Source organism: Ornithinimicrobium cavernae, assembly GCF_003121625.1.
Taxonomy (GTDB): Bacteria; Actinomycetota; Actinomycetes; order Actinomycetales; family Dermatophilaceae; genus Ornithinicoccus; species Ornithinicoccus cavernae.
The window spans coordinates 114,639-217,103 of record NZ_QDDJ01000009.1; the positions used below are offsets into that span (position 1 = coordinate 114,639).

A 102,465-nucleotide genomic window follows, 5' to 3' on the forward strand; every position below is an offset into this window, starting at 1 on the left:
CCGACCCCTCTGACCTGCTGATGGCCGGCCTCACGAGGGCGCAGGTGCCGGTGCGTATGCCGCCGGGCCGGGTGATCCGACTGCGCGACGGCGTCGTGGGTCAGGTCGCGGTCGTGGGCCCGACGACCGACGGGGCCGCGCAGGTGGCCGCCCTGGCCGGGCTGGCGGAGCGCGTGACGTGCGACCTCCCGACCGACCGGCCCACGGGACCGGCCGTGTTCCGTCCGCTGCCCCGGGCGGTGGCTCTGGAACAGCTCCCACCCGGCGGGACCGAGGGCCTTGTCATCGGTGTCGGCGGGGACCGGGCCGAGCCGGTGGTCGTCCCGGCACCACCGGGCGGCAGCGGCGTGCTCGGCATCCTCGGACCACCCGGCAGTGGCCGCAGCACCGCGCTGCACACGCTCGCGTCGGTGGCCGGCGCCCGGGGCTGGACCGTCATCACGGTGGGTCCGCAGCACGTGCGGGACACGACGGTCCTGGGGGACGAGCTCCGGTCCGCCGGCACCGACGGCACGCTGGTCACCGTCGACGGTCTGGCGGCGGTCGCCGGCACGGCAGCCGAGGACACGCTCCTCGCCTGGCTGGACACGGCCCGCGAGGAGCAGGCGGCGCCACGGGTGCTGGCCCTCACCGGTGACACCGAGGACTTCGGCGGCTTCCGTGGGCTGGGAGCACGGGTCGCTCGCGAGCGGACGGGCCTGGTGCTCCAGCCGACGAGCCCGGCCGACGGAAGTCCGCTCGGCGTCACTGTCCCGACCGGTGATGAGCCGCTCCCGGGCAGGGGCGTGCTGGTCCTCCGGGGCGCCTGCCGGGCGGTCCAGGTGGCGCTGCCCGAAAGTTTCTGACCGGTAACCCGTGACAAGACCGGCAGGCATGCGTTACCGTCCTCCAGATTGTGAATTTTCCGTCCATATATTGGAGAACGGTGACCAGCGTCGGTGTGCTTGACAAGGTGATGGCGATCCTCGACGCCTTCGCCGACGGGTCGACCCGCCTGGACCCCGCCGCCGTCGCCACCCGCGTCGGCGTGAGCACCCCCACCGCCTACCGCCTCATGGGCGCGATGGCCCAGCACCGTCTGCTCGACGTGGACGGCCGCACCTACGGCCTGGGCAGCAAGCTGCTCGAGCTCGGCTCCCGGGCCCACCGGGGCGTGGACGTCCGCGCCGCGGCGCTCCCGCACCTGCGCCACCTGTCGACCGAGAGCGCCGAGACCGTCGAGCTGCAGATCCGCACCGGGCACCGCCGCGTACCGATCGAGATGATCGTCGGGAGCCGCACCGTGCGGACCGCCGGTGAGCTGGGGGTCCCGCTGCCCGTGCACGTCGGCGCCAGCAGCCGGGTGCTGCTGGCCTGGCTGGACGAGGAGCAGGCCATGCGCCTGGCCCGGGAGAGCGCCGACGAGCTGCCCGACCACCCGTGGGACCCGGAGCAGTACCTCACCCGGCTGCGGCTGGTCCGCGAGCAGGGCTGGGAGTACAGCCGCGGCGAGCGCGACCCGGAGACCTCCGCGGTGTCCGCGCCCGTGCGGGACCGCAACGGGTATGTCGTGGCCGCCGTCGTCGTCTCCTCCACCCTCACCCGCCTGGCCGACGAGGCGCACCGCACCGCGGTCATCGACCTCGTGCGCACCGCCGCCCACGCCATCTCCACAGACCTGGGACACCACACCGACGCGCCGCTGGAGGCCACCCCGTGACCGGACCACTTCAGGGACTCAAGGTCCTCGACATCGCCACCGTCTTCGCCGGGCCGTTCGCGGCCGCCCTGCTGGGCGACATGGGCGCCGACGTGCTCAAGGTCGAGATGCCGGGGGTCGGCGACCCCCTGCGGGCCCTGGGCCCGTTCAAGGACGACACGTCACTGACCTGGGCCGCCTCGGCCCGCAACAAGCGCAGCATGACCCTGGACCTGAAGTCCGCCGAGGGGCAGGACGTGCTGCTGCGGCTGCTGGCGGAGCAGGACGTGCTCATCGAGAACTTCCGCCCCGGCACCCTGGACCAGTGGGGCCTCCCCCTGGAGCGGCTCCGCTCGGCCAACCCGGACCTGGTCGTGGTGCGCGTCTCCGGCTACGGCCAGACCGGCCCCCACGCGGGCAAGGCCGGCTTCGGCACCCCCGCCACGGCATACAGCGGGTATGCCCACATCAACGGCTACCCGGACCGCCCGCCCGTGCTCCCCTCGGTCTCCCTGGTCGACTACCTCACCGGCATGTATGCCGCGATGGGCGCCCTGGCAGCGATCTACCAGCTGCGGGTCTCCGACGGCCCCGCCGAGGAGGTCGACGTCGCGCTGTACGAGTCGATCTTCCGGATGCTCGAGGTCGTGGTGGCCGAGTACGACGTGCTGGGCACCGTCCGCGAGCGCACCGGCAACGAGCTGGCCGCCTCCTCCCCCGCCGGCATCTACCAGTCCTCGGACGGTCACTGGATCGTCATCGTCACCAGCACCGAGCGCACCTTCGCGCGACTGGCCAGGGCGATGGACCGTGAGGACCTACTCACCGACCCCCGCTACTCCACCAACCGGGAGCGGCTGGCCCGGCGCACGGAGATGAACCAGATCGTGTCCGACTGGGTCGGCGCCCGCACCCGGGCCGAGGTGGAGCAGCAGCTGGACGACATGGCGGTCCCCCAGTCCCCCGTCTACAGCGCCGCGGACATCTTCGCCGACGAGCACTACGCCGCCCGGGGAATGCTCGTCGAGGTCGCCCACCCCACGCTCGGCACGGTCACGCTGCCGGGCGTCGTCCCCAAGTTCAGCACCAACCCCGGCTCGATCCGCAACGCGGGCCCGCTCATGGGCGAGCACACCACCGAGGTCCTCTCCGGCCTCGGCTACACCACCGAACAGATCGCCGAGATGCAGGACAAGGGAGTCATCTGATGAGCACCAGCTTCGAGCAGGCCAGGACCTATGCCGCGGGCACCGCGCCACTGCCGTTCCCGATCCCGGCCGAGGTGACCGTCCAGGAGGTCGGCCCCCGTGACGGGTTCCAGCTCGAGCCGGGCACCATCCCCACGGCCGAAAAGGTCGCGATCATCGACGCCCTGTCCGCCACCGGCGTCCCCCGTGTGCAGCTCACCTCCTTCGTCCGCCCGGAGGCCGTGCCGCAGCTGGCCGACGCCGCCGAGGTGATGGCCGGCTTCACCCCGGTCGAGGGCGTCGAGTACTCCGTCCTGATCCCCAACCTCAAGGGCGCCGAGCGCGCCCTCCAGACGCCCGCGGACTGCTGGGAGCTCATGCTCTCCAGCACCGACGCGCACAGCATCGCCAACGCCAACCGGCCCACCGCCGAGGCGTTCGACCGGCTCCGCCCGGTCATCGAGCTCGGCCTGGCCGAGGGCAAGCACCTGGTGGGCGGGTTGGCCACCTCCCTGGGTTGCCCGTTCGAGGGCCGGACCCCCTTCGAGCGGGTCGCCTGGGCGGTCGCGCTGTATGCCGACGCCGGGGTCGGGCACGTGACGATCGCCGACACCGCGGGGCTGGCCGACCCGGCGCACGTCCACGAGATCGCCTCCCGGCTGCGCCAGGAGTTCCCGGACCTGCGGATCACCCTGCACCTGCACAACACCCGCGGCCTGGGCATGGCCAACGTCATCTCGGGCCTCGCGGCCGGGATCACCGACTTCGACAGCTCGATCGGCGGGCTCGGCGGCTGCCCCTACGCCCCCGGGGCCACCGGCAACATCGCCACCGAGGAGCTCGTGCACCTGCTGGACCTGCTCGGCGTCCGCACCGGTGCCGACCTCGGCGCCCTCACCACCATCGCCCGCACCGCGGTGTCCGCGGCCGTGCGCCACCCGCTCGAGTCCTCCTTCGAGAAGGCCGACCCCTCCTGGGTGCTGCACACGCCGCCGCAGCGCCAGGAACTCGCAGGGAAGTAGGACCCACCCGATGGGCACAACGCTGGCCACCAAGGTGTGGGAGCAGCACGTCGTGCGCGCCGCCGAGGGCGAGCCCGACCTGCTGTACATCGACCTGCACCTGCTGCACGAGCTGAACACGCCCGTGGCCTTCGACCAGCTGCGGGCCAGTGGCCGCACCGTCCGCCGCCCCGACCTGACGCTGGGCACCGAGGACCACAACACGCCCACGCTGGACATCCGCAAGAGGATCGAGGACCACGCGGCCCGCCACCAGGTCGAGCTGATGCGCGCCAACTGCGCGGAGTTCGGGATCGAGCACTACCGGCTGGGCGAGGACCAGCAGGGCATCGTGCACATCATCGGCCCCGAGCTCGGCCTGGCCCAGCCCGGGATGACGATCGTCTGCTGCGACAGCCACACCACCACCCAGGGCGCCTTCGGCGCGCTCGCCCTCGGGATCGGCACTACCCAGGTGGAGCACGTGCTCGCCACCCAGACCCTGCCCCTGCACCGGTTGCGCGACATGCGCATCCGGGTGGACGGCACCCTCCCCGACGGCGTCACGGCCAAGGACCTCATCCTGGCCGTCATCGCCCGGATCGGGACGGCGGGCGGGCAGGGCCACATCATCGAGTACGCCGGGACCGCCATCGAGGCGCTGTCGATGGAGGCCCGGATGACCATCTGCAACATGACGGTCGAGGCGGGGTCCCGCGCCGGCCTGATCGCCCCCGACCAGACGACCTTCGACTACCTGCGCGCGCGTCCGCACGCACCGACCGGGGCCGACTGGGACCGGGAGGTCGCCTACTGGTCCACCCTGCGCTCGGACCCGGACGCCGTGTTCGACAGGGAGGTGGTGTTCGACGCCTCCGGCCTCACGCCGTTCGTCTCCTGGGGCACCAACCCGGCACAGAGCGTGCCGCTGGACACCGTGGTCCCCGACCCGGAGTCCTTCGAGGACGAGGAGCAGCGGGCCGCGGCCCGACGGGCCCTGACCTACATGGACCTGCGCCCCGGCACCGCGATGCGCGACATCCCGGTCGACGCCGTCTTCATCGGCTCGTGCACCAACAGCCGCATCGAGGACCTGCGCTCCGCGGCCGAGGTGCTCCGCGGCCGCCGGGTCCGGGACGGCGTCGAGGCGGTGCTCGTGCCGGGCTCGGAGGCCGTCCGCAACCAGGCCGTCAGCGAGGGCCTCGACACGGTCTTCGCCGAGGCGGGGGTGCAGCTGCGGCACGCCGGCTGCTCGATGTGCGCTGCGGTCAACGAGGACCGGCTGCGCCCCGGGCAGCGGGCCGCCTCCACCAACAACCGCAACTTCGAGGGCCGCCAGGGCAAGGGCTCACGCACCCACATCGTCTCCCCGGCCGTGGCCGCCGCCACGGCGGTCGCCGGCCACCTCGCCTCCCCCGCGGACCTGGTGTCCTGATGCGCGCCTTCACCGTGCACACCGGCACCGCGGCGCCCCTGCGCCGCACCAACGTGGACACCGACCAGATCATCCCGGTCCGGTTCCTGACCCGCAGCACCATCGCGGGCTACGGCGAGAACCTGTTCAACGACTGGCGCGACGACCCCGACTTCGTCCTCAACGACCCGCGGTACGCCGCCGCCTCGATCCTGGTGGCCGGCAACGACTTCGGCACCGGGTCCTCCCGGGAGTCCGCCGTGTGGGCCCTGGCGGGCTGGGGGTTCCGGGCCGTCATCGCGCCCCGCTTCGGCGATATCTTCCGGGGCAACGCCTACCAGCAGGGCCTGCTGCCAGTGGTGGTCCCCCAGGACTGCGTCGACGCGCTGTGGACGCTGCTGGAGCGGGAGCCCACCGCGGAGGTCACCGTCGACCTGCAGGAGCGCGAGGTCCGGGCCGCGGGGATCGTCCAGGCCTTCGAGGTCTCCGACGACGACCGCTGGCGGCTGCTCAACGGCCTGGACGCGGTCGCCCTCACCCTGCAGCACGAGGCCGACATCGCCGCGTACGAGCAGCGCCGCAGGCCGGCCCTGCCGACCACGCGGCGGCCCCTGGCCGAGCCGGCGACCGGAGGTGGTCACGACTGAGCCCACCACCGCCCCGCCCCCGCGGTCGAGACACACCCGGCCGTCCGTCATACGGATCCTGATCCCCATCCCCACCACGGAAGAAGACAGTTCAATGAAGAAGATGCCTCTCCTGGCCGCGACCCTCGCCTTCGGCCTCACCCTCACCGCCTGCTCCGACGACGGGGGGTCCGGCTCCGGTGACGGCTCGGACTACCCCTCCGGCCCGATCACGATGACCGCCGGCGCCGACCCGGGCAGCGGCTTCGACCTCACCCTGCGCACGCTGGTGCAGGTCATCCAGCAGGAGGGCCTGGTCGAGGTCCCGATGCCGATCGAGAACCGCCCCGGCGCGGCCTCGGCCGTGTGGACCGCCCAGATGGTGGAGCAGCACGCCGGCGCCGACGACCAGGTCGCGGTCACCTCGCTGGTCATGATGACCAACAACGCGCGCGGACAGTCGGACTACAACACCGACGACGTGACGATGATCGCCCGCCTGCTGTCGGAGTACTTCGTGGTCGTCGTGAGCGCCGACTCGGAGTACCAGGACCTGGAGTCGGTCCTCAACGCCGTCGCCGACGACCCGGGTGCCGTGCCGGTCGGCGCCGCCTCCGACGACCAGCTGCCCTTCGCGCTCCTCATGGACGCCGCCGGCGGCGATGCCTCCGCCATCAACTTCGTGGCCTACGAGGGCGGCGGCGAGCAGAGCACCGCGCTGCTGTCCGGTGACATCGACGTCGCCATCGCCGGCACCAGCGAGTTCCTGCCGCTGATCGAGTCCGGCGAGCTGCGCGCCCTGGCCGTCGTCGGCGACGACCGACTGGAGGGGCTGCCGGACGTCCCCACCGCCGTCGAGGAGGGCTACGACGTGACGATCTCCAACTGGCGCGGCATCTACGGCCCGCCGGACATGCCGGACTACGCCGTCGACTACTGGGCCGACATCCTCTCCCAGACGGTCGAGTCGGACAGCTGGAAGGATGCTGCCGAGAAGAACCAGTGGGTCACCACCTTCATGGTCGGTGACGAGCTCGACACCTACCTGGAGGAGACCAACACCCAGGTCGTGGAGGCGTTCGAGAAGATCGGGTCGCAGTGACCCCTGTCTCCCAGCAGACCGAGCAGGAGGCACCCGCGCGCAGCGGCCGGTCCGACGTGATCGCCGGGCTGCTCGTCACGGGCGTGGGTGCCCTCCTGCTGGTCACCGCGCTCGGGATCGGTGAGCCGGTGCGCCCGGCCCCCGGGATCGGGCCGGCGACCCTGCCCCTCTTCCTCAGCGGCATGCTGGTCCTCTCCGGGCTGGTGCTGACCGGGCTCGGCCTGCGCCGGCGGCCGGTCGCCGGCTTCGAGGCGGACCTGCTGGGCGCCGGCGACGCGGAGGCCCTCGAGGAGCTGTTGCACGAGGAGCAGCCCGTCCCCTGGCGGCCCCTGCTGGTCCACATCGGCCTGTTCGTCGGCTACGCGCTGATCTTCATCCCGCTGGGCTACATGCTGTCCACCGCGCTCTACCTCGGCGCGACGGTCAGTGTCATCGACCGCGCCAGGTGGAAGCGCAACCTGACCTTCGCCGTGCTCTTCGCCGTGATCGTCTACTTCGCTTTCACCGAGCTGCTGATGGTCCAGCTGCCCGCCGGAATCCTGGGATAGGGGACAGACCATGGATGCCCTGACATCGCTGCTGCAGGGGTTGGCCTCGGCGCTCACCCCGACCCACCTGATGTTCGTCTTCGTCGGCGTGCTGCTCGGCACCATCGTGGGCGTGCTGCCCGGCCTGGGACCGATCACCGCGATCGCCCTGCTGATCCCGCTGTCGTTCAACCTGGACCCGACCGCCGGTCTGATCCTGCTGTGCGGCGTCTACTACGGCGCCATGTACGGCGGCTCGATCACCTCGATCCTGATCCGCACACCCGGTGAGGTGGCCTCGGCGGTCACCGCCCTGGAGGGCTATGAGATGGCCCGGCGGGGCCACGCGGGGCCGGCCCTGGCCACCGCGGCCGTCGGCTCGTTCATCGGCGGCACCCTGGCGGTCATCGGCCTGGTCTTCCTCTCTCCCGTCCTGGTGGACGTGTCCACCTCGATCGGGGCGGCGGAGTATGCCGTGCTGCTGGTCGGGGCGCTCGCCCTCACCACCTCCCTGATGACCGGCTCGAGGGTCAAGGCCCTGATCTCGGTGCTGGTGGGCATGTGCATCGGCATCATCGGCCTCGACCCGCAGGACAGCGTCCAGCGGTGGACCTTCGGCCAGATCGAGCTGTCGGACGGCATCGACATCGCCCTGCTGGCGATGGCCCTGTTCGCGATCCCCGAGGCGATGCGCAACCTGTCGATCGGTGACCGCTCCGCCCCGTCCGCGCTGACCGTCCAGCGCGCGTGGATGAACAAGCACGACCTCCGGCTGTCGGCCGCTCCCTACGCACGCGGCACCGTCGTCGGCTTCATCGCCGGCGTGATGCCGGGCCTGGGTCCCACCCTCGGTTCCTTCGCGTCCTACTCCCTCGAGCGCCGGGTGGCCAAGGGCGAGCGGCGCCGGTGGTTCGGCAAGGGCGCCATCGAGGGCGTGGCCGGCCCCGAGACCGCGAACAACGCGGGGGTAGGTGGCGCCATGGTGCCGATGCTCGCGCTCGCGATCCCCGGCTCGGCGACCACGGCCCTGCTGCTGTTCGTCTTCCAGATGTACGGCCTGCAGCCCGGACCGCAGCTGTTCCAGAACGACGGCCCACTGGTGTGGACCATCATCGCCTCCATGCTCGTCGGCAACGCGATGCTCCTGGTCCTGAACCTGCCGATGGTCCGCGTGTTCGTCAAGCTGCTCCGGGTGCCCCCGCCCCTGCTGTACGGCGGTGTGGTCGCCTTCGTCATGCTCGGGGCCTACGCCCTGACCTTCAGCCTCTTCTCGATGCTGCTGCTGGTGGCGATCGGCCTCATCGGCTTCTACCTGCAGGAGAACGGCTTCCCCCTGACACCGGCGATCCTGGCCGCTGTTCTGCTGCCGCTGCTGGAGCTCAACCTCCGACGGGCCCTGCTCATCGCCGACGGCGACTGGGGCACCTTCATCGACCGGCCGCTGTCGCTGACCTTCCTGGTCCTCATCGCGCTGGGCGTGGTGGTGCCGATGCTGCTGCAGCTCCGCCGCCGCTTCGCGCGACCGGACTGAGCCGACCGGGCTGGCCTGACCCGACCGGAGGCTGGGGACGCCTGGTCCGGCGGTTACGCCGGGTCCAGGCGCCCCATCAGGAAGGCTGCGGCGATGGTGGCCACGGCACCCGTCAGGGTCGCCGCCGCCAGCCAGGCGGGGGCGAACTGGAACATCGCGATCCCCAATGGCACGAGCAGGAAGTTGAAGGCGATCGCCGGTGCCTGCGCACGCGGGTGCCGCCGCCACAGCCCGACACTGACATAGCTCAGCCCGACCACGAAGACCAGCATGGTGACGACCGACATGAGCACGATCATCGGGTCGCTGCCCTCACCGAGGACGAGCTCCACCAGGTAGAAGGCGGCGAACCCGGCGATGATGACGACCTCCAGGGCGACCAGCGCCGCCGCCAGGCGCCCGAGCTGGAGCTGACGGGGGCTGGGCGGGGTCGCGGCGGGCATGGCCGCAAGCGTAACCAGGCTCAGAGGGACGGGTGCTGCTGGGCGTGCCCCGTGGCCTCCTCGAAGGCGTGTGCGATGCGGAGCAGGTCCACGTCGCGGCCGGGAGCGGCGACGATCTGGATGCCGATCGGGAGTCCCTCGCGGGAGAAGCCGCCGGGGACAGAGATCGCGGGGCACCCCGTGGACGAGATGAGGGTGACCGCACGCATCCAGTCCAGGTAGTTCTCCATGGGGGTGCCGTTGATGCTCTGGGGGTACTCGAGCTCGGCGTCGAAGGGCAGGGCCTGCGCGGTCGCTGTCACGAAGACGTCGTGGGTGGAGAAGAACTGCTGCGTGGTCCGCCACAGCCGGCCGCGCGCCGCGTCCATCGCCACCAGGTCCTCCACGGTGAGGTCGTAGCCCAGCTGGGTGTTCCAGACCACCGCCTGCTTGATGCGCCCCCCGTCGGGGCGAGCCGTCTCGGCCCGGACGACCTCGCCCCAGGTCGACACGAAGTCGTAGGCCCGCTGGACACGGAACACCTCGTCGGACTCGCGCAGGTCCGGGACGAGGTCGTCCACCTCCGCGCCCAGGCCGGCGAAGACCGCGCCGCTGCCCGCGACGGTCTGCGCCACCTCGGCCTCGACCACCATCAACCCGGCCAGGTCGGGGCTGAGCCCGACGCGGACGCCACGCAGGTCCGGCTGGTAGTCGGTGCCAAGCCGGAACTCGGGCAGGTCGAACACCGAGCCCGGCTCCTGGAGCGAGCACGGCCCGTCCTGCTCGGGGCCGGCGCCGACACTCATCAGCAGGGCCACGTCGCCCACCGTGCGGCCCATGAAGCCCTTCTGCGCGAGCCAGGCCCAGGCGTTGCCGGGCGGCGTGTGCGGGATGCGGCCGTTGGAGGGGCGCATGCCGACGACGTTGTTGAAGGATGCCGGGGTGCGCAGCGAACCGCCCATGTCCGAGCCGTCTCCGGAGGCCTGGATGCCCGCGGCGAGGGCCGCGGCGACGCCGCCGGAGGATCCGGCGACCGACTTCGTGGGGTCGTAGGGGTTGACGGTCGTGCCGAAGACCGGGTTGAACGTATGGGCGCCGGCCGCGAACTCCGGCACGTTGGACTTTCCGGTGGTGACCACGCCGGCAGCACGCAGGCGCGCGACGACCAGGTCGTCGGTGTCCGGCACCCGGTCGGCGTAGACCGGTGAGCCGAGCGTCGTCCGCATGCCCGCCGTGTCGTGGGTGTCCTTGTGCGTCATCGGCACGCCGTGCAGGGGCGGCAGTGCCTCGCCGGACCCGCGGGCGGCGACGAGGCGCGCATCGGCGGCACGCGCCTCGTCCAGGGCCCGCTCGGGGTCCGTGGTGACGATGGCGTTGATCGTCGGGTTCACCTGGTCGATGCGGGCGTAGTGGTCGCGCACCGCCTCCTCCGAGCCCACCTCCCCGGCGGCGATGGTGGCAGCGAGCTCGCGGGTGGACAGCCAGGTGAGGTCCGACATGGTGATCCTGTCTCGGTCGTTACTTCTGGAGGTTGCTGACGAGGGCGGTCAGTGCCGAGCGGACGCCGGTGCGCAGGGCGGTCCGCACGTCGTCGGGCAGGAACATCGGTGAGTGGTTGCCCGCGACGCCGGCCGCGACCGACTCGGCGGTGTGGCCACCGAGGAACCAGTAGGTGTAGGGCACGCCGATCTCGTCACCGAACCGGCCCACGTCCTCCGAGCCGGTGACGGGTGGAGCCTCGTTGACGCCGTCCGGCCCGAGCTCGTCGCGCAGTGAGGAGAGGAGTCGCCCGGTCAGCTCGGGGTCGTTGTAGCAGCGCGGGAACTCATACATCTGCCTGATCTCCGGCTCCGGGGCCCCCGCCACGGCCGCCTCGCCCCGGACGATGCGCTCGATGGCCTCCAGCGCCCGCGCCCGGACCTTCTCGTCGAAGGAGCGCAGGTTGATCGTGAAGACCGCCCGGTCCGGGATGATGTTCTCCTTGAGCCCGGCGTGGAAGGTCGCGATCGTCAGCACCACGGAGTCGCGTGCCGAGGTCTCGCGCGAGACGACCGTCTGCAGGCGGGTGACCATGAAGGCACCCAGCACGACCGGGTCGATGGCGTTCTCCGGCTGGGAGCCGTGCGCCTGCTTGCCGCGGACGGTGACCTCCAGCGAGTCCGCCATCGCCATCGCCGTGCCGACGGACACGTTGACGGTGCCGGCGACGCCCGGCCAGACGTGCTGGCCGAAGATCGCCGACGGCTTCGGGACGCGGTCCCAGAGTCCGTCCGCCAGCATGGCGGAGGCGCCGGCCGAGATCTCCTCGCCCGGCTGGAAGAGGAAGATGACGGTGCCGGTCCACTGGTCGCGGTGCTCCGCGAGCAGTCGGGCGGTCTCGAGGGCGACGGTGATGTGGGTGTCGTGGCCACAGCCGTGCATGACGGCGGTCGTGGTGCCGTCCGGCAGGGTGCCCTGCGCCGTGGAGGCGTAGTCGACACCGGTGTCCTCCTCGATCGGCAGGCCGTCCGTGTCGGCCCGGTAGGCGATCACCGGCCCGTCGCCGTTCTCCAGCGTGGCCACCACACCGGTGCCGCCGCTGGCGAAGGCGGTGTAGCCGTAGCCCTCCACGAGCTCCCGGATCCTGGCGGCCGTCTGGTGCTCCTGCATCGACAGCTCTGGTGTGCGGTGGAAGTGCTTGTAGAGGTCGACGAGCTCGTCCAGGTAGGCGTCGAGGTCCTCGGTGACCGCGGGGTTCAGGGGCATGGTGTCCTCTCGTGGCGGGTATGGCGCGTGGTCAGGTTGTGCGGTGGGCGTCGGGGCTGTGGCCGGCCGGGTGGGGGGGCCCGGCCGGCCAGACCCTCAGTTGATCAGGGATCCTTCCTGCTCCGGCTCATCCTCGTCGACGGTGCCCCTGCTGCGCAGGAACCAGGCGACGGCCACCGTCAGCACGACGCACAGCGCGATGGCGAACGAGGACACGATCTTCGGCGTGTTCGGCACCAGCAGCAGGACGACCACCAGCGACACGGCGATCGCGATGGCCGTCGACTTCGGCTGCTTGAGGGTGGCGATCAGCTGCACCATGACACCGCCCAGGATGGAGGGGAGGATGTAGAGGCGCGCCACGTCGGTGATCGACTCCGGCATCACGGACACGATCCAGGTGCCGAGCAGGCCGACCAGGAGCAGCAGCGAGATGACGTGGACGGCGGCAGCACCGGAGATCCCCGCTGTGGCGGCGTAGGCCGCCTTGCGGGTCCCCGGCCTGGCCTCGATCGTGGACTGGGCCACGATCGCGGAGGGGACCAGCTTGTTGGCGATGTTGCCGATGAGGAACGCCTGGTACATGCCGGCGGGGCCCAGGATCGGGAAGTAGGTCACCGGCTCGATGACGTAGAAGGCGCCGTAGACGGCGGCGACGGCCAGGAAGGCGGTCAGGACCTGACCGAGGGTCACGCCGAGGTCGGTCGTGACCAGGACGATGAAGGGCACGGCCGTCGCGATCACGAAGCCGATGAACAGCGTGAGGCGACCCCACCGGTTGGTGGTGCGGGTGTAGTCGGCGAACAGGGCGTCCTGCTCGGGCGTGTAGGTGCGCATCAGCGGTGCCTCTCAGTTCGTCGCGAGGTAGGCGGCGACCAGGCCGCCGATGATGGAGAAGCCCAGGGCCCACTCGCGGAGCCAGGGCTGGTGGCGGTGCCGGGCGACCCACAGACAGATCGCCATGATGACAGCCGACACGATGACGGCCAGGACGTGGTAGCCCGACTTGGGCAGCTCGGTGACCGTCAGGCCGGCGAAGGCAGCCAGCAGCGCCGCGGACGGGACGATGGCCATCAGCGCCGGGTTGACCTGGGTCAGCTTGGCCTCGCCCCGGGACAGCATGGGCGTCAGGATGAGCGTGGCGATCATCCAGCAGGCTCCCGAGAGGCTCATCGCGAACAGGGCGACCAGAAAGACGTCCTGGGTGTAGGTCGCGTCGCCCAGGTTGGCGCCCATGGTGCCGGCGGCGATCGACGCCGAGGCCGTCTCGGTCGCTGCGGAGCCGATGAGGCCGATCCGCACCAGGATCGAGGGCGTGCCGAACAGGGGCAGGAGGGCGATGGCCACGAGGACGACGGCAAGGGACGGGCCGATGGCGGCGACGCCACCGGCGCGGAACGCCTGGAAGACCTCCTTCTCGGTCATGCCCGCTCCGGCCGCGTTCTTGCGGACGGCCACCATGTAGACGCCGGACTGGAGGAGGATGACCCCGAGGACGCTGAGGGCCAGGACCCACAGCAGGGGGAGGTTGGCGATCGCGCCGATATCGGTCGACGCTCCCTGTGCCCTGATCATGCGCACACCTTCATCATGCGGGACTCCTTCGTGCGGGCCGTGACGCGTGCGTCACGACGGGTTGGGGGATCTGCTCGGACGCAGAACCCTCCGCTCACAGGTGGTACGTGACAACGACCTCCTGTGCGTACTGGGGCACACCCGGGCTGACCCGGACACGCTTGAGGGCAGGGTCCATCCGGACGGTCACGAGCGTGGCGAGGCGCTCCGCCTCCGGCACCGCCGGGTCGGGCAGCAGCGCGACCCCACCGTCCTGGAGCGGCGAGCACATCAGCGGCAGGAGGTCGTCGGCGACCTCCGGGGTGCCACCCGCACCGGTCGCCTCCTCCAGGTAGTCGAGCCGCTCGTGGGTGTTGGACCCCGGCTCGAGGAGCATGGCGCCGTCCTGCTGCGCCTCCGCGAGGAAGTGGTTGGTGTGCAGCACCCAGCCGTCCTGCTCGAGCACGACGACCCGTCCCGGCGCGACCTCGACCATGGCCACCCGGTCGGCGCTGCTGAGGGTCAGCACCGAGGACGAGGTGGTGGGGGCGGACCGGATGAGGTCGATGCCGTCCTCCACCGAGGTGGCTTCCGACAGCACCCGGGCGAGCACCGAGTGGACCGGGACACCACCGGCGCGGTCGTCCCGGTGCCGGAGGATGTTGAGGTGGACACCGATCCCGGCGGCGTTCAGGCCGATCTTTCCGGGCATGCCGTACTCCGTGAACCCGGCGTGCGCGACCTCACCGGCGAGCGGCTCGACCCGGTGCAGGTGCCAGCAGTCGGTGAACCGTGCGTACCAGTCCCATGTCTGCGCACTCACCGAGGGGCCCTGGCCCTGGTGGGCGACGAGGGAGCACTCCCCCGGGGCGGCCTCGGCGAGAGTGAGGATCTCGGTCCGGGCCAGGGTGAGTCCCAGGTCGACCGGGTCGAGCCGGGCTCCTTCGGCGATGCCGAGGACCTCCTCGTGCTGCGACGGTGCCCAGGCCCGCAGCGCCGCAAGGGAGTCGGCGGCGGCCGTCCGCTGGTCCGCGTCCGGAATGCCCAGGTCGGTGAAGAGTCCGGCGTACGCCGCAGCCGTGGTCCGGATGCGCTCACCCAGGCGCTGCCCTCGGGTGCGCCCACGGTGCGCGTGGCTCTCCCCGGCGATGCGTACCGCCTCCAGCCCGCCCAGGTGCGCCTCGGCGACCTCCGGCATCACGGCTTCCCCCGCCGGTCCAGGGCGATGAGCGCCTGGGTCAGGGCGGTCACACCCGCGGTCACGTCGGCCAGGTCGGTCCACTCCTCGGGGCAGTGGCTGCGACCGTCGCGCGAGGGGACGAAGAGCATGCCGGTGGGCACCCGCCGTGCGAGGACCGCGGCATCGTGCTCGGCGCCGCTGAACAGGCGTGAGGAGGTGAGGCCGAGTCCGTCGACGACCTCGGTGAGAGTGGCCAGGACCGGATCGGACATCGGTGCCGGTTCTTGGAGCGGCAGCCAGTCGACCTCGACGTCCACGCCCCGCCGGTGTCCCTCCTCGCCGGCCGCCGCGGTGAGCCGCTCCTGCGCGTGCCGGAGCCACTCCCCCTCGGGTCCCCGGAACTCCCCCCGGAACTCGGCGTGGGCCGTGACGACGTTCACGGCCGCCGGGGTGAACGTGACCTGCCCGCTCGTCCCCTTCGTGTGGTCACCCTCGGCCGCGATCCGCTCGACCGCCAGGACCGTGCCGGCGGCGGCGCAGCCGGCGTCACGGCGCCGGTCCATCGGCGCTGTCCCGGCGTGATCGGCCTGCCCGGTGAACAGGGCACGAAAGCGCGAGATCCCCGTGATCGACTCGACGAGGCCGACCTGGCTGCCCTGCGCCTCGAGGTAGGGCCCCTGCTCGATGTGCAGCTCCAGGAAGGTGTCGACCCCGGAGAAGTCGTACCCCGCCCCCAGGGCTCCCGCCGGATCGATCCCGACGCCCTCGAGGGCGTCGGCGAGGGTGCGCCCCTGGTCGTCGCGGAGCCCGAGGTGGTCCCCCGTGAGCTCACCGACCATGGCACGGGACCCGACGCAGCTGAGCCCGAACTCGTTCGGCTCCTCGTTGAAGAAGTCGACCACCACCAGGTCGTGCTCGAGCTGACGCCCGGACTCGCGGAGGACCCGGACGGCCTCGAGGGCGCCGACGACCCCGACGATGCCGTCGAAGCGTCCACCGCCGATGACGGAGTCGGTGTGCGACCCGACCATCAGGCTGTGGCCGCCGCTCCCGGTGCCGCGCAGCCGGCCGAAGAGGTTGCCTGCCCCGTCGACGCTGGTCTCCAGCCCGACATCGGCCATCCAGCGCCGCACGAGCTCTCGCGCCTCGCGGTCGACCGGACCGAGCGCGGTGCGGGTCCAGCCGGGGTGATCGGTCTCCACGAGCTGCGCGAGCGCGCCCAGGTCGGACTCGAGACGGTCCGGACACACCGTCAGGTCGACTGCTGGCACGCTCATCACTCCGCTCCTCGGTGGCCCGGCGGCCACCGTCCGACGTGGTGTCCGGCCGATGGCGCGAACGTTTGCGGGCCTAGTAAAGCGAACGTTTGCGCTCCACGTCAACAGTCCGGCACACTTGGGTCGTGACGATCGGTGGGGCAGGACGCGGGCGGGAGGGGCCGGCGACCTTGACGAGCCTGGCCCGTGAGCTGGGGGTGCACGTCTCGACGGTGTCGCGTGCTCTGTCGAGCAGGCCGGCCGGTGTCTCAGCGGCAACGGTGGAGGTCGTGCGGCGGCTCGCGGCCGAGCGTGGCTACCGGTCGAACCTTGCGGCCCGGGCCCTCCGCACGGGTCGCTCCCTCGCCGTCGGCATGCTGGTGCCACGGCTGACGGACGAGGTGCTCGCGACCGTCTACGAGGGCGTGGACGAGGCCGCGATCGAGGCAGGCTATGCCACGCTCGTGGCCCACACCCTCGATCGCGAAGACCTGCGCCGGCAACGCCTGGAGCTCCTGCTGGCCCGGCAGGTGGACGGGGTCGTCGTGGCCGACTCACTGCAGGACTCCCACGCCGTCGCGCAGCTGGAGGAGGCCGGGGTCCCCTACGTCCTGGCGCTACGCTGCCTCCCCGGGCACCTGAGCGTCGGCACCGACGACCTGGCCGGGGGCCGCCTGGTTGCCGAGCACCTTCTGGCCCAGGGGCACACCCGCCTGGGCGTGGTTGCCGGTGACACCCGGGCGAGCACGGGTTCCGAGCGGGCCCGTGGGTTCCTCCTGGCGTGCGAGGAGGCCGGCGTGCAGGTCAGGGAGGACGTGGTCGTCCCGTGCGGCTTCGACGTCCGCTCGGGCGCGGAGGCCGGGGCCAGGGTGCTCGACGCCGACCCGGAGTTGACCGCGATCTTCGCGGCCAGCGACAACGTGGCGCTCGGGGTCGTGGGGGCGCTGCGCGACCGGGGACGCAGGGTCCCGGACGACGTCTCGCTCGTGGGGTACAACAACCTGGACATGTCCGCCGCGCTGCCCGTGCCGCTCACGACCGTGGACTCCCGCCTGGTGGATATCGGCCGGGCCGCCACGCAGGCGCTGCTCGAGCTCGTGGGCGGCGGCACCCCGGTCTCCCGCCGCCTCGAGCCCGACCTCGTCGTCCGGTCCTCGACCCGTCCCAGGTCCCTCAGCACGACGGGCCGACCGTGAGGCTCTGGTCCCTGCACCCGCGCTACCTCGACCGCGCCGGGCTGACCGCTGCGTGGCGCGAGGCGCTGCTCGCCCAGGCGGTGCTGGCGGGACGCACCCGGGGCTACACCCGCCACCCGCAGCTGGAGCGGTTCCGCGCGACAACCGACCCCATGGGCAGCATCGGGCACTTCCTCGAGGGCATCCGACAGGAGGCGACCGAGCGTGGCTACCGGTTCGACGGCGCCAGGATCGACCGGCCCGCCGTCGGTGTGCCGGGACCCGGGTTCACGGAACAGGTGCAGGTCACCGGTGGCCAGGTGGCGTTCGAGTGGACCCACCTGATGACCAAGCTGCGCCACCGCAGCCCGGTCGTGGCGCAGCGGTGGGAGTCACTGGAGCCGCCTGCGGTCGACGTGCACCCGCTCTTCGTCGTCATGCCGGGGCCGGTGGCCGCGTGGGAACGGCCCTGAGCCAGCGCCGGCGCAGTCCTCAGCTCGTGGACAGCAACCGGATCACTGCCCGCTCCAGCCTGGCCCGGACCCGCGGCCTGGTCAGGTCATCGGAGCCGACCCGGTCGATGGCGGCGGAGATCGTCCGCCCCGACTCCTGAGCGCTGACCACGCGGGGGTCGACGTACGAGCCCCGCGCCACAGCGGCCGTGTTGCCCAGGTCGTCGGCGACCCGGTCCATCACCTCACGCAGGATGCGCCGCCGCTCGGTGTCGGTCGCCGGCTCGTCGGCCCCTGCGAGATAGAGCGCGGCCCGGACGGTCGCCTGCCAGGTCCGCAGGTCCTTGACCGAGAACTCCTCCCCCGCCAGCGCCTTGAACCGGGCGTTCACGTCCTCCGCGTGCACCGTCCGCCAGTCACCACCGGCAGCCGGGCGGTAGCAGAACAGACGGTCCGACCCGGTGCGGGCGCGCCGCAGTGCCTTGACCAGCTCGGACAGGTCCCTGTCGTGCAGCGTCACGTCCCGCTCCTGCCCACCCTTGGCCACGAAGGTGAACCGGACCGCGTCGTGCCGCACCGAGACGTGCTGGCGCAGCAGGGTGGCGACGCCGTGGGTCTCGTGCTCCTCGGCATACGCCTCACCTCCCGTGCGGAACGCACCCGAGTCCAGCATCCGCAGGGTCCCGGCGAGGACCCGGTCGGAGGTCAGTCCGTGCGAGCGGAGGTCCCGGGTGATCTGTCGCCGCACGGACGGGAGGCGCCTGGCCAGGCCGACCACGCGCTCATACTTGGCGTCGGCCTGCTGCTGGGACCACTGCGGGTGGTACAGGTACTGGCGGCGCCCCGCATCGTCGGTGCCGACGGCCTGGATGTGGCTCAGCTCGTCCGGGCTGATCCACACGTCGCGCCAGGCGGGCGGGACCGCGAGCGCCTCGATCCGCTCCCGCACGGCCGTGCCGACCGGTCGTCCGGTCGTCCCGGTGTAGGAGAACCCCCGGCCACGGCGGCGCCGCGTGATGCCGGGGGCGTCCAGGTCGGCGCGCCGCAGCCGGGGCACGGGCCTAGAAGACCGGTTTGCCGCCGGTGACCCCGAGCACGGTGCCGGAGACGTAGCTGGCGTCGGAGGGAGAGGCGAGGAAGACGAAGGCCGGAGCGACCTCGGCGGGCTGCCCCGCCCGGCCCAGCGGCGTGTCGGCCCCGAACCCCTCGATGTTCTCGGCCGGCTTGGTGGCCGGCTGCAGGGGCGTCCAGATCGGCCCCGGCGCAACGGCATTGACCCGGATCCCGCGCTGCCCCAGCTCCGCCGCCAGGTTGACCGTGAAGTTGTTGATCGCGGCCTTGGTCGCCGCGTAGTCCAGCAGGCTCGGTGAGGGCTCGTAGGCCTGGATGGAGCTCACGTTGATGATGCTGGCGCCCTTCCCGAGGTGGGGCAGGGCTGCCCGGGTGAGCCACATGAGCGCATAGAGGTTGGTCTTGAACACGCGGTCGATGCGCTCGGAGCTCATCTCCTCCAGGCCCTGGTCACGCGCTCCCTGGACGCCCGCGTTGTTGACCAGGATGTCCAGGCCGCCGAGCTCCTTCACCGTGGTGTCGATGACCCGGTGACACGTGTCCTCCTGCATGATGTCGCCGGGGCACAGCACCGCGGTGCGGCCCGCCTTCCGGACCCACTCGGCGGTGCTCTCGGCGTCCTCCTGCTCCTCCTCAAGGTAGGACAGCGCGACGTCCGCCCCCTCCCGGGCGAAGGCGATCGCGACCGCGCGCCCGATCCCGGAGTCACCACCGGTCACCAGGGCGCGCAGCCCCTCCAGCTTCCCGGAGCCCCGGTAGGTCTCCTCGCCGTGGTCCGGCACCGGGTCCATCTGCTGCGTGCTGCCGGGCAGCTCCTGCTGCTGGGCGGGAAAACCACCCTTGGGTCCGGTGGGCATCTGCTCGGCCCGCTGTGCGACGGGAGACTCGGTCATGGGTCCTTCCTCTCGGTGGGGGGACGATGCGCTCTCCACGCTAGGGCGGCCCCGGCGGTGCTGCCTGCCGGGAGCGCAGGTTGACCCTCACCCTGGTTGAGGGCGCACAGTGGTGCCGTGACAGACCCACGCCCCGAGCACCGGCTCCTGCCCATCGGCGAGCTCTCCCGCGCCAGTGGGCTGACTGTCAGCGCCCTGCGCTTCTATGACCGGGAGGGGCTGCTGGTCCCCGCCGACGTCGACCCCCACACCGGTTACCGGAGGTACTCCCCCGGCCAGGTCCGACTGGCGCGGCTGCTCGCGGGCATGCGCCGGGTCGGGATGCCGCTCGCCGAGATGGCGGCGGTGCTCGCCGCCCTGCCGGACGCCGAGGTCGCCCAGGACCTGCTGGGCGCGCACCTGCGTCGCCTGGAGGACGGGCTCGCCGACGCCCGTCGGGAGGTCGAACGGCTGCGGGTCCTGCTGCCCGGGGGTCCACCGGGCACCTGGACCGCCGAGATCGCCACGGACGAGCTGGCCCGCGCCCTGGACTCGGTGCGTTATGCGGTGGGCACCGACCCCGACTTCCCGATGCTGCAGGGGGTGCTGCTGGAGCCGGTCGGGCAGGCGGTCCGCCTCGTGGCCACGGACCGCTACCGGCTCGCTCTCGCCGAGGCGAGGGGCACCGTGGTCGCCCCCGACCCGGCCGGTATGCCGTTGCTCGCCGTCGAGGACGTCGACCGGTTGCGCCGGGCGCTGTGGGAGCACGGGGAGGGCACGGTGCGGCTCGTCCTGCACCGCACCGGGTTCTCGGCGGAGCTGCCCGGCGGCGGCAACCTGACCGGCGAGTGCCTCGACCTGGACTTCCCCGACTACCGGAGGCTGCTGCACGAGCGCCCGGAGGCCGGAGCGAGCACCCGGCTCCCGGTCGCCGAGATCCTCGCCGGGCTGGCGGCGACCGGGCCCGGCGGTGACCCGCAGGACCGGGTCTCCCTCTCTCCCCGTGGCGTCTGCGGAGACGAGCAGGGGCTCCTGGTCGACCGCACCTTCCTCTGGGAGGCCGCGACGGCCACGGGCGAGGGCCACGCCGTCCTGCCGCTCGGGGACCAGATCGCGCCCCTGGCCTTCCACGGGCCCGACGACACCCTGCTCGCGCTCCTCATGCCCGTGCGACGGGAGGGGCGTCCGTGAGCGTGCTCCTGCACCTGTGCCGCACCTGCCGGCACCGGGAGACCTCGCACCACGGTGGCGACCGTGGCTACACCGCGTGTCCCTGCTGCCGTGGCGCCGGCGACATCGACCCGGAGCCGTTGCTGGTGCAGACCTGGTCCTTCCCCCTCTGGGAGGTCGAGCCCCTCCACCGCCCGGGGGCGCAGTGGAACGCCGGCACCACCCACCGCCTCGAGCTGTGCGCCTGCGCACGGTGCGTCGAGCGGTTCGCCGAGCTGGAGGGCGACCTGCCACCGCACGGGTGAGCACGCGGCATACGGTGGCGTCATGGACGAGGAGGAGCTGGCTCACCGCGCCCACACCGTGGCCCGCGTCCACAGCGACCTGCTCGCCGAGGCGCTCGGTGAGCGCCGGGTGCGGGCCGTGTGGCTCACCGGGTCGACGATGCTGCGCGACCTCACTCCCACCTCGGACATCGACACGGTGACCCTCACCGCGGGCGAGCTCGGGCCGGGCGACGCACCCGCGCTGCAGCACGTGCACGCCAGCCTGGTCGAGCGCTTCCCGGGGCTGGCCTACGACACGACCTATGTCGACATCGCGTCCCTGGCCCGCCCACCGGAACCGGGACTCGTGGTGCGCCAGAGCCTGGACGGTCAGCTGATCCTGGACCAGCCCGGTGGCGAGATCCATCCCGTCACCTGGTTCGTCCTGCCGGACGCGATCCGGGTCTTCGGCGACCACCCCGGCGACGTGGAGATCGCCGTGGACCGTGAGGCTGCCCGGGCTCACAGCCGCGAGAACCTGCGGGCCTACTGGCTGGGGTCCGTCGTGCACGGGATCCGCACGGCGCTGACCGACCGGGCACCTGAGGAGGCCCTCGAGCAGCCGGACACGGTGGTGTGGGCCGTCCTGGGCGCACCTCGGCTCGCGATGGTCCTGGACCCCGACGCGACCCACGCAGGGCCGATCCCGTCGAAGACCGAGGCCGGCCACTGGGTCATCGAGCACCACCCGGACTTTGCCGACCTGGCCACGCACGCGCTGGCCGCCCGGCGCGGGGGGCACGTCGACCTCACCGTCGGTGACGCCCTCCTGACGGCCGACCTGGTCGAGCGGCTCGCCTCGACCGTCTCCTGACCCGCAACAGTCAGCTCGCCTGACCCCAGCGCTCGGCTCACCTGACCCGCAGTGGTCAGCGCATCTGACCCGGAGTGGTCAGCTCAGCGGTCGAAGCCCTGGCGGGCATCCGCCCACCAGGTCGCACCGCGACGCAGCGTCGCCACGCGGGTCGCCCGGTCCATCTCGGCCCAGGCCAGCCGCTCCCGCTGCGGAATAGTCAACCGGCCCGCGACCCACCAGGGCGCGAGCGAGCAGGCAGCCAGGGCCACCAGCAGGAAGAGTTGGGTCCACCACATAGGTCCAGCATGACCTCGAAAAACCGTCAGCACAAGCGATGTTTTCCGGTGGACTGTTCGGTTTTGCCGTAGAGTCACGGGCGTGATCGACCCCCACAAGCTCCGGGTGTGGCGCGCGGTCGTGGCCAGCGGCTCCATCCAGGCCGCCGCCCGTCACCTCGGCTACACGCCCTCCACCATCAGCCAGCACGTCCAGCAGCTGCAGCGGGAGACCCGGCTCGTCCTGACCGAGCGGGTGGGCCGGGGCCTGCAGCCGACGGCGGCCGGGCTGACCCTGGCCACGGAGGCCGAGCAGGTCCTCAACGCCCTGCAGCGGCTGAATGCCGTCGTCATCGACCTCCGGGAGGGTAGGGCACACGAGCTCGCCATCAGCTGCGCGGCGTCCGTCGCCCAGGAGTGGATTCCGACGATCGCACGGCGCCTGCAGGAGTCCCTGCCGGGGATCGTGCTGGCGGTCAACATCAACGAGCCGCACGAGGGCCCCGGTCGCCGCACCCCGGACATCATCGTCCGGAGCGTCCCCGTCCAGGACGAGCCGGCGCCCCCGGAGGGACACCAGCGCCACGAGCTGCGGGTCGAGGACTTCGTCGTCGTCCTGCCGGTGGACTCACCACTCGCCGCTCAGGAGGTGGTGCGCCTCGGTGAGCTCGCCGACGCGCCGTGGATCGACAACCTCGTCTACGAGGGGAACCCCACGATGGAGATCCTCCTGCGAGCCTGTGGTGCGGCCGGCTTTGCTCCCCGGTGGAGCGCGCGCTGCGACGACCACCGGGCCGCCTCGGGGCTGGTGGCCACGGGCATCGGCGTCACCGCCCTGCCGGCGCTGGCCGCGCGGCAGCTGCCCGCGGACACCGTCGCCCGCCGGCTCGTCGACCCCACTCCCCAGCGACGACTGGTTGCCTGGCAGCGCACGTCGACCGCCCACACGACCGCCTCCCGGCTCGCGCTGGGCGCCCTGCAGGACCTGGCCCTCGGCTAGCGTCTCCCGGCGACCAGCGCGGGACTAGGCTGGACATATGGTCGACCGAGGCACGATCCTCGCGAAGTTGGCGATGAGGGTGGGGCACGCCCCCGCCGACACCCCCTTCGTGGAGCGTATGTGCCACGCGTGCCTGGACATCCTTGCCGTGGAGGGCGTCGCCCTGACCGTCGGCTACACCAGCGACCAGCGGGTCACCCTCTGCTCCACCGGCCCCACGGCGGCCCGGCTCGAGGACCTCCAGGAGGTGCTCGGCGAGGGCCCGGGCTGGGACGCCTCCCGGGAGGGGGGGCCGTGTCGCCGGACAGCTGCCCTCCGCGACGGGTCGCTGGCCGATGCTCAGCGAGGCGGTGCGCCGGCAGCTCGGCACCATCGAGGTGCTGTCGCTCCCGCTGAGCATGAGTGCTGACCCGATGGGCATCCTCACGGTCTACCGCCACCACCCGTTCCCCGACGACGAGCAGGAGGTGGCCCAGTTCGTCGCGGACGCCGTCGGCGCAGCGATCGTCCGGGACCACGAGACGAGTGAACAGTCGACCGAGCCCTGGCTGGCCCGGTCCCGGGTGCACATGGCGACCGGCATGGTCGTCGCCCAGCTCCGGGTGCCACCCGACGACGCCCTGGCCCTCATCCGTGCCTACGCCTTCGCCCACGACCAGAGCCTCGAGCACGTGGCGAGGGATATCGTCGAGCGACACATCCGACTCGACAGCGACGCAGAAGAAGGGGTGGATCCGTGAGTCCGACACCCAGACCGTCTCCTGCGCACGCCCTGGCCGCCGCGACGGCGGCCCTGGTGCAGCCCTACGACATCACCGACGTCCTCGCCGGCATGCTGCCCGAGGTGACAACGGCCCTGGGCGGCCGCGCCGCCGGCCTCCTGGTGCGCCAACCCGGCGGCGAGCTCGAGCTGCTCGCCTCCACCTCACACGCCGCCACGGAGATCGAGCTCTACCAGACCCAGTCCGACGAGGGCCCCTGTGTCGACTGCGTGCGCGCGCTCCGCCCGGTGGGCGCACACGGCAGGGACACGATGTGCTCCCGCTGGCCAGAGCTCGGTCCCGCCATGGTGGCCGCCGGCTACCTCGGGGTCCACGCTGAGCCGCTCCGCTGGCACGGGAGGGCCCTGGGCGGGCTGAATGTGTTCTTCCAGGACGAGCAGCCACTGCCCGAGGACACCCTGGCACTGGTGCGGGCCTTCGCCGACATCATGACGCTCGCGCTCGTGCAGACCCAGCAACCCAGCGACCGGGAGCTGGCGGCACACCTGCGGGAGGCCCTGGACTCACGCATCGTGATCGAGCACGCCAAGGGCGTGCTCATGCACGCCGAGGGGCTTGACCCGGAGACCGCCTACACGACGTTGCGGACCCGTGCCAACGACAAGGGAGTCGCGGTCACCGACCTGGCCCGGAAGCTGGTCTGGCGCGCTCAGACCCCGTAGGTCGGCCCGGTCCGCGCTCCGCGCCGCGCGACGTCGCGTGTGTGGAAGGAGTGGTGGGTGCGGTAGCCCAGTGAGTGATAGAGCGCGATCGCTGCCTGGTTGTCGGTGTAGACGCCGAGGGTGCACACGCCGGCCAGGTCCATTGCCTGACGGGTCAGGTCAGACGTGAGCAGCCGACCGAGACCGCGTCCCCGGTGGGCGGGTGCGACGACGAGGCCGGACAGATGAGGGATGCCGGTGTCCAGCTCGTGCAGGGCCCCGATGCCGACCAGCTCATCGTGCTGATCCACGACCGCGCGCCAGAGCATGCTGAAGCCGCGACCAGGGAAGCCCTCGAAGTCGGGATTGTGCCGGCGCCCGAACTCCTGGAGCCGCACCGCGTCAGCGGTGTCGTCCAGCTCGACGACGTGCAGACCCTGCGGTGGGGGCGCCTGCTGTGGCGCGGTGCGTGTCGTCAGGAAGTCCCAGCGCCCGGAGCCCCTGGGCTCCAGACCCGTGGGAAGCCGCAGCTCGCGACCGTTCGCCGTCGAGAACCACTCGAGGGGCACGTCTGGCGCCGCCTCCAGGAGCGCCTGCAGCGCTTCGGACTCGGCGTCTGGAGGAGCGTTCGGACCGACGACCGCGGCGCCTCCCCAGTGACCGGTCGGCCGCCACCGGTGCAACGCCGCCCACCCGTGCTCACCCACGGCACCGACGGTGACTGTGCCGCAGGCCAGCTCCACGTACGCGTCGCCCTCCGCGGCACCGAGCAGTGCGGCACGGTCGACGACGTGCCAGGTCATGTGGGTGGGGTCACGGGAGACGGATCAGGGCACGGCGCAGGGCGCCGTGCTGATCGTCGGGGCGGGCGGCTGCCCGACCCCCGGCAGCCCCAGACTGACGGCCGGCCGGCCGGAGCCGGGCCGGTCCTGCAGGGCCTCCCAGGCGTCACCGCCGCGGGTGCGGCGCACGGCATACGGCCCGCCCTGCACGCCGGAGTCGGCGACGAGGTGGTGTGGCGCGCCGTAGGTGACCTCGACGGTCACCATGTCGCCGGGGCGGGGCACCTCGGCGCCCTCGGGCACCGCGAAGTGCACGAGGCGGTTGTCCCTGGCACGGCCCGACATCCGGTTGGTCTCGGCATCCTTGCGACCCTCGCCGGGTGCCACCAGTACCTCTACCTGGCGACCCTCCAGGGTGCGGTTCTCCGCCCAGGACACCTCCTCCTGGACCGCGATGAGGCGGTCGAAACGCTCCTGCACGACCTTCTTGGGCACCTGGTGGTCCATGTCTGCTGCAGGGGTGCCGGGGCGGATGGAGTACTGGAAGGTGAAGGCGGACGAGAACCGCGAGGCCCGGACGACGTCGAGAGTGCCCTGGAAGTCCTCCTCGGTCTCGCCGGGGAAGCCGACGATGATGTCGGTGGTGATCGCGGCCTCGGGGATCTGCTCGCGGACCGCGTCGATGATCCGGAGGAACTTGCTGCTGCGGTAGGACCGGCGCATGTCCTTCAGGACCTTGTCCGAGCCGGACTGCAGCGGCATGTGCAGGCTCGGCATCACGTTGGGGGTCTCGGCCATCGCGGTGATGACGTCGTCGGTGAAGGCGGCCGGGTGCGGACTGGTGAAGCGGACCCGCTCGAGTCCCTCGACCTCCCCGCACGCCCGCAGCAGCTTGCCGAACGCGAGCCGGTCACCGAACTCGACGCCGTAGGTGTTGACGTTCTGGCCCAGCAGCGTGATCTCGACGACGCCCTGGGCGACCAGCGCCTCGATCTCGGCGAGGATCTCGCCGGGTCGGCGGTCCTTCTCCTTGCCGCGGAGGCTGGGCACGATGCAGAAGGTGCACGTGTTGTTGCAGCCCACCGAGATCGACACCCAGGCCGAGTAGGCCGAGTCGCGCCGGGTGGGCAGCGTGGAGGGGAACACCTCCAGCGACTCGAGGATCTCCACCTCGGCGGCCTTGTTGTGGCGGGCCCGGTCGAGCAGCGCCGGCAGCGAGCCGATGTTGTGGGTGCCGAACACGACGTCGACCCACGGCGCCCTGGACACGATGGTGCTGCGGTCCTTCTGCGCCAGGCAGCCGCCGACCGCGATCTGCATGTCGGGGTTCTTCTGCTTGGCGGGGCGCAACTGTCCGAGGTTGCCGTAGAGCTTGTTCGCCGCGTTCTCGCGGACGGCGCAGGTGTTGAAGACGACCACGTCGGCGGTGTCGGGGCGCTGCCCCTCCGGCAGGCTGGCGAGCTCGACATAGCCGGCCGTCTCCAGGAGCCCGGAGAGTCGCTCGGAGTCGTGCACGTTCATCTGGCACCCGTGGGTGCGCACGTCATAGGTCTTCACAGCAGTGTCCATCGCACCCACAAGGGTAACCGGCCGCCCGGCACCCACGGCCCCCTGCCGTGGACGCCGTGGTGACCAGGCGTCATACGGCCGTCGTGCCCCGCTCCCGGCGGGCCCGCTGGGCGCTGCGCACGTCGTCCACGACCGGCAGGAAACCCGCGGCCAGCAGCACCAGCGCAAAGGGGATCACTGTCGGATAGCCGATCCAGGAGTAGCCCAGCGCTCCGACGACGCCGCCCGCGGCGAAGAGCGAGACCATCGCGACCAGCAGCCCCAGCTTCTCGCCATCATGGACCACTGGCGGCGTCCCGCTGCGCCGGTTGCGGTAGGCGGCCTTGCCGAGCTCGATCCCGATGTCGGTCACCATGCCGGTGACGTGCGTGGTGCGGATGCGGGCGCCGGACACCTTCGTGATCAGCGCGTTCTGCAGGCCCATCACGTAGCCGAGGATCGCGATGATGAGCAGCTCGGCGCCGGCCGCGTCGAGGCTGTTGGCCAGCAGCCCGAACAGCAGGATCAGGAGCGCCTCGAGCACCAGCACGATCGCGAACCGACCGGAGGTCTCCCGGCGGCGCATCCAGTTGAACAGGATGGCCGTGCTCGCCGCCCCGGCCACGAACGAGACCAGCGCCGTCCCGGGCGGGATGATGAGGCGCCACTCCCCCGCGGCCACGTGGTCCGAGACCAGCGCGGTCATCCCCGTCATGTGGGAGGTGTAGATCGCCACCGCGATGAAGCCCACGGCGTTCAGGGCCCCGGCAACCACCGCCATCACGAAGGCGAGGTCCCGGTTGCCCTGCTCGCTGCGGGTGGCGCCGGTGAGCTGGCGGCCGTAGGCACCGACCACGGCTCGGTGCCGTCGCTGCGGCTCGCCTGGAGACGTCGTCATGCGGGTCTCACCCGGACAGGACGGCGCTCACCGCTGGGCGGTGGCGAGGAAGACCGAGTAGGGCGTGCCCTCCTTGAGGAGCGTGGTGCAGTCGGTGACCCTGACCTGGGAGAACCCGGCCTGCTCCAGGGCAGCCGCCAGCTCGGCGCGGTCGAAGCCGTGGTGTCCGTCGAAGTCGTGCTGGTGGAACGAGCCGTCCTCGCGGTCGAGGTCGGCGACGAACACGTGCCCCCCGGGGCGCAGCAGGGCGGCGAAGCCCGCGAGCACGGTCGGCAGGTCGCGCACGTGGTGCAGCACGAGCGAGGTGACCACCAGATCGAACTGCTCGTCGGGCACCGCGTCCCGCTCCAGGTCCAGGTCCCACACCTCCGCGTCGGGGAGGACACCCGCGTCGATCTTCTGCTGCATGACCTGCCGCATGCCGCGGGAGTTGTCGGCCAGCACGACGGGTCCGACCCGCTCCCGCAACGCCTGGGTCACCAGGCCGGTGCCCGCGCCGTACTCCAGGAGGCGTGCCGAGGGCTCGATCGGCACGGCTTCCAGGATCGCGGCCGCGACCTCCTGCGCCCGGCTGACCTTGTCGGGGTCGCTGTCCCACTCGGCCGCCCTGCTGTCAAAGTTCTCGGAGCCCATGCTCCACAGGGTGCCACGTCCCGGCGACCGGGGTGACGGGGTGTCGTTCCCGGGAGGCGAGGTCTACGCCGGGGGCTACGCTCGGGGGAGCGAAAGGAGCGCATCATGAGCGATCAGCCCGGACGTGAAAGCCTGACCGACGAGTACGGCGCCACCTACAGCCTCGATGACGAGGACCAGCTGCAACCGGAGGACACCCTCGTCGGCGACGAGGACCCACTGGACGCTGGTTACCAGACAGCGGAGCGTCTGCACGGCTCGCGGGCCTGGGGCACGACACCCGATGAGCAGCGCACCGACGAGACGATCAACCAGCGGATCGGCCAGGAGGTGCCCGACCCGCACTCGGCCTACGGCGCCCCCGACAACGAGAGCGGGCTGGACGAGGACCCGCGCGACCGGGTCGGCGGGGACGACCCCGACTCGATCCCGGCCGAGCGAGACTTCCTGGGCGAGCAGGGTGGCGAGGTCGGCCAGCTGGTATCCCCGGACGAGGGTATGCGGGAGGACACCGAGAAGGACCTGGTCGCCGCGGACGAGCCGGAGATCGGTGGGGAGAGCGCGGAGGAGGACGCCATGCGCTACACCACCGAGGACACCGAGCAGTTCGAGGACTAACTGTTCAGGGCAACTCGTCGTCCGCCCCACCCTCGTGCGGCTCTGCGGACCAGCCGGTCACCGAGAGGATCCGCAGTGGGAGGACGCGCACGAACGGCTGGTCGCGGTACTGCACGTACTTCGTGGCCAGCTCGCACCCCAGTTCTGCCTCCTCCCCGGGTGAGGTCTGTCCCTCGCTGAGCAAGGTGGCGCGCGCCCACCACAGCCGGGACCAGTCGAGCGGGTCCCAGTGCTCCACGAGCAGGGTGGCGCGGGGGTCCAGGAGCAGGTTCTCCTCGCGCTGCAACCGCGTCGTGCTCTTGGGCTTCAGGGTGTCCACTGGGATCGCGAGCAGATCCCCGTGCACCGCAAACACCACGGGAACGGCGTCCACGCCGCGCTCGGCGTGCACGGTGCAGAGGACCCCGTGATCCTGGGCCTCGAGCTGGGCTCGGGCTGTGGCTGCGGTGAGTCTCATGGCACCAGGCTGCCGCCGGACAAGGGACGCTGCATCCCGTAGGTCCCGCTGGGCAAGGGACGGCGTATCCCGTCGGTCCCGCTGGGCAAGGGACGGCGTATCCCGTCGTCGGTCCCGCGGCAACCACCGCGGGCGCCCTAGTCGCGCTGGTGCTCAGGAAGCTCGTCGAGGGCCTCACGGATCACCCGGAAGGCCACGGTGCTGTCATAGCCCTTCCGAGCCAGGAAGCCGGCGAGTCGGCGCATCCGCACCTGCCGGTCGAGTCCGCGCATGGTGCGCAACCTCTTCTCGACGAGCTCGCGGGCCCGCTCGTGCTCATCCTCCGGATCGACGTCTGCGAGGGCTCCCGCGATGATCTCGTCGGCCACGCCCTTGCGTCGCAGTTCCTGGCTCAGCGCGCGGCTCGCCAGGCCCTTGGTCTCCTGTCGGTTGCGCACCAACATGTGGGCGTAGGCCTCGTCGTCGACGAGACCGACCTCCACGAGCCGGTCGAGCACCGCGCGTGCGACGTCGTCGTCGCAGCCCTTCTGTCGGAGCTTGTCCTCGAGCTGCTTGCGGCTGCGCGGCGCCATCGTGAGCTGGCGCAGCACGATCTGGCGGGCCACCGCGTGCGGGTCAGGCTCAGCGTCCTCGCGTGCCGGCAGGGGGACGTCCGCATCACGGGCAGCGGTCCGCTGGACGGGGTCGGTGGACTCGGCCGCCGCCAACAGCTGCCTCGCCCGGGCAAGCCGGTCGGCCTGCCCGGACGAGGAGGTGCTGTCCGTCATACGGATCAGAAGTTGACCGAGACCTCACCGGTCCGCGGGTCGACCCCGTCGGGCACGCCCGGGTCCCCGCCACCGGCCACCGCGCCCAGCTCAGCGTCGGCTGCGTCCTCGCCCACGGGCCGCGGTCCCACGCCCAGCTTGGCCTTGATCTTGCGCTCGATCTCGTCCGCCAGGTCAGGGTTGTCCTTGAGGAACTGCCGGGCGTTCTCCTTGCCCTGGCCCAGCTGGTCGCCCTCGTAGGTGTACCAGGCTCCCGCCTTGCGCACGAAGCCGTGCTCGACACCCATGTCGATCAGCCCGCCCTCACGGGAGATGCCCTGGCCGTAGAGGATGTCGAACAGCGCCTCCTTGAACGGCGGCGACACCTTGTTCTTGACAACCTTGACGCGGGTCCGGTTGCCGACCGCGTCCGTGCCGTCCTTGAGCGTCTCGATGCGCCGCACGTCCAACCGGACCGAGGCATAGAACTTCAGGGCCTTGCCACCCGTGGTCGTCTCCGGGCTGTTGTGCACCATGACGCCGTCAACGAAATAGTTGTGGGTGCCCTCCACCTCGATGTCGAACCTGTCCATCGACCGGGTCTGCGGCTTGACCTTGACCTCGAGCACCCGGTTGGGCACGAGAACTTCCCGGGGCTCGACGAACTCCGGCTCCACTGCGAACTGGCCTCGTAGTCGCGGCAGCAGCTTGTAGTCCATCGAGGGGTGGACATAGGGAGCCACAATCTCCTGGAAGCGCGCCGACCCGGCGGTGGTCATCTGGAGAACTGCCTTCTGGGCCGCCCCGCGGACTGTCCACCCGCATTCGACGCCGTGTTCGTCGCGCAGGTAGTCAACCAGCCGGTCCCGGGAACCGGGGCTCATCGACTCCACACCGAACTCGACCGGCCCGCTGCCGCCGACCGTCCGGGCCTGGAGCCCGTCGCTACGCACGGTGAAGGACCCGTCGTCCATGAACCAGACCGCCAGGGCCAAGGGAGTCAGGGCCTTGAGGTACTCGGTAGTGATGTGCTTCTTGCCGTCGCCGAAGTAGACGACATCGCGCAGTTCACCGAGCTCCGCCAGCGGCCGGAAGTCGACGTGCACCGCGCCGGTGGGTCTGGTCGTGCGCGTGTGCTCGATGTTGCCGAGCATGGCGACCTTCCAGTCCAGGTAGTCGACCTGCTGGGCGCCGTGTCCGAGCCGATAACGCACACCTGCCCGGTCGCGCCCGTTGGGGGCCAGGTGCCCATCACCCATCAGCCCCCCGAGGATGGTCTGCCACTGGGTGTCGCTCAGCCGCGCCGTCTCCGAGGTCAGCACGCGGTCACCAGCGATGAGTTCCCCTGCCTCGCGCCAGCCTCCTGGAGTCCTGATCAGATGGTTCTCGGTGGCCGCGAACTGGGACCGGCCATTGCCACCGGACTTGGCGACCATGAATTGCAGGAACCGCTCGGTCGGGCCGTTGTTGAACCAGTTGGTGACCGGCCTGTTGACGATGCTGTCGGTGGCGGGGTCATAGGTGCGCACCTCCACCGGCAGCTTCTGGTTGACGATCTTGCCGATCTTCTCGGTCGATCCGTCGGCGAGTGTGACGCGGGTGCTGTAAGAGAAGCAGCCGAACATCACACCGATCTTCTCGCGCAGCTGGTTGATGAAGATTGCTGTGGTGCCGGTCTGGCTCATCGCACCAGTGATCTTGCGCAGGGCCTGCGACATCAGCCGCGCCTGGAGCCCGACGTGACTGTCTCCCATCTCGCCCTCGATCTCGGCGCGCGGCACCAGAGCGGCGACCGAGTCGATGACGATGATGTCCAGCGCCCCCGAGCGGATCAGCATGTCCGCGATCTCCAGTGCCTGCTCACCGGTGTCCGGCTGGCTGACCAGGAGGGCGTCGGTGTCGACACCGAGGGCCTTGGCGTACTCCGGGTCGAGCGCGTGCTCGGCGTCGATGAAGGCCGCGATCCCGCCGGCCTTCTGGGCGCTGGCGACCGCGTGGAGCGCCACGGTGGTGTTGTGGGACAGCACTCCGTTCGCGATGAAGCTGTGCGTGTCCGGGACCATCAGGTCAAAGGTCGGCTGGACGCCACCGTCCTCGATCGCGGTGATCGACTCGTAGGAGTAGTTCGCACTCGCCAGGAAGCTGAGGTGCTCCAGGATGCCGATCGCCCCGATCGAGAGGCTCTCCCGACGCTCCTCCGCCCATGCCACCAACTTGGCGAGCCGCTGGCGCGAGCAGGCAAGGTCCATGTCGTCCCGGAACAGGTCGCCCGCGATCCGGTCGAAGGCCCGGTCTCCGCCGATCGAGTCGCGGAGATCCCGCACGAGACCCTTCAGGTGCGGAATGTTCTCGAACTGGGGATCGCGCGGCGAAGCCCGGAAGTGGTCGGCGACCTGCCCCGCCCGGCGAGCCGACCGGAACCCGATCTGGTCCAGGAACCGGTGCGCGACCGACGGGTTGATGAGCACGGAGTAGTAGTCACGCTGATAGGTCTGGTTGAAGCTGGTCTGCAGCGTCGAGGGGATCCCGAAGCCGTAGAGCATCAGCTGCACCTGCTTGCCCAACTCACGCGAGGCGGTACCCAGGCCGATCGTGGACGTGGGGTCGATCCAGCCGTCGCCCTCGAAGAGTGCGGACAGGAAGGCACTCTGTGCCTTCGGGCCGGCCGTGCGCACCACCTGCGGGACCGTCTTCTGGGGTGCGTTGGTGAACGCTAGACCGTAGTCCTGCTCGAGCCTGGCACGGAGGGCCGTGTCGAAGATGCAGTGCTCTTTGCCGTCGTAATGACGGACGGTGGCACCAAACAGGCGCTCAGCGATTGAGGTGTACTCGGCCGCGACCTCAGCGTCCCAGTTCGTGAACCGCACGGCGTGACGGTTGTTCTCGCCCAAGGTCCCCTCTGCCACGAGGTAACCCAGGAAGACCGCCTCGTCCTCGGACAGGTGGCTGTTGCCGACCGACTGCTCGGCGCCGTAGAGGGCCGACACGAGCGTGTCGCCAACCTGGAGGTTGCCTGCCTGCCGCCACACGATGAACCCGCGATCACTGACGACTCGCAGTGGGTGGTTGTGCGTGACGGACACGGAGCGCCCCGACCGCAGTCCGATCTTCAGCACCGGCTTGCGGTTGTTGTGCGTCAGCGCTGCGACTCCTTCGAGCTCACCGCGCTCGTTGACCACGCGGAGTCCCTGGTCACTGACGTCCGTCACTGCCGAGCGACAACTCGCTGCCAACCCCGACCGCTCGAACACCTCAGCAACGGTCTCCAACCCGTGGTCGGTCCACACGTAGGTGTCCGCCGTCAGACACTTTCCCGAGCTCTCCGGTCCGTACACCTCCACGACGCGACCGCGCGGGAAGCCACCGACCCCGAGCGCGACGTCCAGGGCGATGGAGCCGGTCGGGATGACGGCGATCGGCGGGCGGCTGTCATCGCCCAGACGCATCACCGCGCCCTTGCCGTACTGCTTCTCGACCTGCGCCAGGACCGACTCAAGGGCCTTGGACTTGTCCCCCTGGATCTGCTGGATCGGTGTGGGCCTGCTGTTCGGTCGTGCCATGTCCTGCTCCTTCGCACTCGTGGGTGGGCGCGCCTACCGGCGACCGACCGCGGTGTGCCCGACCCCACCGGGCCGCGTGCTCATCCGTGTCCTGTCAGACGCTAGATGCCACCACCGACACTCCCCCGATCACAGTCACAGGCTGTGGACAGGCGAGCCCTCGCAATGGCACCTGTGCACCACGATAATCGAATGTGTGTGCGATTCTGCGCGACACGCGGGGTTGCCCGGATCAGGGTTCGAGCGTCTCCAGCAGGTAGTCCTTGTCGACGTCACTCCAGTCCAGCGAGATGATTCCCTCGGTCGCCGCCGCGCGGGAGAACTGCAGGAACGAGCGGTAGCCCAGCTTCTTCTCCGAGAAGCCGGGCACCTTGCGCCGCAGCTGGTCCTTCAGGCCGGACAGCGGCACGCTCTCCTGCCCCTTGGAGAGCTCGTCCACCACCGTGCGCAGCAGCGCGAACGCCTCCTCCTTGTCGCCGGTCTCGGGCAGGAGGATCTCCGGGTCGCCCTTGGCCGGGCCCTCGGAGAGCTCGATGACGTTGCGGTCGGCCAGGTGGCGCAGCAGCTCACCGAAGGCCCGGAACCCGTAGTCGGCCTCGCTGAACGTCGGGTCCTTGCGGACCAGCGTGCGCTTGAGGACCGAGGCCGTGACCTCGCCCGCCTGGCTGGTCTGCAGACCGCTGAGGGTCTGCGCGACCAGGACGGCCAGGTCGGGCTGCGTGGACTCCTCCGAGTCCTCGTCCTCGGAGTGATCGGTCTCGTCCTCGATGACCGGCTCCGGCACGGGGGCCTTGCTGCCCCTGCGGCTGCGGCCCGACTTCTTCTCGCTCGGCCCACCCGAGCCCGAGCCCGAGCCAGGGCCGGCGCCGTCCCTGGCCGGCAGCGGCTCGACGCCCTCGAGGTTGTCGTAGTAGAGGAACTCGTCACACGCGGGCGGCAGCATCTTGGAGGTCGAGTCGCGCACACCGAAGCCGATGACCCGCTTGTCCAGCTCACGCAGCTTGAGCACCAGCGGCGTGAAGTCGCTGTCGCCGGTGCAGATCACGAAGGTGGAGATGTAGTCGCGGGCGAACGCCATCTCGATGGCGTCGACCGCCATCTTGATATCGGCCGCGTTCTTGCGCGAGGCGCCCATCCGTTGGGTCATCTCGATGAGCTCGACCTGGGCCCGTGTCAGCATCCGGCGGTCCTCGTCGAAGTAGGACCAGTCGGCGTAGGCCCGGCGCAGCACGACACGGCCCCGCTCGGCCAGGGCGTCGGTGATGGGCTTGAGCTCGAAGCTGCCGCCCAGATGGTCCCGCGCGCCGAGCGCGAGGTTCTCGTAGTCCAGGAACAGGGCGATGCGTTCTTCGGTGGCCACGCCCCCAACCTACGGCCTCCGCTCACCCACCGGGCACTCCCGTGTCCCGTCCGACGGAGGAACACCCTGCACAGCCGCTGCGACTGGACGTAGACTGACCTGCACTGACGACGGTGTCAGCCCCTCGTCATCCTCCCCGCACCCCCCGGAAGTCCCATGGCCCTGCTCGTCCAAAAGTTCGGCGGCTCCTCCGTCTCCGACGTCGACGCGATCCGCCGCGTCGCCCAGCGTGTTGCCGCCTCGCGCGCGGCCGGCGACGACGTCGCCGTCGTCGTCTCCGCGATGGGAGACACAACCGACGACCTGCTCGACCTGGCCGGCCAGGTCAGCCCCAACGGGCCGCCCGAGCGCGAGCTCGACATGCTGCTCACCGCCGGTGAGCGCATCTCGATGGCGCTGCTGGCGATGGCGATCCAGGACCTGGGCACCCCCGCCCGCTCGTTCACCGGCCAGCAGGCCGGGATGCGCACGGACAGCTCGCACGGCCGCGCCCGGCTCCTCGACGTCACGCCGTCCCGCGTCGCGGAGACCCTGAAGCGCGGAGAGGTGGCGATCGTCGCCGGCTTCCAGGGCGTCTCGGAGGACGAGGACATCACGACGCTGGGCCGGGGAGGGTCCGACACCACGGCTGTTGCCCTGGCCGCGGCGCTGAATGCCGACGTCTGCGAGATCTACACCGACGTCGACGGCCTCTACACCGCCGACCCGCGCATCGTCCCGACCGCCAGCCGGGTCACGCGGATCACGATCGAGGAGACCCTCGAGATGGCGGCGCAGGGCGCCAAGATCCTGCACCTGCGCGCCGTCGAGTACGCCCGCCGGTTCGGCGTGCCGCTGCACGTCCGCTCCAGCTTCTCCGACCAGGAGGGCACCTGGATCCTGGTCGACCGCCCCCTCACCGGCGCCCTGCACCAGGACGGGACCACGCGCCATACCTCCGACACCACCACGACCGAGGACCCCATGGAAGACCCCCTGATCTCGGGCATCGCCCACGACAAGTCACTGGCCAAGATCACCGTCGTCGGCGTGCCCGACCGGCCCGGAGCGGCCGCCAAGGTGATCGGCGCGGTGTCCACCGCCGGCGTCAGCATCGACATGATCGTGCAGAACGTCTCCACCTCCCCCGAGGGCCTGTCGGACATCTCCTTCACCCTCCCCGAGGCGGACGGCACGGTGGCCGTCGCCGCCGTCCGCGAGCTGCAGCACGAGCTGGGCGTCGCCGACGTCCTCTACACCAGCCACGTCGGCAAGCTCTCCCTCATCGGCGCCGGCCTGCGCTCCAACCCTGCGGTGGCACAGCGGATGTTCGGGGCCCTGGCCGAGGCGGGCATCAACATCGAGATGATCTCCACCTCCGAGATCCGCATCTCGGTCATCACAGACCAGGACGTCCTGGAGGAGGCCGTGCGTGCGGTGCACCGCGCCTTCCGGCTGGACTCCGACGCAGAGGCCGTGGTCTACGGCGGGACAGGACGGTGAGCAGTATGTCGACAGCCACCTCGGGTGTGCACGTCGCCCTGGTCGGGGCGACCGGTCAGGTGGGGGCGGTGCTGCGCAGGCTGCTGGCCGAGCGCGACTTCCCCGTCGCCAGCGTGCGGTATCTCGCCTCGGCCCGGTCGGCCGGCCGCGAGCTGCCCTGGGAGGGCCGTTGGGACGGCGTCCCCGCCGAGCCGCGGCAGATCGTGGTCGAGGACGTGGCCACCGCTGACCTCGCCGGGATCGACATCGCCCTGTTCTCCGCCGGTGGGAGCACCTCCCTCGCCCAGGCCGAGCGGTTCGCCGCTGCCGGCGCCGTGGTCGTGGACAACTCCTCGGCGTGGCGGATGGACGACCGGGTGCCGCTGGTGGTCAGCGAGGTCAACCCTGAGGCCCTGGACTCCGCTGTGGCAGACGGTGGCCGGCGCATCGTGGCCAACCCGAACTGCACCACGATGGCGGCCATGCCCGTGCTCAAGGCACTGCACGACGTGGCCGGCCTGAGCCGGCTGGTCGCCACCACCTACCAGGCCGTCTCCGGCAGCGGTGTGGCCGGGGTGGCTGAGCTGGCCGGTCAGGTCCGAGCGGGTGCGGAGCAGGAGCTGGAGTCTCTGGCCCAGGACGGCGCCGCGGTGCAGCTGCCGGAGCCGGCCACCTATGTGGCGCCGATCGCGTTCAACGTGGTCCCGCTCGCCGGCGACCTCGTCGACGACGGCTCCGGCGAGACCAACGAGGAGCAGAAGCTGCGCAACGAGTCGCGCAAGATCCTCGGGCTGCCGGACCTGCCCGTCGCGGGCACCTGCGTGCGGGTGCCGGTGTTCACCGGCCACTCGCTGGCGATCCACGCGGAGTTCGAGCGGCCGATCACCCCGCAGGAGGCCAGCACCGCGCTGGCATCCGCACCCGGTGTGGCCCTCGCCGACGTTCCGACCCCGCTGGCCGCCGCCGGGCAGGACCCGTCCTACGTCGGCCGCATCCGCACCGACCAGTCGGTGCCTGACGGCCGGGGCCTCGTGCTGTTCGTGAGCAACGACAACCTCCGCAAGGGCGCCGCGCTCAACACCGTGCAGCTCGCGGAGAAGCTCGTGGAGCGCGGCCTGGTCTGACGGCATGCGGCCTCCCGGCTCTGCATTTGTCGTCGCCAGGCGTGACTTCTGCAGAGCCGAGCGGGCCCAGCGCATCTTCTGCAGAGCGAAGGGCACCCGCCTCGCCCCACCGCACGCGACCAAACCTCCCGGCTCTGCATTTGTCGTCGCCAGGCGTGACTTCTGCAGAGCCGAGTGGGCCCAGCACGCCTTCTGCAGAGCCGAGCGGGCCCAGCACGCCTTCTGCAGAGCCGAGCGTGGCCGGCGCGGCTCTCAGCGGCGCTTGCTGGGCTTGATCTCCCTGGGCAGCCAGCGCTCCTCGGGGACGTCCATGTGGCGGCAGAACTCCAGCCAGACGGTCTTGACCGGCACCCCCGCCTCGATCGCCTCTGCGGGGGTGCGCTCGCCGAGGGCGCTCAGCACCTGGCTGGTCGCCTGGAACCGCCCGTAGGCTCCGCCGAACTCGTCCTCGACAGCGCGCCAGAACTCACTCACCCGCACGCGGTGCACCGTCCGTCCGTGTCCTCATGGGCACAGAGGGTATGCGGTGTGACTGGGAGCGGTGCGCGGCCGGACGACGGGGGAACAACCGCCGGGCGACCGGTGGGGATGTGGCGCCCGCGGGGAGACCCGGCGGCGCGGACCACGGTCGGCGTGCCTGCCTGCAGACCCGGGGTGAGAGGATGCAGTGAGAAGATGGACCGAGGAAGTGGTCCCACACCCAAGACGGAGGACACGGTGCGACCCGAGCAGGACTTTGCGTGGTGGCAGAAGCTGCTGATCAAGGCCAAGATCTGGCAGCCGCCCCACCTCACGATGCACCACGTGGTGCGCGACATGGAGCGCCCCGTGCCGCCGCCGGTGACCGGCGCCTACGGCAACCGGGTCGTCACGTCGACGCGCCCCCGTCTCGTCCCCCAGCGCGACGACAACCGGGGCTGACCCAGGGCACGCCGGCAACCGGCACCCTCGCCAGTCGGACCACCCCGCGGCGGCCAGCCCTGACTGTCGGTCCTTCGTGGCAGGCTGCCCCTGATGAGTAGGTCGTCGGACACCGACGTGCTGGACCAGTTCTCCCCCGCGACGCGGGCGTGGTTCCGCGCGTCCTTCGCCGAGCCCACGCAGGCCCAGCGGGGCGCCTGGGACGCCATCAGCCAGGGTCGGCACACCCTCGTGGTCGCGCCGACCGGCTCGGGCAAGACCCTGTCTGCCTTCCTCTGGGCCCTGGACCGCATCGCGACCCAGCCACGGCCGGCGGACCTCCCCCGCTGCCGGGTCCTCTACGTCTCGCCCCTCAAGGCGCTCGCGGTCGACGTCGAGCGCAACCTGCAGTCCCCACTCGTGGGCATCAGTCACGCCGCGACACGCCTCGGCCAGCCCGTGCCGAAGGTGAGCGTGGCCGTGCGGTCGGGTGACACACCCGCCGCCGACCGGCGCCGGTTCGCCCGTGAGGGGGCGGACGTGCTCATCACGACACCGGAGTCGCTATTCCTGCTGCTCACCTCCGCCGCGCGTGAGGCGCTGGCCGGGGTCGAGACAGTGATCATCGACGAGGTGCACGCGGTCTTCGGCACCAAGCGCGGTGCCCATCTCGCGGTCAGCCTCGACCGCCTCGACGCGCTGCTCCCCGAGCCGGCCCAGCGCATCGGACTGTCCGCCACCGTCCGGCCGACCGACGAGGTCGCCCGGTTCCTGACCGGCGGGCGGCCGGTCACCACCGTGCAGCCTCCCTCGACCAAGCAGTGGGACCTGCAGATCGTGGTGCCGGTGCCCGATATGACCGACCCGGGAGCCCTCAACGAGGCCCCGACCCACGACGAGGCCCCGACCCACGACGAGCGACCGACCCATGGCGAGCCACCGACCCACGACGAGCCACCGCCGACGGATGAACCCCCGCCCGAGGACGAGACCCCGCCCACGGACGCGCCCGACGCCCAGGACCCCGCCGTCCCGGACGACCCGTTCGCCGAGCTGCCAGAGCTCGAGGACATCGACTGGACCATGCCGACGAGCGACCCCGTCGAGCGCGCCTCGGTCTGGCCGCACATCGAGCGGCGGATCGTCGACCTGGTCGCCGACCAGACCTCCACCCTCGTCTTCGCCAACTCCCGCCGCCTCGCCGAGCGGCTGACCAGCCGGCTCAACGAGATCTGGGACGAGCAGGGAGAGGAGCGTGACGGCATACTGCTGGACCCCCCAGGCCCGGACGGGCCCGCGCCCGTGCGCCCGCCGGCGCAGATCATGGCCCAGTCCAGCGCCTCCACCGGGGCGCCGCCGGTGCTCGCCCGCGCGCACCACGGCTCGGTCAGCCGCGAGCAGCGCGCCGACATCGAGGACGCGCTCAAGACGGGTCGCCTGCCGGCGGTCGTCGCGACCAGCTCCCTGGAGCTGGGCATCGACATGGGCGCGGTCGACCTCGTGGTGCAGGTCGAGTCGCCCCCCAGTGTGGCCAGCGGCCTGCAGCGGGTGGGTCGTGCGGGGCACCAGGTCGGCGCGGTCTCCCACGGCGTCCTGTTCCCCAAGCACCGCGGCGACCTCCTGCAGAGTGCGGTGGTCGTCGAGCGCATGCGACAGGGGCTCATCGAGGCCCAGCGGGTGCCGGCCAACCCCCTCGACGTCCTCGCCCAGCAGATCGTCGCGATGGTCGCGATGGACGAGTGGGCGGTGAGCGACCTCTACGACCTGGTCCGCCGCAGCGCACCCTTCGCGGCCCTCCCCCGTGGCCTGTTCGACGCGACGATGGACATGCTGGCCGGGCGCTACCCCAGCGAGGACTTCGCCGACCTGCGGCCCCGCATCGTCTGGGACCGGATCCAGGACACGCTCACGGCCCGGCGCGGCGCGCAGCACCTGGCGGTCATGAGCGGTGGCACCATCCCCGACCGCGGTCTGTATGCCGTGATGCTGGCTACCGGCGACGGCCCGGGACGGCGGGTGGGCGAGCTCGACGAGGAGATGGTCTACGAGTCGCGGGTCGGTGACGTCTTCACCCTCGGCACCACCTCCTGGCGCATCGAGGACATCACCCACGACCGGGTGCTGGTGACCCCGGCCCCCGGACAGCTGGGCCGGCTCCCGTTCTGGAAGGGCGACTCCCTCGGGCGACCGGCCGAGCTCGGCGCCGCCGTGGGCACCTTCGTCCGCGAGCTGGCCGCGTCACCCGGGCGCGCCCGCGAGCGGCTGCGCGGCCAGGGACTGGATGAGTATGCCGCCACGAACCTGATCGACTACGTCACCTCCCAGGTCGAGGCCACCGGGCAGGTGCCCGACGACCGGACCGTGGTGGTGGAGCGGTTCCGCGACGAGATCGGCGACTGGCGGGTCGTCGTGCACAGCCCCTACGGCACCCCCGTCCATGCCCCCTGGGCGCTGTGCATCGGCGCGCGGATGCGCGAGCGCTACGGCGCGGACGTGCAGGCGGTGGCCTCCGACGACGGCATCGTGCTGCGCCTGCCGGAGCTCGCCGACGCCGAGCAGCTCGACCGCGAGCTCGCCGACCTGCTGGTGCTCGACCCGGACGAGGTGCACGAGCTGGTCACTGCCGAGATCGGCGGCTCGGCGCTGTTCGCCGCGCGGTTCCGGGAGTGCGCGGCCCGCGCGCTGCTGCTGCCGCGTCGCCGGCCCGACCGGCGTCAGCCCCTGTGGCAGCAGCGCCAGCGTTCGGCGCAGCTGTTGGAGGTGGCCGCCCAGTTCCCGAGCTTCCCCATCGTGCTGGAGGCCGTGCGTGAGTGCGTCCAGGACGTCTACGACGTGGAGTCGCTGACCGCCCTGATGCGCGATGTGGCGGCGCGGCGGGTGCGGGTGGTCACGGTCGAGACGCGGACTGCCTCGCCGTTCGCCCGGTCGCTGCTCATGGGCTACGTCGCGCAGTACCTCTATGAGGGTGACTCCCCCCTGGCCGAGCGTCGGGCCGCCGCGCTGTCGCTGGACCCGACCCTGCTCGCCGAGCTGCTCGGTCGCGGCGAGGGGGCCGCACTGCGCGACCTGCTGGACCCGGACGTGGTGGCGCGGACCGAGGCCGAGCTGCAGCGCCTGGTCCCGGAGCGGCACGCCAGGGACGCCGAGGACGTGCTGGACCTACTGCGCACGCTGGGGCCGCAGTCGTTGCCGGAGATCACCGAGCGCACGGCTGCGGAGGTGCGCCCCGAGGTCGGTGGCTGGCTCGAGACGCTGGCGGCCCAGCGTCAGGTGATCCCGGTGCGCATCGCCGGGGACGACCGCTGGGCCGATGCCCAGGACGCCGCGCGGCTGCGCGACGCCCTGGGTGCTGCCGTGCCGCCCGGTCTGCCCGCCACCTTCCTGGAGGCCGTGCCGGACCCGCTCGGCGACCTGGTGGTGCGCTGGTCACGCACCCACACGCCATACCGCCGCAGCACCCTCGCCCGGCGGCTCGGCATCGGCTCCGCGGTCCTGGGCGACGCGGTGCGGCGCCTGGTGGCCAGTGGCCGGCTGGTGGAGGGCGCCCTGCGTCCACTCGGGGCGGGCTCACCGGCGGGTGAGCCGTCTGCCGACGGATCGTCGGGTGAGTCCGCCGTTGAGCAGGCGGTGCCCGACCTCTGCGACGCCGACGTGCTGCGGATGCTACGGCGGCGGTCGCTGGCCGCGCTGCGCCAGGAGGTCGAGCCGGTCACGCAGCAGACCTACGCACGCTTCCTCCCGACCTGGCAGTCGATCGGTGGGCTGCGCGGCGTCGACGGGGTGCACCGTGCCGTCGAGCAGCTCGCCGGCGCCCGTCTGCCCGCCAGCGGCCTGGAGTCACTCATCCTTCCTGCCCGGGTCCGGGACTACTCCCCTGCCATGCTCGATGAGCTGATGACTGCCGGTGAGGTGCTCTGGCAGGGACACGGCCCGCTGCCCGGCGACGACGGCTGGATCTCGCTGCACCTGGCCGACACAGCCCCTCTCACGATGAGCCCTCCTGAGACCGTCCCGGACCGCGCACCCGGCGGGGCAGCGGACTCCGACGGAGCGGCAGAGGCCGCGGCGGCGCCGGACCTCGGCGGATACGGGTCGACCGGGTCCGGGGCGAGCGCGTCCGGGTCGACCGGGTCCGGGGCGAGCGCGTCCGGGGCGACCGGGTCCGGCGTGCTGGAGCTCCTGGCCAACGGTGGCGCGTACTTCTTCCGGTCCCTCGCCGACACCCTCGGACGGACCGATGACGCCGCGCTGCTCGATGAGCTGTGGTCCCTCGTGTGGGAGGGCAGGGCCACCGGTGACACCCTGGCCCCCGTCCGCGCCCTGTTGTCCGGCGGGCGGGGCGCTCACCGTCAGCGGCAGTCCGGCGCCCGCTCGAGCAGATGGTCGCGGGGCGGCGTCGCCCTGTCGTCCCGCTCGACCCTGGGTTCGCGTCCCGCACGCCCCGCGCTGCCGACCCGGAGCGGGCCGGGCACGGGAGCGGGCCGGTGGTCGGCGCTGCCCGCGGTCGAGACCGACCCGACGGCCCGGGCGCTGGCGACCGCCGAGCAGCTATTGGACCGTTACGGGGTCCTGACGCGCGGCAGCGTCGTATCGGAGGGGACGCCCGGGGGTTTCGCCGGTGTCTACCGGGTGCTGGCGACCGCCGAGGAGGCCGGCCGGGTGCGTCGTGGCTACTTCGTCGAGCACCTCGGGGCCGCCCAGTTCGGCACCGCGGGGGCGGTCGACCGGCTCCGGGCGCTCGGGGCCGACGAGGGCGGGGCGCTGGTCCTGGCTGCCACCGACCCCGCCAGCCCGTTCGGTGCGGCCGTCCCGTGGCCCGACCGGGGCGAGGAGTCCCACCGGCCGGGCCGCAAGGCGGGCGCCGTCGTGGTGGTCGTCGGCGGCGAGCTGGTGCTCTACCTCGAGCGTGGCGGGCGTACCGCCCTGACCTATACCGACAGCAGCGAGGTCTGCACGTCCGCCGCCCGGGCCATCGCTGACCTGGTGCGTCGCGGGCGGGTCGACTCGCTCACCGTGGGAAAGATCGACGGTGCCCCGGCCCTCTCGTCACGACATCCCCTCGCCGCAGCCCTCCAGGAGGCCGGCTTCCACACGGCGCCGCAGGGCCTCCGCCTGCGCCGGTGACCGGCATGGGGTGCTGCCGTGCCTGAGGGTGACGCCGTCTGGCGCACGGCTCGACGACTCCACACGGCCCTCGCGGGCTCGGCGCTCGCCGGGGCGGACCTGCGGGTGCCGGCCCTGGCCACCCGCGACCTGGCGGGCCGCCGGACCCTGGAGGTGGTCCCCCGCGGCAAGCACCTGCTGCACCGCCTCGAGGGCGGGCTGACACTCCACAGCCACCTGCGGATGGACGGGTCCTGGCGGCTACTCACGGTGACCACCGGTGCCGGTGTCACGCCGGATCATCCGGCGACCCGTCGGCATACGGTCCGGGCAGTGCTGTGGACCGACTCGGCCCTGGCCGTCGGTGACAGTCTCGGCATGCTGGACCTGGTGCGGACCGCCGACGAGGCGAGGGTGGTGGGGCACCTGGGTCCGGACCTCCTCGACCTCGCCTTCGACCGGGACGAGGCGCTGAGCAACCTGGTGCGCCAACCGGGGCGGCCGGTCGCCGAGGCGCTGCTGGACCAGCGCAACCTCGCCGGGATCGGCACGATCTATGCCAGCGAGCCGCTGTTCGAGCACCGGATCAGCCCCTGGACACCGGTCGGCGCACTGTCGCGGCACGAGCTGGGGTCGGTGGTGGACACCGCGCGCCTGTGGATGGTGCGCTCCTGCCGGCTGGGCCCCACCGTGCCGATGACGGCCCTGGCACGGGGCCCGGCGGACGGCTGGCTGCCGGGCCACTACCGCGTCTTCGGGCGCCGGGGTCGGGACTGCCCACGGTGCGGCGCCACGATCACCGAGCAGCCGATCGGGGAGGCGCCGCGTGAGCGGGTCATCAGCTTCTGCCCGACCTGCCAGCCCACCCCCTAGCATCCACCGAGCGCGCCGACACGGTTTTCTCGGGTCACCGTGCGCTCGGTCGACGTGATTCTCGAGTCGCCGTGCGCTGGGTCAGGGGTGGCGGCGTGCGCTGGTGACCGGGTCGGGAGCGCTCAGGCGGCAGAGCTGATGAGGCGGCGCTTGGCCTGTGCCACCGTGTCCGGGTGGCGGATCGGCTGCGCGAGGCCATCGGCGAGCACGGTGCTCAGCTGCTGCTCTGCCACCTCTGCCAGGCTGAGCCGGTCAGCGACGCTGGTCAACATGCGGGAGAGCGGCAGGTCCAGCGCCTTGCAGATGGAGGCCAGCAACTCGCTGGACGCTTCCTTCTCGCCGCGCTCGACCTCGCTCAGATAGCCCAGGGAAACCGAGGCGGAGGCCGAGACCTCGCGCAGGGTCCGGCCCTGGTGCTGACGCTCCTCGCGGAGCACGTCGCCCAACTCGCGTCGCAAGAGAACCATTGCCGAAACCTCCCTCATCCCGTCCTGGGTTACCTCAACCGTACAACGCCGGGCCGACAGGAGCCCGCTCGGTCGTGTGCTCAGGCCCGCGCATCGTCGTCCGAGACCATCTCGAGCACCAGGTTGAGGGCACCCTCGACGGTCTGTCGGCGGATCTGGTCACGCGAGCCGTAGAAGGTGAACGCCAGCACCCTGCGCCGGGATTCCCGGGTCACCGCGACGAAGACCGTCCCCACCGGTTTGCCCTCGCTGGGGTCGGGGCCGGCGACACCCGTCGTGGCTACCCCGACGTCGGCTCCGGTGAGCCGCCGCACGCCGTCGGCCATGAGCAGGGCGGTCTCACCGGCGACGGTGCCGTGCTCCTCGATCACGTCCCGGGGAACACCGAGCACACTGGTCTTGAGCTCGGTCGAGTAGGACGCCACCCCGCCGAAGACCACCGCGCTGGCCCCCGGGACCGACGTGAGGGCTGCACAGACCAGGCCCCCGGTGAGCGACTCGGCAGTGGCGACCGAGGCGCCTGCCTCCTTGAGCGCGGTGATCGCCCGGACCGCCAGCGGGTCGACCGCGCCGTCCTCCGGCGCGTCCAGCTCGGTGGGGTCGGGCGCGCGAGGATGCTGCGGTGTCGGCTCCGGGGCGGTCACGCCACCATTCTCAACGGTCCGCCGTGCTCCGGCGCAACCGGAGGGCCTGCACGATGTAGTCGACACCGGTGACGACCGTGACGACGACCGCGGCGTACATCACCCACAGCCCGAGCAGGTGCAGGATGCCGGTCAGCGGCAGGATGAGCAGGAGCAGCCCGATGGCCTGCAGCATCGTCTTGAGCTTGCCGCCCTTGCTGGCCGCGATCACGCCCCGGCGGATGACCCAGAACCGCAGGCCGGTGATGCCGAGCTCGCGCACGAGGATGACGACCGTCACCCACCAGGGCAGGGACCCCAGCAGCGACAGGCCGATCAGCGCCGAGCCCATCAGCGCCTTGTCCGCGATCGGGTCGGCGACCTTGCCGAAGGTGGTGACGAGCTGCCGTCGCCGGGCCAGGTCCCCGTCCAGCCAGTCGGTGAGGCTCGCGACACCGAACACGACCGCGGCCCACCACCGGTGTGCGTCGGACTCGCCCTGGTCCCTCATCAGCAGCCACAGGAACAGCGGGATCATCAGGATCCGCAGCACCGTGAGCGCGTTGGGCAGGTTCCACGCGCTGGCCGTGGGAGTGGCCGGCGTCGCTGCCGGGTCCGGTGTGCTGGTCACGGCGCGGGCGCCTCCGCCTCGGGCAGGACACGGGCGATGAGGTCCACGCCCTCGGTGTCCACCAACTGCGCGCGCACGATGTCACCCACCCGCGGCGGGCTGCCGGCCGGCCAGCCCACCAGGATCGTGGAGCCGTCCACGTCGGGCCCCTGCTGCTCGGCGCGGCCGGTGACCACCGCTTCCCCGTCGTCCTCGATCTCCTCGACGAGCACGCTCACCTGCTCGCCCACCCGGTCCTGGGCACGCTGGCTGGTGAGCTGCTCGACCAGCCCGGTGACCACGGACACCCGCTCGTCGATGACCTCGCGAGGCAACTTGTCGGCATACGTCTCGGCCTCGGTGCCGTCCTCGTCGCTGTAGCCGAAGACGCCGACCACGTCGAGATCGGCCTCCTCCAGGAACGCGGTCAGCTCGGCCAGGTCCTCCTCGGTCTCCCCCGGGAACCCGACGATGACGTTGGACCGGATGCCCGCGTGCGGCACGCGCTCGCGCACCATCCGCAGCAGGGCCAGGAAGGACTCGCGGTCGCCGAAGCGGCGCATGCGCCGCAGCAGGGGGCCGGAGGCGTGCTGGAAGGAGATGTCGAAGTATGGCGTGACACCAGTGGTCTGTGCCATCACCTCGAGGAGCTCGGGTCGGATCTCGGCGGGCTGCAGGTAGGAGACACGGACCCGCTCGATGCCCTCGATGGCCGCCAGCTCAGGCAGCAGCTGCTCGAGGAGGCGCAGGTCACCGAGGTCCTTGCCGTAGGACGTGGTGTTCTCGCTGACCAGGAACACCTCCTTGACACCGCGCTCGGCCAACCAGCGGGCCTCGTCGAGGATCTCGTGCGGCCGTCGGGAGACGAACGACCCGCGGAACATCGGGATCGCGCAGAACGCGCACCTCCGGTCGCACCCGGAGGCGATCTTCAGCGGGGCCCACGGCCGGCCGTCGAGGCGCGCGCGCACGACCGGCGGGCCGGAGGGCGTGCCCAGTGCGTCCGTGCCCTGGGAGTTTGCTGCCACGAAGTCTGCGGGCTGGATCTGCTGGTGCCCGGGGAGCGCGACACCGCCGCTCTCACCCTGGCGTGCGGCGGGGGCGATCGGCAGCAGTGTGCGGCGGTCCCGTGGGGTGTGCGAGATCGGCTTGTGGCCGTCCAGGATCGACTGCAGCTGGTTGGACATGTCCTGGTAGGAGTCGAACCCGAGGACGGCATCCGCCTCGGGGAGCTGGTCGGCGAGCTGCTCGCCGTAGCGCTCCGCGAGGCACCCCACGGCGACGACGGCCTGGGTGCGGCCGGTCTCCTTGAGGTCGCCGGCCTCCAGCAGCGCGTCGATGGAGTCCTTCTTGGCCTGCTCCACGAAGCCGCAGGTGTTGACGACCGCGACATCGGCCTCCGCCGCATCATCCACCAGGGTCCAGCCGCCGGCGGTGAGCCGGCCCGCGAGCTCCTCGGAGTCGACCTCGTTGCGGGAGCAGCCGAGCGTCACGAGCGCGACGGTCCGTCCCTGGGCAGGGGCGGGCAGGTCGGTGACGCGGGGGCTCATGGGGTCCACCTTAGGCGAGCAGAGGCCCTGCGACGCCCTCCCGATCCCGCACGGCGCTCACCAGGGCTCGACGCCCGGCGGTGGCTCCGCGGGAAGCCCACACTCCTGCCGGATCGTCCCCGCCAGCTCGCGCAGCCCCAGAGCCCGGTCGCCCTGCCCGGTCCGGTCACACAGCGCGGCGAACACGAGGAGGGCACGGAACTCCATCTCTGGGAGCTGCAGACGCCGGGCACGCGCAAGGGCCTCCTCGATCGTGGCCAGCGCCGTCTGCGGCTCATCCTCGGACTGGAGATGGGCCAGCGCGATGAGAACAGGGATGACGTCCGCGGGTTCACCTCGGCTGCTGGTCTCCTCGAGGGCCCGCTGGATGAGCTCACCAGCCGCGCCGCGGTCGCCGAGGCGGAACCTGATCTGACCCAACATGCACAGGAAGTCACCGCGCATCACATAGCGGGACATCTGCGTCGCCAGCTCGGTCCCCTCGTGGATCAGGGACTCGGCCTCCCGAAGGCGCCCCTGGAGCATCATCACGCTGGCCAGAAGGCGGAGCACGGAGGTCCGCGTGCGTGGCTGGAGATCCTCGGTGAGCAGCTCCTGCAGCAGCGCCGCGGCACGGTCGAAGCGCTCCAACAGGGTCAGCGCCATCCCCAGGTTGCCGCGGATGGTGGCTTCCTTGTCCGTGTCACCCATCGCCCGACTGTGTCGGCGTGCCGCACTGAGATGCCCCCACACCCGGAGGAAGCGCCCACGCTGAATCATGGGCAGGCAGATGTTGTTGTGCAGCACGGCGAGCCGGCCGGAGTCGCCGGAAGCAACCGCGAGCTCGCGGGCGCGCTCCCACTGTGTGCCGGCAAGATCGACATTTCCCATCCGCTCGTTCACCCCCGCCAGGGCCTGCATGGCATGAGCCGCCGCGACCAGGTCACCGCGCCGCTCGGCCGTGAGGACGGCGGTGCTCTGTAACCGCGCGGACAGCTCGAACATGCCGCGCCCGGCGAGGGCATTGCCAAGGTGGCGGGAGAGCTGGAGCACCTCCTCTCCCGCAAAGTCCGCCGACACCTCAGCCACCGCGACGATGGGCCCGGCCGCCCGGTCAAGCCACTCGTTGGCCTCGCGCAGGTCCGTGAAGATGCCCTGGTCGTCCCGGGCTGCCGTGATGGCCGCGACCGCGATGACTCGCTCCACGTAGTAGCCGAGCAGTCGACACAGCATCCCCTCGCGCTCCGGGTCCGCCAGGTCGGAGGAGCGCTCCGCCGCGTAGGCCGCCAGGAGGTCGTGCTGCCGCACCCATCCACCGTCCAGGAAGGCAAGATTCGCGCGGACGAGGCGTTCGATACCGCGTCGTACGGTCCGCTGGTCTACCCCCGTCAGCGCTGCGAGGCCACCCACGTCGATCGTGTTCGCGACGTTGAGGCCGAGGCCGAGGAACAGTCGCAGGTCCTCGGGGTCCAGGGCGTCCACGGACCAGGAGAAGACCGTGCGTGCGCTGGTCATCGGGTCCCCGACATCCAGCAGATCGAGGACGCTCTCCTCCTCACCGGCCAGACCGGCGTCCAACGGACCCCGCAGCCCCACGTCGCGTGCGCGCAGGGCAGCTACCCGGAGCGCGACGGGCAGCCCAGCGCACCGCTCAGCGAGTCGACCGAGCTCGTCTCCGTCCCCCGCGGCGACGGTCCACGAGCGGGTGCCTGGGTCAGCGGTCCCTGAGTCCGGGCCGAAGACTCCCTCCGGGGCGGCCAGGCTGCGCAGGAGCGCGACCGCGTGCTCGCGAGCGAGCGGCTCGAGCGAGAGGTGGTGCGCGTTCTCACGGACGACCAAGCCGGTCAGGGTGTCCCGGCTGGTGATGACGCTCACGCATCCGGGCGCGGCAGCCAGGAACGGGCGTGCCTGCTCCTCGGTGCGGGCGTTGTCGATGACGACGGCCACCCGACGCCCCGCCAGCAGGCTGCGGTAGGTGGTGATGCGCTCCCCGGTGTCACGCAGGCCCGTCGGGTCACCGCCCAGCGCCCGGATCAGGCGGTCCAGGGCAGTGTCCACCGACGGTCCGGGGGTGGGGCCGTAGGCCATCAGGTCGACGAAGACCTGTCCGTCGGGGAACTCCTCCCGGTGGTGGGCCACCCACGCCACGGCGAGGGCGGTCTTCCCGACACCTGGCAGGCCGGTGATCAGGGCCCGACCGGTGCCCGGCTCCGCCAACGCCCGGTCCAGTTGGCCGATCTCAGCATCCCGGCCGACCAACGGAGCCGTCGGCGGCAGCTGGGCCGGCACTGGTCGGTCGGCGGCCGCGCTCGGGGAGCCTCCGGCCGCCGCCGGCAGGAGTGAGCGACCGCTCAGCACGAACTCCTGCATCGACCGAAGCGCGGTCGACGGCTCGAGCCCGAGCTCCTGGACCAGGTGCGTCCTGGCGTCCTGGTAGACCGCCAGGGCCTCGGCCGGTCGCCCCGCCTGGTGCAGCGCGAGCATCAGCTGCGCGTGCAGCGGTTCGCGCAGCGGGTTCGCCGCCGCGACGCGCTTCAGGTGCCCGAGCACGTCGAGATGGCGCCCGCGTCGGATCTCGGCGGCGAAGAACACCTCCGTCACGTCGCGTCGCAGCTGCTCCAGCCGGTCACCCTCGTCCGTCACCAGCGGCACGTCGATGTCGGGGTAGGCACGCCCCTCCCACGGGTCGGCCCACTGCTCCAGCGCCTGCCGGGCCAGGTCCCCGCGCGCCGGATCCCGCTCGTCCGCCGCGAGGGCCTGCCTCACGTGGCCCTCAAACCGTGCGGCGTCCAGCTCCTGGCAGTTCACGCGCAGCAGGTAGCCAGTGCGATCGGCCACCAGCCGTTCCGGGCTGTCCAGCTCCTGGCGGAACCGGTGGACGTGCAGGTGCAACCGGGCCACGGACCGGCTCCGCTCCCCGGGAGTCTGTCCCTGCGCACTGCCCCAGAGGGCCTCGGTCAGCGCGTCATAGCTGACCACCTGTCCCGCCCGGGCCAGGAGCACGGCCAGCAGGCGCGCACGCTGGGCGCCGCGCGGCCACACCCAGTCCTGACCCAGCCGGTAGCCCACCCGCCCCAGGACCTGAAACTCCATCCGCCTCGCCTCCGCGGTCGTCACCAGGCCTCGTAGGGCTGGACGGCCGGCAGACCACACTCCTGGCGGATGGCTCCTGCCGTGTCGCGCAGCCCGTGCGCCCTGGCCTCCTGACCGAGGGTGTCGCAGACGTCAGCGAAGGCGAGCATCGCCCGGAACTCCGTCTCGCGGAGGCCCTCCCGGCGCGCGCGGGCCAGCGCCTCCTCCAACCTGGCGACCGCCCGACGCGGTTCGTCGGTGACCTCGACACGCGCCAAACCGATGAGGCACAGCCCGATCTCCTGCTGCTCTCCCTGCTCGGAGGCCTCCTCCAGCGCCCGGAGCAGCAGCTGCCTGGCAGCAACGGGATCACCCAGCCGGAAGCGGGTCTGCCCGAGGAGGGAGCAGAGCTCGGTGCGCAGCACGTGGTTGGAGATCTGGGTCGCCAGCTCGATGCCCTCGAGGATCAGGGGCTCCGCGTCGCGGAGCCGTCCTTCACGCAGCTCCAGCATGGCAAGGTTGCGCAGGGCGAAGGACCGCGCGTCCGCGTGCGCCGACTCTCCCACCAGGGTGCGCAGCACCGGCTCGGCCTGCTCGTGGCGCTCCAGCAGCAGGAGGATGAAACCGACGTTGCTGCGGATCGCCTGGGCCCGCGCCCCGTCACCAGCGTTCTCGCAGAGACGCAGCGCGAGGCTGAGGTGACCCCAGACCCGGAGGAACCGGCCCCGGAACATCAACGGGTTGGTGTAGTTGTTGTGGACGACAGCGAGCCGGACGGGGTCACCGGAGGCGATGGCCAGCTCCCGCGCGCGGTCCCACTGTCCCTCGGCGGTCACGTGGTCGCCCAGCTTGCCCGTGACTGCCGCGAGGGACTGCATCGCCGTGGAAGCCGCCGCCAGGTCGCCGTCCCGCTCCGCGACCGTGACGGCGGTGCCGTGCAGTCGCTTTGCCAGCTCGAGCACGCCCCGCCCTCTGAGCGCGGACCCGAGGTCACGGGACAGGGCGGTGACCGCCCTGCCAGCGGAGGCCGGAGCGCGCTCCACCAGAGCGACCAGTGGCTCCGCCGCACGGTCCAGCCACTGGTTGGCCTCTCTCACGTCGCGGAACAGGCCGTGGTCCTGCCCCGCGTTGGTCATCGCATCGACCGCCTGTACCCGCTCCAGGTAGTAGGCCAGGAGCCGGTGCACCATCCGGTCCCGCTCCGGTCGGTCGAGCTCGCTGGCCCGCTCGCGCGCGTAGGCCGCCAGGAGGTCGTGCTGGTGCACCCACCCCCGGTCCAGGTGGGCCAGGTTGGCGCGCACGAGGCGCCCGACCCCGCGGCGCGCGGCGCGCTCGTCGGTGTCCGTGAGGGCAGCCAGCCCGCCCACGTCGATGCGGTTTCCGGCGTTCACGCCCAGGGCCGTGAACAACCGCGCGTCGGCCGGGGCGAGCGCGTCCACGGACCACGAGAAGACCGTGCGCGCGCTGGTCATCGGATCGCCCAGGTCCAGGAGGTCAAGGACGTCCTCCTCCGCGGTGGCCAGGTCCCGGGCCGGGTCCTGCAGGTTGGCATCCCGTGCGCGCAGTGCCGCGACCCGCAGCGCGACCGGCAGCCCGGCACACCGCTCGGCGAGGCGGCCCAGACGGTCGCTCGCGGCCTCGGCACCGTTCGCACCGGCCGCCCCTGGGGCCGAGTCGTCCTGCGGATGGTCGTTCGCACCGACGAGGGATCTCAGCAGGGAGACCGCTTCCTCGCGACCCAGGGGCTGGAGCGGCACGTGATGGGCGTTCTCGCGGGCGACCAGCCCGGCCAGCTGGTCCCGGCTGGTGATCACGCTCACGCAGCCGGGGTCAGCCGGGAGGAACGGTCGCACCTGCTCCTCCGTGCGTGCGTTGTCGACCAGGACCGCGACCCGCTTGCCCGCGAGCCGGCTCCGGTAGGTCGCAACCCGCTCCTCGGTGTCACGCAGCCCGGCCGGGTCTCCTCCGAGCGCCCGGATGAGCCGATCGAGAGCGGTATCGACCGACTGCTGCGGCGCTGGTCCGTAGCCCTGCAGGTCGAGAAAGAGCTGTCCGTCCGGGAACTCGTCGCGGTGCTGCGCGATCCAGGTCACCGCCAGCGAGCTCTTCCCGACGCCGGGCAGGCCTGAGATGAGGGCATGACGCGCCTGCCCTCCGCTCAGCGCCCGGTCAAGCTGCTCCAGCGCCGGCCCGCGACCGACGAGGGGCACCACGGGCGGTAGCTGAGCCGGGGCGGGCACCGCCACCTCGATGTGCTCGGCCTCCGTGGTCGGTGACGCGGGCGAACGGCCGCTCAGGACGAACTCCTGCATCCGGCGCAGCGGCTCGGACGGCTCGAGCCCCAGCTCGTCGACCAGCTGTCGCCGGGTCCGCGCGTAGACCTCGAGCGCCTCCGCCGGGCGCCCCGCCTGGTGCAGCCCCTGCATGAGCGTGACCTGGAGCGGCTCCCGCAGTGGGTGCGCGGCTGCCACACGCTCCAGGTCCGCCAGCACGTCCGGGTGCCTCCCGAGCCGCACCTCCGCGTCGAAGAGCACCTCGGTCACGTCGAGCCGCAGCTGCTCCAGCCGCTGGGCCTCGTCCGTGATCAGGGGGATGTCGAGGTCCGGGTAGGCCGTGCCACCCCACGGGTCAGGCCACTGGGCCAGGGCCCGACGGGCCAGGTCACCACGACTCGGGTCCTGCGGGTCCAGCGCCAGCGCACCCGCGGCGAGCTCCGCGAAACGCGCGGCGTCGAGCTCCTCGCAGGCCACCTGGAGCAGGTAGCCGGTGCGGTCCGCCACGAGCCGGTCCGGGCTGTCGAGATCCTGTCGGAAACGGTGGGCGTGCAGGTGCAGCCGTGCCACGGCTCGGTCGGGTGGGCCCGGTGCGTCATCCTCGACCGGCCACAGCACCTCGGTGAGGGCGTCGTAGCTCACGACCTGGCCGGCACGGGCGAGCAGCACGCCGAGCAGGCGGTGCCGCAGGGCACCGCGCGGGTGCACCCATGCCGCACCGGTGCGGTAGCCGAGACGACCCAGAACCTGAAACTCCATACACTCCCCTCCGCGGCTGACCCTAGCCCTGGTCCCACCCCCGGTGCGAGTCAAATGAAAGCGGTAGGAAAGGCCCGCCACACACCCTCGATCCATGGCAATGACGAGGATCGGGGTGCCCCAGCGTGCACTGACACGCTGGCAGGTCTACGGGGTCTGTCTGGTGATGTTCCTCGAGGGGCTCAGCTCCTCGAGCATCAACGTCCAGGTGGCGGCAGTGCGCGCCGATCTGGCGCCCGGTCCGGTCGGGCTCCAGCTGGTGGCCTCGACGTTCCTGGTGGCCTACGCCGCCCTGCTGCTGCCGTCCGGCCGCCTCGCCGACTGGCTGGACCGGCGCCACGTGTTCCTCGCGGGCCTCGGCCTGTTCGCCCTGGGCAGTCTGGCCGGCGCGCTCGCACCGACCGTGTGGGTGCTCGTGGCCGCCCGCCTGCTCCAGGGAGCGGGGGCCGCCCTGACGGCCCCCGCTGCCCTGGCCCTCATCACCGCTCCGCTGCCCGAGGGAGCCGAACGCAACCGCATGGTGGCGCTCTACGGAGCGCTCGGCGCCGTCGGCTTCTCGACCGGGCTCGTGCTGCCCGGGTTCCTCGTGGCGCAGTTCGGGTGGCGCAGCAGCTTCGCCGTGCTGCTGCCGTTCGTGGCCCTCGTGCTGCTGCTGACCTGGCGCGTGCCGTCGGCGCCCGCCGACCGGGAGGGCGGGGCCGCCAACCGTCCCGACTGGCCCGGAACGGTGGCCCTGCTCGGCCTCGTCGGCGGTGGCACCTGGCTGCTCGGAGCTGCCCGCGACCTCGCGCCGACGACGACCACCGCCGCTGTCGTCCTGCTCACCTGCCTCGGCATCGTCGTGCTGGCCCGCTGGCGGCGCACCGTGCCCGACGGGGTGCTGCGCCGCCCCGCTCGGCTCGCCATGGCCGCCCTCGCCGGCGCCTTCGCCGGCGTGCTCGCCTCGATCTACCTGCTCACCCTGGCGCTGCAGGACTGGCACGGCCTGGACGCGTTCACGGTCGGCCTGCTCATCCTGCCGCAGCCGGCGTGCTTCGCCCTGCTCGCGCGGTGCGGCTCGGCCTGGGTGAACCGCGCGGGCACGCTGCCGCCCCTGGTCGCCGGCATGCTGCTCATCGCCACCTCGATCGGTGTCCTGAGCCTGGCCGGCTCCGGTCGACCACCGGTGCTGCTGGTCCTCCTCGCGATGGCAGGCGTCGGTGCGGGCCTGGCCCTGGTCTATCCCGCGGCGTCCATCCGGGCCGTCAACTCCGCCCCGGAACGTCTGCGCGGCAGCACGGCAGCGGTCCTCACAACCGCCCAGAACATCGGGGGCAGCGGCGGCCTGGCCCTGGTCACCGCCCTGGCCCTGGTGCCGCAGCCCGGTCCTGCCGGGAGCCTCGCGGTCCCGATGGTCGTCTGTGCCCTCATGGTCCTCGCGGGGCTCGCGGTGGCGGGCCGGACCCTCTGCCGGCGGCGCGACCCGAACCTGCCGGACATCGTCGTCATGCGGGAGCTGGGACTGTGAGCGGCCACACCGGGGCAACAACGCTGGTCGTCGCCGACCTGGACGGCACCCTCACCTTCACCGGCCGGGCCCCCGAGCCGGAGGTGCTGGCCGCCTGGGACGCGGTGATGGCCTGCCCGGGCGTGCGGGTCGCCCTGGCGACGGCACGCTCACCGCGCTGCGTCCAGCACTGGTTCGGCCGGCGCCTGGCGCAGACCGACCTCATCTGCTGCAACGGAGCCCTCGTCGTCCCCAGGACCGGGCAGGTCAGTCTGCGTCCGCTCCCGGTGACCGCGGTGCGCCAGGTGGTGCACCGCCTGGCTGCCGAGGGCACCGGTTACTGCCTGGAGTACGGGGACCACTTCGCCGCCAGCGGCCCCGACGTGCTGCCCTGGATGGGGCACAGCCACCGCCGGGTCATCCCGCCGGGAACCGCACCGCAGCTCGAGGGCGTCGTCAAGCTGTGCGTCGCCACCAGCGCGGCCGCCCACCGCGCCACGGCCGGACTGCGCGGGGTCAGCGTCCTGCCTCACTCCACGGGCGACGCCGACGTGATGACCGCCGGTGTCGGCAAGGAGGTCGCGGCGGCGGCGCTGCGCCGCCAGGGGCAGCAGCTGGTGGTGCTGGGCAACGACGAGAACGACCGCGGCCTGTTGTGGGCGGCCGACTCCGCCTACCTGGTCGGGTCCGGTCTGCGCGATCTCGACGTCGTGTCGCACCTGCGACGGGTCCCGGCCGACCCCGCCACCGTCGCGGGCGTGCTGTCCGGCCTGGCCGAGCGGCTCCGCGGAGGGCGAGGTCTCGCGGTGCCACCGGCGTGGCGCGGCGTGCCCGGCGCCTGACGGCCGCAGGTCACCAGTGACCGGTGAGGCGCATCAGCACCAGGCTGCTGACCGCCACGATCACCCACAGCACCCCGCCCAGGGCCAGGGGACGCCAGCCGGCGTCCCGCACCGCCCGCACCGGCGTGCCCAGGCCGATCGCGGTCAGGGCCACCGTCGTGAGGTAGCCGGCCAGCTCGCGGACCGGGTCGCCCCACGAGGCGGGCACGAGACCGACCGAGTTGACGGCGGCGGCCACCAGGAAGAGGACCAGGAAGGGCGGGACCAACCGGCTCCACGGCATACCGGCCTCACCATCGACCGCCTGGCGAGCGCGAGCCACGGACTGGCTGACCGCGATCGGGATGATCATGAGCGTCCGGGTGAGCTTGACGACGACGGCGTGGGACGTGGCGACGGCACCGTAGACCGTCGCGGCCGCCACGACCGAGGAGGTGTCGTTGACCGCGGTCCCGGCCCACAGCCCGAAGCCCTCCTGCGACAGCCCCAGCACCTGACCGAGGACGGGGAAGAGCAGCACGGCGAGGGCGTTGTAGACGAAGATCACCGCCACCGACACCGCGACCGCGACCCCCGCGGCCCCGGTCACGGCACTGACGGTCGCGATCGCCGACGCGCCGCAGATGCTGGTGCCGACGGTCACCAGGGTGCGGATCTCCTCCTCGACGCCCAGCCATTTACCGATCAGCGGCCCGGCCGCGAGGGCCAGCACGAGGGTGCCCAGCATGACCGGCAGGGTCTCCCACCCGATCCGCGCCACCTGGCCGAGCGACAACCCGAGACCGAGGAGCACCACCGCCGTCTGGAGGACCTTCTTGGCGGCGAAGCCGGTGCCGGCTGACAGCGCGGGGCGGGGTCCGAGGAGGGTGCCGACGACCAGACCCAGGAGTATGCCGAGCACCGGCCCACCCACGACCGGCACCTGGGTGCCGAGCAGGTGGGCGAGCAGACCGAGCCCCGCCGCCAGGCCGAGCCCGGGCAGCAGCCCGCGGAGCCCCCTCACTTGCGGAACTTGACCAGGGTCAGGCCGAGGAGGCGAGCGACGACCAGGGCGATGTAGTTGAGGCCGGCGAGCATCTGCAGCATGAGCACCGCGCGGGCGTGGTGCGCGTCGGCGCCGGGCGAGATGTCCGACAGGCCCGTGTTGGTGAGCGTGGTGAAGGACAGGAAGAGCAGGTCCATCCAGGACAGCGGTCCCCCGTGACCGGCGTGGATGTAGGACCCCGGCCAGATGATCTGCACCATGCCGTGGGTGTAGGCGAAGGCCCACGCCAGCACCGTGAAGCAGGCGCCGGTCGCGAACAGCTCATCGCGGGAGACCCAGGCGTCGGCGAACATGTACCGCAGCAGCGAGACGGCCGTGTAGAAGTAGAAGATGGCGTGGAAGATGTAGCTGGCCAGCTCGATGCCCTCGTGGTCGGGAGCCACGGCCTCGGCGATGGTCAGCAGGAACACGGGGGCACCGAGCAGCAGCGCGACCCGGCGCGTCGCGGGTGTCTTGCTCACGGCGAACACCGCGATGGCCAGCACGATCAGCCCGAACGCGGACAACAGGGTCCGGCCCAGCCCGCGCTGGTCGGTGAACGGGAAGACCAGCACGCCGAGCAGCTGGACCGCGAGGAGCACGGCCGAGGGGTGGTTCCGCAACGCGGACCACCACCGCTGCAGCCGCGTCTGCCCGGCGGCGCCTGCGTAGGTGAACACGTCTGGTGACTCTACTCGCGACCCGTCAGCGCCCAGGCATCCTCGGACTCTTCCTCGGCGACCTCGTAGGCGTCCTCCTCCGACTCGGCCAGCGGGTCGGCATACGGCTGGGAGACCTCCACCGGTGGCTCCGTCACCTCGTCCGCGAGGTCGGGCTCGGGGGCCGACTCCTCCGGCGGCTCCTGGCCCTGCAGCAGCGAGAGCGTGACCTCCAGGTCGTCCGGCTTGACCAGCACGTCCCGGGCCTTGCTGCCCTCGGAGGGCCCGACGATGCCGCGCGACTCCATCAGGTCCATGAGGCGCCCGGCCTTGGCGAAGCCGACGCGCAGCTTGCGCTGCAGCATCGAGGTCGACCCGAACTGGGTGGTGATGACCTGTTCGGCCGCCTGCAGCAGCAGGTCGAGGTCGTCGCCGATGTCCTCGTCGACCTGCTTCTTGGCCGGCGCCGCGGCCACGTCCTCGCGGTAGACCGGCTTGAGCTGGCCGGTGACGTGCTTGACCACACCCTCGATCTCGGACTCGGCCACCCACGCACCCTGCACCCGCATCGTCTTGGAGGCGCCCATCGGCAGGAACAGGGCATCACCCTGCCCGATCAGCTTCTCCGCCCCGGGCTGGTCCAGGACCACCCGGCTGTCGGTGACCGAGGAGGTGGCGAAGGCCATCCGGGAGGGCACATTGGCCTTGATCAGGCCGGTCACGACATCGACCGAGGGCCGCTGGGTGGCCAGCACCAGGTGGATGCCCGCGGCGCGGGCGAGCTGGGTGATCCGGACGACGGACTCCTCCACGTCCCGTGGCGCGACCATCATCAGGTCGGCCAGCTCGTCCACCACGACCAGCAGGTAGGGGTAGGGCTGCATGACCCGCTCGGAACCCGGCGGCGGGGTGACCTTGCCGGCCCGGATCGCCTTGTTGAAGTCGTCGACGTGCTTGAACCCGAAGGCCGACAGGTCGTCGTAGCGGGTGTCCATCTCCTTGACGACCCAGGCCAGGGCCTCCGCGGCCTTCTTGGGGTTGGTGATGATCGGGGTGATCAGGTGCGGGATGCCCTCGTAGGCGGTGAGCTCAACCCGCTTGGGGTCCACCAGGACCATGCGAACCTCGTCGGGCGTGGCGCGCATCAGGATCGAGGTGATCATCGAGTTGATGAAGCTGGACTTGCCGGAGCCGGTGGCGCCGGCGACCAGCAGGTGCGGCATCTTGGCGAGGTTGGCGATGACGTAGCCGCCCTCGACGTCCTTGCCGACGCCCATCACCATCGGGTGCGTGTTGTTGCGGGCCGCGTTGGAGCGCAGCACGTCGCCGAGCGAGACGTTCTCACGGTCGGTGTTGGGGATCTCCACACCGACGGCGGACTTGCCCGGGATGGGCGAGAGGATGCGCACGTCCGCGGAGGCGACGGCGTAGGCGATGTTCTTGGACAGCGCGGTGATGCGCTCGACCTTGACGCCCGGGCCGAGCTCGACCTCGTAACGGGTGACCGTGGGCCCTCGCATGAACCCGGTGACCTGCGCATCGACGCCGAAGTCCTCGAGCACGCCGGTGAGCGCGTCCACGACCTTGTCGTTGGCCGCGGAGCGGGACTTGTGGGGCGCTCCCTCGATGAGCAGGGAGTTGTCCGGCAGCGTGTAGGTGACGTCACCGGCCAGCATGAGCTGCTCGACGCGCTGCGGCAGCGGCGTTGTCGGCGGGGCCTCGAGGACCTCCTTGTGCGGCACCTTGCTGGGGTCGGGTCGCTTCTGACCGGGCCGCAGGATCGGCTGGGTGGCGTCGGGGCCCGCCGGAGCGGAGGCCTTGCCGGACCCTCCGGGACCGTCCTGGCTCCTCGACGTGCCAGCGGCCTCCGCCTCCGCAGCCGCCTCCTCCCGCTGCTTGCGGGCGTAGGCGCGGGCGCGCAGGGACTTTGCCGAGCCCGGCTGCACCTCGGCCGCCTGCTCGAACGCCTCGTCGCCCTCGCGGCCGCCGGGCACCTCTCCCCGGCGCCGGCGCGACGGGCGCGCAGGAGCGACATCGTCCCCGTCGGTGTCCTGCGGGCTCTCGAAGAGAGCGGACTCGAACTGGCGCAGCCGCTGCGGGATCCGGTGCACCGGCGTGGCCGTGACGACGAGGACGCCGAAGAAGGTCAACAGGCTGAGCAGCGCGATCGTGCCGTAGGTGGTGAGTGCCGCCGTGATGGGGCTCGCGACGATGAAGCCGACGATGCCGCCCGCGTTCTGCAGGGCGGCCTGGCCCTCGCTGTAGTCCGGTGCCCCGAGCGCGACGTGGGTCAGCCCGGTGGCGGCCAGACCCAGGGCCGCGGTGCCGACCGCCATCCGGTTGTTCGCGGCCGTGCTGGCCGGCGCGCGCAGCAGCCGGACCGCGAACAGCAGGAGGACGACGGGCAGGGCGAGACCCACCCGACCGAACGTCCCGGCGACGACCGCGTGGATCGCGTCGCCGAGCACCCCCTGGAGGTTCCACCACTCCCGGATCGCGACGATGACCGCCAGGGCCAGGAGCAGGAAGCCCCACCCGTCGCGCCGGTGGCCCGGCTCGGTGTCCTCAGTGCTGGAGCCCATTGAGCGGACTGCGCCTCCTGTCATCGTCGCCATCCCCATCCACGTGCCTCGTGCCATCCGCCAGGGCAGCGGCGGCCGACCGTCGGCCTGGCGGGACCGGCCACCGCGGGCGGGCGGGGAGCTCTTGCCCCGCGCGGTGCCCTTGCGCGGTGACGACCCCGACCTGCCGGTGGAGCGGGCCGAGCCGCTCCGGGTGCCGGAGGACGGCCTGGTGCCACTGCCGGCCCTGGTGCTGCCGGAGCGGGGTCTGGTCGTCGCAGTCTTCGCCACCCTGGCACGGTACTTGACTTTCACCTGCGTATCACGCGTCACACGCGAGAGCGCTGGGATCGGGTCTGCCCGCCCCGGGGGGCTCAGGTGGCGCCGAAGCGTCCCCGGGCCTCGTGCGGGATCAGCGGCTCAGAGCCGCGAGCGCGGATCTCCTGGACGGTCCACGTGTTCCCGTCGGGGTCGGCGAACCCGAAGAACGTGCTGCCGTCCTGGTCGCCGAACACGGTGACCTCGCTGGCCTCCACGCCACGGGAGAGCAGCTCCGAACGGGCGGCAGCCACATCGGCCACGACGAGCTGGAGCCCGCGCATGGACCCCGGCGTCATCTCCCGCTGGGCGGGCAGGGTCCCGACCACGATCGAGCACCCTGAGCCGTTCGGCGTGAGCTGCGCGACGTCCATGTGCTCGTTGCTGGTGCGGTGGTCCAGGGCGAACCCGACCTTGTCGCGGTAGAACTCGATGGTCCGGTCGATGTCGCTGACCGGCAGGATGACGACCTCCAGCGTCCAGTCCATGTCAGGCCCCTGCCCGGGCGATGGGCCGGCCGGAGAGAAGGGCGTCGAGCAGCTCGTAGCCGTCGGCCATGCCCTGCTCCATCCCACTGGCCACGGCACCGTCACGGTCCTCGACCGAGCCGAAGACGCTGCGTCCCTCGAGCCGGGTGCGCCCGTCGCCGAGGTCGACGAGGCGGAGAGTGTCGAGCGAGACCCCGTCCGGCCAGCCGTCGAACTCGAAGGTCTGGATCAGCAGGTCCTCGCGGACCGTGTGGAAGCAGCCGCGGAAGCCGTAGGAGCCGTTCTCGTCGCGATGCGTGTAGTGATAGGCCCCTCCCGGACGGGCGTCGAACTCGTCGACGGTCATGACGAGGTTGCGGGGCCCCAGCCACTGCACCAGCAGGTCGGGCTCGGTGTGGGCGCGGAAGACCGCCTCGCGCGGGGCGTCCACCACGCGCTGGAAGTCCAGGAACGGCAGGCCCTCCGGGGCGGTGATGTCAAGTGGGTTACTCATGGAACGACTCCCTCGTGGTGTCACTCGGTGGGTGTGTCTGCTGCGGTGGCGTCCGTGCTGCCGGGCGCCGCCTGGCCGCGGGGTTGCTGGGCCAGGACGGCATCGAGCGCGCGGTACTGCGCCTCGCGCACGAGCCGGTACTGATCGATCCATGCCGTGAGGGCCTCCAGCGCCACCGGATCAAGGTGGACCGGCCGGCGCTGGGCGTCTCGACTGCGGGTGACCAGCGCTGCCTGTTCGAGGACCTGGATATGCCTGGAGACCGCCTGCTTGGAGATCGCGAAGGGCTCGGCGAGCTCGTTGACCGTGGCCGGACCCCGGCTGAGGCGGGCGATGATCGCCCGCCGGACCGGGTCGGCCAGCGCCAGGAAGGCCCGGTCGAGCTGTTCGCTCCCCTGCACCTGAGGCACGAAATCAACCCTTTCGTTTATCAACCTAAATGTTGATTACGTCAGAATAGGCAGCGCAGGCCAGCCCCGTCAAGAGCCCTCTTGACGGACGCCGGGGCCGTCAAGCTATAGGTTTCACTCTCCCCCATAGCAACCATGAGACTTGCGCGATCTCGTCAAGGGGATTGGTTGCGCCTTACGGGAATCAAGATATGCTGTTGGCATGTCCTCACCGGGGGCTCCCCAGCCACTTGCCGCCTTCCTCGGCGACGTTGTCGGGTCTCGCTCCGCCGACGACCGCCAGGCCCTGCACGACACGCTCAGCTCCGCCCTCGCGGCCGTGAGCGCCGAGGTCGAGACCGTGGACGACATCCAGGTCACGGCGGGTGACGAGTTCCAGGGAACCTTCGCCACCGTCGGAGAGGCCCTGTATGCCGCGGTGCTCCTCCGGCTCCGCCTCTCCCCCACCATCGACATCCGCGTGGGCGTCGGCTGGGGCTCCGTGACCGTCCTCGACGCCGTCAACGCCACCCAGGACGGCCCCGCCTGGTGGGCCGCACGCGCAGGCATCGAGTGGGTCGAGAAGCACCAGTCGATGGCCGGCTGGCAGAACGTGCGCACCGCCTACCGGCGCGCGGACCCGCCGCCCGAGAGCAACGCCGGCCCGGACCCCGCCGCAGTCAACGCCGCCCTGCTCTGTCAGGACCACCTGATGGGCTTGATGGACGAACGGTCGAGACACATCATGGAGGGGCTCATGCACGGTCAGACCCAGACCAGGCTGGCCGAGGAGCTCGGCCTGACCCGCCAGGCCGTCAACCAGCGGCGCAAGCACGACGGGCTCGCCATCGCCGTCGCCGCGGCCGAGAGCCTGCGGACCACCACGTGAGCGCCCTGGCGCTCCTGCTCGTCGCGGTCGGGCTGAGTGACCTGGTCGCTACCCGTCCCTGGCGAGACGAACACACCGGACGCCGGGTGGGCGCGGTCACCGGGCTCCTGTCCATCGCCGTCCTCGGGATGCTCGCGGGCCTGGACGCCTGGGGGGACCTGGCGCTCCTCGCCCTCGCGGGAGCCACCACCGGCGCGTGGGTCGTGCTCGCCGGCCGGGCCGACGACAACGCACAGGGAGAGGGCCTCGCGCTCGCCGCGCTCGCGGCTGGCGGGGCACTGACGCTCCTGCTCAGCGGCTTGGCCAGCCCGGTCGACGGCGCGCTCGCCAGCTGGATGGACTGGACCGGCATCGACGTCCTCGGCGGTGCGGACCCCACCAGGGTCCTGCTGCTCGCCGGGCTGCTGCTGACCCAGCTGTCCACCGGCAACGTGGTCGTCCGTCTCGCGCTGGCCCACACCGGTGCCCTCGACCCGCGGGGCGGCCCGCAGGCCTCGGACCGCCTGCGGGGCGGTCGCCTGCTCGGTCCCATGGAGCGCGTCTTCATCCTCGGGCTCGGCCTGGCCGGTCAGGTGACCGCCGCCAGCATCGTCATCGCCGCCAAGGGCCTGATCCGGTGGCCCGAGCTGCAGCGCGCGAGCCGCGACACCGAGCGCCGCGACGTCGAGGCCCGGGCCTCCGGTGAGGTCGCACCGCGACCGCTGGCCAGCATCGACCAGATCACCGAGTACTTCCTGATCGGCAGCTTCGTCAGCTGGCTGGTCGCCCTCACCGCCCTGGTGCTGGCCCACCTGGCGTGACGGGCCGGCCCACTCGTCTGACGACTCTCAGGCGTCGATGACGATCGGGATGATCATCGGCCGGCGCCGCAGCTTGCCACCCACGAACGACCCGACGGTGCGCCGGATGACCTGCTGCAGCTGGTGGCTGTCCGTCACACCGTTCTCCCGGGCCTCCTCCAGGGCGGTCTCGAGCCGGGGCCGCACCTTGTCGAAGACGCCGGCGTCCTCCGCGAAACCGCGGGTCTGGATCTCCGGCCCCGCAGCGACCTTGCCGGTCGACGGGTCACGCACGACGATGATGGTGACGAAGCCCTCGTCGCGCAGGATGCGACGGTCCTTGAGCAGACCCTCGGTGGTCCCGCCGACCGAGGACCCGTCGACGTAGATGTAGCCCACGTCGACGGCGCCGGCGATCCGGGCGGTTCCGTCGACCAGGTCGACCACCACGCCGTCCTCCGCCAGGATCACGTTCTCGGCGGGCACGCCCGTCGCGATCGCCAGGTCGCCGTTGGCCACGAGGTGGCGCCACTCCCCGTGCACCGGCATGACGTTGCGCGGCCGGACGATGTTGTAGCAGTAGAGCAGCTCGCCGGCGCTCGCGTGACCGGACACATGGACCAGGGCGTTGCCCTTGTGGACCACATTCGCCCCCAGCCTGGTCAGTCCGTTGATCACGCGGTAGACAGCGTTCTCGTTGCCGGGGATGAGGGAGGAGGCCATCAGCACGGTGTCCCCCTCACCGACCTCGATCTTGTGGTCCCGGTTGGCCATCCGGGAGAGCGCCGCCATGGGCTCCCCCTGGGAACCGGTGCAGATCAGGACCTGCTGGTGGTCGGGCAGCTGAGCCAGCCTGCCCAGGTCCACCAGCACACCGTCCGGGACCCGCAGGTAGCCCAGGTCGGAGGCGATCCCCATGTTGCGGATCATCGAGCGGCCCACCATGGCGACCTTGCGGCCGGACTCCTCGGCGGCGTCCAGCACCTGCTGCACCCGGTGCACGTGCGAGGAGAAGCAGGCCACGATGATGCGGCGCTCCGCACGGTGGAAGACCCGTTCGATCGCCGGTGCGATGTTGCGCTCCGGCGTCGTGAACCCCGGCACGTCCGCATTGGTGGAGTCGGTCAGGAACAGGTCGACGCCCTCCTCCCCCAGCCGGGCGAACGCCCGCAGGTCGGTGATCCGGCTGTCCAGCGGCACCTGGTCCATCTTGAAGTCACCGGTGTGCAGGAGGGTGCCGCCCGGCGTGCGCACGAAGACCGCCAGGGCATCCGGGATCGAGTGGTTGACCGCAATGAACTCACAGTCGAAGGGGCCGAGCACCTCCCGGTCACTCTCCCTGACACCCAGGGTGTAGGGCGTGATCCGGTGCTCCTTGAGCTTGGCCTCGATCAGCGCGAGCGTCAGCTGCGACCCGACCAGCGGGATGTCGGCCTTGTGCCGCAGCAGGAAGGGCACGGCACCGATGTGGTCCTCGTGCCCGTGGGTCAGGATGATGGCGACGATGTCGTCCCAGCGGCCCTGGAGGTACTCGAAGTCCGGCAGGATCAGGTCGACGCCGGGATGGTCGTCCTCCGGGAAGAGGACACCGCAGTCGATGATGAGCAGCTTTCCCGCATACTCCACGACCGCCATGTTGCGGCCGACCTCCCCGAGACCGCCGAGAGCGACGATGCGCACGCCGTTGGCGGCGAGCGGTCCGGGAGCGGTGAGTTCAGGATGCGGGTGGCTCATGCGGCAAGGTTACGTCCCTGCCGGGGCCGGCGGCAGGGGACTCCGGCTCGGTGAACGTCCCGCACCGACACCGGGCACTCGCCCAGAAGTGAGCGATCGCGCCGCCACCCGCTCGGGGGGTCCGGGTAGCGGCGCGACCGGTGACCACTCTCACGCACACTGATTGAAGAAACCATACCAGTGCGGTGTGATCTCCCTCACAGACTCTGTGACCTGCGCGTTCGCACGACAGGGAGCGGCGAGGGCGGCTCACCGGCGCGGTGTCGACCGCGGGCGGCGGGCGGAACTAGAGTTCTGTCATGCGTCAGTACCTCGACCTGCTGCACCGCGCCCGCACCGAGGGCGTCCGCAAGGACGACCGCACGGGCACCGGCACCCTCTCCGTGTTCGGGCACCAGATGCGCTTCGACCTCACAGCCGGCTTCCCGGTGCTGACCACCAAGAAGCTGCACCTGCGCTCGATCACCGGGGAGCTGCTGTGGTTCCTGCGCGGCGACACCAACGTCGGCTGGCTGCACGAGCGGAAGATCACGATCTGGGACGAGTGGGCCGACGAGAACGGCGACCTCGGCCCCGTCTACGGGCACCAGTGGCGCTCCTGGCCGACGCCCGACGGCGGCTCCGTCGACCAGATCGCCCGGGTCATCGAGTCCATCCGCACCAACCCGGACTCGCGCCGCCACATCGTCTCGGCGTGGAACGTCGCCGACGTCGACGACATGGCCCTGCCGCCGTGCCACACGATGTTCCAGTTCTACGTGACACCGGGCCAGGACGGCGGGCGCGGGCGGCTCTCCTGCCAGCTCTACCAGCGCAGTGCCGACATCTTCCTCGGCGTCCCGTTCAACATCGCGAGCTACGCCCTGCTCACCCACATGATCGCCCAGGTCACCGACCTGGACGTGGGTGACTTCGTGCACACGCTGGGCGACGCGCACCTCTATCTCAACCACCTCGAGCAGGCGGACGAGCAGCTCACCCGCGAGCCGGGGCCGTTGCCGATGCTCTGGCTCAACCCCGAGATCCGGGCGATCGACGAGTTCGACCTCCCCGACATCGAGGTCCGCGACTACACCGCCGCCCCCTCGATCAAGGCGCCCATCGCCGTATGAGCCGGTTCAGCGTCGTCCCGGCGGTCTACCTGGCCCTGACGCGGGAGTCGCCGGCCGGCCCGGAGGTGCTGCTGCAGCTGCGCGGTGCCACCGGCTACATGGAGGGGTGGTGGGCCTGTGGCGCGGCGGGCCATGTCGAGTCCGGCGAGTCGGCCCCCCAGGCCGTATGCCGTGAGGCCGCCGAGGAGCTCGGCCTCACCATCGACGAGGAGACGCTGCGGCTGGTCGCCGTCGTGCACCGCGGGTGTGTCCTGGGTGGCCCGGTCGAGCAGCGTATCGACCTCTTCCTCACCACCTCCCGGTGGTCGGGGGACCACCTGATCGCCGAGCCGGACAAGGCGGTGGACCTTCGCTGGTGGCCGCTGGCGGCTCTGCCCGAGACGCTCGTCCCGCACGAGCGTCAGGCTCTCGAGCACCTGGCGAGCGGCCAGCCGCCCGCCGTGCTCACCCGGGGCTTCGGCCAGACGCTGACGCTGGTCGCCGCAGTCGGTCGCAACGGGGTGATCGGCGACGGCGCGTCCATGCCGTGGCACCTCCCGGAGGACCTGACATTCTTCAAGCGGACCACCATGGGTGGGGTCATGGTGATGGGGCGCGGCACGTGGGACTCCATCGGCCGCGCGCTGCCCGGCCGACGGACGATCGTCGTCACGCGTGACCGCGCGTGGTCAGCGCCCGGTGCCGAGGTGGCACACTCCCTGCCCGAGGCGCTGCTGATGGCCGGCGACACCGAGGTGTTCGTCGCCGGCGGTGGGACTGTCTACGAGCAGACGATCGGCGCCGCCAGCCGGCTCGTGATCACGCACGTCGAGCAGGAGCCGGAGGGATCGGTGCGCTTTCCCGACATCGACCCTGCGCTCTGGCGCGAGGACAGTCGGGACGTGCAGGACGGCTTCGCCTGGGTGGAGTACCTCCGCCGCTGACGGCACGCCCGCACCTGCCGTTGCCGGGTGCGCGGCCCGGAGGCTCGCACTACCGTGAGACTGTGTCCACGACTGAGCGGCGCGTGGCGCGAGCGGACGTCGGCGCTTACCACCAGACTCAGCTGACCGGGCTGATCGGCCGGGTCAGCGAGGCGATCGACGGGCACCGCGCCGGCGACCTGAACGCCTTCGAGGTCGACCAGGTCATCTTCCAGTACTCACGGGCAGCCAAGGAGCTCTGGAAGTTCTGCAACCTGGGTCAGGTCGAGTCCACCGCGCGGCTGATCCGCGAGGCACCGCCCACGGACTGGTGGGAGCGCGGCGCTCCCCGGGCCCGCTGAGGCCTACGGCCGCTCTGCTGGCGTGGGCGACACAGGGGGTGTCAGGCGTCGTAGTCGAGGACGACCTGGTCGGTGACCGGGTGTGACTGGCAGGTCAGCACGATCCCGGCCTCGACCTCCTCCGGCTCCAGGGCGTAGTTGCGGTCCATCCGCACCTCGCCCTCGACGACCCGTGCGCGACAGGTGCCGCAGACACCGTTGGTGCAGCTGAACGGCGCGTCCGGTCGCTCCCGCAGCGTGGCCGCCAGGATCGACTCCGCCCGGCTCCGGACCGGCACCTGCGTGGTGCGCCCGTCGAGGGTCACCGAGACCATCGCGAGGGGGGTCGCGTCCGGCGGGGGCGGTGGCGCAGGTGGCCCGGTGTCCTCGACGTGGAACACCTCGTGGTGCACATGGTGGTCATCGACGCCGTGATCGGTCAGCGCCTCCCGGGCGGTCTCGACCATGCCGAGCGGCCCGCACAGATACCACTCGTCGACGTCATCAACGGGGATGAACGCCTCGAGGAAGCGCTCGAGCCGGTCGCGGTCGAGGCGACCGCTGAACAGCTCCACCTCCTGCGCCTCCCGGGACAGCACGTTGAACAGCCGGAACCGGTCGGGGAACCGGTTCTTGAGGTCCATCAGCTCCTCGAGGAACATGATCGTGTCGGTGCGCCGGTTGCCGAAGACCAGCGTGGCCTCGGACTCCGGCTCCTCCTCCAGCGCGGTGGTCAGCAGCGACATCACCGGGGTGATGCCGGAGCCGGCAGCGATCGCGACGTGGTGCCGGGCGGCCCGCGCGTCCGTGGGGCAGGTGAACCCGCCGATCGGTGTCATGACCTGCAGCACCTCACCGGGCTCGGCGTTGTCCTGCAGCCAGTTGGACATCACGCCCTCGGGCACCCGCGCCGTGGCGACCCGCAGCTCGCCGGTCTCGCGGGCACGCTGTCGCGACACGCAGATGGAGTAGGACCGCCGGACGTCCTCCCCGCCGATGGTGGCCCGGAGCGTGAGGTGCTGGCCCGGCTCGAACTGATAGTCGTCGCGCAGCGCCGGCGGCACCGTGAAGCTGATCGCCACGGCCTCGTCGGTGAGGGGCTCGACGCGGCTGATGGTGAGCTCGTGGAAGACGGCACGGTGCCGCCTGCGGGTGGTCGGAGTGGTGGTCAGGTGCATCAGATCGCCTTGAACTCCTCGAACGGCTCCCGGCACGCACGGCAGCGCCGCAGCGCCTTGCACGCGGTCGAGCCGAAACGGGAGAGCTCCTCGGTGTCGCGGGAGCCACATGTCGGGCAGGTGACCCTGCGGACCGACAGGTCCACCACGACAGGTCCGTCCGGGCGGACCGGACCCGTGCCGTCGGGTGGGGCGATGCCGAAGCGCCGCAGCGACTCCCGCCCCCGGTCGCTCATCCAGTCGGTCGTCCAGGCCGGGCTCAGAGTGGTCACCACGTCCGGCACCATCCCACACCGGCGCACCGTCTGGCCGATGTGGTCCGTGATCGCCTGCACCGCGGGGCAGCCGGAGTAGGTCGGGGTGATCGTCACGTGGACGGTGTCCCCCTCGACCACGATGTCGCGCACGATGCCCAGGTCGTCGATGCTGATCACCGGGATCTCGGGGTCCGGGATCTGACGCACCGCACGCTCGACGTCGTGTGCCGACACGGTCACGGCACTCACCAGCTCGCCCCGGGGTGGCTGCGGTGGATGTGCTGCAGCTCGGCGAGGAGGTAACCCATCGCCTCGGAGTGGACCCCCTCCCGTCCGCCGCGGGACCGCCAGCGGGGCGGGTCCGGCATACGCAGGGTCGCCTGGGCAACCACCGCCTCGACGTGCGCGACGGTGCCGGGGACCAGTGAGGAGGGCAGTATGCCGACACCCGCCTGCGCCGCCGCGACGCTCACCGGGTCGTCGTCCCCCAGCTCCGCGACGTAGGGCGCGACCGCCTCCAGGCCGGCCTGCATCCGCTCGTGCGACTCGGCGGTGCCGTCGCCGAGACGGACGACCCACTGACCGGCGTGGTCGCGGTGGTAGGCCACCTCCTTGAGCGCCTTGGCCGCGACCCCGGCGACCACCTCGTCGACGCTGTCGACCAGGTGGGTGTAGAGCTCGTGCTGGTAGGAGGCGAACCACAGCATCCGGGCCATCTCCTGGCCGAAGTCGCCGCGTGGCTGCTCGACCAGGTGCACGTTGCGGAACTCCCGCTCGTCGCGCAGGTAGGCGAGGTCGTCCTCGTCCCGTCCGGCGCCCTCCAGGTCGCCGGCGCGGGTGAGCAGGGCGCGGGCCTGTCCGAGGAGGTCCAGGCCGACGTTGCCCAGGGCGAGGTCCTCCTCGATCTGCGGGGCCCGGGTGAGCCACTCCCCCAGCCGCTGGGCATAGATGAGGGCGTCGTCCGCGAGGCCCAGGACATATGCGACTCCGTCGGCGCCACCCGGCGCGCTCGGTGAGGCCTGGGACCGCAGATCTGTGCGCTCGGTCACAGGTACTCCACGTCCTCGGGCACCTCGTAGAACGAGGCGTGTCGGTAGACTTTGTCCCCCGCCGGGTCGAAGAAGCTGTCCCGCTCGTCCGGGCTGCTGGCGGTGATGTCCTGCGAGCGGATCACCCAGATCGAGACGCCCTCCTGCCGGCGGGTGTAGAGGTCGCGCGCGTTGCGCAGCGCCAGCTCGGCGTCCGGAGCGTGCAGCGACCCGGCGTGCACGTGCGCCAGACCCCTCTTGGCCCGCACGAACACCTCCCACAGCGGCCAGTTGTCGCTCATGCCACCTCCTGACGGGCGGCCTGCCTGGCGGCGTGGGCGTTGGCGGCCTCCCGCACCCAGGCTCCCTCGTCGTGGGCACGGCGCCGGTGGGCGAGCCGCTGCTCGTTGCAGGGCCCGTCGCCCTTGAGCACCCGCCAGAACTCGTCCCAGTCGATGGCGCCGAAGTCCCAGTGGCCGCGCTCGTCGTTCCAGCGCAGGTCGGGGTCGGGCAGGACCAGACCGAGCTTCTGCGCCTGGGGCACCGTCATGTCGACGAACTTCTGTCGCAGGTCGTCGTTGGTGAACCGCTTGATCCCCCAGGCCATGTTCTGCTCCGTGTGACCGCCCGGCGCCGCAGCGTCCCCGGTGTCCGGCGGCCCGAACATCATCAGCGACGGCCACCACCACCGGTCGGCGGCGTCCTGCGCCATCGCCTGCTGCTCCTCCGTGCCCCGGGACAACGTCCACAGGATCTCGAAGCCCTGGCGCTGGTGGAAGGACTCCTCCTTGCAGACCCGGATCATCGCGCGGGCGTAGGGACCGTAGGAGCACCGGCACAGCGGCACCTGGTTCATGATCGCGGCCCCGTCGACGAGCCAGCCGATCGCGCCCACGTCGGCCCAGGTCAGGGTGGGGTAGTTGAAGATCGAGGAGTACTTCTGCTGGCCCGAGTGGAGCTTGTCCAGCAGCTCTGCGCGGTCGACCCCGAGCGTCTCGGCCGCGGAGTAGAGGTAGAGCCCGTGACCGGCCTCGTCCTGCACCTTGGCCATCAGGATCGCCTTGCGGCGCAGGCTCGGGGCACGGGTGATCCAGTTGCCCTCGGGCTGCATGCCGATGATCTCGGAGTGCGCGTGCTGGGCGATCTGACGGATCAGGGTCCTGCGGTAGCCGTCGGGCATGGCGTCGCGCGGCTCGATCCGCTGGTCGGCGCCGATCAGCCCGTCGAAGTACTCCTGGACCGCGTCGGCATAGTCAGCGGTCTCGGCCGCGTTGAGCGGCTCGCCGAAGTCGTTGCCATACATGTCTCCAGTATGCCGCACGGACGGCCGAAATGTAACACCTGAGTCGTCATTCGGCGGAGTAGGTGTCACACAACGTCCAGGGTCACGTCATCCGCCAGAACGACGTCCAGAGGTTGATCTTCGGGCCCCGCGGATAGGCACAAGTGCGCATTTCGCCGCGCCCTCCCCGGTCCTAGCGTCGACTGCGCCGGCACGACGACGTGCCGGCCACCATCAGGAGGACTCATCATGACCGCGCCACACCGAACGTCCTGGCGGCCGCTGGCCGCCCTCGCCGGGGCCACCGCCCTGGTCGCCACGGCCACGCCCGCTCTCGCCGCCACGCTGGGAGACTGGGACACGACCGGCATCCAGTTCGTCAACGTCGACTGCGCCCGCAACGAGTACGTCGTCCAGGCCACCTTCACCGGCACCACCGACGACGTCGGCGGGTTCGACAAGGTGCGCGTCGAGGTCTGGGACGACGGCGTCCTGAAGGACCACGAGATCCACGAGGTGCCCGTCGGCACCACGGTCGAGACGACCTCGTTCCTCACCTTCCTCGGCACCTACGGCTCGGGAGCGCCCGGGGTCGGGGTCGTGCTGTCGGACGCCGACGCCGGTGGCGAGGTGAGCGCCCAGCTCGATGTGGTGGACCCGTTCTTCCCGGAGGACCAGGCGGGTCCGTGCACCTTCGACGTGGAGCGCATCGGGGGTGCGGAGCGCATCGCGACGGCCGCGCTGCTGGCGCAGCGCTTCATCATGGCCGACGCCGTCGTCATCGCCACCTCGACGGACTTCCCCGACGCGCTCACCGCTGCACCGCTGGCCGACCAGCTGGGCGGCCCGCTGCTGCTCACCAGACCCGACTCCCTGCCTGCCCTGACGGCCGCCGAGATCACCCGGCTGCAGCCGAGCAGCATCGTGGTCGTCGGCGGCACCGGGGCGGTGCACGAGGACGTGCTGACCGAGCTCGAGGCCCTGGCGCCGGCGGGAGGCACCGTGACCAGGCTCTCCGGAGCGAACCGCTACGAGACCGCCGTCGCGGTGGCCGCCGAGATCACCCAGGACAGCACCGCCCAGATGTTCCTGGCCACGGGTGAGGACTTCCCGGACGCCCTGGTCCTGAGCGCCCTCGCGGCCCGGGAGAGCGCACCGCTGGTCCTGGCGCGGCCAGACCACCTGCCGGCCACGACGCAGGCCTTCCTCGGATCCGCGACCTATGACGACCTGTATGCCGCGGGCGGACCGGCGGTGCTCAGTGACCAGGTCGTCAACGACGCCGCGGCGCTCGACGGCGCGACCGCGACGCGCTATGCGGGGGCGGACCGCTATGCGACCGCGGCGCAGGTCCTGCAGCAGTTCCCGGCCGAGGGCACGGTCATGGTCGCGACCGGCGAGAAGTTCCCGGACGCCCTGACCGCGGTGCCGGTCGCCGGGCGTTCCGGGGCGGGCATCGCCCTCTCCCAGACCGACCACGTCCCGGCCGGCGTGATGACCGAGGTCGAGCGGCTCACGACCGGCTTCTCGTTCCCGCTGGTCACGATCGTCGGCGGTGAGGCAGCGCTGAGCGCCGACGTCCACACCCAGCTGCTGGGCCTGTTCGGTGGGGCCGCGGCGGACCAGGACGCACCACAGGTCCACGGTTCGGACGGCAACATCGGGCCCCGGGACTGACGAGCCCGCGGCAGTACCTCCACAGGAGGACACCGGCCCGGTGGGCGTGGGCAGAACTACCCATACCGCCGGGCCGGTGCCGGCCCTAGCGTCGAGATGACCCGGACATCACGCCGGGCCACCACTCTTTCACCGAGGGAGGCCACCATGGCTGAGGACAGCAAGGCCGCCGGCACGACCGGCGGATCGGACAAGGACGAGTTCCGCGCTCCCCCGCGCAACAAGACGGTGCACACCGCCCTGATCTCCGGCAACACCTTCCGGGTCAAGGCCGTGCAGTACTCGGTGCTGGACGGCCAGGCGATCTTCGAGGGCGACATCCTGCTGGGCACCGTCGAGGAGGTGGAGCACCAGAGCGCCCAGCTCGCGGCCGAGGCACGGGGCGAACTGGGCACCGCCGGCGTGCTGATCAGCGGCGACCAGTTCCGCTGGCCGGACTGCCTGGTGCCCTACGACGTCGACCCCAACCTGCCCGACCAGGCGCGGGTCACCGAGGCGATCAACCACTGGCAGCGCAACACCCGCTTCCGGTTCGTCGAGCGCACAGCCGCCAACGCGGCCCAGTACCCCGACTGGGTGCACTTCCAGCCGGGCGGTGGCTGCTCCGCCCATGTGGGCCGCCGCGGCGGCATGCAACAGGTGACCCTTGCTGACGGCTGCACCCTCGGCAACACGATCCACGAGATCGGGCACGCGGTGGGGTTCTGGCACGAGCAGTCCCGTGAGGACCGGGACGCCTTCGTGACGATCAACTGGGCCAACATCCAGGCCGGGATGGAGCACAACTTCAACCAGCACGTGACCGACGGCGAGGACGTCGGCGCCTACGACTACGGCTCGATCATGCACTACCCGCGCAACGCGTTCGGGCGGGGCGGGGCGGAGACCATCACTCCCACCGACCCGGCGGCCGCCATCGGACAGCGCACCGGCCTGAGCGCAGGGGACATCGCCGCGGCGAACTCCATGTGCGCCCCGGTCGGCACCACGATCGAGACGCTCAAGGAGCAGAGCAAGGAGCTCATCGGCGAGACCATCAAGGAACGCATCCCGGAGACCGCCAAGGAGCGCATCGGCGAGACCATCAAGGAGCGCATCCCGGAGACGGTCAAGGAGCTCAGTCCCGAGACCATCAAGGAACGCATCCCGGAGACGGTCAAGGAGCTCAGTCCCGAGACCATCAAGGAACGCATCCCCGAGACGGTCAAGGAGCGTTTCGAGACCCTCGTCGAGGGTATCGGCTTCCCCGGTCCCGGGCCGCTGCAGCCGCAGGTGGTGCAGCCGGGCACGATGGGCCAGGTGCCGTTCGCCGTCGCCACCCCGCACGCGGGCGCGCCGCAGGCGGGCCCGGAGGGCTATGTCGGGGACGAGGAGCTGGCCGCACGCGTCGCCCAGCTCGAGCTGATCGTCAGCGAGCTCGTCGCCGAGCACGACGCGGGGATGCAGGGACTCCAGTGATCGTCGTCATCTCCCACCCCGCGGACCTGCACGCCGAGCGCGTCCTGGCCGAGCTGCGTGCGCGGGGGCGGGAGGTGTTCCTGCTCGACCTGGCGGACCTCCCGGACCGGGCCAGCCTGAGCATCGACCCGGCCGGGTCCGGGCGGGTGACCCTGCGGCATACCGGCGGGTCGGTCGACCTGACCCGGGCCACCGCGGTCTGGTGGCGCCGCCCGCAGTCCGTGGTGCTGGACGCGATCAGCGACCCCGGTGCGCGGGGCTTCGCCTACGGGGAGTGGCACGAGGCGGTCCGGGGCGCCTACCAGTTCCTCACCTGCCCGTGGATGAACCCGCTGCACGCGGACGAGGTCGCCTCACACAAGGCACTCCAGCTCGCGGTCGCACCGCGCCTCGGGCTGCGGGTGCCGGAGACGCTGATGACCTCCGACGAGGCGGAGGCGCGCGAGTTCGTGGCCAGGCAGGAGGCGCGGGGCGCCCGGGCGGTCTACAAGATCTTCGCCGCCACCCACCAGGTCTGGCGCGAGACCCGGCTCGTGGGACCCGCAGACCTCGCGCACCTGGCCAGCCTGCACCTCGCACCGGTGATCTTCCAGGAGTACGTGCCTGCGGTTGCTGACATCCGGGTGACCCTCGTGGGTGACCGGGTCTTCGCGATGTCCATCGCCGGTGGTCCCGAGATCGACTTCCGGCTCGGGCTGGGGCGGGCCCGCACGGCCGCCTTCGACCTGCCGGAACCGGTCGTCTCGGCGCTGCAGGCCATGCTGCGCCGGTTCGACCTCGCCTACGGCGCCGTCGACCTGCGTCTCACGCCCGAGGGCGAGCTCGTGTTCCTGGAGATCAACCCGGCCGGGGAGTTCCTCTTCGTCGAGGCCGGTGCGGGCCACCCCATCACGGCGGCGGTGGCCGACTGGCTGTGCGACCCGGTGCCGACGTCCTCACGGGACCCCGCGCGCGAGCTGGCGGATGCCTAACTAGACCTGCACCACCTCGACGGTGACGTTCCCCGACTGGACCGGGTAGGCCTGCACGGTGATCCAGTCCCCCGCGGCCACGTGCTCGTGCTCCTCGCTGGTGACGCGCGCCCACACGGTCAGGCTCGAGGCGTCCGGCACGTCGTCGGGGACGTTCAGCCGCACGTCCGCCACCCGTGGCTGCCCGGCGGCGACCTCCGCAGTGCCCGTCACCGTGGTGGCCGAGGACACCGTGGTCGAGGCCACGTCGAGCTGGGAGGTGTCCCGGACCTCCACGACGACGGGGAGCCCGGCGGGGGGCTGCTCGGGTCCGGCAGTGGTGACCAGCACGTGGACGTCCATACCCCGACGATAAACCGTCACCACGGGCCGCGGTGGCCTCGGGGACGGGTCGATGTTGGACACTGGAGGGGTGAGCCACTCCCACCACCACCAGCCCGGTCCTCTCGCCGACGCCAGCGTCCGGACCGGACGGGTCAGCGACGCGCCGGCGGTGGGGCTCGTGCAGGCGACCGTGTGGCGCGACGCCTTCGCCGGGAAGGTGCCGCAGGAGGTGCTGGACGCCTTCGAGGGACCGGCCTTCGCCTCGGCCTGGCGCCGGTCGCTCCAGGACCCCCCGAGCCCCTTGCACCGCTTGCTGGTCGCCTGTGCCGGCGAGCAGGTCGTGGGCTTCGCCGCCATCGGCCCTGCGGAGGTCACGGACGAGACTGTGTCGGAGACCGACGGCGAGATCCTGGTGATGGGCGTGCACCCCCAGGCACGCCGGGACGGCCACGGCTCCCGACTGCTCAACGCCGCGGCCGACACCCTCCGCGCCGGGGACCGCACCGCCGTGCTCACCTGGCTCCCGGCCGACGACGAGCAGGCCAGGGCGTTCACCGATGCCGCGGGGCTGGTTCCCGACGGCGCCTGGCGCGAACGGGTGGTCGGCCCCGGCGGTGAGACCGTCCGCGAGGTCCGCGTGCGGGCCGAGCTGTGAACGACACGCCGGACACCGACGGCATGACCGAGGAGGGCCGCACCACCCGCGGGGCCCGACAGCGCGGCCCGGAGGACACCGCCGTCATCCGCAAGGCCCTCGGCGTCGCCCTCGCCACGGGTGTCTATGGGATCACGGCCGGTGCCCTGGCCGTCGCGGCCGGCCTCTCGGTGCTGCAGGCCATGGCGCTGTCCCTGCTGCTGTTCAGCGGCGGGTCGCAGTTCGCCTTCTTCGGGGTGATCGGCGCGGGCGGGAGCCCGGTGGCGGCCGTGGCCAGCTCCACGCTGCTGGGCGTGCGCAACGGCTTCTACGGCCTCCAGGTCTCCCAGCTGCTCGGGGTGCACCGCTGGGCCAGGCCGGTGGCCGCCCACTTCACGATCGACGAGAGCACGGCCGTCGCCGTGACCCAGACGCAGCCCCGGCAGCAGCGGATCGGCTTCTGGGTGACCGGCGTCGGAATCTTCGCGCTGTGGAACCTGACCACCTTCGTCGGAGCCGTCGCGGGAGGCTCGATCGGCGACCCGCGCACCTACGGCCTGGACGCCGCCGCCGCGGCTGCCTTCGTCGGGCTGCTGTGGCCCCGGCTGCGGGGGCGAGACCCCCTGGCCGTGGCGGCGCTGGCCGTGGTCATCACCGTGGTGAGCGCTCCGTTCGTGCCCGCCGGCGTGCCGGTCCTGGCCGCCGTGCTCGCCGCCCTCGTGGTCGGGCTGCCGGCACGAGGCCCCCGCAGTGGGGTGGTTGCCCCGTGAGCATGTGGCTCGCGGTGCTGGCCGCCTGCGCCCTCGCCTATGGCTTGAAGCTGGCGGGTTATCTGGTGCCGCAGCACGTGCTCGACATCCCCTGGGTGCACCGGGTCACGCCCCTGCTCCCCGTCGCCCTGCTCTCCGCGCTCATCGTCACCCAGGCCCTGCTGACCAACGACGGCACGCTCGTCGTGGACGCGCGCGCGGCGGGTGTCGGCGTTGCGGTGCTCCTGCTCCTGCTGCGCGCGCCGTTCCTGGTGGTGGTGGCGGCCGCGGCGGTGACGGCCGCGCTCGTCCGCGCGCTGGCCTGAGCGGCCGGCGGTGAGCCGCACTCCGTGAGCCGTCGTCCCGCACCGCACGGGCGCGCCGTGCGAGGATCGGTCCCCGTGGGACGCATCGTCGGCATCGACCTCGCCCGCTGCCTCGCACTGCTCGGCATGATCACCGCGCACCTCGTCGAGGGCGGTGTCTCCGGGGAGGTGAGCACGTGGGCCCAGATCACCTCCGGGCGTTCAGCGGCCCTGTTCGCGGTCCTGGCCGGTGTCTCGATCTCCCTGGTCACCCGCTCCCGACCCGACCGGACGGTGGCGGGCAGCCGCCTGGCCCTGGTGGCGCGTGCCGTGCTGATCGCGCTGATCGGACTGGTCCTCGGCGTGCCCGACTCCGGCCTGGCCGTCATCCTCACCTACTACGGGGTGCTCTTCCTCGTGGCGCTCCCGGTGATCACCTGGTCCGCTCCCCGGCTGGCCCTGCTGGCCGTCGCCTGGGGCCTGCTCTCGCCGGTCGTCAGCCTGGCGGTGCGCCCGCACCTGCCGCCCTCGACCTACGAGGTGCCCGGTCCGCAGTCCCTCGCCGACCCGCTGCGTCTGCTCACCGAGCTCACAGTGACCGGCTACTACCCCGTGCTGACCTGGGCGACCTACCTGTTCGCCGGCCTGGCGATCGGACGCCTCGACCTGCGCTCCCTCAGGGTGCGCCGGTGGCTGGTCCTCCTGGGTGGCTGGCTGGCCGTTCTCGCCCTGGCCGTCGAGCGGCTCGCGCTGCGCAGCGGGTCGGTGCGCGACGACCTGCTGCGGACCTATGACCGCTGGGAGCCGGTGCAGGACTGGGCCGACCTCGACCGGGTGTTCCAGACCGGTCTCTACGGCACGACCCCGACGGGGTCCTGGGCCTGGCTGTGGGTGTGGTCGCCGCACAGCGGATCGATCGTGGACCTGGCGCACACGGTGGGGTCGTCCATGTTCCTGATCGGGCTCAGCCTGCTGCTCGTGTCGGTCGCCGGGCGGCTGGGTCGGTCGGTGCAGGTCCTTGCCGGGGCGGGGACGATGACCCTGACCCTGTATGTCGCACACGTCACCGTCGTGGCGGCCGGGCGCACCGACGCCCTCTCTGGTGAGGCTCCCTGGGTGCTGGACGTGCGGTGGCACCTGCTCGGGGTGCTCCTGGTCGGGGCGGTGTTCGCCCTCGCCCGGTGGCGCGGGCCGCTGGAGCAGCTGGTCGGTGAGGTCAGCAGCTCGGCCGCACAGCTCCTGCGCTAGTGGGTGCGCCCAGCCGTTCCGCTGATCCCGTTCGCCTGCTGCTGTCGCCTGCTTTCGTTGTGCCTGTCGCTGACGCATGCCTCTGTTCGCCTGTTGCTGTCGCGGTCTCCGCTTGTCTGCTTGTCGTTCACCTCATGTTCACCTCATGGTTCACACAGGTCTCATCAGTCCCACTGTCCACGCACCTGGGGCTGAGCCACTGGACTTTGGCAACTGAAAGAGATACGCTAGGTGAACATTAGATGAATGCGAGGTGACCATCCATGGTCAAGGTTCACTCGATCCGAGAGTCCACGAAGAAGTCGCCGATGGTGACGTGGGTTCCGGTCAGCGACGCAGGGGGCCGCACCCGCATGGAGATGCGCTGGCACGTCGGCGAGGAGCGCCGCGCCACACCTCACGCCGCCTGACCCCACCACTCAGGACGAGGGCCGCCCCAGCGGGGCGGCCCTCGTCCTTTCTGGTCCCCTGGACCCACTGCCGGAGGGCGCGGGACGCCCGTGGCCGGGCCCCTCGTGAAGGGGCCGGGAGACGCCCGTGGCCGGGCCCCTCGTGAAGGGGCCGGGAGACGCCCGTGGCCGGGCCCCTCGTGAGGGACCCGGCCACGGGTGCGTGCTCTGGGGCTACCGAGCGCTGGTCAGCCCTCGGAGGCGTTGCCACCTGCGTCATTGCCACCGGACTCGTTCGAGTCACCGCTGCCTCCACGCCCGCGGCCGCCGCGACGGCGACGGTTGCGGCGGGGACGGTCGCCCTCGGAGTCCGACTCGCCGTCGTTCTCCTCGGAGGCCTCGGCGGTCGCGCCGGCGCCACCGTCGGTGGCCGGGTCGGCGTCCTCGGGGGCAGCGGGCACGTGCGCCGGCGCTGCCGGCGTGGTGTCCGCCTCGTCGAGGACCGGGGCCTCAGCGGCTGCGGCCGCGTTGTCGGCACCCGCGTCGTCACCGTTGTCGGCACCCACGTCGTCACCGTTGTCGGCGACCACGGCGGCCAGCGAGAGCTTGCCGCGAGGGTCGATCTCCTTGAGCTCGACCTGGACCTTCTGGCCGACGGCCAGGACGTCCTCGACGGCGTCGATGCGCTTGCCTCCGACGAGCTTGCGGATCTCGGAGATGTGCAGCAGACCGTCCTTGCCCGGGAGCAGCGAGATGAACGCCCCGAACGTCGTGGTCTTGACCACCGTGCCGAGGAAGCGCTCACCGACCTCGGGCATCTGCGGGTTGGCGATCGCGTTGACGGCCGCCCTGGCCGCCTCGGCCGAGGGGCCGTCGGTCGCACCGATGTAGACGGTGCCGTCGTCCTCGATCGAGATGTCGGCGCCGGTCTCCTCCTGGATCTGGTTGATCATCTTGCCCTTCGGGCCGATGACCTCACCGATCTTGTCGACCGGGACCTTGACGGCGATGACGCGAGGAGCGTAGGGGCTCATCTCGTCCGGCGCGTCGATGGCCTCGTTCATGACGTCCAGGATGTGCAGGCGCGCGTCGTGCGCCTGGGTCAGCGCACCGCCCAGCACGGAGGCGGGGATCCCGTCCAGCTTGGTGTCCAGCTGGATGGCGGTGACGAACTCCCGCGTGCCGGCGACCTTGAAGTCCATGTCGCCGAAGGCGTCCTCGGCACCGAGGATGTCGGTCAGCGCGGCGTACTGGGTCTCACCGTCGACCTCCACGGACACCAGGCCCATGGCGATGCCCGCGACCGGCGCGCGCAGCGGCACGCCGGCGTTGAGCAGTGACATCGTGGACGCGCAGACCGAGCCCATCGACGTCGAGCCGTTGGAGCCGAGCGCCTCGGACACCTGACGGATCGCGTAGGGGAACTCCTCGCGGGTCGGCAGGACCGGCATCAGGGCCCGCTCGGCGAGCGCACCGTGCCCGATCTCGCGACGCTTCGGGGAGCCCACGCGACCGGTCTCACCGGTGCTGTAGGGCGGGAAGTTGTAGTTGTGCATGTAGCGCTTGCGGGTCACCGGGGAGAGGGTGTCCAGCTGCTGCTCCATGCGCAGCATGTTGAGGGTGGTGACGCCCATGATCTGGGTCTCGCCACGCTCGAAGATGGCCGAGCCGTGGGCGCGCGGGATGACCTCGACCTCGGCGCTCAGCGCGCGGATGTCGGCCAGGCCACGGCCGTCGATGCGGACCTTGTCCTTGATGATCCGCTCGCGGATCAGCTTCTTCTGGACGGCACGGTAGGCGGCGTCGAGCTCCTTGTCACGCCCGGCGAACGGGGCGTCCGGGTTGACGTCGGAGTCCCCGGCGGCGTCCCAGTGCAGGCCCAGCAGCTTGCCCTTCATCTCCGTCTTGATGTCGGAGATGCGGTCCTCACGCTCCTGCTTGCCCGCGATCTGCAGCGCCTCGGCTAGGTCGGCCGTGGTGGCCTCCTCGACGGCGGCGTAGGCGTCGTCCTCGTAGTCGAGGAAGCGCGGGAACTCCTGCACCTCCTTGGCGGCGCTGGCCGCCAGTTCGGACTGCGCCGCGCACAGGGTGGCGATGAAGCCCTTGGCGGCCTCCAGGCCCTGGGCGACGACCTCCTCGGTGGGAGCCGTCTTGCCGAGGGTCTTGACGAGGTCCCAGGTGGCCTCGGTGGACTCGGCCTCGACCATCATGATCGCGACGTCGGCCTCGGCGTCACCGTCACTGCCCACGACGCGACCGGCGACCACCATGTCGAAGGTGGAGCGCTCGGCGTCGCTGAAGTTCGGGAAGGCGACCCACTGGTCGTCGATCAGGGAGACGCGCACGGCACCGATCGGGCCGCTGAACGGCAGGCCCGAGATCTGGGTGGACAGCGACGCCGCGTTGATCGCCAGCACGTCGTACTGGTGGTCGGGGTGCAGCGACAGGATCGTGATGACGACCTGGACCTCGTTGCGCAGGCCCTTGGCGAAGGTCGGGCGCAGGGGCCGGTCGATCAACCGGCAGGTGAGGATCGCCTCGGTCGAGGGGCGACCCTCGCGACGGAAGAAGCTGCCCGGGATCTTGCCCGCGGCATACATGCGCTCCTCGACGTCGACGGTGAGGGGGAAGAAGTCGAAGTGGTCCTTCGGGTGCTTGCTGGCCGTCGTGGTGGACAGCAGCATGGTGTCGTCATCCAGGTAGGCGGTGACGGATCCGCCGGCCTGCTTGGCCAGCCGCCCGGTCTCGAACCGGACGGTGCGGGTGCCGAACGAGCCGTTGTCGATCACGGCCTCGGCAAAAGTGATCTCTGGACCCTCCATCGGGTCCTCCTTTTCTCTCTCTCAGCAGCTGGAGCATCGTCGTTGTGCCCGGCTGTTCCTTCGGGGCGGGGAGGGTTGGTCCCCACCGTGACGGGGCATGCCCGTCGGGACGGGACTCGCCCGTCATACGCAAAAGAGCGGCTCCCGGGACGGGAGCCGCTCCCCTGCGAAACTTCAGCGGCGCAGGCCGAGGCGCTTGATCAGCGCGCGGTAGCGCTCGATGTCCGTGTCCTCGAGGTAGCGCAGCAGGCGCTTGCGACGACCGACGAGCAGCAGCAGGCCACGACGGCTGTGGTGGTCGTGCTTGTGCTGCCGCGAGTGCTCGGTGAGGTCCTTGATGCGCTGCGTGAGCATCGCGATCTGCACCTCGGGAGAGCCCGTGTCACCCTCGACGGTGGCGTACTCTTCCATGATCTGCTTCTTGACAGCAGTCTCCAGCCCCATGGGCATCTCCTTGTTGTCCGTTGCGCGGCGCACCTGGGCTTGTCCACCAGGGCTCTCTGGATCCGCGGCCGATCTGACGGCAGCACCAAGATTAGCAGCGGGAACCTGCCCAGCACGAATCGCCGACCACGGCGGCCCGGGCGGGGATCCGCCCGGGCCGTCCGAGGGCGTGGGCGCCGGTCAGTCGCGGACGGCGACCGGCACGGAGGTGGTGCTCCCGTTGACCGTCACCGACACCTCGCCGGTGCCGGCCCGCAGGGCGGTCAGGGTCCCGGTCCGCGGGTCGTATGCCGCCACGTGGCTGCCCCCTGCGGCCTCGGCGGGGCCGATGAACACGTCGGTGGCGGTCCAGTGTGCGGTGACCGGGTAGGCGACCGGGACGGAGCGGCCGCCCTGGACGACCGTTGCCCTGATCTCCGCGGACGCACCGACGGCGAGCTCGGGCGCCGGGTCCAGCAGCAGCTCGTCCACGTGCGGGCGCATCTCCACCTCGATCCACGGGTTGGCGTCCGGCGTCACCGGCTGCGCCCGGTGCCGCGCCTCGACCGGCAGGAGCGAGGCGTCGGGGTTGATGCCGACGAGGGTCCAGCCGGAGAAGCCGCCCGCGTCCGCCCCGGTCGACGGCGCCTTGCCGGCGTTGCCGTTGATGACGTAGGGCACGCCGTCCACGGACGTCGCGGAGAACGACCCGACGTGGCTGTTGATCATCGCGGCACCCTTGCCCGTCTCCCGCCGGAAGTCGGCCAGCCAGTCCTCCACGACGGCCACCTCCACGGCGCTGGCCATCTGGCTGGTGGCGACCGGGCTGGGGTCGCGCGGCGGGTGGTGCCACATGGCGACGACCCCGTTGACGGACGGGTCGGCCGCGGCGTCGTCGAGTGCACCGCGCAGCATCTGCCACTGTTCGAAGCCCCCACCCTGGAGCGTGCCGGTGGCGGAGTTGAGCAGGACGTAGCGGGTGCCCTCGTGCACGAAGCTGTGCTGGGCCGCGCCGAACTCCTCGGTCCACGGGTCGACCCTTCCCGGGCCCATGATCTCGTGGTTGCCCGGCACGTAGTACCAGGGCACAGCGTCCCCGATCTCCTCCTCGATCACCCGGCGCGCCAGGGTCAGGTCCTCGGGCCAGGCGGTGTCGACCCAGTCACCGTTGATGACGATGAACTCCGGGTCGGCAGCGAGCGCCTCCCGCAGGGTGCGGCGGGCCGCCGGCACGAGCGACTGGTTCGCGGCGGTGAACTGGGCGTCCGACACGACCGCGAAGGAGTAGTCCCCGTCGTCGACCGCCACGCCGTCCCGGACGACGACGTCGTCGCGGACCTGTTCCTGCGCGGGGAGGGCCACCTCGGGGGCGACCTTGACGGTGATGTCGTCAATGGCCACGGAGCCCTGGTACTGCGTGCCGGCGGCGGTCTCGATGATGCCGAAGCGGTAGACGTCGATCGGGAAGGTCAGGCCCTGGGGCACGTCGACCTCGACGTAGCGCCAACCGGTCCAGGTGAGGTGGGGACCGTAGAGCGGGTGGTAGTCGCCGTTGCCGTCGTGGATCGAGAAAGACCACCACTGGCCACGGCCATCACCCTTGACCCACAGCCCGATCTTCTGTGGCTGGCCCTCGATGTCGATCTTCACCGGGGCCGCGGCGTTCGAGGTGCGGGTGCCGGTGGACCGGGTGAAGTCGTAGTTGATCTGCAGGGCTGTGCCACCGTCACGACCCTGCGTGGGCTCCAGCGAGCCGGTGCTGCGGGCACCGGACCACGTCCACCGGTCAGCGTCGTCGAAGGTGGCCACGACCTGCTCGTCGAGACCGATGGAGACCGCCACGTGCGTTTCGACGCCGCCGGCCGTCGCGGTGACGACCGTGCCGGCGGAGTCGACCAGAGGGGTGACCGTGAAGCCGCCGCGGCGGTCGCCCTCGACCGTGATGAGCGTCTCGTCGTAGTCGAGGCTCACGTCGGCCGGCTCGATGTCGGCCCGGAAGCCGCCGGCGTCGTAGCCGACCAGCGTGAACGAGCCCTTCTCGTCGACGCCGGCCAGGGACACGGTCCGGGTCGTCGACCCGATCCGGGTCAGCTCACCCAGCACCCGGATCGTGACGCTGTCGCTGACCGACCGCACGGAGGCGGTGACCTCCGCGTCGCCCGGGCGGCGCGCCGTGAAGGTGCCGTCGCCGTCCACCGTGCCGACGGCGGCCGGGGTCGCGCGGAAGCGTGGGCTCGCCTCGACCGGCGCGTAGGTCTCGTCGTGCCCGAGCGCGTCGAGCTCCCGGGTCAGGCCGGGAAAGACCGCGAGCAGGTCCTCGTCGTCGTCCTCGGACTCCGGCACCACCCGCAGGCCGGTCAGGTTGCCGCTGCCCTCGGCGGTGAAGAGTCCCAGACCGTTGGGCACGCTGCGCTGGTAGCCGTCGGAGGGCTCGTTCTCGACGTCGAGCTCCGGCGCTCCGGCCTCGCGGGCGATCATCGTGGACGAGCCCCCACCGTCGAGGTTGAGCGCCTCGTGGGCGCCGAGCTCGACCAGGTAGGCACCGAGCTCCTCGAGGCTCATGCCGCGGGAGGCTGCCATCCGGCCGTCCACCGTGACGAGGAACATCTGGCTGCGGTCCTCGCTGAAGCCGACCGCGGTGCGCGGGTGGACCGCCTTGTCGCCCTGCGGGACCACCTCACCGTCCTTCACGATCGGGCCGCTGCCGCCGATCGCGACGGCCATCTCGCCGGCTGAGCTGCGCACGTCGTAGGACACGGTGACCGCGTCCCCGAGCTCCAGGGACCTGAGGGCCGTGGCTCCGGCCTCACGACCGACCAGGGCGATCGCCCCCTCGGGCAGCCGCCCGGATCCGGGAGCCGCGGCGGTCGAGGTGACGACCCCGTCGGTGACGATGACCTCCGCAGTGGCGCTCAGCCCCTGCGTCGCACGGTCGCGCGAGTAGTCACCCCAGAGCGGCGTGTAGGCGCCGATGCCGTTCCGGGGCAACGCGGTCACGTTGTAGCCGGTCAGCGGCAGGTCCTCCTCCGGCAGGTCGACGGTGCCCTCCAGGAACATCTCACTGAGGGCACCCAGGCCCTCCGCGTCAATGCCCGCGGCGTGCACGCGACCGGCGTTCGGGCCCTTGACCAGACCGTCACGGTTGATGCCGATGCCCTGCGGCGCGCCGGAGTTGTTGATGTCGAAGAAGTCACCGTTGACGCCGGCGACGGCACCGGCGTCGGCGAGGTGCCGGCTCAGCGGGGCCGTGTCCGCGACGGAGCCGGGGTCGACGTAGTCGACGCTCAGCCCCTCGGTGCCGAGATCGGCGACCAGGACGTCGGTCCGTTGGAAGCCTGCAGCGTCGATCCAGTGCTGCGACTGGATCTCCAGTCCGGGTGCCACGGGCCGGGTGGTCTCCTCGACCAGGAGGCGGTCGGGGCCGACAGCGGTGGTCGCGAAGGACTCGGGCTCGGTGACGTCCGAGGAGGCGGCATGGCGCCTCCCCTCGGCCGGGTCGATGTCCTCCAGGACCGGGAACGACTCGGGGTCGGGGGTGTCGGGCTGGGCACTGACCTGCAGGGCCGTGGGGAGCAGGAGCGCCGGGACCAGGCCGGCGACGATGAGGTGTCGAAGAGCGCGCGAGCGCGTGCGTTGGGGGGTCACGTGGGGTCAGGGTGGTCCGCCCAGGCTGCGCCACGACATACTCCCACGCGTCGTGACAGGTGGCGGCAATGGTGTCCCCCTGTTCGCCGTCCGGACACCGGCGGGAGTCCTGGCCGCCGACCCCCACGAGGGCAGCGGGTGGGGCACAATCGGCCGTATGACGCTCGCCGAGTTCCCCGATGACTGGCAGACCGCGCTGTGCGTGGTCGCGCACCCCGACGACCTGGAGTACGGCACCGCCGCGGCCGTCGCCCAGTGGACCGCTGCCGGCAAGTCCGTCAGCTACCTCCTCGCGACGCGGGGTGAGGCCGGCATCGACGGCATGCCTCCCGAGGAGGCGGCTCCCGCCCGGGCGCAGGAGGAGCGGGACGGTGCCGCCGAGGTCGGCGTCGACCGGGTGGACTTCCTCGACGACTTCAGCGACGGTGTCGTCGAGTACGGCCTCCCGCTGCGCCGGGGCATCGCGGCCCACATCCGCCGGGTGAGGCCCGACCTGGTCGTGACGACGACCTTCGAGGAGTTCTTCCCGGGGGGGTTCGCCAACCAGGCCGACCACCGGGCGGTGGGCCTGGCCACGATCGACGCCTGCGCCGACGCGGGCAACCGCTGGATCTTCCCCGAGCTGATCGGCGAGGGGCTCGAGCCCTGGGGCGCGGTCCGCTACGTCGCCATCGCCGGGTCCACCACCCCCACGCACTACATCGACGTGACCGACACCTTCGACCTGGGCGTCGCCTCCCTGGAGGCGCACCGTCTCTACAACGAGGGTCTGGGCACGGACTTCCCCAGCCCGCGGGAGCTGCTGACGCAGATCCTCGGCATGGAGCACCTGCGGGAGTACGGCGAGAAGGTGTGGGCCCCCCAGCTCGTCAGCCGCCGCTGAGCGCGGGGCGCCCGGGGGCTCACGTGCGCCGTTGGCAGTTGCCGCACCAGAACAGGTTGCGGCCGGCCACCACGCGGTGTCGCACCCTGGCCCCGCAGCGCAGGCACGGCTCGCCCGTCCGCTGGTAGACGGAGAAGTCGCGCGGCACGTCCAGGGACCGCGCGTCCTGTCCTGTGGCGACCGCGTCGGCGACGTCCTGGAGCACCTCGTCACGGGTGATGATCCGGCCGGTCCGCACGCCCCACGGCATCAACGCGGACAGGTCCTCCCAGATCGCCTGCCAGGTCGTGCGCTTGATCCTGGTGCCGGGATGGTTCGGGTTCACCCGGTGCCGCCACAGCACCTCGCAGCGGTAGATGTTGCCGACGCCGGCCAGGACCGTCTGGTCCATGAGGAGCTCGGCGATGGTGCGGCGCGAGGCGTGGACCCTGGCCCACCCGCGGTCCGGGTCGGACTCCGGACGCAACGGGTCCGGCCCCTGCCGCGCGACGAGGGCGTCGACCTCGTCCGGCCCCAGGACCTCGCACGCCATCGGGCCACGCAGGTCGGCCACCGTGCGGTCGTCGAGCAGCCGCAGGCGCACGGCGCCCGTGACCGGAGGGTCGGCCTGCCCGTCCACCGGCGACAGCACGAAGGTGCCGATCAGCCCGAGGTGGACGTAGAGGGTCCGCTCCCCCGCGAAGTGCAGGAAGAGGAGCTTGCCCCACGCGGAGCCGCGCTCGACCTCGTGTCCGTCCAGCAGCGCCGCGCCCTCCGCGAACCGCCCCTGGGGGCTGGTCACCGACGGTGACCCACCGGCATACGCGGTCTGCAGGTCGCCGGCGAGGCGGTGCAGGGTGTGTCCTTCTGGCATGCGGACATCGTCACAGACGCAGCCCCGGGGTGTCCGACCGGTCGCGGCGAGGGTCGCTATCCTGGAAACCATGCACCGGAGCAGGATCGGGGTCGTCCTCATCGACCACCCGCCCGAGTCCTACGACGCGGCTGCCGCCTTCTGGGCCGGCGCCCGGGGGTCGGAGCGCGGGCCGGACGGGCCACCGGCTGAGAACCCCTACGAGTCGCTGGACCGGCTCCCCGGCGGAGTCATGCTCGAGCTGCAACGGCTCGGGCCGGGCACGCCGCCGCGGGTGCACCTGGACCTGGAGACCGACGACGTCCCGGCCGAGGTCGCCCGGGTGGTGGCGCTGGGGGCGAGGGTGGTCGAGGAGCACGAGAGCTACACCGTCCTGGCCGACCCCGGAGGCGTGCCGTTCTGTGTCGTCCCCGTCCAGAGGGCCGAGGACTTCGAGCGCCACGCCACGACCTGGCCCTGAGCCGCCTCAGCCGGTGTTGCGCAGACCCGCCGCGACGCCGTTGACGGTGATCAGCAGCGCCCGCTGCAGCTCGTCCACCTGGTCGCCGTCCCCGGCCTGCTCGCGGAGGCGCCGCAGCAGCTCCACCTGCAGGTAGGAGATCGGGTCGAGGTACTGGTCCCGCACGGCCAGCGAGCGCTTGAGCACCGGCTGGTCGTCCAGCAGGTCCTCCTCGCCGGTCAGCGCGCGCAGCTCGGTGACGGTCAGCTCGAACTCGGCCCGGATGTCCTCGAAGATGTGCCTGAGGTCCTCGGGCACCAGCTGCTCGACATACAGCGCCGCGATGTCCAGGTCGGTCTTGGCGATGGTCATCTCGACGTTCGAGACCACGGCGCCGAAGAAGTGCCAGTGCTCCAGCATCTCGCGCAGCTCCGCACCGTGCCCCGCCTCGCGGGCCGCGCGCAGGCCGGAGCCGAAGCCGTACCAGCCGGGGATGATCTGCCGCGTCTGCGTCCACCCGAACACCCAGGGGATCGCGCGCAGCCCGTCCAGGCCCTTGCCCGCGTCCGGACGCTTGCTCGGTCGGGAGCCGATGTTGAGGGCGCCGAGCTGGTCGACGGGGGTGGCCGCGACGAAGTAGGCCGGAAGGTCGGGGTCGTCGATCAGGGTCCGGTACGCCCGGAAGGCGGCCTCGGAGGCCTCGTCCATGACGGCTCCCCAGCGCTGCAGCTGCTCGGCGGTCGACCGGGCGTCCCGGTGGAGCGCCGAGGCGCGGAGGACGGCGGCGAGGGAGAGCTCGAGGTTCTCCTTGGCCAGGGCGGGCAGGGAGTACTTGTCCGAGATCACCTCACCCTGCTCGGTGAACTTGATCTCGCCCTCGAGCACCCCGGAGGGCTGGGCCATGATCGCGTCGTAGGTCGGGCCACCGCCCCGGCCCACCGAGCCGCCGCGGCCGTGGAACAGGCGCAGCCGCACGCCGTGGGCGGCCGCCACGTCGCGCAGCGCCCGCTGGGCCTGGTGGATGCTCCACTGGCTGGTCAGCACGCCGGCCTCCTTGTTGGAGTCGGAGTAGCCGAGCATGACCTCCTGCACGTTGCCGCGCAGGCGCACCACCTCGCGGTAGGCGGGGATGCGCAGCAGGGCGTCCACGAGACCGGCGGCGCCGCGCAGCTCGTCCACCGTCTCCAGCAGGGGCGCGAACCCGATCTGGGCGAACGCCTCGATGCCGTCGGAGGCACCGTGCACGTCGAGCAGCCCGGCCTCCCGGGCGAGGACGGCCGCCGCGAGGATGTCGTCGGCCCCCTGGGTCATCGAGATGATGTAGGTCTCGATGACCTCCGGTCCGTAGGTGGCGACCGCGCGGCGGATCTCGTCGAAGACGGCGAGGGTCTGGGGGCGCGGTGCCGCTGGGGTCAGCAGCGGCCGGGGCGAGGCGAGCTCGTCCGCGAGGATGGTGAGGCGCTGCGCCCGGTCCGTGTCGGCATACGGCTGGTCCAGGTCGCCGACCGCATCGAGCATCTCCCCCACCGCGGCGTGGTGGTGCTCGGCGTGCTCACGGACGTCGAGGGTGGCCAGGTGCAGGCCGGTGCCGGCGAGGGTCTGGGTGATGCGCGCCAGGGCACCGTCCGCGACGAGCTCACCGCCGTGGCGGCGCAGCGAGTCGGCGACCAGGTCGAGGTCGTCGAGCAGCTCGGAGGTCTGGGCGTAGTCGCGGCCCGGCTCGTGCGGCGCGTCCGCGAGCACCCGTCGCTCGGTGTTCAGCAGCTTGGCCTTGATGCAGGTGAGCTTGAGCCGGTAGGGCTCGGCGACGTTGAGCTCCTTGACCCTTGGGTCCAGCGCGGGCAGGTTGGCCAGGTCGCGGGCCAGGGAGGTCTCCAGCTCCGGGTCCACGTCGACGATGACCGTCGAGCTGGACAGCCGCGAGACCAGGACGTCGATCATGCCGAGGGCGACCTTCACCGCGTGCTGGTGCTGCAGCTTGAGGACCTCGGCCGTGACGGCCGGGGTGACATACGGGTTGCCGTCGCGGTCGCCGCCGATCCACGAGCCGAAGCGCAGGGGCGGCCGGCGACGGTCGGTCGCGACGCCGTTCTGCTCCAGCAGGTCACCCAGGTCGCCGAGCAGGTCCGGGACGGTCTCGGCGAGGACCTCGTCCAGGTAGTACATGGCGTTGCGCGCCTCGTCCATCGGCGTGGGCCGGTTCTGCCGCAGCTCGTCGGTCTGCCAGATCAGGTCGACCAGCTCGGCGAGGCGACGGTCCTGGCGCCGCCGGGCGACGGTGTCCGCGTCGGTGGTGAGGGCCAGCTCGTCCGAGAGCCGCCGGATCTTGGTCAGCACCGAGCGGCGGCTGGCCTCCGTGGGGTGTGCCGTGAACACCGGCCGGACGTCGAGCTCGGCCATGACGTCACCGAGCAGCTCGGCACCGCCGGCCTCGGCGATGGCGCCGACCGTGCGCTCCAGCCAGCCCTCTCCCTCGGCACGGTCGGTCAGCGACCGGACCCGGTGCACCTGCTCGGCCGCGTTGGCGAGGTGGAAGTAGGCGGCGAAGGCCCGCACCAGGTCCGTCGCCACCTCCAGCGGCAGGCCGGCGAGCAGGTCCCGGACCTGCGCGGCGGCGTCGGCGTCGCCGCCCTGCCCGGCCTTGGTCTGCAGCCGCACCTCCTCGACGCGGTCCAGCAGCTCCTGCCCGTGGTGCCGCACGAGGCTCTGTCCGAGCAGGGTGGAGACGCGGCGCACGTCCGCGCGCAGTTCGGGGCTGATCGGGTCCTGGGTCACCCGCCGAGCCTAGCGACCCCGAGCCGGCCGGTTCACCGACTCCCTGTGTCAGGCGTCCTCAGGGCTCCGACCCGGGGAACGCCTGACACACGTCACCTCGTTCAGTCCTCGTGCGACCGGGCGAACGTCAGCGTCTCGCCGCGGGCGCCACCCATCCACACGTCCTGGCACGCGGCTGCCATCTCGGCCAGACCGTCGGTGATCTCGGCGAACACGTTGCCGGGGACCCACCCCTGGTCGCCGTTGATGAGCAGGTTGTTGCGGCCGTAGAAGATCGCCAGGTCGATGATCCCCGTCGCGGCGCGGTGCTCCTCCTGCGCCTCGTAGCCGTACGCCGGGTTGCCCAGGTCGTCGCCGGAGAAGGTGAACCAGCAGACGTCGCCCGGGATCGGCGTGATCGTGGTGTTCTCGCGGCCGGGGTCCCGCTCCGCGAAGGGCGGATAGAGGCCGTAGATCTCGTTGCGTGCGTACTTGCCGTGGAACACCGGGGCCGACAGCGGCAGCGCGTCCCAGACGGCTGCAGCGGTCCGCGGGGCGGCATCGTCCAGCAGCCGGGCGGTGCAGCTGACGCCGCGGGTGTCCAGGCTGATCGTGAGGAACCGGGCCATGCGCTCTCCTTGGGTGTGGGTGGGTGCCGGCAGGCGATCTGGGTATGCCGTCAGCTGAGCAGGGTGGGCACCTGCCGGTGCCACTGGGTCGCCTGCTCGAAGGCGCGTCCGGCGCGCAGGGTGAGGGCGTCGGCGTGCCGCGGACCGATGATCTGCAGGCCGATCGGGCGCCGGTCCGAGGTCAGGCCGCAGGGCACCGACAGCGCCGGCTGCTGGGTCATGTTGAAGGGGTAGGTGTAGGGCGTCCACGAGGTCCACAGGGTCGAGGGCCATCCGTCCGGTGCGTCCTGGCCGCGCGGGAAGGCCGCGATCGGCATGGTCGGTGTGAGCAGCAGGTCGTACTGCTCGTGGAAGGCACCCATCCGGACACCGAGGTCCATCCGCACGGCCATCGCGTCGAGGTAGTCCGAGGCCGACGCCTCCAGCCCGTGGTCGATGATCGCCCGGCGCAGCCGGGGGTCGATCCGCTCCAGTGCGCCCTCGCCGTAGTGCGCGATCACCTTGGCCGCACCCGTGAACCAGAGCACGTGGAAGGCGTCGACGCAGTCGGTGATGTCCGGGTCCACCTCCACCACGTGGGCACCGGCGTCGACGAACACCTGCGCGGCGGCCCGGACCGCCGTCTCGACCTCGGGGTCGTTGGTGCCGTAGCCGAGCGTCGGGGAGAGCGCGATCCGCAGACCCTCGACACCGTCCTCGATGCCGTCCAGGTAGGAGCCGCTCACGCGGTCCAGCGCCGCCCAGTCCCGGGAGTCCGGTCGGACGAGCACGTCCAGCAGCACCGCGGCGTCCCGGACGCTGCGGGTCATCGGACCGGCGTGGGCCAGCGTGCCGTAGGGGCTGGGCGGGAAGAGCGGGATCCGCCCGAAGGTCGGCTTGAGCGCGACGGTGCCGGTGAACGAGGCGGGGATGCGGACCGAGCCCCCGCCGTCGGTCCCGATCGACCACGTCCCCATGCCCAGCCCGACCGCCGTCGCGGCCCCACCGCTCGAGCCGCCACTGGTCAGGTCCGCTCCCCAGGGGTTGCCGGTGGCACCGTGCCGCAGCGAGTCGGTGACGCCCTTCCAGGCGAACTCGGGCGTCGTGTTCTTGCCCAGGAAGACCGCCCCTGCCTCGCGCAGCCGGGCGACCGCCGGCGCGTCCGCGTCCCAGGGACCTTTCTCGTCGATGAGCGCGCTGCCGCGCAGCGTCGGCCAGCCACGGGTGAGGAAGATGTCCTTGATCGACATGGGCACGCCGTCCACGGGGCCGAGGGGCGTGCCCGCACGCCAACGGGCCGTCGACTCCCTCGCCATCGCGAGCGCGCTGCCCTCGTCGACGAGCACGAAGGCGTTGACCTCCGGGTCGTGCCGGGCGACGGCGTCGAGCGCCGCGCGGACGGCGTCGTCGGGGGTGAAGTCCCCTGCCCGATAGCCGCTGACGAGCTCCTCGGCGGACCGGAGCGACAGGTCCTTGAGATCACTGCCCGGGGCACCCGTGTCAGCGGCGCCGCTGGTCTCGGCGCCGCTGGTCTCGGCGCCCATGGCCGAGATGCCGCCGACCTCGGTGCGGGTGCTCTCGGCTGCGGGTTCGGTCACCGGGTCCCTCCCGGCACGTAGCCCAGCTCCTTGTCGACCACGTTCTCCAGCGGCTCCCCCGCCAGCCACCGCTCGGCGTTGGCCACGAACTGGCGAGCGAGGGTGTCGCGCCACCCGACGACGTCGCCCGAGAGGTGGGCACTGATGACACAGCCCGGCGCGTCCCACAGGGGCGAGTCGGAGGGCAGCGGTTCCACCTCGAAGACGTCCAGTGACGCACCGGCGATCACGTCACCGACCAGCGCCTCCGCCAGGTCCGCCTCGACGACCGTCGCACCACGACCCACGTTCACCAGGTGTGCGGTCGTCGTCATCGCCGCGAGCACCTCGGCGTCGATGAGCCCCGTGGTGGCCGGCGTCAGGGGCGCGGCGTTGACCAGGTGGTCGCACCAGCCGACCGCAGTGGCCAGGTCGCTGCTGGCGACGACCGCGCCGAAGTCCGGGTCCTCGCCCCGGGCGGTCCGACCGACACCGCGGACCTCCATGCCGACCGCGCGGAGCAGGCGCGCGGTCTCGCGGCCGATCGCACCGGTGCCGATGATCATGGCCCGCGAGCCCTGCAGACTGCGGGTCTCGCGGTGCCGCCACACCCGCTCGTGCTGCAGCTGACGGCTCTCGTGCAGCCGCTTGACGTGGGCCAGGATGCTGGCCAGGACGAACTCGGCGATCGGTCGGTCAAAGGTGCCCCGCGCGTTGGTGACCGTGACGCTGGAGGCGCGCAGGTCCTCGAAGAGGAGGCTGTCCACCCCGGCGGCCGCGACGTGGATCCACTCCAGGTCCGTGCAGCGTGGCCAGACCCCCTCGAGCGCGGTCGAGAAGAAGTCCCAGAGGAACAGCCCCTGGGCACCACCGACCGCCTCATCCAGACCCTCGGCATCGGTGAACCGGAGGTCGACACGGTCCTCGAGCGACTGCAGGTGCGGGGGCCGGTCGTCAGCGTGCTCGCCCAGGACGGCGATGACAGGTCGGGAGCGTGACACGCGGACCAATCTAGTCGACGCTCCTGTCGGATTGTCAACAATGTGCACTAGCGTGCACCATGTGGAGATGAGCATCGTTGCGGGCGAGCCCACCGCCCCCATCGCGGCGGCGCCGACGCCGTGGGCGGAGAGCCCCGGCGCGGCTGACCAGGCTGCCACCGCCCCGTGGGCAGAGAGCCCCGGCGCGGCTGCCCAGGCCGCCACCGGCCCATTGGCCGGGGTGCCGGACGTGGCTCCCGTGGGCACGGTCGGGGTCGGGGTCATCACCCCCTACGACTTCGCGCTGGACCGGGAGCTGTGGCGGTGGGTCCCGGACAGCGTGACCCTGCACCTGACCCGGACGCCCTACGCCCCTCTCCCGGTCTCGCTGGAGCAGGCCACCGTGGTCGGAGACCCCGCCATCGTGACCCGGTGCACCCAGGACCTGATCACCGTGCGGCCCGCCGTCGTCGCCTACGCCTGCACGTCCGGCAGCTTCATCCAGCGCCGCGCCGGTGAGCGTGCCCTGGCTGCCAGCATGGTCGCGGCGGGGGCACCGAGGGCCGTGACGACCAGCGGGGCCCTCGTGGAGGCGCTCCAGCACCTCGGCGTCTCCAGGGTGGCCCTCGCCACGCCCTACGACGAGCTGATCAGCCAGGGGCTGAGCGCCTTCGTCGAGGAGGCCGGGGTCCGGGTCACCGCCATGCGGCACCTCGGCCTGGAGGGCCGCATCTGGACGGTGCCGTATGCCGTGACGGTCGAGATCGTCCGCCGCTGCTTCACCAGCGACTGCGATGCCGTGTTCATCTCCTGCACCAACCTGCCGACCTACGACCTCATCGCCCCGTTGGAGGCCGAGCTGGGCGTGCCGGTGCTCACCGCCAACCAGGTCACCCTGTGGGCCGCCCTGCGCGCCGTCGGCGTGAGGGCCGTCGGGCCCGACCAGCGCCTCCTGTCCCGGTCCGCGGACCAGAGCCCCATGACCGAGCCACCCTTCCCCCAGGGACCACCGGCGACAGCACCGCAGGGGGTCGCCCCGTGACGACCACCACCGGGCAGGGGGCACCGACCCGGGTCCCGCGGGTGCCCCCGGAGATCATCCGACCGTTCTCCCTGCAGGAGTACGCGGAGCGGCTCGAGCGGGTGCAGCAGGTCCTGGCCGGCCGGGACGTCGCCGCCCTCGTCGTCGCGGACCCGGCCAACCTCTACTACCTGACCGGCTACAACGCGTGGTCGTTCTACACACCCCAGTGCCTGGTGGTGCCCACCGAGGGCGAGCCGCACCTCTTCGCCCGGGCGATGGACGCCCAGGGCGCGCACTACACGGCCGCGCTGGGCCCCCACCAGGTCCACGGCTACCCCGAGTTCCTGATCCACCGCCCGGACACGCACCCGATGGACTGGGTCGCCGAGCGGGCGGTCGAGCTGGGGGTCCTCCCGTCGGGAGCGGGCTCCCGGATCACCGCCGAGCTCGACTCGCACTTCTTCTCCGCCCGTGGCTACCTCTCCCTCAGGGACGGCCTGCACAGCGTGGAGATCACCGACAGCCAGGAGCTGGTCAACTGGGTGCGTCTGGTCAAGTCCCCGGCCGAGCAGGACATGCTGCGGTATGCCGGACAGATCGCCGAGCACGTCATGCTCACCGCCCTGGGGGCGATCGAGCCGGGCCGCCGGCAGTGCGACATCGTCGCCGACATCCAGCACGCCCAGACCTCCGGGCTGGAGGGGGTCGGCGGGGACTACCCCGCGATCGTGCCGATGCTGCCCACCGGGGCGACCGCCGGCACCCCGCACCTGACCTGGAGCGACCGTGTCATGCGCTACGGCGAGGCCGCCACCATCGAGCTCGCCGGCGTCCACCAGCGCTACCACGCCCCGCTGGCCCGCACGGTGAGCCTGGGCAGGCCACCGGCCCACCTGGTGGACTGTGCCGCCGCGGTCAGCGAGGGCTACGAGGCCCTCGCTGAGGAGCTGCGGCCCGGACGCACCTGCCACGACGTGCACAGCGCGTTCACCCGGGCGATCGGCCGGCACGGCCTCACCAAGGAGTCGCGGATCGGCTACTCGATCGGCATCGGCTACCCGCCCGACTGGGGAGAGCGCACGGTCTCCCTCCGCGAGGGCTCCCAGACCGTGCTCGAGGCGGGCATGGCCTTCCACGTCATCCTCGGCATGTGGATGGACGGCTGGGGCTACGAGACCTCCGAACCCATCCTGCTCACCGCCGAGGGCCCTCACCGGCTGACCAGCGTGCCCGGCGGTCTCACCGTGAAGACCTGACCCACGACCCGACCACCACGCCCCGACCACCACGACCTGACCACCACGCCCCGACCACGACGACCCGACCACCACGCCCGCGCACGAGCCGACCACACGGCATACGAGCACCACCACGACCACGGAAGGTGACCATGACTCTCCAGCCACAGACCCTGCCCCTCGCGGACCGGGCCACCGGACTCGTCGGATCGGTGATCGACTCCAGCACCTCCCTGCTCGCCGCCCAGACCCACGACATCGTGCGGTTCGCGATGGGCAGCCCAGCCGCCGAGGCCATCCCGACCGAGGTGCTGGCCGGCATCGGGGCCGAGGCCCTCGGGCCGCGGTCGGCCGACGCCTTCGACTACGCCGCGACCGAGGGTGACCCGGGCCTGCGTGCGGCCCTGCTCGACGTCCTCGAGGGCACGAGCGACGCCACGACGGCCGACCGGTTGACGATCACCTCCGGCGGGATGCAGGGGCTGGACCTGGCCAACAAGCTCTTCGTGGACCCGGGTGACCTGGTGGTCGTCGAGTCCCCGACCTACACCAACGGCAGCGCCACCGCACTGTCCTACCAGGCAGAGCTGCTCGAGGTGCCCGTCGATGCGGAGGGGATGGACACCGAGGCGCTGGAGGCTCTGGTCGAGGCGGCCGGGCGCACCCCCAAGGCGATCTACACGATCCCCACCTTCCAGAACCCGTCCGGCGCCTCGCTGTCCCTGCCGCGCCGGCACCGGCTGCTCGAGCTGGCCCGCCGCTGGGGCAGCGTCGTCATCGACGACGACCCCTACGGCATGCTGCGCTTCGCGGGCGAGGAGCTGCCGACGCTGCGCGAGGTGGGCGCCGGCGACCCGTTGGTGTTCTCGGTGCGCACGTTCTCCAAGATCATCGCGCCCGGGCTGCGGGTCGGCTGGGTCGACACCGCGCCTGAGCTGCAGCAGCTGCTGATCAACGCCAAGCAGGCCATGGACACCTGCACCAACCTGCCGGCCCAGCGACTGGTGGCCGGTTTCCTCGAGGGCGGCCACCTGCAGGAGCACCTCGTCGTGCAGCGCGCGGAGTACCTCCGGCGCAAGGTCGCGATGCAGGAGGCGCTCACCGAGCACTTCGGCTCGATCGCCCGGTGGACCGACCCCGAGGGTGGCTTCTTCCTGTGGGTGAGCTTCGACCCGGCCGTGCGGACCGAGGACCTCTTCCCGGTGGCGCTGGCCGAGGGCGTGGCCTACATCCCGGGCAACGCCTTCTCCCCCGGCAAGGCCTTCCCTCACGACCTGCGGCTGTGCTTCGCCTCCACGCCGCCGGAACGCATCCGGGAGGGGGTCGCCCGCCTGCGCCGGGCGGTGGACCGCCTCGCTGCGGGGGCCTGAGCAGGATGTCCTCGGCACAGACCCGTTCTCCGGCATGAGCGCCTCCGAGGCTGCTGTCCTGGACCTCATCGACCGGGAGGAGCTCGTCGCGCTCACCCAGGCCCTGGTGCGGGCACCCGGCCACAACCCGCCCGGTGAGGAGGCGGCGACCGCCTCGGTCCTCGCGGACGCCTGCCGCACGCGTGGTCTGGACGTGGTCGTCTCGGAGGTCGCGCCGGACCGGCCCAATGTGAGGGCCATCCTGCCTGGCGGCCCCGGCCCGGGCCTGCTGCTGCTCGGACACACCGACGTCGTTCCGCCGGGCGAGGGGTGGAGCGCCGATCCCTATGAGGGCGGACACCGGGACGGGCGGATCGTCGGTCGCGGCACGGCCGACATGAAGGGCGGGCTCGCGGCGTGCGTGGTGGCGTTGGACGCCCTGCGCCGCTCGGGCGTCTCCCTGTCCGGCCCGGTGGAGCTGGCGGCACTGGTGGACGAGGAGGAGACGGGTCTGGGGATCCGGCACTACATGGCACGACGCAGCGCCACGGGCACCCGGGGTGCCGACCTCGGCGGGGCCGCTGTCGGCCGGGCCAGCGCCAGTGCCGCCGTCGGCGGGCCCGAAACCCGTGCCACCATCGACCGCGACGGCACCGGTGCCGCCGCAGGCAGTGCCGGCACCAACACCGCTACGGGCTCCGGTGGTGCTCTCAGCCAGGCTCCGGAGTTCCTCGGGTGTGTCGTGGCCGAGCCCACCGACCTGCAGACCATCGTCGCCGCTCGAGGCGATGCCTACGTCGAGGTCACCGTCCAGGGTGTCGCTGCACACTCCGGACGTCCCGACGACGGCCGGAACGCCATCTACGGCGCCGCCCGGATCATCGAGGAGCTGCGCCGCTGGCACGGCGAGCTGGCGGTGGCCGCACACCCTCTGGTCGGTCCACCGACCTGGAGCGTCGGGCTGGTCAGTGGCGGGCAGGGGACCTCGACCGTTCCCGCGCACGCCCACCTCAGCGCCGACCGCAGGCTGCTGCCGGGCGAGGACGCCGCGCAGGTCCTGCGCGCCGTGCGCGAGCGACTCGACGGTCTCACCCTCGGGCGCGACGGGCTCACCGTCGAGGTCACGATGCCGATGTCCATGCCTGGCTTCGAGACACCGGCAGAGCACCCGTTCGTCGTGGCGACGGACCGGGCACTGCAGGAGTGTGGCGGGCCGGGGCTGGACCTCGCGGGGTGGACCGCCGCGTGCGACGGCGGCTTTGTGGCGCGCGACGCCGGGATCCCCACGCTGGTCCTGGGGCCCGGCTCGGTGAACGAGCAGGCGCACCGCCCGGACGAGTCGGTCAGCGTGGAGGACCTGTTCGTCGCAGCGCGGACCTACGCGCTGCTCGCGCTGCGACTCCTGGGGTGAGGCCAGCGGCGACGGACGCCCGACGGGGCGACTGGGCGACTGGCCGACTGGGCGACTGGCCGACTGGCCGACGAAGGACCGGTCGACAGGCCTCTAGTATTGTCGACAATCCAACGAGATCACGCAGGAGGCACGATGCCCACGATCGGGCTCCTCTACCCCGGTCACAGCGCCGAGGACGACTACCCGCTGCTGGAGGCCCGGCTCGGCTCCGGTCTCCGGCTGCCGCTGGTGCACACCACGGTCGGCGAGGACGCCCACCGGGTCGACGCCTTGCTGGACCTGGGCGGGCGAGAGCGCCTTGCCGAGGGCGCAAGGACCCTCACCGAGGAGCACTCTCCCGACGCCGTCATGTGGGCCTGCACGTCGGGCTCGTTCGTTTTCGGTTGGGAGGGGGCACACCAGCAGGTCGCCGAGCTGGAGGAGGTGACCGGCGTGCCCACCTCCTCGACCTCGCTGTCGTTCGTCGCGGCCTGTCAGGCACTGGACCTGACCCGGGTGAGCGTCGCGGCGTCCTACCCGCAGGAGGTGGCCGAGAGCTTCGTCTCCTTCCTCGGACACGGCGGCGTGGAGGTGACAGCGATGGGCAGCCACGGCATCGTCACGGCGGCCGAGGTCGGCCTTCTGGGGCAGCACGACGTGGAGACCATCGTGAGAGGCGCCGACCTGACGGGGGGCGCGCAGGCAGTTCTGGTGCCAGACACCGCGATGCACACCCTGCAATGGATAGAATCCCTCGAGCAGATGGCCGGTGTGCCGGTCCTCACCGCCAACCAGGTGACCGTCTGGCAGGGACTCAGACTGCTGAGCGAGGTGCCTGTCATCGACTCCCTGGGGACCCTCTTCAGCACCAGGAGCAGAGGCTGAACCGTATGACGACAAGGACAGCGCGGCGCGCGGCCGCCACCCGACGCTCGATGGAACCCGTGGTCCAGGAGTCGACGCCCAGCATGATCGCGAGCCGTGTGCGCGAGGCCATCGCATCGGGACACATCGCGCCGGGATCGCAGCTGGGCGAGGCCAACCTGGCCCGTGAGCTGGGCGTCAGCCGCGGTCCCCTCCGTGAGGGGCTGCAGCGATTGACCGCCGAGGGGCTCCTGATCTCGATCCGCAACCGCGGGCTGTTTGTCATCGAGATGACCCCGGAGCGGGTGCAGGATATGTATCTCGCTCGTCAGGCTGTCGAACGCGCTGCCGCCGAACGCATCCACGACGGCGATCCGGTCGCGGCCGGCGGGGCACTCATGGGCGTTATCGAGGTCATGGCTCGGGCCAGGAGCGCTCGGGGCGAGGGCGTCGCGGACATCGAGTTCCACCAGTTGCTGGTCTCCCTCGCTGCGAGCCCCCGGCTGTCCCGCATGCACGAGATCCTGATGACCGAGACACGGATGTGCATCCACGCCTTGGCGGACTCCTACGTGCACGGGGATGCTGTGCGAGTCGAGGAGCACACAGCGATCGCCCGGTCCTTCCTGGACCGAGATGCCCGCCTCACGGACGAACTTCTCGCTGCCCACATGACAGACGCCGTGCGACGGCTTACTGCCGGGCGGAGCACAGCCCCGCCGAGCTCGTCGGCGTAGCCCAGACCTCTCTCGCGTCTACCCTCGCAAAGGACACCGAGCACGTCGGCCTCGGCCAGCGGCAGTTCCTGCGGACTGTTCGGCCCCGGGCTCGGCCAGCGACAGCCCCCGCGGGCTGTTCGCCCCCGGGCTCGGCCAGCGACAGTCCCCGCGGGCCGACCATGTCAGGCCACCGACCACGGTCGACCCCTTCAGGCACCCTGCGCCCGAATCCACAGGTCGTGGCGTGTCGCCGACACAGCGTCGGACACCTGTGCTAATTTGGGGACTAGTTGGAGAACGGTTCGCGACGGGGCGACCGGAAGGGGGCAGCGATGACGGTCAGCACGCTGGAGGCACGGCTCGAGGAGCTGCTCGTGCCGGTCATCGGGCCCGCGGGTCTGCCGGCGCGGCCGGAGGCGCCGGCTGATGGGCACCGGGACGGGTTGTCGGGGCTGCGGGAGACACTCCCCCACCTGACGGGGCTGCGAGAGCGACTGGCCAGCTCCGAGGCTGTGGTGTTGCGGCGGGTCGGCTGCCGGGTCCACCGTCCCTGGCGGCCCGTGCTGTTCGAGCCTGCACCCCACGAGGCGCCACCGGAGCACAACGGACCCGTCGCGCCGGAGCACAACCAACTCGTCCGCACGCAGGACGAGGACACCGTGCCGGGTACGGCTGGTCAGCTGCCCGTGGGTGATCTCACCGACACCGCGGAGCCTGACACCGCGGAGGCGGATACCGCTGGGCCGGATACCGCCGGGCCGGATACCGCCGGGCACGACTCGCGGGTGGTGGGCACCGCCCAGCTACGGGCGGGGTTGAGCACGTTGGGGGTGGAGGAGGCGCTGGTCGAGTCGCTCGCCGAGATCGTGTTGGCGTGTGTGACGGTGCGCACTCCGGGTGAGCAGTCCTCGGTCGTTTCCCGGGGTCAGGCCCTGCTGGCGGCGGTGGAGACGTTGACGACGACGACCGGGGCGTTGGATGCGGTGCTGCTGTCGGCGGTGCGGCAGCTGACCGCGACCACCGGCCAGCTCCTCTTGGTGGATAAGGGCGCCACCACCCCCGAGGACCTCTCCGCCTCGGGCCGGGAGGAGTGGCGGGCCCGCGCCAAGGTCCTGACCCGCCACGAGATCGAAGCGGTCACCGGGTGGGGTGTGGGGGAAGTCAGCGACCTGGTCGCCCTGGCCGCCACCCCGGCCCC

Annotated in this window: 94 protein-coding genes and 3 pseudogenes (1 of these 97 cut by a window edge); 48 read left to right on the forward strand and 49 right to left on the reverse strand. The window is 71.7% G+C overall.

Annotated elements, in window-relative coordinates; genetic code table 11:
• From DA085_RS11930 to DA085_RS11970, 9 genes are all read left to right on the forward strand, one after another.
• Window positions 1-845: the 3' end of an FtsK/SpoIIIE domain-containing protein gene (locus tag DA085_RS11930; protein WP_154402184.1), read on the forward strand. Its footprint begins 3,316 nt before the window's first position; 845 of the gene's 4,161 nt are visible here — the last part of the coding sequence; the start codon falls outside the window, past its left edge; it ends in the stop codon at window positions 843-845.
• Window positions 846-925: 80 nt separating this feature from the next.
• Entirely contained in the window at window positions 926-1,699 is a 774-nt protein-coding gene (locus DA085_RS11935) for an IclR family transcriptional regulator (protein WP_109473199.1), read from the forward strand.
• Window positions 1,696-2,886, forward strand: coding sequence for a CaiB/BaiF CoA transferase family protein (locus tag DA085_RS11940; RefSeq protein WP_109473200.1), 1,191 nt, complete (start codon window positions 1,696-1,698; stop codon window positions 2,884-2,886). Before DA085_RS11935 ends, DA085_RS11940 begins: the two co-directional genes overlap by 4 nt.
• The gene (locus DA085_RS11945; protein ID WP_109473201.1) at window positions 2,886-3,887 is read left to right on the forward strand and encodes a hydroxymethylglutaryl-CoA lyase; all 1,002 of its coding nucleotides are present in this window, start codon (window positions 2,886-2,888) and stop codon (window positions 3,885-3,887) included. The genes DA085_RS11940 and DA085_RS11945 overlap by 1 nt, the downstream gene beginning before the upstream one ends.
• Window positions 3,888-3,897: 10 nt before the next feature.
• Window positions 3,898-5,301 (forward strand): 3-isopropylmalate dehydratase large subunit, encoded by a 1,404-nt coding sequence (gene leuC, locus DA085_RS11950; protein ID WP_109473202.1) that lies wholly within the window; start codon window positions 3,898-3,900, stop codon window positions 5,299-5,301.
• On the forward strand, window positions 5,301-5,927 hold the full coding sequence (gene leuD / locus DA085_RS11955; RefSeq protein WP_109473203.1) for a 3-isopropylmalate dehydratase small subunit: 627 nt from the start codon (window positions 5,301-5,303) through the stop codon (window positions 5,925-5,927). Before leuC ends, leuD begins: the two co-directional genes overlap by 1 nt.
• A 94-nt stretch (window positions 5,928-6,021) precedes the next feature.
• A complete protein-coding gene (locus DA085_RS11960; RefSeq protein ID WP_202619208.1) occupies window positions 6,022-7,008 on the forward strand; it encodes a tripartite tricarboxylate transporter substrate binding protein in 987 nt (328 codons plus the stop codon).
• Window positions 7,005-7,556: a tripartite tricarboxylate transporter TctB family protein gene (locus DA085_RS11965; protein ID WP_109473204.1), complete on the forward strand. Its 552-nt coding sequence runs from the start codon at window positions 7,005-7,007 to the stop codon at window positions 7,554-7,556. The genes DA085_RS11960 and DA085_RS11965 overlap by 4 nt, the downstream gene beginning before the upstream one ends.
• Window positions 7,557-7,566: 10 nt before the next feature.
• The gene (locus DA085_RS11970) at window positions 7,567-9,066 is read left to right on the forward strand and encodes a tripartite tricarboxylate transporter permease (protein ID WP_109473205.1); all 1,500 of its coding nucleotides are present in this window, start codon (window positions 7,567-7,569) and stop codon (window positions 9,064-9,066) included.
• Window positions 9,067-9,119: 53 nt separating this feature from the next.
• Here the strand turns inward: DA085_RS11970 and DA085_RS11975 are convergent, their stop codons facing one another.
• The 7 genes from DA085_RS11975 to DA085_RS12005 form a co-directional block, all read right to left on the reverse strand.
• Window positions 9,120-9,509, reverse strand: a complete 390-nt coding sequence (locus tag DA085_RS11975) for a hypothetical protein (protein ID WP_109473206.1) — start codon at window positions 9,507-9,509, stop codon at window positions 9,120-9,122.
• A 20-nt stretch (window positions 9,510-9,529) separates the two neighbouring features.
• A complete protein-coding gene (locus tag DA085_RS11980; RefSeq protein WP_109473207.1) occupies window positions 9,530-10,987 on the reverse strand; it encodes an amidase in 1,458 nt (485 codons plus the stop codon).
• A 19-nt stretch (window positions 10,988-11,006) separates the two neighbouring features.
• Window positions 11,007-12,233, reverse strand: coding sequence for an amidohydrolase (locus DA085_RS11985; RefSeq protein WP_109473208.1), 1,227 nt, complete (start codon window positions 12,231-12,233; stop codon window positions 11,007-11,009).
• Window positions 12,234-12,329: 96 nt separating this feature from the next.
• Window positions 12,330-13,070 (reverse strand): hypothetical protein, encoded by a 741-nt coding sequence (locus DA085_RS11990; protein ID WP_109473209.1) that lies wholly within the window; start codon window positions 13,068-13,070, stop codon window positions 12,330-12,332.
• Between the two features lie 12 nt (window positions 13,071-13,082).
• On the reverse strand, window positions 13,083-13,808 hold the full coding sequence (locus tag DA085_RS11995) for a DUF5058 family protein (RefSeq protein WP_109473210.1): 726 nt from the start codon (window positions 13,806-13,808) through the stop codon (window positions 13,083-13,085).
• 94 nt (window positions 13,809-13,902) lie between these two features.
• Window positions 13,903-14,985 (reverse strand): C45 family autoproteolytic acyltransferase/hydrolase, encoded by a 1,083-nt coding sequence (locus DA085_RS12000; protein WP_109473211.1) that lies wholly within the window; start codon window positions 14,983-14,985, stop codon window positions 13,903-13,905.
• A complete protein-coding gene (locus DA085_RS12005; protein WP_109473212.1) occupies window positions 14,985-16,244 on the reverse strand; it encodes a M20 family metallo-hydrolase in 1,260 nt (419 codons plus the stop codon). Before DA085_RS12005 ends, DA085_RS12000 begins: the two co-directional genes overlap by 1 nt.
• Window positions 16,245-16,369: 125 nt before the next feature.
• On the opposite strand from DA085_RS12005, the gene DA085_RS12010 reads away from it, so the two are divergent.
• Together DA085_RS12010 and DA085_RS12015 are read left to right on the forward strand one after the other, a co-directional pair.
• Window positions 16,370-17,419, forward strand: coding sequence for a LacI family DNA-binding transcriptional regulator (locus tag DA085_RS12010; RefSeq protein WP_161958491.1), 1,050 nt, complete (start codon window positions 16,370-16,372; stop codon window positions 17,417-17,419).
• Entirely contained in the window at window positions 17,416-17,871 is a 456-nt protein-coding gene (locus tag DA085_RS12015; protein ID WP_109473214.1) for a pyrimidine dimer DNA glycosylase/endonuclease V, read from the forward strand. Before DA085_RS12010 ends, DA085_RS12015 begins: the two co-directional genes overlap by 4 nt.
• Before the next feature lie 19 nt (window positions 17,872-17,890).
• On the opposite strand, the gene DA085_RS12020 is transcribed toward DA085_RS12015, so the two are convergent.
• Window positions 17,891-18,907, reverse strand: a complete 1,017-nt coding sequence (locus DA085_RS12020; protein WP_109473215.1) for a DNA topoisomerase IB — start codon at window positions 18,905-18,907, stop codon at window positions 17,891-17,893.
• Window positions 18,908-18,911: 4 nt separating this feature from the next.
• On the reverse strand, window positions 18,912-19,814 hold the full coding sequence (locus DA085_RS12025) for an SDR family oxidoreductase (RefSeq protein ID WP_109473216.1): 903 nt from the start codon (window positions 19,812-19,814) through the stop codon (window positions 18,912-18,914).
• Window positions 19,815-19,931: 117 nt separating this feature from the next.
• Between DA085_RS12025 and DA085_RS12030 the strand changes: the two genes are divergently transcribed.
• From DA085_RS12030 to DA085_RS12040, 3 genes are read left to right on the forward strand one after another with little or no spacing between them, the layout of a single operon-like run.
• Complete coding sequence (locus DA085_RS12030; protein ID WP_161958492.1) at window positions 19,932-20,984, forward strand: DNA polymerase III subunit beta family protein; 1,053 nt, start codon at window positions 19,932-19,934, stop codon at window positions 20,982-20,984.
• Window positions 20,981-21,268, forward strand: coding sequence for a hypothetical protein (locus DA085_RS12035; protein WP_109473218.1), 288 nt, complete (start codon window positions 20,981-20,983; stop codon window positions 21,266-21,268). The genes DA085_RS12030 and DA085_RS12035 overlap by 4 nt, the downstream gene beginning before the upstream one ends.
• Window positions 21,269-21,290: 22 nt before the next feature.
• Complete coding sequence (locus DA085_RS12040) at window positions 21,291-22,103, forward strand: DUF4111 domain-containing protein (RefSeq protein ID WP_109473219.1); 813 nt, start codon at window positions 21,291-21,293, stop codon at window positions 22,101-22,103.
• Window positions 22,104-22,186: 83 nt separating this feature from the next.
• Here the strand turns inward: DA085_RS12040 and DA085_RS12045 are convergent, their stop codons facing one another.
• Window positions 22,187-22,381 carry a hypothetical protein gene (locus DA085_RS12045; protein ID WP_109473220.1) on the reverse strand — a complete coding sequence of 65 codons (195 nt, stop codon included), beginning with the start codon at window positions 22,379-22,381 and terminating at the stop codon, window positions 22,187-22,189.
• A gap of 82 nt (window positions 22,382-22,463) precedes the next feature.
• On the opposite strand from DA085_RS12045, the gene DA085_RS12050 reads away from it, so the two are divergent.
• Genes DA085_RS12050 through DA085_RS12060 form a run of 4 tightly spaced genes read left to right on the forward strand, consistent with a single transcriptional unit; the run spans window position 22,464 to window position 24,804 of the window.
• Entirely contained in the window at window positions 22,464-23,360 is an 897-nt protein-coding gene (locus tag DA085_RS12050; RefSeq protein ID WP_109473221.1) for a LysR family transcriptional regulator, read from the forward strand.
• 37 nt (window positions 23,361-23,397) lie between these two features.
• A complete protein-coding gene (locus DA085_RS20970; protein ID WP_154402185.1) occupies window positions 23,398-23,769 on the forward strand; it encodes a hypothetical protein in 372 nt (123 codons plus the stop codon).
• On the forward strand, window positions 23,696-24,100 hold the full coding sequence (locus DA085_RS12055; RefSeq protein ID WP_109473222.1) for an ANTAR domain-containing protein: 405 nt from the start codon (window positions 23,696-23,698) through the stop codon (window positions 24,098-24,100). The genes DA085_RS20970 and DA085_RS12055 overlap by 74 nt, the downstream gene beginning before the upstream one ends.
• Window positions 24,097-24,804: a GAF and ANTAR domain-containing protein gene (locus DA085_RS12060; protein ID WP_109473223.1), complete on the forward strand. Its 708-nt coding sequence runs from the start codon at window positions 24,097-24,099 to the stop codon at window positions 24,802-24,804. Before DA085_RS12055 ends, DA085_RS12060 begins: the two co-directional genes overlap by 4 nt.
• Here the strand turns inward: DA085_RS12060 and DA085_RS12065 are convergent.
• From DA085_RS12065 to DA085_RS12080, 4 genes are all read right to left on the reverse strand, one after another.
• Window positions 24,792-25,586 carry a GNAT family N-acetyltransferase gene (locus DA085_RS12065; RefSeq protein ID WP_109473224.1) on the reverse strand — a complete coding sequence of 265 codons (795 nt, stop codon included), beginning with the start codon at window positions 25,584-25,586 and terminating at the stop codon, window positions 24,792-24,794. The genes DA085_RS12060 and DA085_RS12065 overlap by 13 nt on opposite strands.
• A gap of 24 nt (window positions 25,587-25,610) precedes the next feature.
• Window positions 25,611-27,134, reverse strand: a complete 1,524-nt coding sequence (gene miaB / locus DA085_RS12070) for a tRNA (N6-isopentenyl adenosine(37)-C2)-methylthiotransferase MiaB (protein WP_109473225.1) — start codon at window positions 27,132-27,134, stop codon at window positions 25,611-25,613.
• A gap of 70 nt (window positions 27,135-27,204) precedes the next feature.
• Complete coding sequence (locus DA085_RS12075; protein ID WP_202619209.1) at window positions 27,205-28,011, reverse strand: YoaK family protein; 807 nt, start codon at window positions 28,009-28,011, stop codon at window positions 27,205-27,207.
• Window positions 28,012-28,038: 27 nt separating this feature from the next.
• Window positions 28,039-28,644 (reverse strand): class I SAM-dependent methyltransferase, encoded by a 606-nt coding sequence (locus tag DA085_RS12080; protein WP_109473227.1) that lies wholly within the window; start codon window positions 28,642-28,644, stop codon window positions 28,039-28,041.
• 105 nt (window positions 28,645-28,749) lie between these two features.
• On the opposite strand from DA085_RS12080, the gene DA085_RS12085 reads away from it, so the two are divergent.
• Window positions 28,750-29,262: a DUF5709 domain-containing protein gene (locus DA085_RS12085; RefSeq protein WP_109473228.1), complete on the forward strand. Its 513-nt coding sequence runs from the start codon at window positions 28,750-28,752 to the stop codon at window positions 29,260-29,262.
• Between the two features lie 4 nt (window positions 29,263-29,266).
• Here the strand turns inward: DA085_RS12085 and DA085_RS12090 are convergent, their stop codons facing one another.
• The 7 genes and pseudogenes from DA085_RS12090 to DA085_RS12105 all read right to left on the reverse strand — a co-directional run bounded on the left by DA085_RS12090 (window position 29,267) and on the right by DA085_RS12105 (window position 35,385).
• Entirely contained in the window at window positions 29,267-29,719 is a 453-nt protein-coding gene (locus DA085_RS12090; protein WP_109473229.1) for a PNPOx family protein, read from the reverse strand.
• Window positions 29,720-29,856: 137 nt separating this feature from the next.
• Window positions 29,857-30,486, reverse strand: coding sequence for a regulatory protein RecX (locus DA085_RS12095; RefSeq protein WP_109473230.1), 630 nt, complete (start codon window positions 30,484-30,486; stop codon window positions 29,857-29,859).
• A gap of 5 nt (window positions 30,487-30,491) precedes the next feature.
• Complete coding sequence (locus DA085_RS21835) at window positions 30,492-31,058, reverse strand: hypothetical protein (protein WP_272914488.1); 567 nt, start codon at window positions 31,056-31,058, stop codon at window positions 30,492-30,494.
• A 171-nt stretch (window positions 31,059-31,229) separates the two neighbouring features.
• Window positions 31,230-31,787, reverse strand: a pseudogene (locus tag DA085_RS22035) (LAGLIDADG endonuclease); the annotation flags it as partial.
• Window positions 31,788-31,844: 57 nt separating this feature from the next.
• A pseudogene (locus DA085_RS21850) lies at window positions 31,845-33,800 on the reverse strand (LAGLIDADG family homing endonuclease); the annotation flags it as partial.
• Window positions 33,774-34,025, reverse strand: a pseudogene (locus tag DA085_RS21855) (recombinase RecA); the annotation flags it as partial. The pseudogenes DA085_RS21850 and DA085_RS21855, both read right to left, overlap by 27 nt.
• 232 nt (window positions 34,026-34,257) lie before the next feature.
• Window positions 34,258-35,385, reverse strand: a complete 1,128-nt coding sequence (locus DA085_RS12105) for a PIN domain-containing protein (protein ID WP_109473232.1) — start codon at window positions 35,383-35,385, stop codon at window positions 34,258-34,260.
• Window positions 35,386-35,541: 156 nt separating this feature from the next.
• Here DA085_RS12105 and DA085_RS12110 point away from each other — a divergent pair, with 156 nt between their 5' ends.
• A complete protein-coding gene (locus DA085_RS12110) occupies window positions 35,542-36,867 on the forward strand; it encodes an aspartate kinase (protein WP_109473233.1) in 1,326 nt (441 codons plus the stop codon).
• Between the two features lie 5 nt (window positions 36,868-36,872).
• Window positions 36,873-37,970, forward strand: a complete 1,098-nt coding sequence (locus DA085_RS12115; RefSeq protein WP_109473234.1) for an aspartate-semialdehyde dehydrogenase — start codon at window positions 36,873-36,875, stop codon at window positions 37,968-37,970.
• Between the two features lie 252 nt (window positions 37,971-38,222).
• On the opposite strand, the gene DA085_RS12120 is transcribed toward DA085_RS12115, so the two are convergent.
• Window positions 38,223-38,450, reverse strand: a complete 228-nt coding sequence (locus DA085_RS12120) for a DUF3046 domain-containing protein (RefSeq protein ID WP_109473292.1) — start codon at window positions 38,448-38,450, stop codon at window positions 38,223-38,225.
• Between the two features lie 237 nt (window positions 38,451-38,687).
• Between DA085_RS12120 and DA085_RS12125 the strand changes: the two genes are divergently transcribed.
• The 3 genes from DA085_RS12125 (at window position 38,688) to DA085_RS12135 (ending at window position 44,846) form a co-directional block, all read left to right on the forward strand.
• Window positions 38,688-38,891, forward strand: a complete 204-nt coding sequence (locus DA085_RS12125) for a hypothetical protein (protein ID WP_154402186.1) — start codon at window positions 38,688-38,690, stop codon at window positions 38,889-38,891.
• A 93-nt stretch (window positions 38,892-38,984) separates the two neighbouring features.
• On the forward strand, window positions 38,985-43,994 hold the full coding sequence (locus DA085_RS12130) for an Lhr family helicase (RefSeq protein WP_109473236.1): 5,010 nt from the start codon (window positions 38,985-38,987) through the stop codon (window positions 43,992-43,994).
• Between the two features lie 18 nt (window positions 43,995-44,012).
• The gene (locus tag DA085_RS12135) at window positions 44,013-44,846 is read left to right on the forward strand and encodes a DNA-formamidopyrimidine glycosylase family protein (protein WP_109473237.1); all 834 of its coding nucleotides are present in this window, start codon (window positions 44,013-44,015) and stop codon (window positions 44,844-44,846) included.
• A 122-nt stretch (window positions 44,847-44,968) separates the two neighbouring features.
• Here DA085_RS12135 and DA085_RS12140 read toward each other — a convergent pair whose 3' ends face one another.
• The 6 genes from DA085_RS12140 to DA085_RS12165 form a co-directional block, all read right to left on the reverse strand.
• Window positions 44,969-45,313 carry a helix-turn-helix domain-containing protein gene (locus DA085_RS12140; protein WP_109473293.1) on the reverse strand — a complete coding sequence of 115 codons (345 nt, stop codon included), beginning with the start codon at window positions 45,311-45,313 and terminating at the stop codon, window positions 44,969-44,971.
• 80 nt (window positions 45,314-45,393) lie between these two features.
• Window positions 45,394-45,957, reverse strand: a complete 564-nt coding sequence (locus tag DA085_RS12145) for a CinA family protein (protein ID WP_237565466.1) — start codon at window positions 45,955-45,957, stop codon at window positions 45,394-45,396.
• A gap of 10 nt (window positions 45,958-45,967) precedes the next feature.
• Window positions 45,968-46,567 (reverse strand): CDP-diacylglycerol--glycerol-3-phosphate 3-phosphatidyltransferase, encoded by a 600-nt coding sequence (gene pgsA, locus DA085_RS12150; RefSeq protein WP_109473238.1) that lies wholly within the window; start codon window positions 46,565-46,567, stop codon window positions 45,968-45,970.
• Window positions 46,564-48,096 (reverse strand): 30S ribosomal protein S12 methylthiotransferase RimO, encoded by a 1,533-nt coding sequence (rimO, locus tag DA085_RS12155; protein ID WP_109473239.1) that lies wholly within the window; start codon window positions 48,094-48,096, stop codon window positions 46,564-46,566. Before rimO ends, pgsA begins: the two co-directional genes overlap by 4 nt.
• Before the next feature lie 57 nt (window positions 48,097-48,153).
• Window positions 48,154-51,168 (reverse strand): AfsR/SARP family transcriptional regulator, encoded by a 3,015-nt coding sequence (locus DA085_RS12160; protein ID WP_154402187.1) that lies wholly within the window; start codon window positions 51,166-51,168, stop codon window positions 48,154-48,156.
• 20 nt (window positions 51,169-51,188) lie between these two features.
• On the reverse strand, window positions 51,189-54,179 hold the full coding sequence (locus tag DA085_RS12165) for an AfsR/SARP family transcriptional regulator (protein WP_161958493.1): 2,991 nt from the start codon (window positions 54,177-54,179) through the stop codon (window positions 51,189-51,191).
• Window positions 54,180-54,273: 94 nt separating this feature from the next.
• Between DA085_RS12165 and DA085_RS12170 the strand changes: the two genes are divergently transcribed.
• Window positions 54,274-55,686, forward strand: a complete 1,413-nt coding sequence (locus DA085_RS12170; protein WP_109473242.1) for an MFS transporter — start codon at window positions 54,274-54,276, stop codon at window positions 55,684-55,686.
• A complete protein-coding gene (locus tag DA085_RS12175) occupies window positions 55,683-56,507 on the forward strand; it encodes an HAD hydrolase family protein (protein WP_161958494.1) in 825 nt (274 codons plus the stop codon). Before DA085_RS12170 ends, DA085_RS12175 begins: the two co-directional genes overlap by 4 nt.
• 10 nt (window positions 56,508-56,517) lie before the next feature.
• Here the strand turns inward: DA085_RS12175 and DA085_RS12180 are convergent, their stop codons facing one another.
• The 6 genes from DA085_RS12180 to DA085_RS12205 all read right to left on the reverse strand — a co-directional run bounded on the left by DA085_RS12180 (window position 56,518) and on the right by DA085_RS12205 (window position 62,460).
• Entirely contained in the window at window positions 56,518-57,510 is a 993-nt protein-coding gene (locus DA085_RS12180) for a YeiH family protein (protein WP_109473243.1), read from the reverse strand.
• Window positions 57,507-58,211 carry an ion channel gene (locus DA085_RS12185; RefSeq protein ID WP_237565467.1) on the reverse strand — a complete coding sequence of 235 codons (705 nt, stop codon included), beginning with the start codon at window positions 58,209-58,211 and terminating at the stop codon, window positions 57,507-57,509. The genes DA085_RS12180 and DA085_RS12185 overlap by 4 nt, the downstream gene beginning before the upstream one ends.
• Window positions 58,212-58,222: 11 nt before the next feature.
• Window positions 58,223-60,811, reverse strand: a complete 2,589-nt coding sequence (locus DA085_RS12190; RefSeq protein WP_109473244.1) for an FtsK/SpoIIIE family DNA translocase — start codon at window positions 60,809-60,811, stop codon at window positions 58,223-58,225.
• Between the two features lie 314 nt (window positions 60,812-61,125).
• Window positions 61,126-61,557 (reverse strand): VOC family protein, encoded by a 432-nt coding sequence (locus DA085_RS12195; protein ID WP_109473245.1) that lies wholly within the window; start codon window positions 61,555-61,557, stop codon window positions 61,126-61,128.
• 1 nt (window position 61,558) lies between these two features.
• The gene (locus DA085_RS12200) at window positions 61,559-62,050 is read right to left on the reverse strand and encodes an SRPBCC family protein (RefSeq protein ID WP_109473246.1); all 492 of its coding nucleotides are present in this window, start codon (window positions 62,048-62,050) and stop codon (window positions 61,559-61,561) included.
• A 20-nt stretch (window positions 62,051-62,070) separates the two neighbouring features.
• On the reverse strand, window positions 62,071-62,460 hold the full coding sequence (locus DA085_RS12205; protein WP_419866507.1) for an ArsR/SmtB family transcription factor: 390 nt from the start codon (window positions 62,458-62,460) through the stop codon (window positions 62,071-62,073).
• Window positions 62,461-62,662: 202 nt separating this feature from the next.
• Between DA085_RS12205 and DA085_RS12210 the strand changes: the two genes are divergently transcribed.
• Entirely contained in the window at window positions 62,663-63,328 is a 666-nt protein-coding gene (locus tag DA085_RS12210) for a SatD family protein (protein ID WP_109473247.1), read from the forward strand.
• On the forward strand, window positions 63,325-64,128 hold the full coding sequence (locus tag DA085_RS12215) for a hypothetical protein (protein ID WP_109473248.1): 804 nt from the start codon (window positions 63,325-63,327) through the stop codon (window positions 64,126-64,128). Before DA085_RS12210 ends, DA085_RS12215 begins: the two co-directional genes overlap by 4 nt.
• A 27-nt stretch (window positions 64,129-64,155) precedes the next feature.
• On the opposite strand, the gene DA085_RS12220 is transcribed toward DA085_RS12215, so the two are convergent.
• Window positions 64,156-65,841, reverse strand: coding sequence for a ribonuclease J (locus tag DA085_RS12220; RefSeq protein WP_109473249.1), 1,686 nt, complete (start codon window positions 65,839-65,841; stop codon window positions 64,156-64,158).
• Window positions 65,842-66,140: 299 nt separating this feature from the next.
• Between DA085_RS12220 and DA085_RS12225 the strand changes: the two genes are divergently transcribed.
• The 3 genes from DA085_RS12225 to DA085_RS12235 all read left to right on the forward strand — a co-directional run bounded on the left by DA085_RS12225 (window position 66,141) and on the right by DA085_RS12235 (window position 68,217).
• Complete coding sequence (locus DA085_RS12225) at window positions 66,141-66,953, forward strand: thymidylate synthase (protein WP_109473250.1); 813 nt, start codon at window positions 66,141-66,143, stop codon at window positions 66,951-66,953.
• Window positions 66,950-67,876 (forward strand): dihydrofolate reductase, encoded by a 927-nt coding sequence (locus DA085_RS12230; protein ID WP_109473251.1) that lies wholly within the window; start codon window positions 66,950-66,952, stop codon window positions 67,874-67,876. The genes DA085_RS12225 and DA085_RS12230 overlap by 4 nt, the downstream gene beginning before the upstream one ends.
• A gap of 62 nt (window positions 67,877-67,938) precedes the next feature.
• Window positions 67,939-68,217: a hypothetical protein gene (locus DA085_RS12235; RefSeq protein ID WP_109473252.1), complete on the forward strand. Its 279-nt coding sequence runs from the start codon at window positions 67,939-67,941 to the stop codon at window positions 68,215-68,217.
• Window positions 68,218-68,258: 41 nt separating this feature from the next.
• On the opposite strand, the gene paaE is transcribed toward DA085_RS12235, so the two are convergent.
• The 5 genes from paaE to paaA are packed head-to-tail and all read right to left on the reverse strand — an operon-like array spanning window position 68,259 to window position 71,962.
• Window positions 68,259-69,374: a 1,2-phenylacetyl-CoA epoxidase subunit PaaE gene (gene paaE, locus DA085_RS12240; RefSeq protein ID WP_109473253.1), complete on the reverse strand. Its 1,116-nt coding sequence runs from the start codon at window positions 69,372-69,374 to the stop codon at window positions 68,259-68,261.
• Window positions 69,374-69,871: a 1,2-phenylacetyl-CoA epoxidase subunit PaaD gene (gene paaD / locus DA085_RS12245; RefSeq protein WP_237565468.1), complete on the reverse strand. Its 498-nt coding sequence runs from the start codon at window positions 69,869-69,871 to the stop codon at window positions 69,374-69,376. Before paaD ends, paaE begins: the two co-directional genes overlap by 1 nt.
• A 5-nt stretch (window positions 69,872-69,876) precedes the next feature.
• The gene (gene paaC, locus DA085_RS12250) at window positions 69,877-70,680 is read right to left on the reverse strand and encodes a 1,2-phenylacetyl-CoA epoxidase subunit PaaC (RefSeq protein ID WP_109473254.1); all 804 of its coding nucleotides are present in this window, start codon (window positions 70,678-70,680) and stop codon (window positions 69,877-69,879) included.
• Window positions 70,677-70,961 carry a 1,2-phenylacetyl-CoA epoxidase subunit PaaB gene (gene paaB / locus DA085_RS12255; RefSeq protein WP_109473255.1) on the reverse strand — a complete coding sequence of 95 codons (285 nt, stop codon included), beginning with the start codon at window positions 70,959-70,961 and terminating at the stop codon, window positions 70,677-70,679. The genes paaC and paaB overlap by 4 nt, the downstream gene beginning before the upstream one ends.
• Window positions 70,958-71,962: a 1,2-phenylacetyl-CoA epoxidase subunit PaaA gene (gene paaA / locus DA085_RS12260; RefSeq protein ID WP_109473256.1), complete on the reverse strand. Its 1,005-nt coding sequence runs from the start codon at window positions 71,960-71,962 to the stop codon at window positions 70,958-70,960. The genes paaB and paaA overlap by 4 nt, the downstream gene beginning before the upstream one ends.
• A gap of 228 nt (window positions 71,963-72,190) precedes the next feature.
• Here paaA and DA085_RS12265 point away from each other — a divergent pair, with 228 nt between their 5' ends.
• The 3 genes from DA085_RS12265 to DA085_RS12275 all read left to right on the forward strand — a co-directional run bounded on the left by DA085_RS12265 (window position 72,191) and on the right by DA085_RS12275 (window position 76,047).
• A complete protein-coding gene (locus DA085_RS12265; protein ID WP_109473257.1) occupies window positions 72,191-73,618 on the forward strand; it encodes a cell wall-binding repeat-containing protein in 1,428 nt (475 codons plus the stop codon).
• Between the two features lie 147 nt (window positions 73,619-73,765).
• Window positions 73,766-75,076 carry a Dot/Icm T4SS effector Zinc-dependent metalloprotease LegP gene (gene legP / locus DA085_RS12270; protein ID WP_109473258.1) on the forward strand — a complete coding sequence of 437 codons (1,311 nt, stop codon included), beginning with the start codon at window positions 73,766-73,768 and terminating at the stop codon, window positions 75,074-75,076.
• Complete coding sequence (locus DA085_RS12275; RefSeq protein WP_109473259.1) at window positions 75,073-76,047, forward strand: MvdC/MvdD family ATP grasp protein; 975 nt, start codon at window positions 75,073-75,075, stop codon at window positions 76,045-76,047. Before legP ends, DA085_RS12275 begins: the two co-directional genes overlap by 4 nt.
• Here DA085_RS12275 and DA085_RS12280 read toward each other — a convergent pair whose 3' ends face one another.
• Window positions 76,048-76,389 carry a hypothetical protein gene (locus DA085_RS12280; protein ID WP_109473260.1) on the reverse strand — a complete coding sequence of 114 codons (342 nt, stop codon included), beginning with the start codon at window positions 76,387-76,389 and terminating at the stop codon, window positions 76,048-76,050.
• 70 nt (window positions 76,390-76,459) lie between these two features.
• Between DA085_RS12280 and DA085_RS12285 the strand changes: the two genes are divergently transcribed.
• The 5 genes from DA085_RS12285 to DA085_RS20975 all read left to right on the forward strand — a co-directional run bounded on the left by DA085_RS12285 (window position 76,460) and on the right by DA085_RS20975 (window position 79,717).
• On the forward strand, window positions 76,460-77,026 hold the full coding sequence (locus DA085_RS12285; protein WP_237565469.1) for a GNAT family N-acetyltransferase: 567 nt from the start codon (window positions 76,460-76,462) through the stop codon (window positions 77,024-77,026).
• Window positions 77,023-77,775, forward strand: coding sequence for an AzlC family ABC transporter permease (locus tag DA085_RS12290; protein ID WP_237565470.1), 753 nt, complete (start codon window positions 77,023-77,025; stop codon window positions 77,773-77,775). The genes DA085_RS12285 and DA085_RS12290 overlap by 4 nt, the downstream gene beginning before the upstream one ends.
• Window positions 77,776-77,777: 2 nt before the next feature.
• Window positions 77,778-78,080 (forward strand): AzlD domain-containing protein, encoded by a 303-nt coding sequence (locus DA085_RS12295; protein WP_337189784.1) that lies wholly within the window; start codon window positions 77,778-77,780, stop codon window positions 78,078-78,080.
• 75 nt (window positions 78,081-78,155) lie between these two features.
• A complete protein-coding gene (locus tag DA085_RS12300) occupies window positions 78,156-79,307 on the forward strand; it encodes a heparan-alpha-glucosaminide N-acetyltransferase domain-containing protein (protein WP_109473263.1) in 1,152 nt (383 codons plus the stop codon).
• Between the two features lie 263 nt (window positions 79,308-79,570).
• Window positions 79,571-79,717, forward strand: a complete 147-nt coding sequence (locus DA085_RS20975) for a hypothetical protein (protein WP_154402188.1) — start codon at window positions 79,571-79,573, stop codon at window positions 79,715-79,717.
• 227 nt (window positions 79,718-79,944) lie between these two features.
• Here the strand turns inward: DA085_RS20975 and DA085_RS12305 are convergent, their stop codons facing one another.
• The 3 genes from DA085_RS12305 to DA085_RS12315 all read right to left on the reverse strand — a co-directional run bounded on the left by DA085_RS12305 (window position 79,945) and on the right by DA085_RS12315 (window position 86,586).
• The gene (locus tag DA085_RS12305; RefSeq protein ID WP_109473264.1) at window positions 79,945-82,518 is read right to left on the reverse strand and encodes a polyribonucleotide nucleotidyltransferase; all 2,574 of its coding nucleotides are present in this window, start codon (window positions 82,516-82,518) and stop codon (window positions 79,945-79,947) included.
• A gap of 174 nt (window positions 82,519-82,692) precedes the next feature.
• Window positions 82,693-82,962 carry a 30S ribosomal protein S15 gene (rpsO, locus tag DA085_RS12310; RefSeq protein WP_109473265.1) on the reverse strand — a complete coding sequence of 90 codons (270 nt, stop codon included), beginning with the start codon at window positions 82,960-82,962 and terminating at the stop codon, window positions 82,693-82,695.
• A 180-nt stretch (window positions 82,963-83,142) separates the two neighbouring features.
• Window positions 83,143-86,586 (reverse strand): phosphodiester glycosidase family protein, encoded by a 3,444-nt coding sequence (locus DA085_RS12315; protein WP_109473266.1) that lies wholly within the window; start codon window positions 86,584-86,586, stop codon window positions 83,143-83,145.
• Between the two features lie 157 nt (window positions 86,587-86,743).
• On the opposite strand from DA085_RS12315, the gene DA085_RS12320 reads away from it, so the two are divergent.
• A complete protein-coding gene (locus DA085_RS12320; protein WP_109473267.1) occupies window positions 86,744-87,469 on the forward strand; it encodes a PIG-L deacetylase family protein in 726 nt (241 codons plus the stop codon).
• Between the two features lie 19 nt (window positions 87,470-87,488).
• On the opposite strand, the gene DA085_RS12325 is transcribed toward DA085_RS12320, so the two are convergent.
• On the reverse strand, window positions 87,489-88,322 hold the full coding sequence (locus DA085_RS12325; protein ID WP_109473268.1) for an Fpg/Nei family DNA glycosylase: 834 nt from the start codon (window positions 88,320-88,322) through the stop codon (window positions 87,489-87,491).
• A gap of 70 nt (window positions 88,323-88,392) precedes the next feature.
• Here DA085_RS12325 and DA085_RS12330 point away from each other — a divergent pair, with 70 nt between their 5' ends.
• Entirely contained in the window at window positions 88,393-88,782 is a 390-nt protein-coding gene (locus DA085_RS12330) for a VOC family protein (RefSeq protein WP_109473269.1), read from the forward strand.
• Between the two features lie 6 nt (window positions 88,783-88,788).
• Here DA085_RS12330 and ppc read toward each other — a convergent pair whose 3' ends face one another.
• From ppc to DA085_RS12350, 4 genes are all read right to left on the reverse strand, one after another.
• Entirely contained in the window at window positions 88,789-91,536 is a 2,748-nt protein-coding gene (ppc, locus tag DA085_RS12335; RefSeq protein ID WP_109473270.1) for a phosphoenolpyruvate carboxylase, read from the reverse strand.
• A 101-nt stretch (window positions 91,537-91,637) separates the two neighbouring features.
• Window positions 91,638-92,144, reverse strand: a complete 507-nt coding sequence (locus tag DA085_RS12340) for a DUF3830 family protein (protein WP_109473271.1) — start codon at window positions 92,142-92,144, stop codon at window positions 91,638-91,640.
• Between the two features lie 50 nt (window positions 92,145-92,194).
• Window positions 92,195-93,721: an amidase gene (locus tag DA085_RS12345; protein WP_237565471.1), complete on the reverse strand. Its 1,527-nt coding sequence runs from the start codon at window positions 93,719-93,721 to the stop codon at window positions 92,195-92,197.
• Window positions 93,718-94,701: a D-2-hydroxyacid dehydrogenase gene (locus DA085_RS12350; protein ID WP_237565472.1), complete on the reverse strand. Its 984-nt coding sequence runs from the start codon at window positions 94,699-94,701 to the stop codon at window positions 93,718-93,720. Before DA085_RS12350 ends, DA085_RS12345 begins: the two co-directional genes overlap by 4 nt.
• 67 nt (window positions 94,702-94,768) lie before the next feature.
• On the opposite strand from DA085_RS12350, the gene DA085_RS12355 reads away from it, so the two are divergent.
• From DA085_RS12355 to DA085_RS12385, 7 genes are all read left to right on the forward strand, one after another.
• On the forward strand, window positions 94,769-95,722 hold the full coding sequence (locus tag DA085_RS12355; protein ID WP_109473301.1) for a maleate cis-trans isomerase family protein: 954 nt from the start codon (window positions 94,769-94,771) through the stop codon (window positions 95,720-95,722).
• Entirely contained in the window at window positions 95,719-96,960 is a 1,242-nt protein-coding gene (locus DA085_RS12360) for a M24 family metallopeptidase (RefSeq protein WP_237565473.1), read from the forward strand. The genes DA085_RS12355 and DA085_RS12360 overlap by 4 nt, the downstream gene beginning before the upstream one ends.
• A 134-nt stretch (window positions 96,961-97,094) precedes the next feature.
• Entirely contained in the window at window positions 97,095-98,312 is a 1,218-nt protein-coding gene (locus DA085_RS12365) for an aminotransferase-like domain-containing protein (protein WP_109473273.1), read from the forward strand.
• A 34-nt stretch (window positions 98,313-98,346) separates the two neighbouring features.
• Window positions 98,347-99,702, forward strand: a complete 1,356-nt coding sequence (locus DA085_RS12370; protein ID WP_109473274.1) for a M20 family metallopeptidase — start codon at window positions 98,347-98,349, stop codon at window positions 99,700-99,702.
• A 135-nt stretch (window positions 99,703-99,837) separates the two neighbouring features.
• Window positions 99,838-100,569 carry a maleate cis-trans isomerase family protein gene (locus tag DA085_RS12375; RefSeq protein ID WP_109473275.1) on the forward strand — a complete coding sequence of 244 codons (732 nt, stop codon included), beginning with the start codon at window positions 99,838-99,840 and terminating at the stop codon, window positions 100,567-100,569.
• Window positions 100,570-100,574: 5 nt separating this feature from the next.
• Entirely contained in the window at window positions 100,575-101,285 is a 711-nt protein-coding gene (locus tag DA085_RS12380; RefSeq protein ID WP_109473276.1) for a GntR family transcriptional regulator, read from the forward strand.
• Between the two features lie 314 nt (window positions 101,286-101,599).
• A partial coding sequence (locus DA085_RS12385) for a hypothetical protein (protein WP_202619210.1) occupies window positions 101,600-102,465 on the forward strand: 866 nt, incomplete at its 3' end.

Bases quoted from the DNA above. Each gene is read 5' to 3' on its own strand.
- DA085_RS11945 (WP_109473201.1), top strand. From the start codon at position 2,886: ATGAGCACCAGCTTCGAGCAGGCCAGGACCTATGCCGCGGGCACCGCG.
- leuC (WP_109473202.1), top strand. From the start codon at position 3,898: ATGGGCACAACGCTGGCCACCAAGGTGTGGGAGCAGCACGTCGTGCGC.
- leuD (WP_109473203.1), top strand. From the start codon at position 5,301: ATGCGCGCCTTCACCGTGCACACCGGCACCGCGGCGCCCCTGCGCCGC.
- DA085_RS11960 (WP_202619208.1), top strand. From the start codon at position 6,022: ATGAAGAAGATGCCTCTCCTGGCCGCGACCCTCGCCTTCGGCCTCACC.
- DA085_RS11970 (WP_109473205.1), top strand. From the start codon at position 7,567: ATGGATGCCCTGACATCGCTGCTGCAGGGGTTGGCCTCGGCGCTCACC.
- DA085_RS11975 (WP_109473206.1), bottom strand. From the start codon at position 9,509: ATGCCCGCCGCGACCCCGCCCAGCCCCCGTCAGCTCCAGCTCGGGCGC.
- DA085_RS11980 (WP_109473207.1), bottom strand. From the start codon at position 10,987: ATGTCGGACCTCACCTGGCTGTCCACCCGCGAGCTCGCTGCCACCATC.
- DA085_RS11985 (WP_109473208.1), bottom strand. From the start codon at position 12,233: ATGCCCCTGAACCCCGCGGTCACCGAGGACCTCGACGCCTACCTGGAC.
- DA085_RS11990 (WP_109473209.1), bottom strand. From the start codon at position 13,070: ATGCGCACCTACACGCCCGAGCAGGACGCCCTGTTCGCCGACTACACC.
- DA085_RS11995 (WP_109473210.1), bottom strand. From the start codon at position 13,808: ATGATCAGGGCACAGGGAGCGTCGACCGATATCGGCGCGATCGCCAAC.
- DA085_RS12000 (WP_109473211.1), bottom strand. From the start codon at position 14,985: ATGCCGGAGGTCGCCGAGGCGCACCTGGGCGGGCTGGAGGCGGTACGC.
- DA085_RS12005 (WP_109473212.1), bottom strand. From the start codon at position 16,244: ATGAGCGTGCCAGCAGTCGACCTGACGGTGTGTCCGGACCGTCTCGAG.
- DA085_RS12025 (WP_109473216.1), bottom strand. From the start codon at position 19,814: ATGACCGAGTCTCCCGTCGCACAGCGGGCCGAGCAGATGCCCACCGGA.
- DA085_RS12040 (WP_109473219.1), top strand. From the start codon at position 21,291: ATGGACGAGGAGGAGCTGGCTCACCGCGCCCACACCGTGGCCCGCGTC.
- DA085_RS12045 (WP_109473220.1), bottom strand. From the start codon at position 22,381: ATGTGGTGGACCCAACTCTTCCTGCTGGTGGCCCTGGCTGCCTGCTCG.
- DA085_RS20970 (WP_154402185.1), top strand. From the start codon at position 23,398: ATGGTCGACCGAGGCACGATCCTCGCGAAGTTGGCGATGAGGGTGGGG.
- DA085_RS12055 (WP_109473222.1), top strand. From the start codon at position 23,696: ATGCTCAGCGAGGCGGTGCGCCGGCAGCTCGGCACCATCGAGGTGCTG.
- DA085_RS12065 (WP_109473224.1), bottom strand. From the start codon at position 25,586: ATGACCTGGCACGTCGTCGACCGTGCCGCACTGCTCGGTGCCGCGGAG.
- miaB (WP_109473225.1), bottom strand. From the start codon at position 27,134: ATGGACACTGCTGTGAAGACCTATGACGTGCGCACCCACGGGTGCCAG.
- DA085_RS12075 (WP_202619209.1), bottom strand. From the start codon at position 28,011: ATGACGACGTCTCCAGGCGAGCCGCAGCGACGGCACCGAGCCGTGGTC.
- DA085_RS12080 (WP_109473227.1), bottom strand. From the start codon at position 28,644: ATGGGCTCCGAGAACTTTGACAGCAGGGCGGCCGAGTGGGACAGCGAC.
- DA085_RS12085 (WP_109473228.1), top strand. From the start codon at position 28,750: ATGAGCGATCAGCCCGGACGTGAAAGCCTGACCGACGAGTACGGCGCC.
- DA085_RS12090 (WP_109473229.1), bottom strand. From the start codon at position 29,719: ATGAGACTCACCGCAGCCACAGCCCGAGCCCAGCTCGAGGCCCAGGAT.
- DA085_RS12095 (WP_109473230.1), bottom strand. From the start codon at position 30,486: ATGACGGACAGCACCTCCTCGTCCGGGCAGGCCGACCGGCTTGCCCGG.
- DA085_RS21835 (WP_272914488.1), bottom strand. From the start codon at position 31,058: ATGGACAGGTTCGACATCGAGGTGGAGGGCACCCACAACTATTTCGTT.
- DA085_RS12110 (WP_109473233.1), top strand. From the start codon at position 35,542: ATGGCCCTGCTCGTCCAAAAGTTCGGCGGCTCCTCCGTCTCCGACGTC.
- DA085_RS12115 (WP_109473234.1), top strand. From the start codon at position 36,873: ATGTCGACAGCCACCTCGGGTGTGCACGTCGCCCTGGTCGGGGCGACC.
- DA085_RS12130 (WP_109473236.1), top strand. From the start codon at position 38,985: ATGAGTAGGTCGTCGGACACCGACGTGCTGGACCAGTTCTCCCCCGCG.
- DA085_RS12140 (WP_109473293.1), bottom strand. From the start codon at position 45,313: ATGGTTCTCTTGCGACGCGAGTTGGGCGACGTGCTCCGCGAGGAGCGT.
- rimO (WP_109473239.1), bottom strand. From the start codon at position 48,096: ATGAGCCCCCGCGTCACCGACCTGCCCGCCCCTGCCCAGGGACGGACC.
- DA085_RS12160 (WP_154402187.1), bottom strand. From the start codon at position 51,168: ATGGAGTTTCAGGTCCTGGGGCGGGTGGGCTACCGGCTGGGTCAGGAC.
- DA085_RS12165 (WP_161958493.1), bottom strand. From the start codon at position 54,179: ATGGAGTTTCAGGTTCTGGGTCGTCTCGGCTACCGCACCGGTGCGGCA.
- DA085_RS12170 (WP_109473242.1), top strand. From the start codon at position 54,274: ATGGCAATGACGAGGATCGGGGTGCCCCAGCGTGCACTGACACGCTGG.
- DA085_RS12190 (WP_109473244.1), bottom strand. From the start codon at position 60,811: ATGGGGATGGCGACGATGACAGGAGGCGCAGTCCGCTCAATGGGCTCC.
- DA085_RS12195 (WP_109473245.1), bottom strand. From the start codon at position 61,557: ATGGACTGGACGCTGGAGGTCGTCATCCTGCCGGTCAGCGACATCGAC.
- DA085_RS12200 (WP_109473246.1), bottom strand. From the start codon at position 62,050: ATGAGTAACCCACTTGACATCACCGCCCCGGAGGGCCTGCCGTTCCTG.
- DA085_RS12210 (WP_109473247.1), top strand. From the start codon at position 62,663: ATGTCCTCACCGGGGGCTCCCCAGCCACTTGCCGCCTTCCTCGGCGAC.
- DA085_RS12220 (WP_109473249.1), bottom strand. From the start codon at position 65,841: ATGAGCCACCCGCATCCTGAACTCACCGCTCCCGGACCGCTCGCCGCC.
- DA085_RS12225 (WP_109473250.1), top strand. From the start codon at position 66,141: ATGCGTCAGTACCTCGACCTGCTGCACCGCGCCCGCACCGAGGGCGTC.
- DA085_RS12230 (WP_109473251.1), top strand. From the start codon at position 66,950: ATGAGCCGGTTCAGCGTCGTCCCGGCGGTCTACCTGGCCCTGACGCGG.
- paaE (WP_109473253.1), bottom strand. From the start codon at position 69,374: ATGCACCTGACCACCACTCCGACCACCCGCAGGCGGCACCGTGCCGTC.
- paaB (WP_109473255.1), bottom strand. From the start codon at position 70,961: ATGAGCGACAACTGGCCGCTGTGGGAGGTGTTCGTGCGGGCCAAGAGG.
- paaA (WP_109473256.1), bottom strand. From the start codon at position 71,962: ATGTATGGCAACGACTTCGGCGAGCCGCTCAACGCGGCCGAGACCGCT.
- DA085_RS12265 (WP_109473257.1), top strand. From the start codon at position 72,191: ATGACCGCGCCACACCGAACGTCCTGGCGGCCGCTGGCCGCCCTCGCC.
- legP (WP_109473258.1), top strand. From the start codon at position 73,766: ATGGCTGAGGACAGCAAGGCCGCCGGCACGACCGGCGGATCGGACAAG.
- DA085_RS12280 (WP_109473260.1), bottom strand. From the start codon at position 76,389: ATGGACGTCCACGTGCTGGTCACCACTGCCGGACCCGAGCAGCCCCCC.
- DA085_RS12295 (WP_337189784.1), top strand. From the start codon at position 77,778: ATGTGGCTCGCGGTGCTGGCCGCCTGCGCCCTCGCCTATGGCTTGAAG.
- DA085_RS20975 (WP_154402188.1), top strand. From the start codon at position 79,571: ATGGTCAAGGTTCACTCGATCCGAGAGTCCACGAAGAAGTCGCCGATG.
- DA085_RS12305 (WP_109473264.1), bottom strand. From the start codon at position 82,518: ATGGAGGGTCCAGAGATCACTTTTGCCGAGGCCGTGATCGACAACGGC.
- rpsO (WP_109473265.1), bottom strand. From the start codon at position 82,962: ATGGGGCTGGAGACTGCTGTCAAGAAGCAGATCATGGAAGAGTACGCC.
- DA085_RS12320 (WP_109473267.1), top strand. From the start codon at position 86,744: ATGACGCTCGCCGAGTTCCCCGATGACTGGCAGACCGCGCTGTGCGTG.
- DA085_RS12325 (WP_109473268.1), bottom strand. From the start codon at position 88,322: ATGCCAGAAGGACACACCCTGCACCGCCTCGCCGGCGACCTGCAGACC.
- DA085_RS12330 (WP_109473269.1), top strand. From the start codon at position 88,393: ATGCACCGGAGCAGGATCGGGGTCGTCCTCATCGACCACCCGCCCGAG.
- DA085_RS12340 (WP_109473271.1), bottom strand. From the start codon at position 92,144: ATGGCCCGGTTCCTCACGATCAGCCTGGACACCCGCGGCGTCAGCTGC.
- DA085_RS12355 (WP_109473301.1), top strand. From the start codon at position 94,769: ATGAGCATCGTTGCGGGCGAGCCCACCGCCCCCATCGCGGCGGCGCCG.
- DA085_RS12365 (WP_109473273.1), top strand. From the start codon at position 97,095: ATGACTCTCCAGCCACAGACCCTGCCCCTCGCGGACCGGGCCACCGGA.
- DA085_RS12370 (WP_109473274.1), top strand. From the start codon at position 98,347: ATGAGCGCCTCCGAGGCTGCTGTCCTGGACCTCATCGACCGGGAGGAG.
- DA085_RS12375 (WP_109473275.1), top strand. From the start codon at position 99,838: ATGCCCACGATCGGGCTCCTCTACCCCGGTCACAGCGCCGAGGACGAC.
- DA085_RS12380 (WP_109473276.1), top strand. From the start codon at position 100,575: ATGACGACAAGGACAGCGCGGCGCGCGGCCGCCACCCGACGCTCGATG.